We start from the raw sequence: 106,704 nt of genomic DNA, 5'->3' as shown, positions 1-106,704 counted from the left end.
GCGCGGATCGCCCATCGCGTCGGCGACGCTGTCGTGCCCGAGCGCGAGGCCGATATAGGCAAGGCTGCTGTGCGCACCGTTGAGGATGCGCAGCTTCGCCTTTTCATAGGCCGCGACGTCACCCGTCATCTGCGCGCCAGCGCCGGCGAGATCGGGGCCGCCAGGCAGGTCGAAATGCTCGATCACCCATTGGGTGAAGCCTTCGCGCTGCACCGCCGCCGCGTCTTCGACGCCAAGCAGGCCGCGCGCGCGCGCCAGATGCGCAGCGTCGGTCGCGGGGGTGATCGAATCGACCATCGTGCTGGGAAACGCGACCTCGCCCGCGATCCAGTCGGCGAGCGCCGCGTCGAACTGGCGCGCGAAGAGTGCGGCGGCGGCGCCCAGCTTGGCGCCGTTGCCGTTCATATTGTCGCAGCACAGCACCGCAAAGGGCGCCGTCCCCGCCGCGCGCCGCGCCGCGAGCCCCGCAACGATCCAGCCGACGATGCTGATCGGCGCGGTGCGATCGGCGAGGTCGTGGACGATGTCGGGGTGCGACAGGTCGAGCGTGCCGTCGGCGGCGAGGCAATAGCCCTTCTCGGTCACCGTGCTGGTCAGCATCCGCACCTCGGGATCGGCGAGCAGGCGGTGGACCCGCGCATCCTCGCCCGGCCGCACGAAGGCGCTGTGCGCGGCGATCGCGCGGATGCCCGTCTCGCGGTCGAGCGTCGTCAGGCTGTAGAGCCCGTCCTGCTGCGCCAGCGCATCGACGGTCCCCGCCGAGCGCAGCGACACTGCGGCGATCCCCCAACGCGGATCGCTGCCCAGCAGCGTATCGACATAGCTCGCCTGATGCGCGCGGTGGAACGCGCCCGGGCCGAAATGGACGATGCCGGTGCGGATCGCGGCTGGATCATGCCCTGGCCGCACGACCGAAAGGGGAAGCGCCGCAAGCGCGGCGCGCGACAGGCGGGTCACAGCGTCACCCCGCGCTTCCAGATCGCGATCTCGCGTTCGCCGTTGCGCTCGGCGGCGGTCTCGCGCCCCGATGCGACCTCGGCGACCAGCCCGAGCAGCGCCGCGGCGCCCGCGTCCATCCCGCCGCCCAGCACCTGCCCGCCGTCGAAGTCGATCCAGCCGGGCTTGCGCGCCGCGAGTTCGTGGTTCGACGCGACCTTGATCGTCGGCACCGGAAAGCCGAGCGGAGTCCCGCGCCCGGTCGTGAACAGAATCACCGTCGCCCCCGCCGCCGACAGCGCGGTCGAGGAAACGGCGTCGTTCCCCGGCGCCTCGAGCAGGGTCAGCCCCGGCTTCGATACACGCGCGCCATAATCGAGCACGTCGGTGACCACCGCGCGCCCTGCCTTCTGCACCGCGCCGAGCGACTTTTCCTCAAGCGTCGTCAGCCCGCCCGCGATATTGCCCGGCGACGGATTTTCGGAGACCGGCTCGCCATGCGCGGTGAAATAGGTCTTGAAGCCGTCGACCAGCCGCCCGATCGCATCGAAGGTATCGCGATCGGCGGCGCGCGCCATCAGCAGATGCTCGGCACCGAAAATCTCCGGGATCTCGGTCAGGATCGCCTGGCCGCCGGCCCCGGTCACCGCGTCGCTGATCCGCCCGACGAGCGGGTTGGCGGTCAGGCCGCTGAGGCCGTCCGACCCGCCGCACTTGACCCCTATGACGAGCTTGCCGAGCGGCAGCGGCTCGCGCGTCGCGGTCGCCGCGACGTCGACGAGCTCGTCGACCAGCGTCAGGCCTTCCTCGATCTCGTCGCCCGCGCTCTGCGCGCGCAGGCTGCGCACGCGGTCCCGCGCCTCGGGCGGGATCGCCTCGATCAGCCGGTCGATCTGGTTCGATTCGCAGCCGAGCCCGACGAGCAGCACCCCGCCGGCATTGGGATGTGCGGCAAGCGCCGCGAGGATCGCGCGCGTGCCGTCGAGATCGTCGCCGAGCTGCGAGCAACCGAAAGGATGGGTGAAGGCGTGCACCCCGTCGACCCGGCCGCGATGCCGCCGGTCTGCCGCTTGGGCGATCTTCGACGCGGTGCGCGCGACGCAGCCGACAGTCGGCAGCACCCAGATCTCGTTGCGTGTCGCCGCCCGCCCGTCGGCGCGCAGATAGCCCATGAAAGTGGGCGGATCGGCAAGCGGCGTGGCGGGGTCGGCGGCGGGGCGATAGGCATGGGCGCCGTCGGCGGTCAGCGCCGTCGCCATATTATGGCTGTGAACATGCGCCCCGCGCGCGATCGCCGTCTTTGCCGTGCCGATCGGAAAGCCGAACTTGATCACCGGCGCACCGGCGGCGATGTCGACGACCGCGATCTTGTGCCCGCGCGCGACCGGTTCGGTCAGCGTGACTCCGCCCGCGACGTCGAGCCGCTCGCCGGCGCCCAGGTCACGTAGCGCGGTTGCGACCGAATCGCGGGGATCTATGAAAATAGCGGCGTTCGCAGTCATGGGCGGCTGAGCATCCTTGCCTTTTCCGGCTGACTTGTCTTCAATAGAAAACGGTGTCATATATATCAAAACGTCAATGTTATATATCACCATATGATCCGCGCCTGCAAGCACGCTTCGGAGCGGATCGAAATATGCGAGGACGAGCGGCCCCTGTCGCCGCTGCCTTCGCCATGCGCTATAGTGGGAAAAGGACGACGATGGCAAAGCCGCTGAACATCAGCCCCGACCGCCTGTTTCCGGCCGAAGGCAAGACGCGCGACATCGCGCGCGCGCTCTATGCCGAGGTGAAGGCGCTGCCGATCGTCAGCCCGCATGGCCATACCGACCCCGCCTGGTTCGCGACCGACGCCAACTGGTCGAACGCGACCGAACTGCTGCTCGCGCCCGACCATTATCTCTATCGCATGCTCTATAGCCAGGGCATCGCGCTCGACGCACTGGGCGTGCCCGACCGCAATGGTCCGCCCGCGACCGACCCGCGCGGGGCGTGGCGACTGTTCGCCGCCAATTTCCACCTGTTCCGCGGCACACCGTCGCGGATGTGGCTCGATCATGTCTTCGCCGATGTCTTCGGTTTCGACGTCGCGCTCGATGCCGCGACCGCCGATCATTATTACGACCGGATCAACGAAAGCCTCGCGAGCCCCGCCTTTCGCCCGCGCGCGCTGTTCGACCGCTTCAACATCGAACTGCTCGCGACGACCGAAGGCGCGCACGAGGACCTCGATAATCATGCCGCGATCCGCGCTTCGGGCTGGGCAGGCCGCGTCGTCACCACCTATCGCCCCGACGCGGTCGTCGATCCCGAGCATCACGACTTTGCCGCCGCAATGCGCCGCTTCGGCGAGTTGACCGGCGAGGATGTCGAAAGCTGGTCGGGCTATCTCGCCGCGCACCGCAAGCGCCGCGCCGATTTCCGCGCCGCCGGCGCGACCGCGACCGACCATGGCCACCCGAGCGCCGCGACCGCAAACCTGTCGCCCGCGGAGGCCGAGGCGCTGTTCGGCAAGATCGTCGGCAGCCGCTGGACCCCGGCCGATGCCGAGCTGTTCCGCGCCCAGATGCTGACCGAACTCGCCGCGATGAGCGTCGAGGACGGCATGGTGATGCAGATTCACCCCGGCGCGTGCCGCAACCACAATCACAAGCTGTTCGAAAGCCACGGCCGCGACAAAGGCTGCGACATTCCGATGCGCACCGACTATGTCCATGCGCTCAAACCCCTGCTCGACCGCTTCGGGACCGAGACGCGGCTGTCGATCATCCTCTTCACGCTCGACGAATCGACCTATGCGCGCGAGCTCGCGCCGCTCGCCGGCCACTATCCCTGCCTCAAGCTCGGCCCCGCCTGGTGGTTCCACGACAGCCCCGAAGGCATGCGCCGCTTCCGCGAGATGACGACCGAAACCGCCGGCTTCTACAACACGGTCGGCTTCAACGACGACACGCGCGCCTTCCTCTCGATCCCCGCCCGTCACGACGTCGCGCGGCGGGTCGACTGCGCCTTCCTCGCGCGCCTCGTCGCCGAGCATCGCCTCGCCGACTGGGAAGCCGCCGACGTGGCGCACCAGCTTGCCCACGGTCTCGTCCGCAAGGCCTATAAGCTCGACGACCCGGCCTTCGCGCCGCGCGCGGTCGAGCCCGGAATCGCGGTTCCGGCATGACGGCGCCCTTGCCCCGGCCGGGCCTCATCGCGCGCGGATAGATAAGAGAGAATCTGCGGGGGCGCCTAGCTCGCGAAACGATAGCGGTGCAGCCCACGGCCCTCGCGCCGCAGCCACGCCCGCGCCGCGGCGACGTCGCCGTCGTGGAGCGCATCGACCAGCGTGTGGAAGGCCGGGCCGTGGTCCATATGGCGCAGATGCGCGACCTCGTGCGCGACGGTCGCGCGGCGGACATGATCCGGCGCCATGATCAGCCGCCAGCTGTAGCGCAGGTCGCCGCCGTGGGTGCAGCTGCCCCAGCGGCTGCGCGGATCGCCGATGCCAACGCGCCCGACGCGCAGCCCGGCCGCCGCCGCGATCTCACGGCTTTCGCGCTCCATCAGCGCGAGCGCCTCGGCTTTCAGCCAGCGCTCGACGCGGCGGCCGACGGTCTCGACCGGGCCGCCGAGGGCCAACGCGTCGTCGGTCGCGCATAGCGCGCGCGGGCGCGCCGGGTCCCAGTCGATGCGCCGCTCGACCCCGAACAGCGGCACGCGCGCGCCGGGTCCGACGATCACCGGCGCCACCGCCTTGCCGACCTGCGCCGCGATCCAGTCCTGTTGTTCGCCTGCCCACTGGAGCGCCTTGGCGCTGCTCGCGCGGCGCGGCAGCGTCAGCCGCAGCTCGGCGCGCGCGGCGTCGAAGACGAGACGGTAGCGGCGCGCGCGCGCATGGGGAACGAGGCGCACCGGCCACGCTTCGTCGCCGATCCGGATGTGCGGGCCATCGGCCGTGAAGCGCGCGTCAGACGACACGTTCCACCAGATGATTTTCGAGCGGTCCCGCGACGTCCTCGCTCACCGTCCAGCCGACGATCGATTCGCCCGCGCGGTGCACCGCGCCCCGGTCGCCGCAGACCAGATAATGCCATTCGGGCAGCGGCCGCCCCTCGGCGCGCAGCCGATAGGCGCAGCTTTGCGGCAGCCATTCGATGTCCGCGACCTTGCCCTTGGTCAGCGTCAGGCAGTCGGGGACGTGGCGGCGGCGATGCCTGTAATCGCCGCAGCGCGCGGTCGAAAGATCGAGCAGGCGGCACGCGACGTTGGTCGGATAGATGCGGCCCGTATCCTCATCCTCCAGCTTGTGCAGGCAGCACTTGCCGCAGCCGTCGCACAGCGCCTCCCACTGGCCGGCGTCGAGGCTGGCGAGCGGCGCTTCCCAAAAGGGGCGCCCGGCGGCCCCTACTTCACCCATTTCGCCAGCTCGGCGGCGACCTTGTCGGGGGCGCCCTCGTCGGCGTCGGTCGTCGGATCGTCGACCGGGAGCATCGCCAGCGGCTTGCCGTCGGGGCCCATCAGAAAGGCGATCTGGGTGTGCGCCATCAGATAGCGGTCGGGCGCAGACCCCTCGACCTTGTTGTAGACGACGACATATTCCTTCGCGACCTGGGCGATCTGTTCGGGCGTGCCGGTCAGGCCGAGCAGGCGCGGATGATAGCGGCTGACGAAGGCCCCCAGCGCCTCCGGCGTGTCGCGCGCCGGGTCGATGGTGACGAACAGCGGCTGCACCTTCGCGCCGAGCTTCGGCGCCGCCTTTTCGAACTGGAGGAGCCCGCGCATCAGCTTTTGCAGGTCGACCGGACAGATGTCGGGGCAGAAGCTGTAGCCGAAATAGAGGAGGCGGTATTGGCCCGCAAAATCGCTGTCGCGGACGGTGCGGCCGTTCTGGTCGGTCAGGGTGAAGGGTCCGCCGATACGCGCGCCTTCGAGCGGCGGGCGCGCCTCGGGAGCGGGCGAGGCGCCGTTGCAACCCGCAAGCGCGGCGCCGAAAGCGAGGAGCAGGCTTGCGCGAAGCAGCTTTTGGCCCATAATTGCGATATTCATCATCGGTCCAGCCTTGCGGGGGTAGGCGCCGAAAATCAACCTTTGCGTCGTCCTGCGACGCCCATTGACCCGAGGTCGCCCATGTCTCGTCGCGCAAAGCTGCGTTTCGCTTCGCTCCTCCTGCTCGCCGGCGTCGCCGGCCCGCTCGCCGTGTCGCCGGCGGCGGCGCAGTTCAGCGATACCTACAGCTTTCTGCAGGCGGTCGACAGCCGTGACGGCGACAAGGTGACCAAGCTGTTGAGCGATAACGACGCGCGGATCGTCAACACGCGCAGCCCCGACAATGGCGAAACCGCGCTGGCGATCGTCGTCAAGCGCCGCGACCTCACCTGGCTGAAATTCCTGCTCGGCAAGGGCGCCGACCCCTCGATCGCCGATCGCCAGGGCATGACCCCACTGATGCACGCGGCGCTGATGGGCTTTCCCGACGGCGCGACCGAGCTGCTCGACCGCAAGGCGCCGATCGACCAGACCAACCGGCGCGGCGAGACCGCGCTGATCCTGGCGGTGCAGGCGCGTAATGCGTCGATGGTCCGCCTGCTCGTGCGGCGCGGCGCCAGCCCCGACAAGGCCGATCACATCGCGGGCATGTCGGCGCGCGACTATGCGAAACGCGACGACCGCAGCGGGCAGATGCTCGACCTGCTCGACGCCAAGGCCGACGCGGCGCCGCGCGATTCGGGGGCGGTGTTCGGACCCAATTGACCCTGTAATGTGATTCATAGATTGACAGTCACATTATGATGTGAAATTGTGGCTGCATGTCTACGCAGCTCATCGACCGCATCCGCGGCATCGTCGACGACGGGACCATGTCCCGTTCGGGTCTCGCACGCGCCGCGGGCCTCCACGCCAACAGCCTCCGCGACCTCGATTCGGAGGGCTGGAACCCCACCGCCGACACGCTGCGCAAACTCGAGAACTGGCTCGCGCACGGCAGCGACCTGTCCCCGATGGCGACGCCTGAGGAAATCATTGCCGAGGCGCGCAACGGCCGCATGTTCATCCTCGTCGACGACGAGGACCGCGAGAATGAGGGCGACCTGATCATCCCGGCGCAGATGGCGACCCCCGACGCGATCAACTTCATGGCGACCCACGGCCGCGGGCTCATCTGCCTGACGCTGACGCGCGAGCGCGTCGAGCAGCTCGGGCTCGAGCTGATGACGCGCAACAACCGCTCGCGCCACGGCACCGCCTTCACCACCTCGATCGAGGCGCGCGAGGGCATCGACACCGGCATCTCGGCCGCCGACCGCGCGCGCACCGTCTCGGTCGCGATCGACGCCGCGAAGGGCCGCGACGACATCGTCACGCCCGGCCACGTGTTTCCGCTGATCGCGCGCGACGGCGGCGTGCTCGTCCGCGCCGGCCATACCGAGGCCGCGGTCGACATCAGCCGCCTCGCGGGCCTCAATCCCTCGGGCGTGATCTGCGAGGTGATGAACGACGACGGCTCGATGGCGCGGCTCGACGACCTCATCCCCTTCGCGCGGCGCCATGGGCTCAAGATCGGCACGATCGCCGACCTGATCGCCTATCGCAGCCGCACCGACCGGCTCGTCGAATGCGTGTCCGACGAACCGTTCGAATCGGACTATGGCGGCGACTGGCGTTTGAAATCCTATCGCAACAAGACCGACGGCAGCGTCAATCTGGTGCTGCAGAAGGGGCAGGTCGACCCCGACGGCGTGACGCTGGTTCGCATGCACAAGGTGTCGCTGTTCGACGACATCATGGGCCGGCCGGGACCGAGAAAGCGCCGCCTGCAGCGCTCGATGGAGGCGATCGGCACCGCCGGATCGGGCGTGATCGTGCTGCTGATGCGCCCGCTTCCGGGTTCGGCCGAGACCGAGGAGGCGCCGCCCGCCGAGGGCATGGACCTTCGCACCTATGGCATCGGCGCGCAGATCCTCGCCGACCTCGGCGTGCACGCGATGGAGCTCCTCACGCCGTCGCACAACAATCTCGTCGGCCTCGAAGGCTATGGCCTGTCGGTCGTCGGCGAACGCTCGATCCCGGGGGAGGCCGCATAATGGCGCATGTCCTGATCGTCGAGGCGCGCTTCTACAGCCATCTCAACGACATGCTGATCGACGGCGTGCGCAGCGCGCTCGAAGCCGAAGGGCATAGCCACGAGACGGTGACGGTTCCCGGCGCGCTCGAGGTTCCCGCCGCCATCGCGCTCGGTGCCGACAGCGGACGCTACGACGCCTATGTCGCGCTCGGCGTGGTGATCCGCGGCGAGACCTATCATTTCGAGGTCGTCTCGAACGAGAGCGCGCGCGGGATCATGGCGCTGACCCTCGACGGGCTGGCGATCGGCAACGGCATCCTCACGGTCGAGAATGAGGAGCAAGCGCTTGCGCGCGCAGACAAGACGCGCAAGGACAAGGGCGGCGAGGCGGCGAAGGCCGCGCTCGCGATGCTGGCCCTGAAGGAACAATTCGGCATTGGCTGATCGACCGCCCCCCGGCCGCTATTCCGTCGTCGAACGCGGCGGGCGGCTGGTGGTCATCGATCGAGAGACCGGCCGAACCCCGCCAAGCGCTGCCGAGCGCATGGCCGAGCATGACCGGCGCGTGGGAAACCAGCCCGCCTCTCCTGCGACGCGGCGCTCGCCCGAGGAAGCGGCCGCGGACCTGGCCCCCGAGGTCGTCGAGCTGGTGATCGAAGCGCCGGTGCGACCCGCGAACCCCGCCATGGCAGCTGCCGTCACGGCGATGAACCGCAAGCAGCCGTGGAAAGATCAACCACGGAAACCTGCCGCCGCGCCGGCGCATATCGCCCGGCGGCCGCAGCCTCAGCCGCCGGCGGGGAGCCGCAAGACCTTCACCACCGGCAAATGGTGGGACGCCAAGGGGCCGCGGACGATCACGCTCGGTCCCAGCGGCCAGGCCGAACTGACCGGCGGCTTTCTGGCGCTTTTCTTCGGGCTGGTGATCGCGGCGATCATCAGCGCCTTCGTCGCGCTGCCGTTGCTGTTCGTCGGCGGCTTCCTGCTCGTTCGCTTCGGCGGGCAGATAGTGGGTCCGGCCGGAGCCCGGATCATCGACAAGGCAATCGCGGCGCGCGATTAGAGCCTGATGACATGGCTTTGACCCATCGTGACGGAGCCGATTTTGGCTCAGTGCGAGGCGCGAGGAGGGAGCGATGCCGAGGCATCGTGACCGACGAGCAACGCGGCAATGAGCCAAAAGCGGCCCGCCCCGCAGGGGTCGCCCTGTGAAGGACGCCGGACATCGTCGCGGGTCTTGCACGGGCCACCAGCCCGCGCTGCGCCCCGCTCCTCGCCGGCGTCCTTCACAGGGCGATCACGATGGGGCAAAGCCATGTCATCAGGCTCTAACCCTGTGTCGTCGCCCCCGCACGCGCAGGGGCGACGCGGATCATCAGGCGGCGACCAGCGCCGGATAGTCGGTGTAACCTTCGGGGCCCGGCGTATACCAGGTTTGCGGATTGTCCGCCGACCATTCGGCCCCTGCGCGGATACGCTCGACGAGGTCGGGATTGCCGATATAGGGACGGCCGAAGCTGATCGCGTCGGCGACGCCGCTCGCGAGGTCGGCCTCCGCCTGCGCCACGCCATAGTCGCTGTTGAGGATCAGAGACCCTTTGAACGCGGCTCGAATCGCAGGCGACTGCTTCGGCACGTCGGTGCGGCCGAACGTGCCCTCGGGACCGGGCTCGCGCAGTTCGAGGAAGGCGATGCCGAGCGCGCCCAGCGCCGCGGCGGCGGAAGGAAACAGCGCTTCGGGCGCGCTGTCGTCGACGCCCTGGGTGTCGCCGTTGGGCGACAGACGAACCCCGACGCGCTCCTTGCCCCAGACGCCGATCAGCGCCTCGGTCACTTCACGCAGCAGCCGGATGCGATTTTCGACCGGGCCGCCATAATCGTCATCGCGCAGATTGCTACCGTCGCGCAGGAACTGGTCGATCAGATAGCCGTTGGCGCCGTGGAGCTGCACCCCGTCGAAACCCGCTCGCCTCGCATTTTCGGCAGCTTTCACATAATCGGCGATCACACGCGGGATCTCGCCGCGTTCCAGCGGCCGCGCCACTTCATATTCGAGCCGGCCGACGGGGGTGTGCGCCTTCCCGGGCGCGCGGGTCGCCGAGGCGGAAACCGGCGGCCTGCCGTCGTTGAACACCGAATGGACGACGCGGCCCATGTGCCAGAGCTGCGCGACGATGCGCCCGCCCGCCTCGTGCACGGCGTCGGTCACCGGCTTCCAGCCTTCGACCTGCGCGTCGGTCCACAGGCCGGGTGCCGAGGGCCAGCCGAGCCCTTCCTGCGAGATGCCCGTCGCTTCGGAAATGATCAGCCCCGCCGAGGCGCGCTGGCGGTAATAGTCGCGCGCCAGCTCGTTGGGCACGAAGCCCGGCCCGGCGCGCCCGCGCGTGAGCGGCGCCATGATGATGCGGTTCGGCGCTTCGATGGCGCCCAGCGTGATCGGATCGAGAAGCGATATGGTCATGAAGTCCTCCGCATAACATTTCCCGCGACGCCTTGGCGGACCGCCGCTATGGGCCACCCGAGCTATGGACGCGCGGCGCCCAAGACAACAGTGGGTAGCAAAAGAAAATCTATATGACAGCGAAGAACGACGGCACGGGCGGCATGGAAACGGCGACGAATCGCGGCCGCTGGGCCTTCGCCGCGCTGCTCGGCGGCAATATCGTGCTGTCGGTGGGCGCGCTTCTCGTGCGGCTCGCCGACACCGGCCCGATCGCCTCGGGCTTCTGGCGGATGGCGATCGCCCTCCCCTTCCTGGCGCTGCTCGCGTGGCGCGAGACCGGCGGGCGGATGCCGCCGCGCGCCGCGATCGGCATCGCGATGGCGGCCGGCATCTTCTTCGCGCTCGACCTCGCCGCGTGGCACCTCGGCATCTTGCGGACCAAGGTCGCCAACGCGACCCTGTTCGGCAATTGCGCCAGCCTGCTGCTCGTCATGTGGGGCATCTTCCTCGCCCGCACCCTGCCGCGCGGGTGGCAGGCCTTCGCGATACTGCTCGCCTTCGCGGGCTCGGCGCTGCTCATGGGGCAGAGCTACGAACTCGCCCCCGCCTATCTCGCCGGCGATCTCTTGAGCCTGCTCGCGGGGGTTTTCTATACCTTCTACGTCATCCTGATGCAGCGGGTGCGCGGCGAGCTGGCGGCGTGGACGACGCTCGGGCTCGCCTCGGCGGCGACGCTGCCGATCCTGCTCGGCTCGGCGCTCGCGCTCGGCGAGGCCGTCGTGCCGCAGAACTGGACCCCGCTGATCGCCCTCGCGCTGTCGAGCCAGGTCGTCGGCCAGGGGCTGCTGATCTGGGCGCTGCCGCGCTTCTCGCCGCTCGTCATCGGGCTCACCCTGCTCGTCCAGCCCGCGATCGCGGCGCTCGCGGGCTGGCTGATGTTCGGCGAGCGGCTCGGCGCGATCGACGTGATCGGCGGGCTGATGGTCGGCGCGGCGCTGGTGCTGATCCGGTTGCCGAACCGCCGCGCGGCGCCTATCTGATTCGCATGGCCTCGATCCTGCCCGCCGACCCGACGCTCGACGAGATTCGCGCCGCGCTCGCGCCGCTGATCGCCGAAAATGCCGCCTTCGACGGCTTCGGCGACGCCGCGCTCGCCGATGCGGCGCGGCGCGTCGGGGTCGATCCCGACGTCGCGCGCCTCGCCTTTCCCAGCGGCGGGCGCGACATGGTCGACGCCTGGTTCGCCGACATCGATGCCGACATGGCGGCGAAATGGCCCGCCGAGCGCCTGTCGACGCTCAAGATTCGCGAGCGGATCACGACGCTCGTCGAGACGCGGCTCGACCGGCTCGCGAACCGCCGCGAATCGCTCCGCCGCGCGCTGGCGCTGCTAGCGCTGCCGACCCATGCGCCGCATGCCGCCAGGCTTGGCTGGCGCGCCGCCGACGCCATGTGGCGGCTCGCGGGCGATACCGCGACCGACTATAATCATTACAGCAAGCGCGCGATCCTCGGCGCCGTCTACGCCTCGACGATGGCGGTGTTCCTCGATGACGAGAGCGAGAATTTCGCCGACACCCGCGCCTTCCTCGCGCGCCGGATCGACGCGGTGATGCGCTTCGAGGGCTGGAAGCATCGCCGCGCGGCGCGGAGCATCGAACGCCCGAGCCTCGCGCGCTTCGTCGGCCGGCTCCGCTATCCGGGGCGATAAAGGGCTGGCGCTCGTCAGCTGTTATTGATAATCGCTCGCAAATGACCGCGAAGCTCGATTCCGCCCCGCTCGGCACCGCCGTGCGCATCGCCCGTATCGATTGGGATATCCTCTCGCACGACGAGGGGCGACGGCTGCGCGAATTCGGGCTGATGGAGGGGGTCGAGGTCAAGCCGCTCCATCGCGGCAGCCTCTTCTCGCGTGAGCCGCTCGCGCTCGGCATCGGGCGCATGCAGGTGATCATCCGCGGCCGTCAGGCCGCCGCGATCGAGGTGGAGCCCGCGGCAGCAGCATGACCGGCGCCATCCCCACCATCGCACTCGCCGGCAACCCCAACGCCGGCAAATCGAGCCTGTTCAACGCGCTGACCGGCGCGCGGCAGAAGATCGCCAACTATCCGGGGGTCACCGTCGAGCGCAAGGCGGGGCATGCGAGCTTCGCCGATGGCCGGCCGCTGGCGCTGATCGACCTTCCCGGCAGCTACAGCCTGACCCCCGCGAGCCCCGACGAGGCGGTGACGCGCGACGTGGTGCTCGGACGGCAGGCTGGCGAGCGGCGCCCCGACGCGCTCGTCGTCGTCGTCGATGCCGCCAATCTCGACAATCATCTCTGTTTCGCGCTCGAACTGATCGCGCTCGGCCTGCCGACCGTGGTCGCGCTCAACATGCTCGATCTGGCGGAACGCGACGGGCTGGCGCTCGATCCCGAGCGGCTGGCGATGGAGCTGGGCGTGCCCGTGGTCCCGACCGTCGCGGTGCGCAAGCGTGGGCTCGCCGATCTGCTCGCCGCGGTCGACGGCGCGATCCTGTCGCACCAGACGCAGGCCGACGCGATTCCGGCGTCGCCGCCGACCGACGTCGCGCTGCATCAGCGCGCCCGCGCGATCGCGCGCGCGGGGACGATTTCCGAAACGCCGGTGCGCCGCTGGACCCAGCGCGTCGATGCGGTGGTGCTCCACCCCGTCGCCGGCTTCCTGATCCTGCTCGCGCTGATGTTCGTGATGTTCCAGGCGGTCTATGCCTGGTCGGAGGCGCCGATCGGCTGGATCGAGGGCGGCATCGCCGCGCTGCAGGAGGCGGCGGCGAGCGCGCTGCCCGACGGCTTCCTGCGCGGCCTGATCGTCGAGGGGCTGCTCGCGGGCGTCGGCGCGGTCGTCGTCTTCCTGCCGCAGATATTGATCCTCTTCCTCTTCATCCTGCTGCTCGAGGCGTCGGGCTACATGACCCGCGCCGCCTTTCTGATGGACGGGCTGATGGCGAAGGTCGGGCTGTCGGGGCGCGGCTTCATTCCGCTCTTGTCGAGCTTCGCCTGCGCGGTGCCGGGCATCATGGCGACGCGTGCGATCCCCGATGCCAAGGACCGGTTGACGACCATCCTGATCGCGCCGCTGATGACCTGTTCGGCGCGATTGCCCGTCTATACGCTGATCATCGGCGCCTTCATTCCCGCGCGCGCGGTCGGCGGATCGCCGGTCGGCCTGCAGGGGCTCGTCCTCTTCGGTCTCTATGTCGCGGGCATCGTCGGCGCGCTGGTCGTCGCCTTCGTGCTGCGCCGCTCGGTGACCAAGGGCAATGCCGCGGGCTTCATGATGGAGATGCCGCGCTATCAATGGCCGCGGCTGCGCGACATCGCGATCAGCCTGTGGCAGCGCGCGTGGATCTTCCTGCGCCGCGCCGGCACGATCATCGCGATGACGACGGTGGTGCTCTGGCTGCTGCTGAGCTTTCCGAAGGCGCCCGCGGACAGCGAGCTGCGCCAGGTCGACTACAGCGTCGCCGGCCGCATCGCCAGCGGACTGGAGACCGTCGTGCGGCCGATCGGCTTCAACCACGACATCGCGCTCGCGCTGATCCCGGCGATGGCGGCGCGCGAGGTCGCAGTGTCGGCGCTCGCCACCGCGAATGCGATCGACGCCGGCGACGACGAGGATGCGGTCGCCCAGTCGCTGAGCGAGCGCCTCCAGGGCCGCTGGAGCATCGCCACCGCGCTCGCCTTCCTCGCCTGGTTCGTCTTCGCGCCGCAGTGCATCTCGACGATCGCGATCACCCGGCGCGAGACCAATGGATGGAAATGGCCAATGTTCATGGTTGGCTATTTGTTCCTGCTCGCCTATGCCGCTGCTGGTATCACTTACTGGACGGCCGTCGCCTTCGGACTCGGCTGATCCTCCAACACTCGAGCGGAGCGGAGCGGCGATGGCTGGCAGCGTCAACAAGGTTATTCTCATCGGCAATCTGGGCGCCGATCCCGAAATTAAGTCGTTCCAGAACGGCGGCAAGATCGCCAACATCCGCATCGCGACCTCCGAAAACTGGAAGGACCGGATGACCGGCGAGCGCAAGGAGCGCACCGAATGGCATAATGTCGTGATCAACGGCGAAGGGCTGGTCGGGGTCGTCGAACGCTATCTGAAAAAAGGCAGCAAGGTCTACATCGAAGGCTCGCTTCGCACCCGCAAGTGGCAGGACCGCGACGGCAACGACCGCTACACGACCGAGGTTGTGATCGCGGGCATGGGCGGCAATCTGACCATGCTCGACGGCGCGCCGGGCGGCGGCGGATCGCGCGGCAGCGGCGACAGCTGGAACCAAGGCGGCGGTTCGGGCGGCGGCTGGGATCAGGGCGGCGGTTCGGGCGGAAGCCCGGGCGGCGGCTGGAACCAGGGCGGCGGCGGCTCGGGCGGTGGCAGCCGTCCGCCCTTCGACGACGATCTGGACGACGACGTTCCGTTCTGAGGTTCTGATTCATGGCAAGTGACCTGCTGACCGCCGCCGACGTCGCGCGCGGCGTCTGCCGGCTGTTCGCGCAGGCGGGGCTCGTCGCGATCCCCGAGGTGCCGCTGCCCAATGGGCGGCGCACCGACCTCACCGCGATCGACGCCAGGGGCAACATCACCATCGTCGAGATCAAGGTCAGCCGCGCCGACCTGCACGGCGACGGCAAATGGCCCGACTATTGCGACTGGTGCGACCGCTTCTATTGGGCGCTTGCCGCGGGGCTCGACCCCGCGATCCTCGAAACCTCCGATTATCGTCCCGAAACCTCTGGCCTGATCGTCGCCGACCGCTATGGCGCCGCAGTGGTGCGCGAGGCGGCGAGCTGCAACCTCGCCCCCGCGCGCCGTAAGGCCGAGCTTCTGCGCATCGGCCGCCTCGCGATGCGGCGATCGATGCTGGCGGCGGACCCCGAACTGGCCGCGGGATGGAGCGAGGGGTGAGTCGGGATTGGCTCACGCAAAGGCGCCAAGAAAAAGAATCTCACACAAAGACACGAAGAGGGTGGCGACCGCCAATGGCGAAGCCCGTGAGCGCGAAGGTCGCATGCCTTAAAGGGTCGGACCAGTCCGGCCAATTCGCTACCGAAACACGGAAACGCGAAGCTGTCTCAGCCGCCCTCTTCGCGCCTTTGCGCCTTTGCGTGAGATAATCCGCTTAACCCCGCGCCTGCTGCATCCGCGCCAGATAGCGCGCGAGGACGTCGATCTCCAGATTCACCGGCCGCCCGGCCGCCGCTTCGTCGAGCGTCGTCATCGCCTGCGTATGCGGAATGATGTTGAGCGTGAAATGCGCGGTCCTGTCCGCCCGATCGGTGACCTCGTTGACCGTCAGCGACACGCCGTCGAGCGTGATCGAGCCCTTGGGCGCGATATGCGGCGCCAGCGCGGCGGGCGCCGCGACGGTGACCTTGACGCTGTCGCCCACCGGTTCGACCGCCACGATATGACCCACCGCGTCGACATGGCCGGTGACGATATGCCCGCCGAGCTCGTCGCCGACGCGCAGCGCGCGTTCGAGATTGAGGCGGCGTCCGGCATCCCACATGCCCGGCGCGGTCCGCGCCAGCGTCTCAGCGCTCGCATCGACCGCGAACCAGCCCGCGGGGCCGTTGCTGCCGTCGTCCACACCCTTGTCGACGACGGTGAGGCAGGCACCCGAACAGGCGACCGAGGCGCCGAGATCGATGCCGGCGACGTCATAGGCAGTGTCGATGACGAGCCGGACGTCCCCCCGATCCTCGCGCGTGCGGATGGTGCCGATATCGGTAATGATGCCGGTAAACATGGATGCTTATTCCCTTCGGGTCCGCTCGTAGACGTCGAGCCGGTCGCTGCCAAGCAGGCGGCTGTCGGCGAGCCGCCAGCGGCCGTGAGCGTCGGAAAGATCCGCAAGGCCGATATCGCCGATCGCGGCGCGGCCGCCGCCGCCGATCAGGATCGGCGCGCGATAGAGGAGCAGCCGGTCGACGCGGTCGGCGGCGAGAAAGGCCGCCGCCGCCCCCGCGCCGCCCTCGACGAGCAGCGAATCCACGCCCTCGACCGATTCGGGCGCCGCCGCCGCGGTCCAGCCTTCGGGCGCGTCGCCGCGCGTCAGGACGAAGCGCCGCGGACCGCGGTCTTCGAGGCCCGGCAGCCGCGCGTCGAGGCGGGGCGCATCGACCTCCAGCGTGCCGCGTCCGACAAGGATCGCTTCGTGCCGCGCGCGTTCGAGATGCCCGTGCGCGCGGGCGCAGGCGCCGGTGATCCAGCGGCTAGACCCGTCGGCAAGCGCGATGCAGCCGTCGAGCGAGGTCGCGAGCTTGAGGGTGACGAAGGGTCGCCCCTGCGTCCGCCGCGTCCACCAGGGTGCCATCGCATCGCGCGCCGCGTCAGCAAGCAATCCGGTCTCGACCGCGATGCCCGCTTCGCGTAGCCGCGCGACGCCGCGCCCGTCGGTGCGCGGATCGGGGTCCTGCAGCGCGGCGACGACTCGCGCGACACCGGCCCCGATCAGCGAATCGGTACAGCACGGCCCGCGCGGACTGTCATGCGCGCAGGGTTCGAGCGTGACATAGGCGGTCGCGCCGCGCGCGGCGTCCCCCGCGGCCGCGAGCGCCATCGCCTCGGCATGCGGCCGCCCGCCCGGCTGGGTCCAGCCGCGCCCGACGATGCGGCCGCCGCGAACCAGGAGGCAGCCGACATTCGGATTGGGCGCCGTCCGCCCGCGCCCGCGCCCGGCGAGCGCGACGGCGGAAGCCATCCAGTCGGCGTCGGCGGGCAGGCGTGGCATCGGGGCTTATTTTTGCGGCGCCGGGGCGGACTGCGGACCGCGAGCCGCGCGCTCGGCGAGCGTCGACCGCCTGGGCGGCGCGGGCGTCTTGTCCCTGGCGAGCGCATCGGCCTCCTTGCCGAGCGTCTCGCGTGTCACCTTGTCGGCCTCGGTCGAATCATAATCGACCCCCATCATGTCGGCGAGCTTCTGAAATTCGGCGCGGCGCTTGGCATTCTCGCGCGTCGTTTCCTTCGCGCGCGCGATCCAGTCGGCCCGGACATCGGCCTCGCTGCGATTCGCCGACCAGTTCTCGAAATAGATGATCTGCGGCTGGGGCTTTTCATAGGGGATCAGATATTTTCCGAAGCCCCAGAACAGCAGGATCGCAAAGGCGATCGCGACCCCCCAGCTCGTCCAGCGATGCGGGCGCGGTTCGCGGATATAGCCCCAGAAGTCGGAGACGCCTCCGGTGACATCCCAATTGTTGAACATTCCCATGCCGCCAATTTAGGCGATGTCGCGCCGTTTTGCGAGGGGCCTCAAGATTGCGCCCCGTGGGATTCCGCTGCGCCCGTGATTGCAAAAAATGCAATCACGGATAATCTTTTCGCAGTTGCGAAATTCATTGTGCAGTGCAATATCACACTTGCCTTTTAGGCATCCTCTCCCAAAACTTCTACGGGCCGCCTTCGGGCGGCCCTTTTTTTCGACCTTTTTGGTAGAGAGGGCCGATTCGGTTGGCCGAATCAGTCCTGCGCTGGGGTTCGCGTTTCGAATCGCCGCACTTCGGCGATGAAGCTGCCCGGCAGCACGGTCGGCTGTCCGCTATCACTGTCGATATGCGCATAGCTGATTTCGATATCGGTAAGCCGCTCCGAATCCCGGAAAATCCCGCAATGAAGCGTGAAGCTCGTCCGTTCGAAGCGGCTGATTCGCGCCGCGATCGTGATCAGCTCGTCGAGCCGCGCGGGCGCGTGATAATCGATCTCGCAATGCGTTTCGCGAATGTCTGTACCATATTGGTGAAAATAGGGGCCCGGCTGCCCTTCGCCGAGCGCACGGAAATATTCGGTGACCCCGATGTCGGCGTAGACCAGATAATGGCCGTTGAAGACGATATTCTGGCCGTCGATCTCGTTGTAGCGTACGCGTACGCGCTCCTGCACGCGGAAATCGGCCAGCGGCACCTCGCTGCGATGGCTCATCGGCTCCGGCCCGTCAGGCGGCGAGCGCGGCGGGGACGCGGTCGAGCGGCGCGCACGCCGCTTCGAGCCATTCGCGATCCGTCCCGCTCATCCCCGGCGCCAGCTTTTCGAACACCGCGGCGTGATAGGCGTCGAGCCAGTCGGCCTCGGCGGGCGAAAGCAGCGCGGGATCGACCAGATCGCGCGCGATCGGCGCGAAGGTGATCGTCTCGAACCCCAGCATCTCCTCCTCGGCATCGGCGATGGCTTGCGGGACGACGACGACGAGATTCTCGATCCGGATGCCGAAGGCGCCCGCCTTGTAATAGCCGGGCTCGTTCGACAGGATCATGCCCGCGTGCAACGGCTCCTCGGTCCCCGCCTGCCCGCCCGAGGGCTTGGCGATGCGCTGCGGCCCTTCGTGGACCGCCAGATAGGCGCCGACGCCGTGCCCGGTGCCATGCGCATAATCGACCCCGTCGGCCCACAGATATTGCCGCGCGAGAATGTCGAGCTGGCTGCCGCGCGTGCCCTTGGGGAAGCGCGCGGTGGCGAGCGCGATATGGCCCTTCAGCACCTGCGTGAAGCGGCGGCGCATCTCGGCGCTCGGCGTGCCGATCGCGATGGTGCGCGTGATGTCGGTCGTGCCGTCGGCATATTGCCCGCCCGAATCGACCAGATAAAGCGTGCCGGTCTCGATGGCGCGGTTGGTGGTCTCGTCGACCTTGTAGTGTGGCAGCGCCCCATTGGGGCCGGCGGCCGAGATGGTGTCGAACGACAGGTCGACGAGCGCGCCGCTCTGATCGCGAAAGCTACGGAGCTTCGCCGCGGCGCCGAGTTCGTCGAGGCCGCCCTGCGGCGCGACCTCCGCCATCCATTTCAGGAAGCGCGCGACCGCGACCCCGTCGCGGACATGCGCGGCGCGGGTGCCGTCGAGCTCGGTGGCGTTCTTGATCGCCTTGGGCAGCACCGCCGGGTCGCGGTGGCGCTCGATCTTCGCGCCCGCGGCTTCGAGCGCGGTGAAGATCGCCGCGACCGCGCGGTCGGGATCGACCGCGACCTTCTTGCCCGCAAGGCCGGCGAGCGCCGCCTCGAACGCGTCGCGATCGTGGATCCGGACGCTGTTGCCGAGGTGCGCGCGCACCGCGTCGGTGACCTTCTCGGGCGCGATGAACAGGTCGGCGGTCGCATCGGCATTCAGCAGCGCGAAGGCGAGCCCGACCGGCGTGTGCGTGACGTCCGACCCGCGGATGTTGAAGGTCCAGGCGATCGAATCGAGCGCGGTCATCACCGTCGTGTCGAGCCCCCTCGCCTTCAGCCAGTCGGCGACGACGGCGCGCTTGTCGGCCGCCGCCTGTCCCGCGAGCGCCGTGCCGTACACGGTGACCGGCGCGTCGCTCGGCGCCGGCTGGTCGTCCCACACCGCGTCGATCGGATTGCTGGCTACCGCGACCAGTTCGGCGCCCTTGGCGGCGAGCGCCTTTTCGAGCCCGCGCGCCCAGTCGATGCCGTGCAGCCAGGGATCGTATCCGATCCTCTGCCCGGCGCTGACGTTGGCGCCGAGCCATTCGGCGACGCTCGACTGCGGTACCCCGACATAATCGTAGAGGCCGCCGTCGACCTGGGCGCGCACCTGCACCGTATAGCGACCGTCGACGAACACCGCCGCCTTTTCGGGCAACACCGCCGCGGTCCCCGCCGAGCCGCCGAAGCCGGTGAGCCACGCCATGCGCTGCGCATAGTCGCCGACATATTCGCTCATATGCTCGTCGCTGATCGGCACGACGAACCCGTCGAGGCCGCGCGCCTTCAATTCGGCACGCAGGCGGGCGAGGCGATCGGCGGGGCTGGTGCTGGACCGGGGGGTAGACATGCGGCGTTCCTTGTTCCTACATCGCGGGCGATCCTGCCCACCGGGGGCGGCGCCGCGGGAGTTTTCCATGCGCCTCATTTGGATGTTTCTGGCGGCAATTGCCACCCCGCTTGTCGCATCGCCCCCGCTTTTGGCCCAAGAAAAGCAAGAGAAAGACGCCGATTTGACCGAACAAGCCCCCGCCCTGCCCCCTGCCCCCGTCGCCGACCAGCGCCCGTATCAGGTGACGCTGCACGGCCGGACGCTGTCCGATCCGTGGCACTGGCTGCGCGATCCCGGCTATCCGGAGGTCGATGACGCCGACATCCTCGACTATGTCAGGCAAGAAAACGCCTATTTCGACGCGGCGATGAAGCCGCATGCGAAGCTGGTCGAAACGCTGTTCCAGGAAATGAAGGGCCGCATCAAGGAAGCCGACGCGAGCGTGCCGCAGAAGGACGGCGACTGGCTCTATTGGGTCGAATTTGAGGAAGGAGCCGAATATAAGAAATGGTACCGCAAGCCCGCGTCGGGCGCGGGCGAGCCGGCGCTGATCCTCGACGAGGTCGCCATGGCCGAGGGCAAGGAGTATTTCCGCCTGTCCGACGTCTCGATCAGCCCCGACGGGCGGCTGATGGCCTATGCGGTCGACGACAATGGCTCCGAACGCTTCGAGGTGCGCTTCAAGGATCTGACGACCGGCGCGGCGCTTCCCGACGTCATCCCCGGCACGCTGTCGTCGCTCGTCTGGACCGCGGGCAACGACGCGATCCTCTACGGCCTCGCCAACGAGAACTGGCGCACCGACAATGTCCGGCTGCACCGGCTCGGACGCCCCGTGGCACAGGATAAATTGCTCTACAAGGAGCCCGACATCGGATTCGGCGTCGGGATCGGCAAGACCGCGGCGGACAATTACATCGTGATCGCGACCGGCGATAATGAGACGAGCGAGGTCTATCTGCTCCCCGCGGGCGATCCCGAGGCGAAGATGCAGCTCGTGTCGGCGCGCCAGAAGGGCCGCGAGTATAGCGTCGACGAGCGCGAGGGCACCCTCTACATCCTGACCAACGACGACCATCCGAATTTCCGCGTCGCGACCGCGAGCCTCGCCGCGCCGGGCGATTGGACGACGCTGATCCCCGGGTCGGATCACAGCTACATCACCGATCTTGCGATCTTCCGCGACTATTTCGTGCTCGAAACGCGCGAGGACGGGCTCGATCAGGTCGATGTCCGCAAATATGACGCGCCGCTGACCCCCGGCCGGATCCGGTTCCCCGAAGCCACCTATGTGGCGGGGCTCGGCGACAATCCCGAATATCATCAGGACAAGCTCCGGCTCGACTATGAATCGATGATCACCCCCGACACCGTCTACGACTATGACGTCGCGGCGGGGACGCTCGAGACGCTCAAGGTCCAGGAAATCCCGTCGGGTTATGACGCGTCGCAATATATAACCGAATGGGTCAATCTGCCGAGCCGCGACGGCAAGACGATGATTCCCGCCTCGCTCGTCTACCGCAAGGGGACGAAGCGCGACGGCAGCGCGCCAATGCATCTCTATGCCTATGGGTCCTACGGCTACCGGGTCGCGCCGGGCTTTTCGACGACGCGGCTCAGCCTCGTCGATCGCGGGATGATCTATGGAATCGCGCATGTCCGCGGCGGCGACGACATGGGGCGCGCCTGGTATCTCGCGGGCAAGACGAGCGAGCGCAAGAACACGTTCGACGACTTCGTCGACGTCGCGAAGGGGCTGATCGCCAAGGGCTATACCAGCGCGGGCAAAATCTCGATCGAGGGCCGCTCGGCGGGCGGGCAGGTGATGGGGGTGGTGTATAACGAAGCGCCCGAGCTCTGGGGCGCGGTGCTCGCGGGGGTGCCCTTCGTCGACGTGATCAACACCATGGTCGACGAGACGCTGCCGCTGACACCGGGCGAATGGCCCGAATGGGGCAACCCGATCACCGACAAGGCGGCGTTCGACTATATGCTGAGCTACAGCCCCTACGACAATGTGACCGCGAAGGCCTATCCGCCGATGCTCGTCTCGGCCGGCCTCAACGACCCGCGCGTCACCTATTGGGAGCCCGCCAAATGGGTCGCGAAGCTCCGCGCGACCCGCACCAATGACGCGACGCTGCTGCTGCGCACCAATATGGGCGCGGGTCACGCGGGCAAGTCGGGCCGCTGGGGCGCGCTCCACGAGGATGCCGAGGAATATGCCTTCGTGCTGACGCAGCTCGGGGTGGAAGACTAGGCTTCCCGCAAGCGGAGACACTGCTCCTTCAAAGGGGTTGTGTGCGGCACTTTTATTATATAAGCCCTTATATATGATTCGCCCCACCGGTCTCGGAACCCGCCTGCGCCTGCTGATCGCCGCGCTCGACGATGCGGTCGAGCGCGCTTATCGGGATGCGGGACTGGAATTTCGCCCACGCTTCTTCCCCTATTTCCAGCTCCTGATGCGCCGCGAATCGGCTTCGGTCGGCGAATGCGCCACCGAGCTGGGCTTCACCCAGCCCGCCGCGACCCAGACGCTGCAATTGATGGCGCGCTCGGGATGGATCGAGATCGTGCCGGGCGAGGACCGGCGCGAACACCGATACGCGCTGACGGCGGCGGCGCGCGACAGGATGCCCGCATTGCAGTCCATCTGGGACGCCATCGCCCGCGCCGCCGACGCGCTCGACTCCACCTTGCCGGCGCCGATCGCGACCACCATCGACGCCGCGCTCGCCAGTCTCGATCGCGAATCCTTTCATGCCCTGATCGCCAAGGAGCTGAACCCGTGAAACGCCTGCTCGCGACGCTCTTCCTCTTGATCCTGTCGATTCCCGCCGGCGCGCAGCCGATCACCGACGCCGACCGGACCGCGACGCTCGACGCCGTCGCCACCCTGCTCGAAACGCGCTACGTCGATCCCGGCAAGGGCGTCGAACTGGGCGACGCCCTGCGCAAGGCGGAGCCCATGTGGCGGGCGATAACCGACGGCCCCGCCCTCGCCGATGCTCTCACGGCCTGGCTGCGGCGGGAATCGGGCGATGGCCATCTCGCGCTCGATTACAGCGCGCGACCCATCCCCGCCGAAGGCGGCGACGAGGCTTTCACGGCCGAGGAGGTCGAGCGCTTCTACGGCGCGCATCTGAACCATGGCGTCGAAAAGATCGAAAGGCTCGATGGCAACATCATGCTGATCGACCTCCGCGTCTTTCCCCCGCCCGCGCTTGCGGGGGACGTGATCAGCGCGATGATGACCGTCGCGGCGCAGGGCGATGCGCTGATCATCGATTTGCGGAACAACGGCGGCGGGATGGAAACGCTCGACCTGATTCTCGGTCACCTGTTGCCCCCGGGCTCGCCGCTCAGCGGGGTCTATGATCGCCCGACCGATACGCTGGCGCCGCGCGCCTCGCCCATGTGGGTTCCGGGGCGGCGCTTCGGCGACACCAAGCCGCTCTATGTGCTGATCGGCCCGCGCACCTTCTCGGCGGCCGAAGCGCTCGCCTATGACCTGCAGGCGCTGAAGCGCGCAACGATCGTCGGCGCGGTGAGCGGCGGCGGCGCCAACCCGTTCGAATATCGCCGCGTCCATCCGCATTTCGCCCTGAGCTTGCCCGAAAAGCGTTCGGTCAATCCGATCACCGGTACCAATTGGCAAGGGGTGGGAGTGACTCCCGACGTCGCGGTGCCTCCCGAGCAGGCGCTCGACAAGGCGATCGCGCTCGCCCGCGCCGCGATCGCGGCTCAGCCCGGCAAATAGTCCCGCGCAACCAGCTCGGCTTCCAGCCCCGCCGCATCCTCGAACCGATGCGCCGCGATCCCGGCCGCTTCGGCGCCCGCGACATTGGCGGCATTGTCGTCAACGAACAGCGCGCCAGCGGGATCGATGCCGAAGCGTTCGATCGCGAGGGCGTAGATAGCCGGGTCGGGCTTCATCAGCTTCTCGGTGCCCGAGACGATGATATTGCGAAAGCGGTCGAAGATCGGCTGGGTCGGGCGGAAGCCTTCCCAGAATTCATGGCCGAAGTTGGTGATCGCGAACAGCGGCACCCCTGCAGCGTCGAGGCGTTCGACCAGTTCGAGGCTACCCGGCACCGGGCCGGGAATGGTCTCGTTGAAGCGCGCGGCATAGGCATCGATCAGCGGCGCGTGATCGGGAAATTCGGCCTTGAGCTCGGGGAGCATGTCGGCGAGCGGGCGGCCGGCGTCGTGCTGGAAATGCCATTCAGGGGTGACGACGTGACTTAGGAACCAGTCGAGTTCGCCCTCGTCAGCGATCAGCTTGGCGAACAGATAGCGCAAATCCCAGTCGAAGAGGACGCGGCCGACGTCGAAGATCACGGCTTGCCGAATCATGCGCCCTCCGGATACGCGAAAGCGCCGCCGGAAGCATCCGACGGCGTCACGCTGACCTGCACTGCACGCACGGGGCACGAACGCCCCGGCAGGGCCATCAGCCCTGGCGCGCCTTGAAGCGGCGGTTGGTCTTGTTGATCACATAGGTCCGGCCCCGGCGGCGGATCACGCGGTTGTCCCGGTGGCGGTCCTTCAGCGACTTCAGGCTGTTGCGAATCTTCATTGTTCTTGTCCGTAAATTTTCAGCGTTGCACGCGAAGCGGCGCACCTATGGGGAAGCGGGCGAAAAGTCAACTGTCCTTCCCTTCGTCATCCCGGGCTCGACCCGGGACCCGCCTTATTTCTTCAAGACAGGCAGGCCCCGGATCAAGTCCGGGGTGACGAGACGGAAAGAATCGTACCGCATTCCCTGGCTACGCAGCGAGGCGCCGCCCTTCGAGCGCGCGTTCCCAAGCGAGCGCGTGCGCGACGATCGTGTCGAGGTCGGCGTAGCGCGGCGTCCAGCCGAATGCGGCGCGAATCGCGCCATTGTCGGCGACCAGCGCATCGGGGTCGCCCGCGCGCCGCGCGCCCATATGCCGATCGATCCTGCGATTCGTCGCGCGGTCGACCGCGTCGAGCACCTCGAGCACCGAAAAGCCGCGGCCATAGCCGCAGTTGAGGCGGTGGCTGGTGTCGGGATCGGCGATCAGCGCCTCGAGCGCGAGCAGGTGCGCGGCGGCGAGGTCGCTGACGTGGATATAGTCGCGCACCCCGGTGCCGTCCGCGGTCGCGAAGTCGGTGCCGAAGACGTCGACATGGCCGCGCTTGCCGAGCGCCGCCTCGACCGCGACCTTGATCAGATGCGTCGCGCCCGCGGTCGACTGGCCGCTGCGCGCCTGCGGATCGGCCCCCGCGACGTTGAAATAACGCAGCGCGCAATAGTTGAAATCATGCGCCGCCGCGACGTCGGCGAGCATCGCCTCGGTCATCAGCTTCGACATGCCATAGGGATTGATCGGCCGCTGCGGCGCATCCTCGCGCACCGGAACCACATCGGGAATCCCATAGGTCGCCGCGGTCGAGGAGAAGATGAAGTGGCGCACCCCGCTGTGCACCGCGGTGTCGATCAGCGTCCGGCTGCGCGCGCTATTGTTGTCGTAATATTTGAGCGGATTGGCGACCGATTCGGGCACCACCACCGACCCCGCGAAATGCAGGATCGCGCCGATGTCGTGCTTCGCGACGATGCGGCTGACGAGCGCCGGGTCGGCGATGTCGCCTTCGTAAAAAGCGGCCGCTGCGGGCACCGCCCAGCGGAAGCCGGTGACGAGATTGTCGAGCACCACGACGCGCCACCCAGCATCGAGCAGCGCGAGCACGGCATGGCTGCCGATATAGCCGGCGCCCCCGGTGACGAGCACGGTGAAGGGACGGTCGGACTGCGGGCTGGTCGGGCGGGAGGCAGAGGTCACGGGCTTTCGGCTCCTTTGGCCGAAAAGCTAGCGCGAGAGTGGTTAGGGATTGGTTAGCGGGGGAGGGGCTTTACCCCGCCAGCGCCTTTTGCCGGCGGCGCTGCACCGACGAGCCATAGCCCATCGCCTCGCGATATTTGACCACGGTGCGCCGCGCGATGTCGTGGCCCTCGGCGGCGAGCTTCTGCGCGATCGTCTCGTCGGAAAGGATCGCCTTGGCGTCCTCGGCGTCGATCAGCGCCCGAATGCGGCTCTTCACCGCCTCGGCCGACACCGCGCCGTCGCCGTCGGTCGCGGAAATCCCGCTCGAGAAGAAATATTTGAGCTCGAACAATCCGCGCGCACAGCTGAGATATTTATTGCTGGTGACGCGGCTGACGGTCGATTCGTGCATCCCGATCGCCTCGGCGACCTGGCGCAGCGTCAGCGGTCGCATATGCGCGACGCCGTGGAGAAAGAAGCCCTCCTGCTGCTTGACGATCTCGCTCGCGACCTTGACGATCGTGCGCTGGCGCTGGTCGAGCGCGCGGACGAGCCAGTTGGCGCCCGCGAGCTGCTCGGACAGCCACGCCTTGCTCTTCGCCGCCGCGCCCTTGGCGAGTTCGGCATAATAGCGGCGGTTGACGAGCAGGCGGGGCAGGGTGCCGCTGTTGACCTCGACCGCCCAGCCCTTCGCGGTCTGGCGGATGTAGAGGTCGGGAACGACCGCCTGCGCCCGGTCGCCGCCGAATTTGAGGCCGGGCTTCGGATCATAGCCGCGCAGCTCGCGGATCATGTCGGCGAGATCCTCATCGTCGACCCCGCAGATGCGCTTCAATTGCGGAAAGGCGCCCTTGGCGACCAGATCGAGATGCGCGATCATCGTCGCCATCGCGGGGTCGTAACGGTCGGCCTCGCGCGCCTGGATCGCGATGCATTCGGCAAGATCGCGCGCGCCGACGCCCGACGGATCGAAGCTCTGGACGCCCGCCAGCACCGCCTCGACCAGCGCGAGCGGGACGCCGAGCCGCTGCGCCAGATCGGCAAGGTCGGCGCGCAGATAGCCCGCCTCGTCGATCAGCGCGACGATCTGTTCGGCGAGCATCGCTTCGATCCCCGAGAAACGCTCGCCCACCTGCGCGAGCAGGTGATCGTAGAGCGTGCCCTCGGCCTCGGCGAAGCTGTCGAAATCGATGTCCTCGCCCGTCCCCGACAGTCCGACGCTGTCGCTCGCGCTGTCGTGGTGGAAGCGCTCCTCGGCGAAGTCGACGTCGAGATCGTCGGCGACTCCCGCATCGGACGCGAGCGCCTGGTCGGTGTCGGGCGCCTCGGCCGCGGGCGCGGGCGGCTCCTCGCCTGGGTCGTCGGCGCCGCCGCCCTCATCGGCCGAGGCGGTGTCGAGCAGCGGATTGCCTTCGAGCGCTTCGGCCAGATAGGCTTCGAGTTCGAGGTTCGACAGCGCGAGCAGCTTGATCGCCTGCTGCAACTGCGGCGTCATCACCAGCGATTGCGACTGGCGTAAATCGAGGCGGGGACCGAGTGCCATCGCGCCTCAAACGGTCAAAGCGAAAAGCCCTCGCCGAGGTAGAGCCGGCGCACCTCGGGGTCGGCGACGAGCTCGGCGGGCGACCCGGCGAGCAGCACCTTGCCGTCGTAGATGATGCAGGCGCGGTCGACGAGGTCCAATGTCTCGCGGACATTATGGTCGGTGATCAGCACCCCGATGCCGCGCGTCTTGAGGTCCGCAACGAGGTCGCGGATGTCGCTGATCGAGATCGGGTCGATCCCCGCGAAGGGTTCGTCGAGCAGCATGATCGACGGGTTGGCGGCGAGCGCGCGGGCGATTTCGGCGCGGCGGCGTTCGCCCCCCGACAGCGCCATCGCGGCGGCGCTGCGCAGCCGGGTGAGGCCGAATTCCTCGAGCAGCTCGTCGAGGCGGCGCTCGCGCGCCACCTTGTCGGGCTCGGCGAGTTCGAGCACCGCGGAGATATTCTGCTCGACCGTCATGCCGCGAAAGATCGAGGTTTCCTGCGGCAGATAGCCGAGGCCGAGGATCGCGCGGCGGTACATGGGAAGCGCGGTGATGTCGGCGCCGTCAAGCATGATGCGCCCGGCGTCGGGCTTCACCAGCCCCATGATCGAATAGAAGCAGGTCGTCTTGCCCGCGCCATTCGGGCCGAGCAGCCCGACCACCTCGCCCTTGCCGACCGACAGCGACACGTCGGAGAGGACGGTGCGCTTGTCGTAGCTTTTGGCGATCGACACCACCGCGAGCCCGTTGCCCGCCGCCGCGTCCTGCTGGACATGCGCGGTGTGCTCGGCAACGCCGTGATCGCCTTCGGAAAGCGTCGCCACAGTGGATTCGTCGGTCATGCTCAGCTTGGATCCGTTCTAGCCCCGTTGGGGCGTTACCCCAGGCGCGGCGCGAAGGTCAATCTGGCAAGATTTTTGCAGGAGCTCCCCTCCCTGAAAGGGAGGGGCTGGGGGTGGGTCGCCGCAGGCGTTCTTTCTTGGCCGCACACCCGCCCCCGACCCCTCCCTTTCAGGGAGGGGAGAATCAATGCCCCGCCGACGCCCCGCGGGCGACGCCCGACTGCGCCAGCTGGTCGTCGATCGCGGCGACGAGGCGGGCGAGGGCGGCCTCGTCCTTCGCCTCGGCACGGGCGACGAGCACATCCTGGGTGTTCGAGGCGCGGAGCAGCCACCAGCCGTCCTCGGTGCGGACGCGCGCGCCGTCGGTGCGGTCGAGCGTCGCGCCCGACGCGGCGAGGCGATCCAGAACCTCGTCCACAATGGCGAATTTACGGGCCTCGTCGACCTGGAAGCGGAGCTCGGGCGTGTTGGCCATCGGCGCCATGTCGCCGCGCAAGGCCGTGACGCTCTTGCCGAGCTTGGTCGCCGCCTCGATCAACCGCACCGCGGCATAAGGCGCGTCGTCATAGCCATAATAGCGGTCGGCAAAGAAGATATGCCCGCTCATCTCGCCCGCGAGCGGACTGCCCGTTTCCTTCATCTTCGCCTTGATCAGGCTGTGCCCGGTCTTCCACATCAGCGGCGTGCCGCCCAATTCGGCGATGCGGTCGAACAGCGCCTGGCTCGCCTTCACATCGGCGATCACCGTCGCGCCGGGCATCTCCTTCAGCACCGCCGCGGCGTAGATCTGCAGAAGCTGGTCGCCCCAGATCACCCGGCCCTCGCCGTCGATCGCGCCGATGCGGTCGCCGTCTCCATCGAAAGCGACGCCGAAATCGAGGCTCTTCTCGGCGACGAGCTTTCGAAGGTCGGCCAGATTCGCCTCGACCGTCGGGTCGGGGTGGTGGTTCGGAAAATGACCGTCGATATCGGTAAAGAGAAGATGATGCTCGCCCGGCAGGCGCGCGGTGAGTTTCTCGATGACCGCGCCCGCCGCGCCGTTGCCCGCGTCCCAGCCGATGCGGAAGGCGCCGCCGGCGAAGCCCTCGACCAGCCGGTCGACATAGGCGTCGACGAGATCGATGCTCTCCGCCGTGCCGTCGCCGCTTTCCCAGTCGCCCGCGGCGGCGAGTTCGCCGATCCGCTGAATGTCGGCGCCGAAGAAGGGGCGCCCCTGAAACACCATCTTGAAGCCGTTATAGTCGGGGGGATTATGGCTGCCGGTTATCTGTATGCCGCCGTCCACCTTTTCGGTTGAGGCCGCATAATAGAGCATCGGTGTCGGCCCGAGTCCGACGTTCAGAGCATCGACCCCCGCCGCGTTGATCCCCTCGATCACGGCTTCGGCGAGCATCGGCGACGACAGGCGTCCGTCATAGCCGACCGCGACCCGCTTGCCCCCCGCGCGCTTGATCAGCGTCGCGAAGCTCCGTCCGATCGCGGTGGCGTCGGCGGCCGACAGCGTGTCGCCGACGACGCCGCGGATGTCATATTCGCGCAGCATCGTGGGGTGGAAGATATGGGTCATGACTATCCTCTTGGGAGAGAGTTGTTCAGGCGGCGGCGAACAGGTCCCCGTCCGGGTGCAACCGCTCGCGCGCCGGAAGGTTCAATCCGCCCATCGCCTCGCGCAGCTCCTGCCGCGCGACGACATGGCCGATGCCCATGCCGCCGAGATGCGCCTTGTCGAGCAAGGTCAGCCCGGCGGGGAAGAGCTCGCGATAGATGACGCGCTCGCCGAGCCCCGGGATGACGCGGAAACCGACGCGGCGCGACAGCTGGTTCAGCGCCTCGCCGACGCGGCGCATATTGTGCGCGTCGACATGCTGGAGGCGATTGCGGAGCACGATCCAGTCGATCGTCCGCCCATCGGTCTTTGCGCGCGCCTTGCGGGTGTCCCAGATCAGCTCGGAATAGAAGCTGGGGCGGGTGACCTGAAAGGTCTCGGGATCGACCTGACCGATCAGGTCGAAGTCGATGAAGCTGTCGTTGATCGGCGTGACCAGCGTATCGGCGCTGGTCGCGAGGTGGCGCGCAAAGATATCGTCGCGCCCCGGCGTGTCGGCGACGAAATAATCGGCGCCCTCGGCGAGCCGCGCGACCTGATCGTCGAGTTCCTCGATCGTCGACCCTTCGAACACTTCAAAGCGCGGGGTGGGCAGGGCGATGTCGCGGCGCTTCGCGGTATTCTCGCGATTTTCCAGATAGCGGTGAAAGGTGCGCTGGCGCGGGTCGAGATCGATCCCCGCGACGCGCCAGCCGAGGCTGGTCAGCGCGACCGCGAAATGCACGGCGCAGGTCGATTTGCCCGTCCCGCCCTTTTCATTGGCAAAGATGATGCGGTGCGGTGCGGGCGTCGTCATGACCGTTGCGATTTTCCTGCTGGCGCGGCATGGCAACCGCATCGGTGGCGTATAGGCGCCGCCAATATCGGAGGGCGGGCAAGGGTGCAAATCATCCGTGATATCGCCACGCTTCACCGTGCCGTTTCGGCACTGAAGCAGGGCGGAAAAAGCGTCGCGCTGGTGCCGACGATGGGGGCGCTGCACGAGGGGCATCTGTCGCTGGTGCGGATGGCGCGGCGCGTCGCCGACCATGTCGTCGTGTCGATCTTCGTCAATCCGACGCAATTCGGCCCGAACGAGGATTTCGCCGCCTATCCGCGCGACGAGGCGCACGACGCCGCGCTGCTGGTCGAGGAAAAGGCGGCGCTGCTCTGGGCGCCCGACGTCGCGGTCATGTATCCCGAAGGCCATAGCACGCATGTCGAGGTCGCCGAACTCGGCGCCGATTATTGCGGCGCCGCGCGGCCCGGCCATTTCGACGGCGTCGCGACCGTGGTTGCCAAGCTGTTCAACCAGGTTCGTCCCGACATGGCGATCTTCGGCGAAAAGGACTGGCAGCAGCTCGCGATCATCCGCCGCATGGCGCGCGACCTCGACTTCGGGCTCGACATATTGGGCGCGCCGATCGCGCGCGACGCCGACGGCCTCGCGCTGTCGTCGCGCAACGCCTATCTGACGAAAGACCAGCGTATCGCGGCCGCGGCCTTCCCCAAGGCGCTGAAGGCGGCGGCGGCGGCGATCGCGAGCGGCGCCGATGTCGCGGAGGCGCTCGCCGGGGCCGAAGCGGCGATCGCTGCCGGAGGCTTCGACAGCGTCGATTATGTCGCGCTCGCCGACGCGAACAGTCTCGAACGATTGACGGTACTCAGGCAGCCCGCGCGCTTGCTCGCCGCGGCGCGAATGGGAAAGACGCGGCTGATCGACAATCTGGCGGTGGGGTAAAGCCGCCCCTGGATTGCTTCGCTGCGCTCGCAATGACGAGGCCAGAAATGCCGGATTCCCGGCGCTTCCTCGCCTTATCCCCAAAAATTCACCTCATCGTTAACGCTTTGTTGACCATGAACCGCAAGGTTGGGGGGCGAAGCTTCCTGTGGGGGGAAGCAAAGGGGGTTATCATGGCGAACAGTCTGAAGTCTGCCCAATATCTGATCGAAAGCCGGCTGCTCGACGCGGCGCGCGGCGACGCCAATGCCTATTTCGATCTCGGCATCGCCTTTTCGACCGGCACCGGCGGCGTCGATGTCGATCTGATCCAGGCGCATAAATGGTTCAATCTCGCCGCGCTCGGCGGCAGCGTCGAGGGGCAGCAATGCCGCGCCGACCTGTCGGATGAAATGAGCCGCGACGAGATCGCCGAGGCGCAGCGCCAGGCGCGCGCTTGGCTCGACGAGACCGCCCGACGGCCGGCGGCTCGGCGCTTCGCCGCCTGAGATTTCGCCGCTGCGTGGCTTTTTGAAGCTCACGCAAAGGCGCAAAGGCGCGAAGAAAAAGATCTCACACAAAGACACAAAGAGGGCGCGATGCCACTCGATCGTCGCGCCGATTTCGATGCCGCTGGAAAAAGGCCGTGCGAAGTCCGGTCAGACAATCTTCAACGATGGACGCGAGACGGGACGGCAGAAACCGCCTTCTTTGTGTCTTTGTGTGAGATTATCCGAAAGCCAACCGCGCAATTCTCTTCGCGCCTTTGCGCCTTTGCGTGAGCTTCATTCGGCCCGCCGGAAGGGCATATGCCCTTCCAGCCATTCGAGTTCCTGCTCCTCGGCCGCGCGCTCGCGCTCCAGAAAGTCGGACACCGCGCGGCGGAACCCCGGATCGGCGATGAAATGCGCCGACCAGGTCGCGACCGGGCCATAGCCGCGCGCGAGTTTGTGTCCGCCCTGCGCGCCCGCCTCGACGCGCGATAGGCCGCGCGCGATCGCGATGTCGATCGCGCGATAATAGCAAAGCTCGAAATGCAGATAGGGGATGTCGGAAAGGCAGCCCCAATAGCGCCCGTAGAGCGTGTCGGCGCCGAGGAAGTGCATCGCCCCCGCAACCGGCCGCTCGTCCGCATAGGCAAGGACCAGGATGATGCGATCCGCCATCCGCGCCCCCATCAGGTCGAACGCCGCGCGCGTCAGATAGGGATGCCCCCATTTGCGCGCGCCCGTGTCCTGATAAAAGGCCCACATCGCGTCCCAGTGCACGGGCTCGATCGCGGCGCCGCTTACCTCCACGATCCGCAAGCCTTCGACCGCCCGCGCGCGTTCCTTGCGAAGCTGCTTGCGCTTGGCCGAGGTCAATGTGGCGAGGAAATCGTCGAAGCGCGCATAGCCGGCATTGGCGAAATGGAACTGGATGTCGCGGCGCACCAGCCAGCCTGCGTCCTCGAACAGCGGCATCTGTTCGGGCGCGACGAAGGTCGCGTGCGCCGAGGACAGCTCGTTCTGCCGCACCACGGCTTCGGCGGCGCGGATCAGCAGCCGCGCGTCCTCCTCATTCTGCGCGAGCAGCCGCGGGCCCGGCACCGGCGTGAACGGCGCCGCGATCTGCAGCTTGGGATAATAGGCGCCGCCCGCGCGTTCCCACGCGTCGGCCCAGGCGTGGTCGAAGACATATTCGCCCTGGCTGTGCGATTTGAGATAGACGGGCGCGGCGGCGACCAGCGCGCCGGCCGCATCCTCGACCAGCAGCGGCGCCGCCTGCCAGCCGGTGCCCGGCCCGACGCTGCCCGATTCCTCGAGGAGCGAGAGGAAATCATGGCCGACGAAGGGGTTGACGCCGCCCGCCAGCGCGTCCCACGCCGCCGCCTCGACCGCGGCGACGCCGGTGCCGAGCGAAATGGTGCGGGCGGGCGGGTCGGCTTCGGCCATCGGATCCTGGGGTCCTAGGCCGGCTTCACCGCGACGATCGCGTCGGCCTCGACCGCGGCGCCGAGCGGCAGCACCGCGACGCCGACCGCCGCGCGTGCATGGCGGCCCGCTTCGCCGAACAAGGTTTCGAACAGCTCCGACGCGCCATTGGCGACCTTCGCCTGGTCGGTGAAATTCGGGGCGCTGTTTACGAACACGCCCAGCTTCACGATGCGCTCGACCCGCGACCAGTCGCCGCCCAGCGCCTGCCCGACCTGCGCGACCAGCATCAGTGCGCAGCGGCGCGCGGCGTCGTAGCCGCTCGCGACGTCGGTATCGTCGCCGAGCCGGCCGGTCACGACCTGTCCGTCGCGAAACGGCAATTGCCCGCTGATGTGGAGCAGCCCGCCATGCTCGACGACGGGCACATAGGCGGCGACCGGCGCGGCGGGCCTGGGAAGTTCAAGGCCGAGGTCGGCAAGCTTTGCGGAAATGTCCATGGAATGTCCTTTATACCAGTTCGGGGCCGGGGGCCGGGATATTTTCGGCGAGCCGCGCGAGGATCCAGTCCTGCGCTGCCGCCCAATCGTCGATCCGCGCATGCGCGTGGGGGGAGGGGGCGATCTTGTCGGCGATCGCGGGTTCGCCGACCATGTGCAGGCGCCACACCTCGGGCGCCTCGGCCGCGACCGAAGCATGATGGCCGGCGAGATCGTCGATGAAGACGGCGACGCTGGGTTTCCGCTCGTCGAGCAGCCGCCGCACCGGCTCGCCCTTGCCGCCGCGGCTCCCGATCACCGGCGCGGCGAGCCCGAGCGCGGCGAGCTGTGCGCCGCGCGCCGCCTGATGGTCGGGACCGACGTTGGTGAGCACGACGATATCGGCCGCGCCGCCGATCGCCGCCATCGCCGCCATCGCGCCGGGAATCGGCGTTTGCCGCGCCATTTCGGTGCGGAAGAAGCCGTCGAGCAGGGGCCAGACCTCGGCCGCTTCGAGGGGCGTGCCGCACTCCTTGCGCTTCAACGCGCCGGCGAAGCTCGCATCCTCCATGCGGAACAGCACGCCATGCGCCTCGTCGACCCATTTCGCGAAGGGCACGACCATGTGCATCAGCACCTCGTCGCAATCGGTGATGACGAGCGGGCGGGTCATGCGTCTTGTCCTTCCAGTCCTTCGAGGCGGCGCGCCGCGGCCGCAAGCGCCTCGGGCTCCCTATCGAGCGCCGCCGCGCAGGCGACAAGATCGGGCTCGTGCGCGGCGAGAAAGCCGAGGATGGCGCCGAGCGTCGCGCGATCACCGAGCGAGGACCGCAGCGTCGCCGGGTCGAGCCCCGTCATCCCAAGCAACCGCTCGGCACGCGGCTCGTCGGCCAATATCCAGCCGAGCGCATGGAGCGCCAGCGCTTCGTCGCCGTCGTTCACGTCCGAAAATCCCCTTGGCCGCGAGGCAATTGTGTCATGCGGCCGATTCGCCTAAACGGGCCGCGGACGCAAGCGGGGAAAGCCAGAATCATGGGCAAGACCATATTGGTGGTCGAGGACAACGAACTCAACCTCCGCCTGTTCTGCGACCTTCTGAATGCCCATGGCTACAGCGCGCACCCGGTGCGCGATGGCCGCGACGCGCTGGCGAAGGCACGCGAGGTGTCACCCGACCTCATCATCATGGACATCCAGCTGCCGCACGTCAGCGGGCTCGAGCTGATCGGCCAGATGAAGGCCGATCCGGCGTTGAAACCCGTGCCGATCATGGCGGTCACCGCCTATGCGGGGAAGGGCGACGAGGAACAGATCCGCGCCGCGGGCGCCGAGGCCTATGTCTCGAAGCCGATTTCGGTGATCAAGTTCATCGAGAGCGTGGGGGTGTTTGCCTGAAGGAGCGGCTGGGAAGGGCGATGTCGACCGCACCCGGTCGCTTCTCCTCTTTCGTCATCCCGGACTTGATCCGGGATCCATGACGACGGTGCAGCTGGATCCCGGATCAAGTCCGGGATGACGAATATCTAAAACCGACCGGAAGTTGTCGATCCTCCCCGGCACGGGGAGGGGGACCACCGAAGGTGGTGGAGGGGCACGGGCGGAGTCGCGCTACGGATAGAGGGCAGGAAACATCTCGCGTGCCCCTCCACCATGCTTCGCATGGTCCCCCTCCCCCGTTGGGGGAGGATCGTCCCCTCCCCACCCCAAAGCGGACGCAGCGCCGGTAAGAGCACCTACCTCTTCGCACCCGCCCGGACATGCTGTAAACTGCCGGCCTTTCCGAAGGAGAGCAGGCATGGCGGGCGGTCTCGCGATCGTGCTGAGCGGCGGCGGCGCCAAGGGCGCGTTCCAGGTCGGGGTCGTCCACGAACTCGTCGTCAACCGCGGCGTCCGCATCGACATCGTCGCCGGGGTCTCGACCGGCGCGATCCAGGCATTGGGGGTCGCGCAGGACGATGTGCCCGGGCTGCTCGACGCGTGGCTCGGCATCAAGGGCAATGGTTCGATCTACAGGGAGCGGCCGCTCGGGGTCGTCGGCGGTATCCTCGGCGAGGATGCGATCTACGACGCCGCACCCTTGAAGCGCCTGCTCAAGGGCTTCGCCGACGAGGAGAAGCTCGCGGCGAGCGGGCGCAAGCTGCTGCTCGGCGTCGTCAACCTCGGCACCGGCACCTATCGCAGCATCGACGAGAGCGTGCCCGGCATCCACAATTGGGTCTATGCGAGCTGCGCGATGCCGCTGTTCTTCGATCCCCTGAAGACCCGCGCGCGCGACGGGACCGAGGAGCAATGGGTCGACGGCGGGGTGCGCGACGTCACGCCGCTGAGCGCCGCGCTGGAGATGAACCCGCGCGGCGTGATCGCGGTGCGCGCCTCGCCCGCGCCGCAGCCGGGACGGGTCCGCACCTACGGCAATCTGATCAAGATCGGACTGCGCGCGGTGGACATCCTGCAATCCGAGGTTTCGGCCAACGACCTCGCCGGCGCCGCGCTGATCAACGATCTGATCGCGGCGCGCGAGGCGCAGCTCCGCGCGCTCCAGACCGAAGGCATCGGCGGCGCGCAGGCCGCGCGCATCCTGCGGCCGCTCGACGTCCAGATCGCGCGCTATCGCTTCGCGCCGATCCGGATCATCGAGCCCGAGGAGGAATATTCGGAAACGCTGGAATTCGACCCCGCGAAGATCCGCGCCGCGATCGACGCGGGACGCCGCGCGGTCGAGCATGAATGGGACGCGCTCGAACCGCTGCTCAGTTGAATGTCGCGATCAGACCGCACACGCGCCGCGGCGCGACTCGATGCGACGCGGCGAAGCAGCGGGCGGATTCCACGGCGCGGCATAGTGGATGGCGACCGCCGCGGCCGAGCTTTCGGTAACGGTGGTCCAGGCGCGGCTGAACCAGTTTGCGGGGCGATGGGTCATTGTCTGTCTCCTGCCGTCCGGGCCGCAGGATGGGAGAGGGACGGCCCGGACACCGTGCTTCTACGCCGAGGGTGACGGCGATTGGCGCCTAAATTCATCGTGTGAACGACCAATTTTCGCATTATAAAGCATTTCATGCGAAAAATAATCGATCTCGACCGTTTCGATCGCCGCCTGCTCGAGCTGGTGCGCGAGGATAATCTTCAGCCCGCGCGGGTGCTGGCGGAGAAGGTCGGGCTCTCGGTATCGGCGGTGCTGCGACGGCTGCGACGGCTGCGCGAGGAGAAGGTCATCGTCGCCGACATCGCGGTGGTGAACCCGGTGCTCACCGGCTCGGCGCTGACCATGCACGTCCTCGTCCAGATGCAGCAGGCGGGCCCGCAGGCGATGGACGGCTTCGCGCGCGCGATCGTGCATCATCCCGAGGTGACCGGCGCGTGGGACGTCACCGGCGAGGATGATTTCCTGCTGCGGGTCCAGGTCGCCACGATGGAGGAATATGACGCCTTCACCCGCCGCGCGCTGGGCGAGGACAAGGGTATCCATTCGTTCACGACGCTGATCGCGATCCGCAACATCATCGAGAACGACGTCGCGCGCCGCCCGCTGCGCGACCGTTAGAGCGGCGAGCCTTTAATCTGACCTACCGTCCGTTCGTGTCGAGCGAAGTCGAGACACCCATCGTCGTGGCGCAAGGCCGATGGGTGTCTCGACTTCGCTCGACACGAACGGAATTGCGGTGATGCTGATTTAACGCACGGCGCTCTAGGGGCGCGGGAGCAACGATCCCCTCCATGCCGTCTCCCCGGACTTGATCCGGGGTCCCGCTTGATACCGGGACCAGACGATCCTTCAAAAAGCGGGATCCCGGATCAAGTCCGGGATGACGGAGGGAAACAGGCAGCGCGCGTTCCCCAACCCAAGGCGGAGCTGCCCTCTACCCGTCGCGCCCATAGACGTCGTCACGGAACGCCACCCCGCCCTTCACCGCGACGGCGGTGAAATAGGTGAGGTAGACCGGCACTTCGGCGGGCAGGGGGACCGCCTGTTCGGGCGCGCCGCTCTTCGCACGCAGCGGGCGCTGGAACAGCCAGCGGCCGAGTTCGGACGCTTTCTCGAGGCGGATGCAGCCGTTGCTGAAATGGCGGTCGTCCTTCTTGAGCAGCGCGCGGTCGGGGGTGTCGTGGAGGTAGATGCCTTCCTTGTTGGGGAAGAGGAATTTGACCTTGCCCATCGAATTATGGCTGCCCGGCAGCTCGCGCAGGCGCAGCAATTGCTTCCCCGCCGCCACCGCCTGCCAGTCGATTTCCGCGGGATCGAGCTTGCGCGGGTTCGGCCCCCAGTCGGACAGCGCCTCCATATGGAGCGACTTGAGGCTGCGCCCGGCGAGTATCTTGGGCGCGATGCTGCGTTCGGCGAGATAGTCGGGGACGTTCCAATAGGGGTTGAGGATCGCCCACTGGATATTGCCCGCGAGCATCGGCGTCTGGGTCTCGCGCGCGCCGACGACGACGCGCATCGAGCCTTCGCGCCGGCCGCCGCCATAATAATAGAGCTGCCCCGACGAAGCATCGACGACGATATGGTGCGTCCAGGGGCCCGGGAGGATGCGCGCGCGGTCGAGGTTGAGCGCGAGCCGGTCGAGCGCCGCCTTCGACGCACCCGATTCGCGCGCCTGGCCGACTAGGCGGCGGAGGCGGAGATAATGGTCGCTCATCCACGCCATGCCCTTCATATAGGCGCCGAAATCCTTGGGAAAGGCGGCGGCGCGAAGCACCGCTTCGGCGTCGGGGCGCTTGGGCTTCAGCGCCTTGTCGGCCCAGATCATGCCGACGTCGCGCGCGCGGCGCTGGTCGCGGACATAGGCGGCGAAGGCCTTCGACAGGTCGAGTTCGGCGCGCGCCAGCGCCGCCGCGTCGCCGCCCCTCGCCGCCGCGAGCCGCGCGCGCAGCCGGTCGGGTTCGTAGGACGCGGGCCTGAGCCCGTCGAGCCGCGCCGAATCGAGCCAGCCGAGCAGGCTCTGCGCCGGCGCGCCGATCTGGCCCGCGCGCACCCACAGCGGACGATAGCCGCGCGCGGCATAGAAGCGCTTGAGGTCGCCGTCCGCTTCGTCGCGCAAGAGCAGCGCGACCGCGTCGTCGATGGGGACGGTGGTGCGCGATGCAGGGGATCGGTCGGCGGCGAGGGCCGGAGCGGGGAGGGCAAGGCCCGGCGCTGCGGCGGCGAGGATCAGGAAAAGGGGGATGCAGCGGCGCCGCATCCCCGTGACGTGGGGGCTCAGCCCCTCTCTCCGACCTGGGTCGGCGGCGGGGGCGGAGGCGGCGCCATCGGCGCGTTCGGATGATAGATGCCGTCTGCGGTGTAATAGCCGTCGATGATGCCGTCACCGTCACGATCGGCGGCAACGCTGCCGGGAACCGCGCCGGGCGGCGGCGGCGGAGCAGCGGCGACTTCTTCCTGGTTCGAGCAGGCTGCGAGCAGCAGCGCGGTCGCGCCTGCAAGCATGAGAGGTTGGAAACGCATCGATCACTCCCTTGGCTTATGACCCGTGCAAAAGACGGGCCAGAGCGAAACCCGCGGAAGCGGCCGCCCGTTTCCACCGGCGTAGTGGATAGCGGCGGGAAGTGGCTTTTCGGGGATGACCGGAGGAACGAAGGGACGGAGCAGGAAATTTCCTACGCCGCCACCGCCTCCTCGCTGCGGCTCGCCGCGGCTTCGAGCATGCGCTTTTCGAGCCCCTTCACGCGCGCGGCGCTGTCGATCTTGTCGCCGATCAGGTCGGTGACGTAGAAGGTATCGACGGCGCGCTCGCCATAGGTGGCGACATGCGCCGAATGCACCGTCACCTTCGACTGGAACAGCGCATAGGCGAGCTGGTTGAGCAGCGCCGGGCGGTCCTGCGCATTGACCTCGATCACCGTGAAGCGGTTCGACGCCTTGTTGTCGACGAAGACATTGGGCGCGATGCGGAAGGCCTCGGCGCGGGTGCGGGGGAGGGCGCGCGCCTCGAGCTTCGGCAGCAGTTTCTGCCGGTTGGCGAGCGCATCCTCGATCGCGCGGGTCAGGCGGACGATCTGCCCGGCCTCGGCAAAGGGGCGGCCGAGCGGGTCCTGGACGAGGAAATTGTCGAGCGCGAGCCCGTCGCGCGTCGTGTGGATGCGCGCGTCGATGATGTTGCCACCGGCAAGGTGGATACCGCCCGCGATGCGATAGAAGAGCCCCGGATGGTCGGCGGCGAGCACCATCACCAGCGTCGCGCCGCGATCGTCGTCGGGGACGGCGGCGATATGCAGCGGCGCGTCGCCCGCCTTCTGGATGTGGATCAGATTGGCGGCGATCACCTCGACCGGCTCGGCGATCCAGTAGCTTTCGGGCAGCCGCTTCGCGAGCTTCGCGAAGTCCTTGTCGCCGAGCCGGAGCAGCGCCTGCGCTTCCTCCTTCTTGCTCGCGATCCGCACCTCGCGCCCGCGCTGCTTGTGGCCGAGGCGCAGCACCTCCTCGGCGGCGTCGAACAGCTCGGTGAGCAATTGGCGCTTCCAGCTGTTCCACACGCCCGGGCCGACCGCGCGGATGTCGACCACGGTGAGGACGAGCAGCAGGCGCAGGCGCTCGGGGCTCTGCACGACCTGCGCGAAGTCGAGGATCGTCTTGAAATCGGCGAGGTCGCGTTTGAACGCGGTCGCCGACATCAAAAGATGATGGCGCACCAGCCACGAAACCGTCTCGGTCTCCGCCTCGGACAGGCCGAGGCGCGGGCAGACCCGCAGCGCGAGTTCGGCGCCGAGCACGCTATGGTCGCCGCCGCGCCCCTTGGCGATGTCGTGGAGCAGGACCGCGGCGTAGATGACGCGCCGCGACTGCAACTGCCCCATGATCGCGGTCGACAGCGGGTGGTCGTCCTTCAGTCGGTCCTGCTCGATGTCGGCGAGCAGCCCGATCGCGCGGATCGTATGCTCGTCGACCGTATAATGATGGTACATGTCGAACTGCATCTGCGCGACGACGCGGCCGAAATCGGGCACGAAGCGGCCGAACACCCCCGCCTCGTTCATCCAGCGCAGCACCGTTTCGGGGTCGCGCGGGGAGGTCAGCACGTCGAGGAACAGTTCGTTCGCGCGGGCGACGCGGCGCACTCCGCGCGCGTCGATCAGCTTCGCGTCGTGCCGCGCCTGGCGCATCGCCTGCGGATGGATTTCGAGGCCGTAGCGGTCGGCGAGCGCGAAGATTTCGAGCAGGCGCACAGGGTCCTTCTGGAAGAAATCGTCGGAAGGCAGGGCGAGGCGGCCGCGGTCGAGCACGAAGCCGCCGAGCTTGCCCGGGCGCCGGCGGATCGTCGGCAGGAAGCGCCGTCCGCGTGCCGCGAGCTGGTCGTCGAGATGCGCGAGAAAGGTCCCGGTCACGTCGCCGACGCTTTTCGCGTGGAGGAAATAGAGCTGCATGAAGCGCTCGACCGCGCTCTTCCCCGGGCGCTCGGCGAACTGCATGCGGTGCGCGATCTCGCGCTGGAAGTCGAAGGTCAGCCGGTCCTCGGCGCGCCCGGCGAGGATATGGAGATGGCAGCGCACGGCGAGGAGGAAATTCTCCGCGCGAGAGAATTGCCGCAGCTCGCGCGCGGTGAGCAGCCCCGCGTCGACGAGTTCGGGGACGGTGCGGACGCGGTGGATGAACTTGCCGATCCAGAACAGCGTGTGGAGGTCGCGAAGCCCGCCCTTGCCCTCCTTCACATTGGGTTCGACGACATAGCGCGAATCGCCCATCCTTTTGTGCCGCTCGTCGCGCTCGGCAAGCTTTTCAGCCACGAACGCACGCGCATTGCCGGCGACGACCTCGGCATCGAAGCGCGCCGCGGCCTGATTGTAAAGCTCGCGGTCGCCCCAGATGAAACGCGCCTCGACCAGCGCGGTGCGGATTGTCAGGTCGTCCTTCGCGGCGCGGATCATCTCGTCGACCGAGCGCGACGAATGGCCGACCTTCAGCCCCAGGTCCCACAGCGTATAGAGCTGCGCCTCGATCACCTGCTCGGTCCAGCTCGTCTGCTTGAACGGGGTCAGAAAGCCGATATCGACGTCGCTGTGCGGCGCCATCTCGCCGCGGCCGTAGCCCCCGACCGCGATCACCGTGATCCGCTCGCCCGCCGAGCGGTTGCCGGCGGGATAGAGATGGTGGGTGGTGAAATCATGGCTGAGGCGGACGATCTGGTCGATCAGAAAGGCGGTGGCATTGGCCGCGATCCGTCCCGCCGAGGGATGGTCGAGCAGGCGGTGCTCGATCTCGGCGCGCCCCGCCTCGAGCGCCTCCCTGAGCAGCGCGACCATCGCGCGGCGCCGCTGGCCGGTGTCGCTCGTCTCCGCCGCGATCTCGTCGAGCCGCCCCGACAAGGCGCGGCGGTCGATGATCGCGCGGCGATGGTCGAGATGGTCGAAGAGGTCGCTCATGGTTCGCCCGCCACGATCTGCTTGAGCCGGTAGAGCGCGTCGAGCGCCTCGCGCGGGGCGAGCGCGTCGGGCTCGATGGTCGCGAGCGCCTCGCGCAGCGCGTCCTTCGCCGCCTCGGGCGCGGCGGCGAGCGTCGCCGCGAAGAGCGGCAGGTCGTCGAGCCCCGCGGCGAGCCCGCCGGTCGCCTCGCGCCCCGCCTCGAGCTTCGCGAGCACCGCCTCGGCGCGCTTGACGACACCGGCGGGCACGCCGGCAAGCCGCGCGACCGCGAGGCCATAGCTGCGGTCGGCGGGTCCCTCGGCGACCTCGTGGAGCAACACGAGGTCGCCCTGCCATTCGCGCGCGCGGACATGGTGCAGCGAGAGCGCGCTCAGCGTTTCGGCGAGCCGGGTCAACTCGTGATAATGGGTCGCGAACAGGCAGCGGCACTGGTTCACTTCATGGACCGCCTCGACCACCGACCAGGCGAGCGCGAGCCCGTCGTAGGTCGAAGTGCCGCGCCCGACCTCGTCGAGGATCACGAAGCTTTGCGGCGTCGCCTGCGCGAGGATCGCCGCGGTTTCGATCATTTCGACCATGAAGGTCGAGCGGCCGCGCGCGAGATTGTCGCTCGCGCCGACGCGGCTGAACAGGCGGTCGACGAGCCCGAGCTTCGCCGCGGCGGCGGGGACGAACGCGCCCGCCTGCGCGAGCACGACGATCAGCGCGTTTTGGCGCAGGAAGGTCGACTTGCCGCCCATGTTCGGGCCCGTGACGAGCCACAGCCGGTCGTCCTCCGACAGCGCGACGTCGTTGGGCACGAAGCGTTCGCCGCTCTTCGCCAGCGCCGCCTCGACCACCGGATGCCGGCCGCCGGTCACGTCGAGGCACGGCTCGTCGGCAAGGTCGGGGCGGCACCAATCGTGGCTCATCGCATGGTCGGCGAGCGCGGCGGCGACATCGATCCGCGCGAGGACATCGCACGATGCGGCAATCGCCTCGCGCCGCGCGACGGCCTGGTCGGTCAGCGTTTCGAGATGCGCCGCTTCGGCCGCGAGCGCGTGGACCCCCGCCTGCGTCACCCGGCTCGCGGCTTCGTGGAGGTCGGACGAATTGAAGCGCACGACGCCAGCGAGCGTCTGGCGGTGAGTGAAGCCCGATTCGGGCGCCATCAGCGCGTCGGCATGGCGCGCGGGCACTTCGACATGATAGCCGAGTACGCCATTGTGACGGATCTTGAGCGAAGCGATGCCGGTGCGGTCGCGATATTGCGCCTCGAGCGCCGCGATCGCCTTGCGCCCGTCGCGCGCGGTTTCGCGCAGCGCGTCGAGCGCGGCATCGTAGCTTTCGGCGATATAGCCGCCCTGCGCCGCGTCGACCGGCGGGGTTTCGATCAGCGCGCGCGTGAGTTCGTCAACGAGCGCGCCATGACCGTCGAGCCCCGGCAGCAGCCGCGCGAGCAGCGGCGGCAGGTCGGCGCGGCACGCGAGCCGCTCGCGCAGCAGCCGTGCGCCGCCGAGCGCGTCGCGGAGCTGCGCGAGGTCGCGCGGACCCCCGCGTCCGGCGACGAGGCGCCCGAGCGCGCGGCCCGCATCGGGCAGCGCGCGCAATTCGCTCCGGAGCTCGCCGCGCCACAGCGCATCGCGCGCGAGCGCGTCGACGAGATCGAGCCGGTCGAGGATCGCCGCCTTGTCGGTGAGCGGGCTAGCGAGATCGTCGGCGAGGAGCCGCGCGCCCGCCGCGGTGACCGTGCGGTCGATCGTGGCGAGGAGACTGCCATCGCGCGTCCCAGCCATGGTGCGGACGAGTTCGAGGCTTTCGCGCGTCGCGGCGTCGATCGCCATCCGCCCCGACGCCGACACGCGCAGCGGCGGCTGCAGGAAAACCGCGCCGCCGGTGCCGACATGGTCGAGATAGGCGGCGACCGCCCCCATCGCCGCGACCTCGCCGCGCGTGAAGGCGCCAAAGCCGTCGAGCGTCCGCACGCCGAACAGCGTTTCGAGCCTTTTCTGCCCGGCGCCGCTCGAAAAATCGCCCTGCGGGCGCCGCACCACCTGCCGCGCGGTCCAGGCGGGAAGATCGTCCGCCGCCTCGCTGACCAGCAGTTCGGAGGGCGCGAGCCGCGCCAGCTCGGCATCGACCTGCTCGGGGCGCACCGCGACGACCTCGAAGCGGCCGGTCGAAATGTCGGCGGCGGCGATCGCGACCTCATTCTCGCTGCCCACCGTCGCGAGCGCCGCGAGCCGGTTGGCGCTCCGCCCTTCGAGCAGCGCCTCCTCGGTCAGCGTCCCCGCGGTGACGAAGCGCACGATATCGCGCGCGACGAGCGCCTTCGACCCGCCGCGCGCCTTCGCCTCGGCCGGGGTCTCGACCTGCTCGGCGATCGCGACGCGGTGCCCTGCCTTGATCAGCCGCGCGAGATAGGATTCGGCCGCATGGACGGGCACCCCGCACATCGGCACCGGCTCGCCGCCATGCTCGCCGCGCGACGTCAGCGCGATGTCGAGCGTCGCCGCCGCCGCCTTGGCATCGTCGAAGAACAGCTCGAAAAAATCGCCCATGCGATAGAAAAGCAGGCAATCGCCCGCGCGCTCCTTGAGCGACCAATATTGCGCCATCATCGGCGTCGCGGACGCGGGCGCGGCGTTGCTGTTCGCGGGTCTGGGGGCGGTGGCGGGCATCCGCCCCTGCTTAGTGATTGGGGGCGGCATGGCAAGGTGGGGCGAGCGAATGTCGGGTTTGAGGCGGGAAGCGGACGTCCTCTTTTCGTCATCCCGGACTTGATCCGAAATCCATTCCTCCGACGCTGGCGTGAATGGACCCCGGATCAAGTCCGGGGTGACGATGAAGGAGAGGGCATGTTTCGGTCGGATACTTCACGGGCGCCCGTCCCCAATATTGCCGGTTACATTTTCGCAAGGCGGCGCTAGGGGAAATATTCGGGCGCGCATCTTGTTTGGATTTTGAGAGGATAGCGAATGGACAGCGGCAGCAAGGTGCAGTTTTCGGACCGCGAGGCCCTGCTTTATCACAGTTACGGACGCCCCGGAAAAATCGAGATCGTCGCGTCGAAGCCGATGGCGACCCAGCGCGACCTTTCCCTCGCCTATTCGCCCGGCGTCGCGGTGCCGGTGCTCGCGATCGCCGAAGACCCCGCGAAAGCCTATGACTATACCGCCAAGGGCAATCTGGTCGCGGTGATCTCGAACGGCACCGCTATCCTGGGGCTCGGCAACCTCGGCGCGCTCGCCTCGAAGCCGGTGATGGAAGGCAAGGCCGTCCTCTTCAAACGCTTCGCCGACGTCGATTCGATCGACCTCGAGGTGAAGACTGAGGATCCGCAGGCGTTCATCGACGCGGTCGAACTGCTCGAGCCGAGCTTCGGCGGCATCAACCTCGAGGATATAGCCGCCCCCAACTGCTTCATCATCGAGGCGGCGCTGAAGGAAAAGATGAACATCCCGGTGTTCCATGACGACCAGCATGGCACCGCGATCATCACCGCCGCGGGGCTGATCAACGCCTGTCACCTGACCGGGCGCGACCTCAAGGACATCAAGGTCGTCGTCAACGGCGCCGGGGCCGCGGCAATCGCCTGCACCGCGCTCATCAAGGCGATGGGCGTGCGGCACGAGAATGTCATCATGTGCGACCGCAAGGGCACCATCTACCAGGGCCGCACCGAAGGCATGGACCAGTGGAAGTCGGCGCACGCGGTGCCCACCGAGGCGCGCGACCTGACCGAGGCACTCGTCGGCGCCGACGTCTTCCTCGGCCTGTCGGCCGCGGGTGCGCTGAAGCCCGAGATGGTCAAGGACATGGCGGCGGCGCCGATCATCTTCGCGATGGCGAACCCCGACCCCGAAATCTCGCCCCCCGACGCGCGCGCCGCGCGGCCCGACGCGATCATCGCGACCGGGCGTTCGGACTATCCGAACCAGGTCAACAATGTGCTGTGCTTCCCCTTCATCTTCCGGGGCGCGCTCGACGTGCGCGCGACCGCGATCAACGAGGAGATGAAGATCGCGGCCGCCTATGCGATCGCCGACCTCGCGCGCCAGCAGGTGCCCGAAGAGGTCGCCGCCGCTTACGGAGGACGCGCGTCGAGCTTCGGTCCCGAGTATATCATCCCGTCGCCCTTCGACCCGCGGCTGATGGAAATCGTACCCGCCGCGGTCGCCAGGGCGGCGATGGACACCGGCGTCGCGCAGCATCCGATCGCCGACATGGACGAGTATCGCACCCGCCTGCGCGGCCGACTCAACCCGACGACCTCGGTGCTGACGCTCGCCTATGAGGCGGCGCGCAAGAATCCGAAGCGCGTCGTCTTCGCCGAGGGCGAGGAGGAAGTGGTGCTGCGCGCCGCGATCCAGTTCCGCGACGGCGGCTACGGCATTCCCGTGCTCGTGGGGCGCGAGGGGCTGCACGACAAGCTGCGCGCGATGGGGGTCCCCGATGCCGAGAGCTTCGAGGTGCACAACAGCGTCAATTCGCCGCACGTGCCCCAGATGGTCGACATGCTCTACGAACGGCTGCAGCGCCGCGGCTATCTGCGCCGCGACGTCGAGCGCATGGTCAACCGCGACCGCAACATCTTCGGCTCGCTGCTGCTGAAGCTAGGGCTCGGCGACGCGATGATCACGGGGGTCACGCGCACCTATGCGCAGACGATGCGCGAGGTCCGCCGCGTGATCGACCATGCCGAGGGCAAGACGCCGTTCGGCATGCATATCTGGGTCGGGCAGCAGCAAACGATCTTCATCGCCGATTCGACCGTGAACGAGCGCCCGTCGGCCGAGATGCTCGCCGACATCGCCGAACGCACCGCGCAGGTCGCGCGCCGCATGGGGCACGAGCCGCGCGTCGCCTTCCTGTCCTATTCGACCTTCGGCAACCCGCCGGGATCGTGGCTCGGCAATATCCGCGACGCCGTTCACATCCTCGACGAGCGTCAACCCGAGTTCGAATATGAAGGCGAAATGGCGCCCGACGTCGCGCTCAACGAAAAGCTGATGAAAAGCTACCCCTTCTGCCGCCTGTCGGGGCCGGCCAATGTGCTGGTGATGCCGGGGCTGCAATCGGCGAACCTGTCGGCGAAGCTGCTGCGCGAACTGGGCAGCGGCGCAGTGATCGGCCCGGTGCTCGTCGGCATGGAAAAGCCGGTGCAGGTCGCGACGATGGCCTCGCCCGCGTCGGACCTGGTGACCCTCGCCGTGCTCGCGGCGGGCGGAATCGCGGGGTAAGGGAAGGCGTCGCCCCTGCGAAGGCAGGGGCCGCTTTCGGCCTTGCATAGGCCGCCCCTTATCTCGTCATCCCGGCGAAGGCCGGAATCTCACCGTCTCGGCCTAGCGCACCGGCGAGATCCCGGCCTTCGCCGGGATGACGACTCCGTGCGGCTCCGCCCCGGTTTTCACAAGGACGGGCCGTTACGGCCCGGTATTGCTGCCGTTGTCGCCGCCGCCCATGCCGCCGGCGCCGACCGCGCCGATGTTGCCGAAGATATCGTCGAAGAAGCTGCGATGGCGGCCGAGCGTCGGCGTCTTGTCGCCTTCGGGGCTGATCTTGCTCACCAGTTCGAGCCCGGTCTTGTCGACCGCGACGACATTGCCCGCGGGGTCGAAGCGGACGCGCAGCACCTGCTGCGACACCGGGCGCGGGTTGGCGAAGGCGAGCTGGCGCGTCTCGCGCGACACATAATAATATTCATTGTCGCTGAACTGGCCGACGAAGGTCGGGCGCCCGAGCGTCTTTTCGACCGATTCGCGGTTGTCGACGCCCGGCGAGATCGCAGCGGTCAACACCGGGTCGACGACATAGCCCTGCCGGCCGCGAAGCTGGGTGCAGCCGCTGGCGGCCAGCGCCACGATCAGCCCGGCGGTCAGCAGGCGCAGGCGCGGGGCGGCGAAAACAGGCGTGGCGTTGGGCATTCGATCTTCTCCGTCGCGCAGGCCCTGCCTGGCCTCACCCTGGCCGCCCGCCCCGGCGGCCGGCAGCAGTCGCTGCGCATGTCTGGCGCCTCTTAACCGCAAGCGGGCGGGGCGCACAAGCCGCTTGTGGGCGGACAAAGCTTGCTGGAAGCTGACCGGAGCGGTGCGCCGCGCCCCCTTTTCGCCGCGCCCGATTGCGCCTAAGCGACTTTCATGATTTCGCTCCGCAAGCTGTTCCGTCCCGGCCCCGACCCGCGCGAGGCGCGCCGCCCGCTGTGGAACGCGGTGGTCGCCACCGCGCGCGCGCCGCACTGGTATGAGGCGGGCGGGGTTCCCGACACGCTCGACGGGCGGTTCGACATGATCGGCCTCGTGCTCGCGCTCGTCCTCCACCGCATCGACGATGACCCCGATGAGGCGCTCGCCGGGGTCCAGCTTACCGAGCTCTTCGTGTCCGACATGGACGGCCAGATGCGCCAGATCGGTTTCGGCGACATGGTGGTCGGAAAACAGGTCGGACGGATGGTCGGCGCGCTCGGCGGCCGGCTCGGCGCCTATCGCGCCGCCGACGGGTCGGACGAGCTGCGCGCGGCGCTGGTGCGCAACCTGTGGCGCGGCAAGGCACCGGCGGACGCTGCGCTCGACCATGTCGCGGCCGAGGTCGCGGCGCTGCGCGCGACGCTCGCGGCGATGCCGGTCGAGGTGCTGATCGCCGCCGACCAGCTGCCCGGGCGCGGCGTATGAGCTCTTCCGAATTCCCCTATATCGTGACGCTCGCCGACGCGGCGCAGGGGCGGCGGATCGCGATCGACGCCGATGCCGAGGCGCGCGCACGGATCGCGGCGCGGCTGGACCTTGTCGCGCTCGACCGCTTCGCGCTGACCGCCGATATCCGCGCGGTCGCGGGCGGTATCGCGGCGACGGGAACCATCGCCGCCGACGCGGTGCAACGCTGCGCCGCGACCGACCTGCCGGTTCCGGCGACGATCGCCGAAAATTTCGACCTGCGCTTCCTGCGCGACGCCGCGCCCGACGCGAGCGCCGACGAGGAGGTCGAGATCGACAGCGCGGATTGCGACATCTTGCCGCTCGACGGCGACCGCATCGACCTGGGCGAAGCGGCGGTGCAGACGCTGTCGCTCGCGCTCGATCCCTTTCCGCGCCACCCCGACGCCGACCGCATCCTCGCCGAGAAAGGCGTACTCAGCGAGGAGCAGGCGGGCCCCTTCGCGGCGCTCGCGAAGCTGCGCGGGAAAGACGCCTAGCGGGGTTTTTCCACGGGCTCTCCGCCCGCCGCGGCATCGCCCTTGAGCAGATCGGCCATCGCATCGTCGAGCCCGGGCTCGTCCTTCGCGGGCTCCTTGGCTTCGTCGGGCGCATCGGCCGGCGTCTCATCGGCCGCCGGCTCGCTGTCCGCCTTGTCGTCCCGCGCCACCGGCAGGTTGCCGCCGAGCGCCGCGGCGAGGCCGCGGAGCTGTTCGCCGATCACCTTGTCGACGCCGGGCGCGATGTCGGCGACCTTGAAGCGCATATAGCCGCCGACGACATAGTCGAAGCGGATCGCGGCGCCGGCGCCGGTCTTCTTGATCTGGATGGTCAGCGTTCCGGTGACCGCCTCACCCTGCAGCGGGCCGAAAGCGCCCGACAGGCGCATCATCTCGCCCGGCTTGGCGAAGACAATCCGCGCATGCTGGACGCTGCCCATCGCGCCGCCGTCGCCGGGCAGTTTTTCGCAGAAGCAGCCGCCGGCCTGCGAATCGAGCCAGAAATTGGCGGCGTCGCCCGACCAGCTATGCTCCTTCGACCACCATTTTTCGGGCGTGCGGAGCATTTTCCACACATCCTCGGGTGTCGCGGCGACCTGCGCGGTGTGCGCGACGGTGAAGCCGATCTCGTTCTGGTCGATGACCTTTGCCTGCGCCGGCGGTGCCAGCAGCATTGCCGCAAGCGATGCCCCGGCGAAACAGCCCCTGCGTTTCATATTCGTCCCCCAAGCTGCAAGCCCCCGAATCCCGAGCAGCCTTGCACCGGCGCGGAGGCTTTTCAAGCCGCGCGGTATCGTGCGCGAGAATTCACCGCTCGGCGTCGGGGTCCGGCGACTCGCGGCCGGGGTCGTCCGGGCACCAGTGCGTCATGACCCGCATGGTCAGCGCATGACAGTCGGCCCCGGCAAAGGGAAAGCTGCCGCTGAGCGCCGAGCGAAGCTCGGGGGCGAGGAGCTGCTGCAGCCGCCGCCGCGCGCGCAGGCAGCGCGTCTTCACCGTCACCGGAGAAATGCCGAGCAGAGCCGCCGTTTCGTCCACCGACAGCCCTTCGACCTCGCGGAGCACGAACGCCGTGCGGAATTCGAGCGGAAGCTGCTCGATGGCCGCCTCCAGCATCGTGCGAATCTGGCCCCGGGCCAGTTCGGCATCGGGTTTGCCGCCCAGCATCGATCCGCGCATCAGGCGGTCGCGATAGTCATCGAGGTCAACGACCGAAGTGGAATCGAGTCGCTTGCGCCGGCGCTGCCTGGCCCGCACCCGGCCCAGCGCCTCGTTGATCGCGATCCGCGTCAGCCAGGTCGACAGCGACGATCGCCCGGCAAAGCTGCCGATCGATTCGAAGCCCCGCATATAGGTGCTCTGGACGACATCCTCGGCCTCGTCGCGTTGCCTGAGAACGCTCCAGGCAACGCGGAACAGACGCTGGTTGTTGCGCTCGGTCACGACCCGCACCGCGTCGCGATCGCGCGCGGCGATCCGCGCCGCGAGCTCGAGATCGGAAAGCCCGCACGAGTCGGGGCGTACCTGCACCGTCATCCTTCTCCTCCAACGCTTCGCCGCGGCAGCGAGCCGAGCAGTTCGCGGCGCAGCTCCGCATCCTCGCCGAATTCGCCCAGCCAGCATTTGGTGACCAGCGAGACCCCGTGCTGCCGCACGCCGCGCGTCGACATGCAGGCATGCCCGGCCTCTATGATCACAGCGACGCCGCGCGGCTGCAAGGCTTCGTCGAGCGCGTGCGCGATTTGCCGCGTCAGCCGTTCCTGCAGCTGCAACCGGCGCGCATAGGCATCGACGAGCCGCGACAGCTTCGAAATGCCGACCACCCGGTCGCGGGGACGATAGGCGACGTGCGCGACGCCGACGATCGGCGCCAGATGATGCTCGCAGGTGGACACGAGCGGGATCGAGCGCAGCAGGATGGTTTCGTCATAGCCCGCCGCCTCGCCGAAGGTGCGGCTCAGCAGGTGCCGGGGATCGATCCGGTAGCCGGCGAACCATTCGCGATAGGCGCGCGCCACCCGCGCCGGCGTTTCCGCCAGCCCTTCGCGCGCGGGGTCGTCGCCCGCCGCCGCGATCAGGGTCCGCACCGCCGCCTCGATCTCGGCCTGTCCGGGCCGCGACCGCGCGTCTTCGGGCATGGCATCCGTCTCGACCGGGGCCGATTCGGGGGTCAGCTCGTACATCTCCATTCGCGCCTCCAGTCTTGGAACGCCCATTGGATGCCGCGCGGCGCCGCAGGTTCCCGGGAACCTTATTCGGGCGGCGCCATCCAATGGCCGCATTCGGACAAGGAGATACGAAAATGCTGAAGACCTTCCTCTGGATCGGCGCCGCGGCGTCGCTGACCATCAGCGGCGTGGCGCTGTCGCACGACGCGGCGAAGCCGAGCGACGCGCAGATCGCCCACATCGCCTATACGGCGGGACAGATCGACATCGACGCGGGAAAGCAGGCGCTCGCCAAATCGAAGAACCCGGCAGTGCGGGCATTCGCCGAAGAGATGGTCCGCGATCATGGCGCGGTGAACGAAAAGGCGCTGGCGCTGGTCGGGCGACTCGGCGTGACGCCCGAAGCCAATGCGACCAGCACCGCCCTGACCGCGCAGGCTACGCAGAAACATGACGAGCTCGCCAAGCTGGACGGCGCGGCGTTCGACCGCGCCTATGTCGCGAACGAGGTCGCCTATCACGCCACGGTCAACGGCGCGCTGCGCGACGTGCTGATCCCGTCGGCGACGAACGGCGAGTTGAAATCGCTGCTCGAAACCGGGCTGACGCTGTTCGGCGAACACCAGATGCACGCCGAACATCTGGCGGCGAGCCTGCGATGAGGCGCGCGATCGTCTGCGCGATCGCGCTGGGCGCGGCGCCGCTGCTTTCCGGCGCGGCGCCGGCGCCCAAGGTGCACAGCATCATCATCGACAAGATGCGGTTCGGCGCCGTCCCGCCGGGGGTACGCGTCGGCGACACGATCCTGTGGATCAACAAGGATCTGTTCCGCCATAGCGCCACCGCACGCAACGGCAGCTTCAACGTCGACCTGCCCGCGGGAAAAAGCGGCAGGACCGTGCTCAGGCGCGCCGGCAACATCGCCTTCTATTGCATCTATCACCCGGGAATGACCGGGACGCTGACCGTGGGGCGCTAAAAGGACGCCGTCGGCGCCGGTCAGCCGGCGGTCGCGAGCACCGTTTCGATCGCGTCGTTGACCTCGTCGATCGGCGCCATGCCGTCGACGCGGGCGACGATGCCGCGCGCGTCGTAGATCGGCAGGATCGGCGCGGTCTTGGCGCGATATTCGGCCATGCGCGTGCGAACCGTTTCCGCATTGTCGTCGGGGCGGCGCTTGAAGTCGTGGCTGCCGCAGACGTCGCACGTATCGGCGACCTTCGGCAGCTTGTAGCGGTCGTGATAGCCTTCGCCGCACTTGGCGCAGGAAAAGCGGCCGGTGATGCGGTCGACGAGCGCATCCTCGTCGACGACGAGTTCGATCACATGGTCGAGCTTGCGGCCGCGCGCCGACAATATGGCGTCGAGCGCCTCGGCCTGCGCGGCGGTGCGCGGATAGCCGTCGAAGATCACCGACACCTCGCCGCCCAGCTCGTCGAGCCGTTCGCCGATGAGCCCCGAGACGATCTCGTCCGAGACGAGTTCGCCCGCGTCCATCACCGCCTTCGCCTGGAGGCCGATCGGGGTCCCCCCCTTGACCGCGGCGCGCAGCATGTCGCCGGTCGAGAGCTGGACCATGCCATGCTCATCCTCGAGGCGCGACGCCTGCGTTCCCTTGCCCGCCCCCGGCGGGCCCAGCAAAATGATGTTCAGCGTCATGGAAGCCCCTGTATCCCGTCCCGACGTGCAATCCGTCGGGGTGGCCCTAACCGACCGGTCAGCGCCGCGCAACGCCGCCCTTCAATTTGGCTTTCTTGATCAGGTCGCCATATTGATGCGCGAGCATGTGGCTCTGGATCTGCGTGATCGTGTCGATCGTCACGTTGACGATGATGAGCAGGCTGGTGCCGCCGAGCTGGAAAGGCAGGCCCGATTTCGCGATGAAATATTCGGGCACCAGGCAGATCAGCGCCAGATAGGCGGCACCGATCACGGTGATGCGCGTCAGCACGAAGTCGAGATAGGCGGCGGTGTTCTTGCCCGGACGGATGCCGGGGATGAAGCCGTTCTGGCGCTTCAGATTGTCGGCGGTCTCTTCGGGGTTGAAGACGACGGCGACGTAGAAGAAGCAGAAGAAGATGATCCCCGCGGCATAGAGCGCCATGTAGAGCGGCTGGCCGTGCGCGAGATACTGGTTGAGCGTGATCAGGAAATCGCCCCACGCCGAATCGCCCTGGACGTTCTGGCCCATCATCTGGGTGACGGTCAGCGGCATCAGCAGCAGCGACGACGCAAAGATCGGCGGGATGACGCCCGAGGTGTTGACCTTCAGCGGCAGGTGACTGCGGTCGGCCTGCATGCCGCCGCGCTGCGTCGCGCGCTTCGGATATTGGACGAGAACGCGGCGCTGCGCGAGCTCCATGAAGCTGATAAAAGCGATGATCGCGACCGCGCCGCCGACGACGGCGATGATCGTGCCGCCGCCCATCGACCCTTCGCGGACCTGGGTGAACATCTGGGCGAAGCTGCGCGGCAGCTGCGCGAGGATGCCCGCCATGATGATCAGCGAGACGCCGTTGCCGATGCCGCGGCTGGTGATCTGCTCGCCGAGCCACATCAGGAACAGCGTGCCGCCGACGATGCTGATGACGGCGCCGATGCGGAACAGCATGCCGGGGTCGACGACTGCGGCGACGCCCTGGCTCGCGCCGAGCGTTTCGAGCCCGGCGGCGATGAAATAGCCCTGGATCGCGGTCAGCGCGACGGTGCCGTAGCGCGTATACTGGTTGAGCTTCTTGCGTCCGCTCTCGCCCTCTTTCTTGAGCGCGGCGAGGCTCGGCGACAGCGCGGACGCGAGCTGCACGACGATCGACGCCGTGATATAGGGCATGACGCCGAGCGCGATGATGCTCATGCGCTCGAGGCTGCCGCCCGAGAAGGTGTTGAAGATGTCGAGGACGCCGCCGGACGCCGCCTGGTTGTAGAGCTGCGACAGCGCGACGGGGTCGACGCCGGGCAGCGGCACATAGGAGAGGAAGCGGAAGACGATCAGCGCGCCGATCGTGAACCAGATGCGGTTCTTGAGTTCGGTCGCCTGGCCGAACTTCGAAAAGTTCAGGCTGGATGCAAACTGGTCGGCGCGAGAGGCCATGGTGATCTTTCCTCGAGTGCGGACCGCGCCCCCCGCGACCCGGCGCCTATGTGCGTTCGGAGGTCACGAAGCGCAAGGGGAAAGGCCCATTTAGCGGTGAGCCGACGCTCCCATACCGCATTAATATTCGTTCGCATCGGGGGCGCCCGCCAAGGCAGGCGAAGGACTCGACACGAACGGAATTGAGTGTCGTCATGCGGTGAAGGGCGGTCCTTTCGAACCGCCCCTCACAAAATCTTACTCGCTCTTCGTGTCTTCCGCGGCGGCGGCGGGAAGCTCGACCTTGCCGCCGGCCTTCTCGACCGCCTCGATCGCGCCCTTCGACGCGCCGGCGACGGCGAAAGTCAGCTTCGCGGTCAGCTCGCCCTTGGCGAGGAGGCGGACGCCGTCCTTGCCGCCGCGCGCGACACCCGCCGCCTTCAGCGCGGCATGGTCGACCGTCTTCTTGGCGTCGAGCTTCTTCGCGTCGACCAGCTTCTGCACCTGGCCGAGGTTCACGATCGCGAAATCCTTGGCGAAGATGTTGTTGAAGCCGCGCTTCGGGATGCGCATGTGGAGCGGCATCTGACCGCCCTCGAAGCCGTTGATCGAGACGCCCGAGCGGCTCTTCTGGCCCTTCTGGCCGCGGCCGGCGGTCTTGCCCTTGCCCGAGCCGATGCCGCGTCCGACGCGCATGCGGCCCTTGCGGGCGCCGTTGTTGTCACGAAGATCGTTGAGCTTGATAGTCATATTTGCACTCGCTTTCGCTGTGTTCGCGCTGGGACCGACCTTGAAGGGTCAGTCCGGTTCGATTTCACTCGATGGCTGAAAGCCGGGATAGGGCCCGGCCTTCTCCATCACGATGGCCTGGGCGACATAGCCGCGGCCATCGACACTGGTGATCGACGGGCTGCCGTGAAGCTGCCACCCCCGGTTGAGCAGCCCCTCGACCCGCGCGCAGAAGGCGCTGTCGTCGGGGCCGGTCAACAGGCGATAGAGCTTCATCGGCGCTTAGCCCTCGATCACTTCCACCATGTGCGGAAGCTTGCGGATCATGCCGCGCACTTCCGGGGTGTCGACCAGTTCGACCTCGCGGTGCATCTTGCCCAAGCCGAGGCCGGTCAGGATCGCACGCTGGCTTTTGGGACGACGGATCGGCGAACCGATCTGGCGGATCTTGATCTTCTTGTCAGCCATGGTCTTACTCCGTCACCGCCGCGGCTTCGGCCTCGGCAGCGCGGTCGGACGCACCGCCGCGCTTGATCAGGTCCGAAACCTTCTTGCCGCGACGCTGCGCGACCGATTTCGGGCTGGTCTGTTCGCCGAGCGCCTCGAAGGTCGCGCGGATCATGTTGTAGGGGTTCGAGGTGCCGACCGACTTGGTCACCACATCGGCAACGCCCAGCGATTCGAACACGGCGCGCATCGGACCGCCGGCGATGATGCCGGTCCCCGCGGGCGCCGAGCGCACGGTGACGTTGCCGGCGCCGAAGTGGCCGCGGCCGTCATGGTGCAGCGTGCGGCCGTCGCGCAGCGGAACGCGGATCATCGCCTTTTTCGCGGCGGCGGTCGCCTTCGAAATGGCCTCGGGCACTTCGCGCGCCTTGCCATGGCCGAAACCGGCACGGCCCTTGCCGTCACCGACGACGACGAGCGCGGCGAAACCGAAGCGCTTGCCGCCCTTCACGGTCTTCGAGACGCGGTTGATGTGGACGAGTTTCTCGATGAGCTCCTCGCCGCCGTCCTCGTCGCGCGGGCGACGATCGTCGCGGCGGCCACGGCCACCGTCACGACCACCGCGACCGCCGTCGCGGCCGCCACGGCCGCGGCGCGCGGGAGCGCCGGTGTTTTCGGTCGCCTCGGGGGCGCCTTCGGCGTTCTGAACTTCGTCTGCCATCATTAGAACTCCAATCCGCCTTCGCGCGCCGCGTCGGCCAGCGCCTTGATGCGCCCGTGGAACAGGAAACCGCCGCGGTCGAACACGACCTGCGTCACGCCCGCCTTCTTGGCGGCATCGGCGAGGCGCTTGCCGACATCTGCGGCCGCAGCCGTGGTGGCGCCGGTCTTGCCGCGCACGTCCTTGTCGAGCGTCGAGGCGGCCGCCAGCGTCTTGCCGGCGGCGTCATCGATGAGCTGCGCGTAGATGTGGCGACCCGAACGATGCACCGACAGGCGCGGACGCCCGGCGGCGCGCTGGCGGAGGGCGGTACGAACGCGCTGACGGCGCTTCTGGAAAGAGGTGAGATGTGCCATGGCTTACTTCTTCTTGCCTTCTTTGCGGAAGATGTACTCGCCGCGATATTTGATGCCCTTGCCCTTATAGGGTTCGGGCTTGCGCCAACGGCGGATTTCCGCCGCGACCTGGCCGACCTTCTGCTTGTCGATGCCGCTGATCTCGATCGTCGTGTTGTCCGGCGTCTTGATCTCGATGCCTTCGGGCACCGCGAAATCGACATCGTGGCTGTAGCCGAGCTGCAGCTTCAGCGTCTTGCCCTGCGAGTTGGCGCGATAGCCGACGCCGGTGATCTCGAGCACCTTGGTGAAGCCCTCGGTCACGCCCGTGATCAGGTTCTGGACCAGCGTGCGCTGCATGCCCCAGAAGGCGCGCGCTTCGCGGCTGTCGTTCGCGGGCTGGACCGAGATGCTGCCTTCGGCGACATCATATTTGATGTTGTCGGAAAGCGGCATCGAAAGCGTGCCCTTGGGCCCCTTGACCGACAGCTGGCCGCCGTCGATCGCAGCGGTAACACCGCCGGGAATCGCCACTGCCTTTTTACCAATGCGCGACATCAGAACACCTCCGCCAGCACTTCGCCGCCGACATTATGCTCGCGAGCCTCGGCGTCCGACAGGACGCCGCGCGGGGTCGACACGATGGTGATGCCCAGGCCGTTGCGCACGATCGGCAGCTCTTTCGAGCCCGAATAGACGCGGCGGCCCGGCTTCGAGACGCGGGCCACGTGGCGGATCGCCGGCTGGCCCTCGAAATATTTGAGCTCGATGCGGATGCCCTTGTGCTGGCCCTTCGCACCCAGCGCTTCTTCGCTGTAGCCGCGGATATAGCCTTCGCGCTGGAGAACATCGAGAACGCGGACGCGCAGCGTCGAAGCCGGCGTCAGGACGCTGTCCTTCTTCGCCTGCTGGCCGTTGCGGATGCGGGTGAGCATATCACCCAGGGGATCGGTCATTGCCATCTTGTCAGTCCCTTACCAGCTCGACTTCACAACACCGGGGATCAGGCCCTTGTTGGCCAGATCGCGGAGCTGGATACGGCACAGCCGGAATTTGCGATAATAGGCGCGCGGGCGGCCGGTCAGCTCGCACCGGTTGCGGATGCGGGTCGGGTTGCCGTTGCGCGGGATTTCCGCCATCTTGAGGCGCGCGATCAGACGCTCGCCATCGTCGAGCGACGTGTCCGCCGCGATCGCCTTCAGCTTCGCATAACGGCCGGCATATTTCTTCACCAGCTTCTTGCGACGCTCGTTCTTGTTCACCGAACTCAGTTTCGCCATGACTTAAGTTCTCTTTCCTTCTTGAAAGAGCCTGCCTGGTCCCGAAGGATCAGGCGGCTTCCTTTTCCTGCGCTTCGATCGGGAAGGGGAAGCCGAACAGCTTGAGCAGTTCGCGGGCCTCTTCGTCCGTGCGAGCGGTGGTGGTGACGATCACGTCCATGCCGCGCACCGTGTCGATGCGGTCATAGTTGATCTCGGGGAAGATGATCTGCTCTTTCAGGCCCATGGCATAGTTGCCACGGCCGTCGAAGCTGGTCGCCGACACGCCGCGAAAGTCGCGGATGCGCGGCATCGCGATGGTGATCAGGCGGTCGAGGAATTCGTACATGCGTTCGCGGCGCAGGGTGACCTTGCAGCCGATCGGCATGCCTTCGCGCAGCTTGAACTGGGCGATCGACTTCTTCGCCTTGGTCACGACGGGCTTCTGGCCCGCGATCAGCTCCATCTCCGAAGCCGCGATCTCGACCTTCTTCTTGTCCTGCACCGCGTCGCCCACGCCCATGTTGAGCGTGATCTTCTCGAGCTTCGGCACTTCCATCACATTCTTGTAACCGAACTTCTCGGTCATCGCCTTGACGATCTTGTCGTCATAGAGCTTGCGCATGCGCGGGGTGTAGTTGTCAGCCATTGATCGTCTCCCCGGACTTCACGGCCACGCGGACCTTCTTGCCGTCCTTGGTTTCAAAGCGGACGCGCGTCGGCTTGCCGGTCTTGGGATCGGCCAGCGCGACCTTGCTCGCGAACAGCGGCGCTTCCTTGCGCTCGAGCCCGCCCTGCGGGTTCTGCTGGGTCGGCTTGCGGTGGCGCGTGATGACGTTGACGCCCGCGACGACGACCTTGCCGTCCTTCGGCAGGCTCTGCGTCACTTCGCCGGTCTTGCCCTTGTCCTTGCCGGACAGGACGACGACCGTGTCGCCCTTCTTGATCTTGTTCGCCATGGTCAGAGCACCTCCGGCGCCAGGCTGATGATCTTCATATAGCCCTTGCCGCGCAGTTCGCGGACGACGGGGCCGAAGATACGGGTGCCGATCGGCTCCTCGTTCTTGTTGACGAGCACGGCGGCGTTGCTGTCGAAACGGATCACCGAGCCGTCGGCGCGGCGCACATCCTTCGCGGTGCGGACGATGACGGCGCGATGCACGTCGCCCTTCTTCACCTTGCCGCGCGGCTGCGCTTCCTTGATCGACACGACGATGACGTCGCCGACGCCGGCGGTGCGACGCTTCGACCCGCCCAGCACCTTGATGCACTGGACGCGCTTCGCGCCGCTGTTGTCGGCGACTTCCAATTGTGACTGCATCTGGATCATCGATGCATTTCCTTCTTGTTTGGCCTACCGGGATGCCCCGGCGGTTCCGTGAACTTCTGTCAGGCGTCCGCAGCCGTGGGGGCCGCAGCGGGAGCAGTCGGAGCGGCGGCGCCCTTCGGCTTGCTGTGGGTGTCGACCTTGTCGAGCACCTTCCAGGTCTTCAGCTTCGAAATCGGCCGCGTCTCTTCGATGCGGACGGTCTCGCCGGCCTTGACGCTGTTGTCCTCGTCATGGGCGTGATACTTCTTCGAACGGCGGATGATCTTGCCGTAGAGCGGGTGCTTCACCTTCCGCTCCACCTTCACCACGACGGTCTTGTCGCCCTTGTCGGACACCACCGTGCCGGTCAGAATGCGCTTCGGCATCGATAGTCTCCTTACTTCGCGGCCGAGCGCGAACGCTCGGTCTGCTGCGTCTTGATGCGGGCGATCGAGCGCCGCACTTCCTTGACGCGCGAGGCTTTTTCAAGCTGGCCGGTCGCCGCCTGGAAACGGAGGTTGAACGCCTCGCGCTTCAGCTCGCCAAGCTCAACGGCGAGCTGGTCGTCGGTCTTGGCCTTGTAATCTTCGGTCTTGGCCATGTCCTTAACCCTCCAGGTGCGAGGTGTCGCCGAGGCGGGCGACGACCTTCGTCTTGATCGGCAGCTTCATCGCCGCTCGCTCGAACGCCAGCGCGGCCACGGGGCCCGGAACGCCGTCGAGTTCGAACAGGATGCGGCCCGGCTTCACGCGCGCGGCCCAGAATTCCGGCGAGCCCTTGCCCTTGCCCATGCGGACTTCGGCGGGCTTCGACGACACCGGGATGTCGGGGAACACGCGGATCCACAGGCGGCCCTGGCGCTTGATCGCGCGGCTGATCGCGCGGCGGGCCGCCTCGATCTGGCGCGCGGTGATGCGCTCTGGTTCCATCGCCTTCAGCCCGTACGAGCCGAAGTTCAGCGCGGTGCCGCCCTTGGCGTTGCCGTGGATGCGGCCCTTGAAGGCCTTGCGGAACTTGGTTTTTTTCGGTTGCAGCATGTCAGCAGTCCTTAGCGGCGATCATCGCGCGCCGGGCGCACGCCCGACGTCTGCGCGTCGAGCATCAACCGGTCGGTCGCCATCGGGTCGTGACCCAGGATTTCGCCCTTGAAGATCCAGACCTTGATCCCGCACACGCCATAGGCGGTGTGGGCTTCGGCCTCGGCATAGTCGACATTGGCGCGAAGCGTGTGCAGCGGCACCCGGCCTTCGCGGTACCATTCGGTACGCGCGATTTCCGCGCCGCCCAGACGGCCGGCGCAGTTGATGCGGATGCCCTCGGCGCCGAGACGCATCGCCGACTGCACCGCGCGCTTCATGGCGCGGCGGAAGGCGACACGGCGTTCGAGCTGGTCGGCGATGCCCTGGCCGACGAGCTTGGCGTCGACTTCGGGCTTGCGGATCTCGACGATGTTCAGCGACACGTCGCTGCCCGTCATCTCGCCGAGCGTCTTGCGCAGCTTTTCGATGTCCGCGCCCTTCTTGCCGATGATGACGCCCGGGCGGGCGGCATAGATCGACACGCGGCACAGCTTCGCCGGACGCTCGATCACGACCTTCGAGATCGCGGCCTGCGGCAGGGTCTTGAACACATATTTGCGGATCTTCAGATCCTCGACCAACATGCGTCCATAGTCCTGGCCCTCGGCGAACCAGCGGCTGTCCCAGGTGCGGTTGACCTGCAGGCGCAGGCCGATCGGATTGCTCTTCTGGCCCATCTTACGCCTCTTCTTCCTGTTCGCGGACGACGATGCGGATGCGGCTGAACGGCTTGACGATCCGGGTCGACTTGCCGCGGCCACGCGCGTGCCAGCGCTTCATCGAGATCGACTTGCCCACGCTCGCTTCCTTGACGACCAGCGCGTCAACGTCGAGGTTGTGGTTGTTCTCGGCGTTCGCGATCGCGCTCGCCAGAACCTTGCGCACGTCGACGGCCATCGCCTTCTTCGAGAAGGCGAGGACGTTCATCGCGTCTTCGACCTTGCGGCCGCGGATCAGCGCGGCGACGAGGTTCAGCTTCTGCGCCGAGCCGCGAATCTGCGTGCCGACCGAGAGCGCCTCATTGTCCGCAACGCGGCGGGGGGACTTTTCCTTGCCCATTAGCGTTTGCCCTTCTTGTCAGCCGCGTGGCCGGGGAAGAAGCGCGTCGGCGCGAATTCACCCAGCTTCATGCCGACCATGTCTTCATTGACCGACACCGGCACGAACTTGCGGCCGTTGTAGACGTTGAAGGTCAGCCCGACGAACTGCGGCAGGATGGTGGACCGGCGCGACCAGGTCTTGATCGGGGCAGAGCTGCCGCCGTCCTGGGCCGTTTCGGCTTTCTTGAGGAGATGAAGGTCCACGAACGGACCCTTCCAGACCGAGCGAGCCATGGCTTACCTCTTCTTCTTCGCGTGACGCGACCGGATGATCATCTTGTCGGTCGACTTGTTGTGACGGGTCCGGGCGCCCTTGGTCGGCTTGCCCCACGGGGTGACCGGGTGACGGCCGCCCGAGGTGCGGCCTTCGCCGCCGCCGTGCGGGTGGTCGACCGGGTTCTTGGCGACGCCGCGGGTCAGCGGACGCTTGCCGAGCCAGCGGCCCCGGCCAGCCTTGCCCAGGTTGGTGTTCTGGTTGTCGGGGTTCGACACCGCGCCGACCGTGCCCATGCACTCGCCGCGGATGTAACGCTGTTCGCCCGAACCGAGACGCACGATGACGAGGCCGCGGTCACGACCGACGACCTGCGCGTAGGTGCCGGCCGAACGGGCGATCTGGCCGCCCTTGCCCGGCTTCATCTCGATATTGTGGACGATCGTGCCGACCGGCATCTGCGACAATTCCATCGCATTGCCCGGCTTCACGTCGGTCTTCTTGCCCGCGACGATCGTGTCGCCGACGCCCAGGCGCTGCGGCGCCAGGATGTAGGCGAGTTCGCCGTCTTCATATTTCACGAGCGCGATGAACGCCGTGCGGTTCGGGTCATATTCCAGACGCTCGACGGTGGCCGGCATGTCCCACTTGCGACGCTTGAAGTCGATGAAGCGGTACTTCTGCTTGTGGCCGCCGGCGATGCCGCGCGAGGTCACATGGCCCTTGTTGTTGCGGCCACCGGTCTTGCGCTTGCCTTCGGTCAGCGCCTTGACGGGCTTGCCCTTCCACAGCGACGACTTGTCGACGAGGATCAGGCCGCGCTGCGCGGGGCTGGTCGGGTTATAATGTTTGAGTGCCATTTTCTTTCGCCTTCCCGAGCCGCTCAGACGCCCGTGGTGACGTCGATCGACTGGCCTTCGGCCAGGCGAACGATCGCCTTCTTCACGTCGCTGCGGGTGTAGGGCTTGCCCTTCCAGCGCTTGGTCTTGCCCTTGGTGACCAGCGTGTTCACGCCGATCACCTTGACATCGAACAGCGCCTCGACGGCGGCCTTGATGGCGGGCTTGGTCGCATCGTTCGCGACCTTGAACACCACCGCGTTATTTTCGCTGAGCAGCGTCGACTTTTCGGTGATCACCGGAGCGAGGATCACGTCATAGTGACGCGCGTCGACGGTCTTTGCCTTAGCCATTGCAGCGTGCCTCCAGCTTTTCGACCGCCGCGCGGGTCAGGACCAGCGTGTCGGCACGGATGATGTCGTAGACGTTGGCACCGATCGCGGGCAGCGCGTCGACGCCGACGAGGTTGGCCGACGCCAGCGCGAAGCTGGTGTGGACCGCATCGCCGTCGATGAAGAGCGCGCGACCGCCAAGTTCGAGCTTGCCGAGCTTGCCGGCGAGCGCCTTGGTCTTCGCGTCCTTGAGCTCGAGCGTGTCGAGAACGACAAGCTTGCCGCCCTTCGCCTTGTCGCTCAGCGCCATCTTGAGGCCGAGGGTGCGGATCTTCTTGTTCAGCGAGTGGCCGAAGGTGCGGGCCCGCGGGCCGTGCGCCTTGCCGCCGCCGATGAAGATCGGCGCCTTGCGGTCGCCGTGACGCGCGGTACCGCCGCCCTTCTGGCGACCGAACTTCTTGCCGGTGCGGGCGACGTCGCTACGCTCGCGCGCGGCGCGGGCAGGGCCGCGGCGCTTTTCGAGCTGCCAGGCGACGACGCGGTGCAGGATGTCGGCACGCGGGTCGACGCCGAAGACGTCGTCGTTGAGGTCGATGTCGGCGCCAGCCTTGCCATCGAGGGTCTGAACCTTGACCTTCATGATCAGGACTCCTGTGCGCCGTCGGTGGCCGCGGTGTCGACGACGGTTTCTTCGACCGGCGTTTCGACCGGCGCGTCGACCGGGGCTTCGTTGGTGTTGGCCGCGCTCTTGATGCCCGCCGGATAGGGAGCCTCGGGGTGACGCGGCAGCTTCACCGCATCGCGGACGAGCAGCCAGCCGCCCTTCGAACCCGGGACCGAGCCCTTGACGAAGAGAAGGCCGCGCTCGACGTCGGTGCGGACGATTTCGAGATTCTGCTGGGTGCGATTGCGCGCGCCCATGTGGCCGGCCATCTTCTTGTTCTTGAAGACGCGGCCCGGATCCTGGCGGTTACCGGTCGAACCGTGCGCACGGTGGCTGATCGAGACGCCGTGGGTCGCGCGCATACCGCCGAAACCCCAACGCTTCATCGCACCGGCAAAGCCCTTGCCCTGGGTGACGCCCTGGATGTCGACGATCTGGCCGGCGACGAAATGGTCGGCCGACAGTTCGGCGCCGACGTCGAGCGTCGCGTCGTCGGCGACGCGGAATTCGACGAGCTTCGCCTTGGGTTCGACTTCGGCCTTGCCATAGGCGCCGCGCTGCGGCTTCGCCACATTCTTCGCCTTGGCCGAGCCGGCCCCGAGCTGGACGGCCACATAGCCGTCGCGTTCCTTATCGCGCACGGAGACGACCTGGCAGCCTTCGAGGCTCAGGACGGTGACGGGCACGTGGCGGCCGTCGTCCTGAAACAGGCGGGTCATCCCCATTTTCTTCGCGATCACGCCAGTGCGCATGATCTTCACTCCTCAACAGAGGCCGGGCGGACCATTCCGCACGGCTTGCGGGACCCATCGGGGCATGCCCCAACGGAACCCTCCCAGCCCGAAATTTCGATGCGTCGCCCCGTCCGGGCTGAGGTGCCGCCTTCCCTTGGGTTGGCGGCGAGACGGGGGACGCAGCCCGGACCATGATGCTTCCGAGGAAGCGGTCCGGCGGTATCCTCCGAAACCTGATTGTATTCCTGCCAAAGCAGGAACCCAGGGCGGTTTCAGCGCGGCCTGCCGGCCGCTTCTACCCTGGGCTCCGGATCAAGTCCGGAGCACGTTGGCCTTTTACGCCAACTTGATCTCGACGTTCACGCCCGCGGCGAGATCGAGCTTCATCAGCGCATCGACCGTCTGCGGGGTGGGCTGCACGATGTCGAGCAGCCGCTTGTGGGTACGCACCTCGAACTGCTCGCGCGACTTCTTGTCGACATGCGGACCGCGGTTCACGGTGAATTTCTCGATGCGCGTCGGCAGCGGGATCGGACCGCGAATGAGAGCGCCCGTACGACGCGCCGTGTCGGCGATGTCGGTGGTGGCCTGATCGAGCACGCGGTGATCAAAGGCCTTCAGGCGAATGCGAATATTCTGCGTTTCCATGACTGTTCCAGTCGAATCCCGTCTGACGATGCGAAAGAGCCGAAATGGCCTGTTCCGACCCCCGCAGGGAGGCCGGAGAGGCCATCGAAATTCCTAAAAGCTACGAGCCGCGCGAATCAACCGAATCGCGCGGCTCGCGGCCCTATATTACTTTGTGATGGTCGCGACAACCCCCGCGCCGACCGTACGGCCACCTTCGCGGATCGCGAAGCGCAGGCCCTGGTCCATGGCGATCGGGGCGATCAGCTTGACCGACAGCTGGACGTTGTCGCCCGGCATGACCATCTCGGTGCCCTCGGGGAGGATGACCTCGCCGGTGACGTCCGTGGTGCGGAAGTAGAACTGCGGACGATAGTTCGCAAAGAACGGCGTGTGACGGCCGCCCTCGTCCTTCGACAGGACGTAGACTTCCGAGGTGAACTCGGTGTGCGGGGTGATCGAGCCGGGCTTGGCCAGAACCTGGCCGCGCTCGACTTCCTCACGGCCGACGCCGCGGATCAGCGCACCGATGTTGTCGCCGGCCTGGCCCTGGTCGAGCAGCTTGCGGAACATTTCGACGCCGGTGACGACGGTCTTCTTGGTGTCCTTGATGCCGACGATCTCGACTTCCTCGCCAACTTTGACGATGCCGGTCTCGACGCGGCCGGTGACGACGGTGCCGCGACCCGAGATCGAGAACACGTCCTCGATCGGCATCAGGAAGGGCTTGTCGAGCGGACGCTCGGGCTGCGGGATCCATTCGTCGACGGCAGCCATCAGCTTCAGGATCGCTTCCTTGCCGATGTTGTCGTCGCGGCCTTCGAGAGCGGCGAGCGCCGAACCCGCGATGATCGGAATATTGTCGCCGTCGAAGTCGCGCTTCGAAAGCTCTTCGCGGATTTCGAGTTCGACGAGCTCGAGCAGCTCGGGATCGTCGAGCTGGTCGACCTTGTTCAGGAACACGACCATGGTCGGAACGCCGACCTGCTTCGCGAGCAGGATGTGCTCCTTGGTCTGCGGCATCGGGCCGTCGGCGGCCGACACGACGAGGATCGCGCCGTCCATCTGGGCGGCGCCGGTGATCATGTTCTTCACATAGTCGGCGTGGCCCGGGCAGTCGACGTGCGCATAGTGGCGCGCATCGGTTTCATATTCGATGTGCGCGGTCGAGATGGTGATGCCGCGCTCGCGTTCCTCGGGCGCCTTGTCGATGTTGGCGAAGTCGACGGCGGTGCCGCCCTGAAGGTCCGAAAGGACCTTCGAGATCGCTGCGGTCAGCGAGGTCTTGCCATGGTCGACGTGACCGATGGTGCCGATGTTGCAGTGCGGCTTCGTCCGCTCAAATTTAGCCTTAGCCATGTTCTTGAACCTTCTTGTTCGATGTTTGGGTTGATCAGTCGTGGACGAGCCCTGCTGAATCAGGCGCCGCCCTTAGTAGGTCTTGCCGCGCGGCGCAAGTCCGCGCGGCTTCGACCTATCAGGCCATCTTGGCCTTCACTTCTTCGGCCACGTTGTTCGGCACTTCTTCATAGTGCGAGAACTGCATGGTGTACTGCGCGCGGCCCTGGGTGAAGGAACGCAGCTGGTTGACGTAGCCGAACATATTGGCAAGCGGGACCATCGCTTCAACCACCTGGGCGTTGCCGCGGCTGTCGGTGCCCTGGATCTGGCCGCGGCGGCTGTTGAGGTCGCCGATGACGTCGCCCATGAATTCCTCGGGCGTGACCACCTCGACCTTCATCACCGGCTCGAGCAGCTTGATGCCGGCCTTCGCCGCCACCTCGCGCATCGCCGCACGGCCCGCGATCTCGAACGCCAGTGCCGACGAGTCGACGTCGTGGTAGGCGCCGTCGGTCAGTTTGATCTCGAAGTCGATGATCGGGAAGCCGATCATGTGACCGTTCTCGGCCGATTCGCGCATGCCCTTTTCGACCGACGGGATATATTCGCGCGGGATGTTGCCGCCCTTGATCTCGTCGATGAAGGTGATGCCCGAACCGCGCTCGCCGGGGGCGACGCTGACCTTGACGCGGCCGAACTGGCCCGAGCCGCCCGACTGCTTCTTGTGGGTGTAGTCGACGTCGACCGGCTTCGCGAGCGATTCGCGATACGCCACCTGCGGCGCACCGACGTTCGCTTCGACCTTGAATTCGCGCTTCATGCGATCGACGAGGATGTCGAGGTGAAGCTCGCCCATGCCCTTGATGATCGTCTGGCCCGATTCATGGTCGGTCGAGACGCGGAACGAGGGATCCTCGGCGGCGAGGCGATTGAGCGCGATGCCCATCTTTTCCTGGTCGGCCTTGGTCTTGGGTTCGACCGACAGCTCGATCACCGGCTCGGGGAATTCCATGCGCTCGAGGATGATCGGCGCGCTGGTGGCGCAGAGCGTGTCCCCGGTTGTGGTTTCCTTGAGGCCGGCGAGCGCGACGATGTCGCCCGCATAGGCTTCCTCGATGTCCTCGCGGCTGTTGGCATGCATGAGGAGCATGCGGCCGATCTTTTCCTTCTTGTCCTTCACCGAGTTCAGATAGCTGCCCTTGGTGAGGGTGCCCGAATAGATGCGGGCGAAGGTGAGCGAGCCGACGAACGGGTCGTTCATGATCTTGAACGCCAGAAGCGAAAGTGGCGCCGAGTCCGACGTGGCGCGCGTGTCGGGCTGGTCGTTCGCCGGGTTGATGCCCTGGACGTCGGGAATGTCGAGCGGGCTCGGCAGATAGTCGACGACCGCGTCGAGCAGCGCCTGCACGCCCTTGTTCTTGAACGACGAGCCGCACAGCACGGGCACGAACGCCTGCGCCAGCGTGCCCTTGCGGATCAGCGCCTTCAGCGTCGCGACGTCGGGGACGGTGCCCTCGAGATAGGCTTCCATCGCGTCGTCGTCCTGCTCGACGGCGAGCTCGACCAGCTTTTCGCGATATTCGGCGGCCTTGTCCTTGAGGTCGGCCGGAATCTCTTCATAGAAGAATTCGGCGCCGAGGCTTTCGTCCTTCCAGATGATCGCGCGCTCATTGACGAGGTCGACGAGACCGACAAAATCGCTCTCGGCGCCGATCGGCAGATAGAGGACGGCCGGAACCGCGCCCAGGCGATCGATGATCGTCTGCACGCAATAATAGAAATTGGCGCCGGTGCGGTCGAGCTTGTTGATGTAGCACATGCGCGGCACGCCGTATTTCTCGGCCTGGCGCCACACGGTTTCCGACTGCGGCTCGACGCCCGCGACGCCGTCGAACGCGGCGACCGCGCCGTCGAGGACGCGAAGCGAGCGCTCGACCTCGATGGTGAAGTCGACGTGGCCGGGGGTGTCGATGATGTTCAGGCGATGCTCGGGGCCCTTGCCCTCATCGGCCTTCCACAGACAGGTCGTTGCCGCGGAGGTGATGGTGATACCGCGTTCCTGTTCCTGTTCCATCCAGTCCATCGTCGCGGCGCCGTCGTGGACTTCGCCGATCTTGTAGGACTTGCCGGTGTAATAGAGAATGCGCTCGGTCGTCGTGGTCTTGCCGGCGTCGATGTGCGCCATGATACCGAAATTGCGATAGCGTTCGAGCGGATGGCTGCGTGCCATGATCTTTTCCTTGGGTTTTGGGGGAGGCCTTTGGAGCCGCCCCCGATATAGGAAGTTTTGTTGCGATTGCGAGACGCCCCCAGAACAGGGGGAGCGTCCAGCAAATTACCAGCGGTAGTGGCTGAAGGCGCGGTTCGCTTCCGCCATGCGGTGCGTGTCTTCGCGCTTCTTGACCGCGTTGCCGCGGTTGTTCGACGCGTCGAGCAGCTCGCCCGACAGGCGCGCGGCCATCGTGGTTTCGCTGCGGTTGCGCGCCGCGGTGATCAGCCAACGGATCGCGAGCGCCTGCGCACGGTCCGGACGGACCTCGACGGGGACCTGATAGGTCGCACCGCCGACGCGGCGGCTGCGGACTTCGATGTTCGGGCGGATGTTCGCCAGCGCTTCGTGGAACACGCCGAGCGGTTCCTTCTTGGCGCGGGCTTCGACCGACTCGAGCGCACCGTAAACGATGCTTTCGGCGACGGACTTCTTCCCGTCGAGCATGACGCTGTTCATGAATTTCGACAGCACGACATCCCCGAAACGGGGATCGGGCAGGATTTCGCGGCGTTCGGGACGACGACGACGAGCCATAGGGTATTCCTTTACAACAGCATCCCGGCGCGGAGCGCTCGCGGGATGATCAAATAGCCGAAAAAGCGGTCCTTACTTCGGACGCTTCGCGCCGTATTTCGAACGGCTCTGCTTGCGGTCCTTCACACCCTGCGTATCGAGCACACCGCGCAGGACGTGGTAACGCACGCCGGGAAGGTCGCGCACACGACCGCCGCGGATCAGCACGACGCTGTGTTCCTGGAGGTTGTGGCCTTCGCCGGGAATGTAGGTGATGACCTCGCGCTGGTTGGTCAGGCGGACCTTCGCAACCTTGCGGAGCGCCGAGTTCGGCTTTTTCGGGGTCGTCGTATAGACACGGGTGCAAACGCCGCGCTTCTGCGGGTTCGCGTCCATCGCCGGGACCTTGGACTTCACCTTCTGCGGAGTCCGGCCCTTGCGGACGAGCTGGTTGATCGTGGGCATGAATGCTTCACCTTTATGTGTCCGCCCATCAGAGCGAACGGTTACTGTACCGCGGTGGATGAAGCTCCGGCCCTCGACCCGCCGAAACTGGCGGAAAAAGGCCGACCTGATAACAGCAAAAGACCCCGGCGGATCGATAGGATCTTCCGGAGGCTTCATCCGCGCCAGCAATGTTCAAGCGCTGTTGTGACTCGAAACCGATGGAAGTCCGCCGCTTTCGAACCGGGCGCCCCTAGCGGTGATTCCCCCGCCGGTCAAGGCCGAAGCGGCTTGCGGCGCGCGAATCGGACGGATAGCGACGGGCCATGTCCGCGGTCCGCCACGCCAGCTTCGCCCCGCACGCCGCGCCCGACGCGCGGCTGCTGATTCTCGGCAGCCTGCCCGGCGCCCGATCGCTCGCCGCGCGGCAATATTATGCGCATCCGACGAACCAGTTCTGGCGGCTGCTCGGCGCGGTGACCGGCCGGTCGCTCGCGTCGCTCCCCTATGACGCCCGCCTCGCGGACCTCGCCGCGGCGCGCATCGGCCTGTGGGACGTGATCCGCTCGGCTGCGCGGCGCACGAGCAGCGATGGCGACATCCGCGAGGCCGAGGCGCACGACCTTTCCGAACTCGTCGCGGCGCTGCCCGATCTTCGCATGATCGCGTTCAACGGCGGCAAGGCCGCCTTGATCGGACGGCGCCAGTTGCCGGCGCCCGGCGGCATCGCCCTCGTCGATCTGCCGTCGAGCAGCGCCGCGCACACCATCGGCTTCGAGGCGAAGCTCGTGCAATGGATGCGGCTGCGCGAGGCGCTTGATGCTGCCGGCCCGAACCTCTAAGCGCCGCGCCATGCCTCCCCGCATCGACCATATCGACAGCTGGATCTTCGATCTCGACAATACGCTCTATCCGCCGTCGGCGAGGCTGTTCGACCTGATCGACGATCGCATGGGCGCGTTCATCATGCGGCTGCTCGGCTGCGATGCCGAAGAGGCGCGGCGGGTGCAGAAGGGCTATTTCCACGACCATGGCACGACGATGGCGGGGCTGATGCGCCACCACGGCGTCGATCCCGAGGATTTCCTGGCCGACGTCCACGCGATCGCGCTCGACCGCATCGCGCCCGACGCGCGGCTGCGCGCGGGACTCGAGCGGCTGCCGGGACGACGGCTGATCTTCACCAACGCCGATGCCGACTATGCCGCGCGGGTGCTCGATGCGCGCGGGATCGCCGACCTGTTCGCCGGCATCTGCGACATCCGCACCACCGCCTATACCCCCAAGCCCGAGGCCGCGGCCTATGCGGCGATGGTCGGGCACCTCGGCGTCGATCCGGCGAAGAGTCTGTTCGTCGAGGATATGGCGCGCAACCTGACCCCGGCGAAAGCGCTGGGGATGACCACCGTGTGGCTGGACAATGGCAGCGAAAGCGGCCATCGCGACCACCGGCCGGAGCATGTCGACTTTCACGTCGCCGACATCGCCGACTGGCTCGACAGCTTGCCTTTGCCCTGGGGATTTTCATGACGAGTGACCTGCAGACGACGATCGAAGCCGCGTGGGATGCGCGCGACACGCTGGGCGTGACGACGCAGGGGCCGGTGCGCGACGCGGTCGCGGCGGCGCTCGCCGGGCTCGACGACGGCAGCCTCCGCGTCGCGGAGCGCGACGCAGGCGGCGCGTGGCAGGTCAACCAGTGGCTGAAGAAAGCCGTGCTGCTCTCGTTCCGCCTCAACGACATGGCGATCGTCGAGGGCGGGCCCGGCGGCGCGACCTGGTGGGACAAGGTGCCCTCCAAATTCGCCGGCTGGGGCGAGAACCGTTTTCGCGACGCGGGTTTCCGGGCGGTACCGGGCGCGATCGTCCGCCACGGCGCGCATATCGGCAAGGGCGCGGTGCTGATGCCGAGCTTCGTCAACATCGGCGCGCGCGTCGGCGAGGGCACGATGGTCGACACATGGGCGACGGTCGGAAGTTGCGCCCAGATCGGCGCGAACGTCCATCTCTCGGGCGGCGCGGGGATCGGCGGCGTGCTCGAACCGCTGCAAGCCGGGCCGGTGGTGATCGAGGACGGCGCCTTCATCGGCGCGCGCGCCGAGGTCGCCGAGGGCGTGATCGTGCGCGAGGGCGCGGTGCTGTCGATGGGCGTCTATCTCGGCGCCTCGACCAAGATCGTCGACCGCGCGACGGGCGAGGTCTTCATCGGCGAAGTGCCGGCCTATGCCGTCGTCGTCCCCGGATCGCTGCCCGGCAGGCCGCTGCCCGACGGAACGCCGGGGCCCTCGCTCTATTGCGCGGTGATCGTCAAGCGCGTCGACGCGCAGACGCGCGCCAAGACCGGGATCAACGAGCTGCTGCGCGACTAGAGTGCGTTCGGTTTTGATGGAATCAAAACCGGCGCTCTAGATTCTTGTTTTACCGTGTTTTCCGAGTCGTCAGGTGATTCCACCTGACTTGAAAACACTCTAAGACGCGAACCAGAATAGCGTCATTGCGAGCGGAGCGAAGCAATCTCCAGCTCTCGGTTGACGATCCGATAGCTGGAGATTGCTTCGTCGCTACGCTCCTCGCAATGACGGAGTGAATCACCGCTCGCTGAGATAATAGCGCTCGCGCGCGGTCAGATCGTCATTGAGGTCATAGACGATCGGCTGGCCGGTCGGGATTTCCAGCCCGGTGATGTCGGCATCCGAAATGCCCGACAGATGCTTGACCAGCGCGCGCAGGCTGTTGCCGTGCGCCGAGATGAGCACCGTCTTGCCGGCCTGGAGTTCGGGCGCGATCGCGCGGTCATAATAGGGCAGGACGCGGGCGATCGTGTCCTTCAGGCTTTCGGTGTCGGGAATGGCGATGCCGGCGTAGCGCGGGTCGTTCGCCAGATCATAGGGCGATCCCGCTTCGAGCGGCGGCGGCGGGGTGTCGAAGCTGCGGCGCCAGATCTTGACCTGTTCGTCGCCATGCTTCGCCGCCGTCTCGGCCTTGTCGAGACCCGTCAGGCCGCCATAATGCCGCTCGTTCAGGTGCCAGTCCTTGGTCACCGGCAGCCACAGCCGTCCCATCGCCTCGAGCGCGAGGTTCAGCGTCTTGATCGCGCGCGTCTGGACCGACGTGAAGCAGGTCGCCGGGGCGATGCCCTTTGCCTTCATCAGCTCGCCCGCCGCCCAGGCCTCCGCCGCGCCCTTTTCGGTGACGTCGACATCCCACCAGCCGGTGAAGCGGTTCTCCAGATTCCACTGCGATTGGCCGTGACGGATGAGGATGAGCTGCGGCATCGGGAGATCCTTCCTGCGTGGGGGCGTTGATTCGCCGCCCCCTTAGCGCGGCTTTGGGGGAAGGGCCACCGCCCCCTTGAAATGCCCGGGGCCGCACCCAGATTCCCAGCATCCGGCCGCCGCAACGGGGCCGGACGGAGGCGGCGGCGCTACGCCGACGCCCCATGACTTCGCTTTACGAAGGAAGGAATGACCCATGCGCAACAGTTTCGACTGGACCCCCTATCGCCGCTCGACCGTCGGCTTCGACCGATTGTTCGACTTTCTCGAAAACACCGGATCGGCGGACAATTATCCCCCCTTCGACATCGAGAAGATCGCCGACGACCATTTCCGCATCACCGTCGCGGTGGCGGGATTCAAATCGGGTGAGATCGACATCACCGCACAGCAGAACATGCTGACCGTCAGCGGCCGCAAGGCGCCCGCGAGGGAAGGCGAGGGCCGCCAGCTTCTCTATAGCGGCATCGCGACGCGCGCCTTCGAGCGCCGGTTCCAGCTCGCCGATTTCGTGCGGGTGGACAAGGCCGACCTTGCCGACGGGCTGCTGATCATCGACCTGGTCCGCGAAGTGCCCGAGGCGATGAAGCCGCACAAGATTGCCATCGGCGGCACGCCGGTGATCGAGGACAGCAAGAAGGCCGCCTGACTCCCCTCTCTTCGGGTGGCCTGCTGACGAACGGGGCCCGGTTGTCCCTTCCGGGCTCCGTTCACGTATCTAGAGCCGGCGCGTCATGAAGCGGCTGAAGGCATCGGGCGTGTAATCGGCAAAAGGGGCGCAGTCTTCGAAGCCGTGGCGGTGGTAGAGCGCATGCGCCGGCTCGAACGCCGGGCCCGACCCCGTTTCCAGACTCAGCCGTTCGATTCCCCGATCCTTCGCTTCCGCCATGATATGATCGAGCATGCGCGCCGCGACGCCGCGGCGCAGGAAGGCATCGGCGGTGCGCATCGACTTGATCTCCCCGTGGCGACCGCCCAGCATCCTGAGCGCGCCGCAGCCCGCGAGGTCCCCCTCCGCGTGGATCGACCAGAAGGTGACGCCGGGACCCTTCAGCCCCTCGAAATCGAGAAAGTGGCAGCTCCCAGCCGGCGAGTTCGCCAGCATCCCCGCGAAATGCCGTTCGAGCAGCGCGCGGATCGCAGCGCCCGACAGATCGTCCTCGACGATCCGCCAGGCGGAACTCACAGCATCTGGTCCAGCGTCTGGAGGCAAGCGTGCGCGAGCAGCGTCGAACGCTCGGGCGACCAGCCGGCGACCGGATCTGGCAGGTCGCGATTGTCCTTGAACGGCATTTCGAGCGTCATCGACACCGCGCCGAAGCGTTCGGCGAGCTGGGTCGTCGACATCGTCATGTTCGCCTGGCCCGGCGCCGATTGTTCATAGCCGAGCGCGACCTGGAAATCGGGCGTGTTCGCGGCGAGCGCGGCCTGGAAGGCGAGGAACTTCGCCGTCTGCGCCTCCTTCAGCGACGGGATGCCTTCGAAGCCCGCGAGGAAGACCGCGGGAATCGCTTCGTCGCCGTGGACGTCCATCGCCCAGTCGACCCCGCTCTCGTCCATCGCATTCCGGACGCACAGCACTTCGGGGCTGCGCTCGGCCGAGGGCGCATGCCATTCGCGGTTGAGATTCACGCCGGCATAGTTGGTGCGCAGATGGCCGCGGCGCGAGCCGTCGGGATTCATGTTCGGGACGATGTGCAGCCGGCACTTCCGGAGGAGCGAGCGTGCGTGCGGGTCGGCGGGGTCGGTGAGCTTTTCGAGCGCGCCCTCCATCCACCATTCGGCCATGCTCTCACCCGGATGCTGGCGCGCATAGAGCCAGACCTGCACGGGACCCGTGCCCATTTCGAGGCAGTCGATCGACTGGCCTTCGAGGCTGGTGCCGAGGCAGCGATAGGTAACGCCTTCGCATTCGGCGACCGAGGAGATGAGGTCGTGGTGCCGCTCCATCGAATAGGGCGCGAAATAGGCGATCCAAAGGAGCGGGCTTTCGGCGGTGTGCCGGATCGTCAGCGTGCCGTCGGCATAATCCGTGTCGAGGCGGAACCAGTTTTCGCGATCGCTGCTCGCGCAGGCGGCGTAGCCCGGCCAGCCGTCGGGATAGGCCGAGTCCGCAAGGCCGGTGATCGCGAGCTCGAGCGGGTCGCCGACCGCGCAATTCACGCGGAAATGGAACCATTGATAGAAGTCGGATTCGCGATCCTTGCGGATCGACAGGCGGGCGGAGGTGCCGGCGAGCGACTCCACGACGATATTGCCGCTGTCGAAAGCGGCGTTGATGCTGATGGTCATGGGACGCTGATAGTGCGTCCGGATTCGCCGGGGAAGTCCTTGAATAAGGCTGCGGCCAATTTCGCCGCGGCGAGCGACGGCTGCGCGGCGGGCGCCTTGACCGGGACCGCCGAGATCGCGCGGCCTTCCCACAGCGCACGGCCGGTCGCGGCATCGTCGAGCCGCACCGTCAGCTGCAGATCCTGCATCTGGCGCGGCCCGCCGCCGAGATTGATGCCAAGCCCGAGACCGACCCCCGAGCCGTAGCTGCCCGTCGAACCGCCGACCCCGACCGACACCGGCGATCGCTTGCCCGGACCGACGCGGTCGCTGCGGTCGAAACCGATGCGAACCTTGACCGGCGCGGTGCTGGCGCCCGCGCCTTCGGCGGCAACGAGACCCTGCAATTGCAACTGGCGCTCGACCGCGGTGCGATAGCTGTCCCATTCGAGCGACGGCTGGCCGCCCCCGGCCATCGCGGCTGCATCGGCGAGCGGCGCGCTGTCGACCACGTAACGCGTTCCCGGCGCCCAGCCCGCGGGCGCGGCGGTGTGAAAGCGCGTGACCTCGACCGGCGGAACGGGAGTGGCGCAGGCTCCGAGAGCGAGCGCGGCGGTGCCGAGCAGAACGGCGGGAAGGTGACGCATCATGCCCGCATGATGCGCTTCCCAAGCTGGCTTGGCAATGAACGGCGTGCGAGTGCCGCCGCTTTCACACCTCAGCGATAGAAGATATGGTTGTCGATCTGCGCGACGCGCGTCTTGCGCCAGCCGGGCGAGACATAGCGCGCGTGGAAGAAGAGCGCGCCCGGCGCCTTGGTCTTCCAGCTGTCGTCGCGCGCGATCTGCGCGATCGCCAGCGCGTTGCGCCACTGGGCGCTCGCTTCGCGGATCTTCGGCATCTTGCCGTGGCGCACGAAGCTGAACTGGCTGCGCTGGTGGACGACGCCGCAATAGCTCGCCGGGAAGCGGCCCGATTCGGCGCGGTTGATGATCACATGCGCGACCGCGAGCTGGCCGGCGAGCGATTCGCCGCGCGATTCGAAATAGACCGCGCCGGCAAGGCAGCGCAGTTCGGAATCGATCGTCGCGGGGGGCGGCGTCGCGTCAACGAGCGCCGCGAGCGTTTCGGCGGTCACCGGCTGGTCGGGGGTATCCGCTTCGGGCGCGGGCTGTTCGGCGCCAGCGGCGTCCTTGTCGACCGGCGCTTCGCCCTGGGTCGACGGATCGGCCGGTTCGGCCGCGGGGGGCGTCGCGACGCCCGGAAGCACGATGGTGGGGGTATTGGCGTCGGCGCCAAGGTCGGTTGCAAAACCGGGTTCGGCCAGCAGCAGCATGGGGACCAGGGTCATGCCCACGGCAGCCAGGCTGGCGGCGTTCAATATGCGACTCATACTGTCCGTCAAAAGGGCGGCTGATGAACCGGAACCTCAGGAACAGGCGGGGGCTATGCTGTATGCCGCCTGCGGTCATCATCCGACTGCGTGTCCGAACCGTTGGACCGGATGGTCCGGGCAAGCCCGAAAAATCCGCGGAACGACCTACGCGTGAAAACGTGCGGGCCAATTATGGTGCGGCGCAACAATGTCAAGCAAGCAGACCCCATTCGGCGACGAGTCGTGGCGCATCCGCGATATCCAGTTCGACGACCCAGAGGTCGGGATCGGCCTTGCGGCGCCGATCGACATAGGTGGCGCGCGCCTCCGAATCCGCGGGATCGCCGGGTCCCACCGCTTCCCAGACATAGCCACCGGCTGCGGCGAAACGTCGTTCGATGAGCGGCCCAGGGGTGCTGCGGTCGCGGCACTGGACGAGAATCACCCCCGCCCGGTCGTCGCCCGCCGCGAGCACGGCGGCGAATCCCCCCGCCGATTCGGTCCGGCGCAGGAGCAGGTCGACAAGGAAACGGCTGGTCAGCCGCGTCATGGGGAAGACGCCGGTGCGGCGTCAGGCCGCGTCACGCGTTTCGGTGTCGGCGAGCAGCGCATAGAGCGCCTCGTCGCTTTTCGCGCCGCGCAGCCGCTCGGCGATGCTGTCGTTGCGGAGCATCCGCGACACGCCCGCGAGCGCCTTCAGATGGTCGGCCCCGGCATCGAGCGGCGACAGGAGGACGAAGAGCAGGTCGACGGGGAGGCCGTCGACCGCCTGGAAGTCGATCGGCCGCGCGAGCTGCAGGAACAGGCCGCGCACCCCGGCAAGATCGGCCATCTTCGCGTGCGGGAGGGCGATACCGCGCCCGAATCCCGTCGAGCCGAGCCGTTCGCGCTCGAGCAGCGCCTCGGCGACTTCGCCGGCGTCGAGACCGAGCGAGCGGCTCGCGAGATCGCCGACGAACGGAAACAGCGCCTTCTTCGAATCGAGCTGAACATGCGCACGCACGGTCGCGGGATAGAGGAGGGAGGATAGGTTCATGGGTCTGGTCAAATCTGTCAAAGCGTCGGGACGGGCCGCCCGATTCATCGGTTGGCGATCGGTCGCGGATCGGTCGTGGCAGGCCCCGCCATCCCGGCATCGGGCATCAATGGGCGCGGCCCTTAGGCCGGATGGCGGAGAAAATCCAGTCCCTATTGCGGTTCGACCCAGCCGATCGTGCCGTCGCGGCGGCGATAGACCATATTATGCGCGCCGGTCCGCCCATTGACGAACAGCAGCGCATTGGTGTCGCGCAGATCGAGCATCATCACCGCGTCGGACACGCTGGTCGTCGGAATGTCGACGCGGGTCTCGGCGACGATCGCCGGCGCGTCGCCCGCCTCGTCGTCCTCGTTGCCGATGTCGAAGACGGTGTAGCTCGCATTGTCCTGGATCTCGTCGAGGGTCGCCGAGGGCTGGCTGGGGCTGCTCTTGTCCTTCAATCGTCGCATATAGCGCCGGAGCTGTTTTTCGATGCGTTCGGCGGCGCCCTCGAAGGCGACATGCGCATCCTGCGCCTGCCCGTGGCCCTTGAGTACGAGTCCCTGCATCACATGCGCGACGATGTCGCACTGGAAACTGTCGTGCGGCCCTTTCCCGAAGGTCGCGTGCGCCCCGATTGCGCGCGAGAAATATTTGCCGGCAATCGCGTTCATCCGGTCCGACACATGCGCCTGCAGCGCTTCGCCGGTTTCGATCTGGTGGCCAGAGACGCGGATTTCCATTGCTCTTCTCCTTCGAGGGTCTCAGCGGCCGCCAACGGGGGCGGCCGTTACGGACTATCGTGCCACAAAGGCTGATGCAGTGCGGCGACGAATTCTGCATGACGCGCGAGCTCGGCGGGGCTCGCAGCGTGAGGACGCGGTTCGCGGAACGGGCGCGACGGAGCGGCGGCAGCGTCAGGCAAAGCTGCGGGCGCGGCTGCTGCGACCGTCGACGCAGCGGCGAGACCGAGACCGATCTGCCGTCCGCCTGTCATTTCGATATAGAGATGCGCAAGCAGTTCGGCGTCGAGCAGCGCGCCATGTTTGATACGGTGGCTGCGATCGATGCCGTAGCGGGTGCAGAGGGCATCGAGGCTGTGCTTCGCCCCCGGATGGAGCTTGCGCGCCATCTGCACCGTGCAGCACATGCGCGCCATGTCGAGCGCGGGACGCCCCGCGCGCGCGAGCTCGGCGTTGATGAAACCGAAGTCGAAGGCGGCATTGTGCGCGACCATCGGCGCGTCGCCCAGAAACGCTAGTAGCTCGTCGACGCACGCCGCAAACAGCGGCTTGTCCGACAGGAACTGGATCGACAGGCCGTGGACCGCCTCGGCCTCGGCCGGCATGTCGCGTTCGGGATGGAAATAGGCGTGGAAGGTTCGGCCCGATTCGCGGCGGTCGATCAGTTCGACACATCCGATTTCGACCAACCGGTGCCCGGATCTGGGATCGAGTCCCGTCGTTTCGGTATCGAAAATTATCTCACGCATCGAAGCCTCAATCTGGACCTTATCGGGCGTGGAAACAAGAGGCGATGGCGCGAATCTGGCGATGCGTCTCGCTTTTCGGGCGGCCGGTTTCGATGACGAAATCGGCGCGCGCGCGCTTGACCCGGTCGGGCACCTGAAGCGCGCGGATCGCCTTATACTTGGCATGGGTCATGCCGGGCCGGCGCAGCACGCGACGGCGCTGCACCCACAGCGGCGCCGAGACGACCGCGATCGCCCCGACCCGGCGCGCACCACCCTTTTCGAACAGCAGCGGAATGTCGAGGACGACGACCTCGCGCGCGCGGTGGCGCAAGAGGAAGCGCTTCTGCGCCCGCGCGACCGCCGGGTGGACGATCGCTTCGAGCGCGGCGAGCTCGTGACGGTTGCCGAGCACGCGCGCGCCGAGCTTTTGCCGGTCGACGCCGCCCGGCCCGGTGGTGCCGGGAAAGCGCGCCTCGATCGCCGCGACCAGCGCACCGCCGGGCCCCTGCAGCCGGTGCACCTCGGCGTCGGCGTCGAACACCGGCACGCCCTCGCGTTCGAACATCGCCGCGGCGGTCGACTTGCCCATGCCGATCGAGCCGGTGAGTCCGAGGATGAAGGGGCGACGGAGCCGCGAGGCGGGGCGCTTATAGTGGGTCACGCGGTCAGCAGCGCGCGAAGCGCGTCGTCGCGTCCTTCGGGCGGCGGCTTGCCGAAGAACAGCTCGAAGGCAAGCGCAGCCTGGCCGATCAACATGTCGAGCCCGTCGACATGATCGAGCCCGCGCGCCTCGGCCGCCCGGAGCAACCCGGTACGGAGCGGCGAATAGACGAGGTCGTAGACGATCGCATCGTCGGGAAGCGGCGAGAGGTCGAGGTCGAGCGACGGCTGGCCGGTCATGCCGAGGCTGCTCGCGTTGACGAGCAGCGCCGCAGGCGGCAGCGGCGCATCGAGCGCCGCGACCTCGCCCTTGAGGCCGAAGGTCGCGAGCAGGCCCATGGCCTTGAGCGGGCTGCGGCCGAGCATGGTGACCGGCCCGACGCCGGCGCGCGCGAGCGCGAAGAGAACGGCGCGCGCCGCGCCGCCCGCGCCGACGACGATCACCGGTGCGCCGGCAAGATCGACCTCGGCGAGCGGGGAATAGAAGCCCGCAGCGTCGGTGTTGGTGCCGATCAGCGTCCCGTCGGGCTGGCGCACGACCGTGTTCATCGCGCCGATCGTGCCGCGGATATCGCCGGGATCGTCGACCAGATCCATCACCGCCGCCTTGTGCGGCATGGTGACGTTGCAGCCGCGCCAGTCGGAATCGGCGCGGCGTTCGGCGATATAGGCGGCGAGGCCTTCGGGCTTCACATGCGCGCGGTCGTAGCGGCCGGCAAGGCCGAGCGCGTCGAGCCAGAAGCCGTGGATCAGCGGCGATTTCGACTGGGCGATCGGATCGCCGATCACTTCAGCGTAGGGAAGGGCGCTCATGACGCCGCGAGTCCGGTCGCGCGCAGCCAGACGAGCAGCGGAAGCATCGGCATGCCGATGATGGTCCAGGGGTCGCCTTCGACCCGGTCGAACAGTTGCACGCCCGCCCCCTCGATCTCGTAACAGCCGACGGTCCAGCGGATGCTGTCCCATTCGCGCGCCACATAGTCGGCGATGAAGGCGTCGGACAAGGGGCGCATCCACAGTTTCGCCTCGCCCATCGCGCGCCACACCGGCGCCCCGTCGCGGGCGGCGACCGCGGCGCTGAACAGGCGGTGGCGCGTGCCCGCCATCCGCCGCAGATGATCGGCGGCTTCCTCGGGGCTATCAGGCTTGCTCAGCATCGAGCCATCGTCGAGCGCGAGCGTCGAATCGGCGCCGATCACGGTGACGCCGGGAAGCCGCGACGAAATCTTGACCGCCTTCGCCTCGGCGAGCGCGTCGGCGATGTTGCGCGGCGTCTGGCCGGTGGCGAGCAGCGAGGCGGTAAGCGCCTCCTCGTCGACATGCGCCGCCGTTGTTTCGAAATCGAGCCCGGCGGCGCGGAGCATCGCGGCGCGGCCGCTGCTCTGCGAGGCGAGAACGAGCGCGGTCATCCTGCGCCCCGATCCTCGACCAGCTTGATCACCGCCGCCGCAGTTTCCTCGATCGAGCGGCGCGTCACGTCGATCACCGGCCAGCCATTGTCGGCGAACATCCGCCGCGCATAGGCAAGCTCGCCCTTGACGCGCTCCTCGTCGACATAGGCGGTTTCGGGTGCCTGATTGAGCGACAGCAGCCGGTTGCGCCGCACCTGCACCAGCCGGTCGATTCCGGTGGTAAGCCCGACGACGAGCGGGCGGCGGAGTCCGAACAGCACGTCGGGCGGCGGCGATTCGGGAACGATCGGGATATTCGCGGTCTTGAAGCCGCGGTTGGCGAGATAGATGCTCGTCGGAGTCTTCGAGGTGCGCGACACGCCGGCGAGCACGATGTCGGCCTGCTCCCAATTTTCCCACCCGATGCCGTCATCGTGCGCGACGGTGAACTGGATCGCCTCGACCCGTGCGAAATAAGCGGCGTCGAGCGCGTGCTGGCGCCCCGGCCGCGCCTTGGCTTCCTGCCCCAGCATCCGCGACAGCGCGTCGGTGACCGCGTCGAGCGCCGGCACCGTTGGCAGGTTGAGCGTTGCGGCACGCCGTTCGAGGCTCGCACGCAGCTCGCCGCTGACCAGGGTGAAGAGGATCATGCCCGGGCTTGCCTGCACCTCGGCCATGATACGGTCGAGATGCGATTCGGAGCGCACCATCGGCCAGAAATGGCGCACCACCTCGACATCATCGAACTGCGCGATCGCCGCCTTGGCGATATTTTCGAGCGTCTCGCCGGTGGAATCGGATATGAGGTGCAGGTGGAGACGGCTCATCGCACCAGCTTTCCGATGCGGGGCCGAAAAAGGCAAGCGGCGAGACAAACGCGCTTTCACTTCTTCGTCATCCCGGCGAAGGCCGGGATCTCACCGGTGCACCCTGAAAGCAAGGTTGAGATCCCGGCCTTCGCCGGGATGACCGAGGGTGGTAAGCTCTGTGGATAAGTTTTGACATAACCGCCGGGACAAGACGGGCAGCGGGAAACCATCCCCGGCGCTGCCGATTCCGCTCCACCGCTTTTCCACAGGAGGCGAATCTTATCCACAGGCTGTGAATTTCGCGGACAGCTGCAAGCGACTCTGCGGGGGACCATGCGGGATAAGGAGTCAAGCTGTTGGCAAAGGCGGCGTCCGTGCCTAAAGCCGCGCTGTTCGCCCGCCAACAAACCACCACAATCATTTTTATATATGGTTATGAAGAGAGAAAGAGGGGCCGCGTGAAGGCGTCACCGAAGAGTCTGTTGGCAACGCTGCGCGGGGTGCGGCAGGAACGGCCCGCGCTATGGCTGATGCGCCAAGCGGGGCGCTATCTGCCCGAATATCGCGCGCTCCGCGAGACCAAGGGCGGCTTTCTCGAACTCTGCTACGATCCCGAGGCGGCCGCCGAGGTGACGCTGCAGCCGATCCGCCGCTTCGGTTTTGACGGCGCCATCCTTTTTTCGGACATTCTCGTCATCCCGCACGCGCTCGGCCAGAATCTCTGGTTCGAGGCGGGCGAGGGGCCGCGGCTCGCGCCGCCGCTCGTCGACGGCGCCCTCGCCTCGCTCGAGGCGGCGCCGCAGCGGCTCGAGCCAGTCTATGCGACGGTGGCGCGCGTCGCGGCGGCGCTCCCTCCCGAAGCGACCTTCCTCGGCTTCGCAGGAAGCCCGTGGACGGTCGCCACCTATATGGTCGCGGGCGCCGGGTCGAAGGACCAGGCCGCCGCGCGGCGGCTGGCCTATGGCGACGCGCCTGCCTTCGAGGCGATCGTCGACGCGATCGTCGACGTTACGGTAACTTACCTGTCGGGGCAGATCGAAAACGGCGTCGAGGCGGTCCAGCTCTTCGACAGCTGGGCGGGCAGCCTCAGCCCCGCGCAGTTCGAGCGCTGGGTGATCGCGCCCAACGCCGAGATCGTCCGCCGACTGAAAGCGCTTCACCCCGATACGCCGGTCATCGGCTTTCCGAAGGGCGCCGGCGGCAAGTTGCCCGCCTATGCGAACGAGACCGGGGTCGACGGCCTCGGGCTTGACGAGACGGTCGAGCCTGCCTGGGCCGACGCGGTGCTGCCGCAGCATCTTCCGGTTCAGGGCAATCTCGACCCGCTCGCGCTCGTCGCCGGCGGCGATGCGCTCGACGCGGCGATCGACCGCATCCTTGCGGCTTTCCCCGGTCGCCCCCATATCTTCAATCTCGGCCATGGCATCGTGCCCGACACACCGATCGCCCATGTCGAGCATCTGATCAGGCGCGTGCGAGGCGGGTGAGGCGATGACGGACTGGATCGGGTTTCTGGGGGTGACGATGCTTTGGGTAAAGGCGGCGCACGTGATTTTCGTCATCTTCCTGATGGCGGGGTTGTTCATGATGCCGCGCTTCTTCGTCTATCATCACCAATGCCCGGTCGGCTCCGACGAGGATAAGAAGTGGATCGAACGCGAGGACCGGCTGCGCCGGATCATCCTCAACCCCTCGATCGTCCTCGTCTGGGTTCTGGGCCTGATGCTCGCCTTCAACGGCGGCTATTGGCACGAAGGCTGGTTTCACGGAAAATTGCTGCTCGTGCTGCTGCTGTCGGGCTATCACGGCTGGCTGATCGGCTATTTCAAGAAGCTGAGGCGCGGGGAGCGGCCGCTCAGCGAAAAGCGGCTGCGGATGCTCAACGAAGTGCCGGGCATCGCCGCGGCGATCATCGTCATATTGGTGATCGTTCGCCCCTGACGCTCCTCCCGGCGCAGCCCGATTGACTTGAACCGGCGTCGGTTATAGGGGCCGATCAACCCCGCGCTCGCGCGGGCGGCGCGGTATCCGCGCCGTAGCTATCGAAACGGCCGTCCCCCGGTCGGATAGGCACCCTTCGGTGCACCGAAATTGCGATTATTTTCTCCCGAATTTTTCACCCTGGAATCCATCCATGCATCTTAAAGAACTCAAGACCAAATCGCCCGCCCAGCTCGTCGAAATGGCCGAGGAACTGGGGGTCGAGGGCGCGTCGACGCTGCGCAAGCAGGATTTGATGTTCTCGATCCTCAAGGAACTCGCCGAAGAGGGCGAGGAAATCATCGGGTCGGGGACGATAGAGGTCCTACCCGACAGCTTCGGTTTCCTGCGCTCGTCCGACGCCAATTATCTCGCGGGTCCCGACGACATCTATGTCTCGCCGAACCAGGTCCGCAAATATGGCCTGCGCACCGGCGATACGGTGGAGGGCGAGATCCGCGCGCCGCGCGATGGCGAGCGTTATTTCGCGCTGACCAAGCTGATCAGCGTCAATTTCGACGATCCCGACGTGGTGCGCCACCGCGTCAATTTCGACAACCTCACCCCGCTCTATCCGAACCAGAAGCTGTCGCTCGACACCGTCGACCCGACGGTCAAGGACAAGTCGGCGCGGGTCATCGACCTCGTCAGCCCGCAGGGCAAGGGCCAGCGCGCGCTGATCGTCGCGCCGCCGCGCACCGGCAAGACGGTGCTGCTGCAGAATATCGCGAAGGCGATCACCGACAATCACCCCGAGGTCTATCTGATCGTCCTCCTCGTCGACGAACGTCCCGAGGAAGTCACCGACATGCAGCGCAGCGTGAAGGGCGAGGTCGTCTCCTCGACCTTCGACGAGCCCGCGACACGCCACGTCCAGGTCGCCGAAATGGTGATCGAGAAGGCGAAGCGCCTCGTCGAGCACAAGAAGGATGTCGTCATCCTGCTCGACTCGATCACCCGCCTCGGCCGCGCCTACAACACTGTCGTTCCCTCGTCGGGCAAGGTGCTCACGGGCGGCGTCGACGCCAACGCGCTCCAGCGCCCGAAGCGCTTCTTCGGCGCCGCGCGCAACATCGAGGAGGGCGGCTCGCTGTCGATCATCGCGACCGCGCTGATCGACACCGGCAGCCGCATGGACGAGGTGATCTTCGAGGAGTTCAAGGGCACCGGCAACTCCGAAATCGTCCTCGACCGCAAGGTCGCCGACAAGCGCATCTTCCCGTCGCTCGACGTCGGCAAGTCGGGCACCCGCAAGGAGGAACTGCTCGTCGAGAAGGACAAGCTTTCGAAGATGTGGGTGCTCCGCCGCATCCTCATGCAGATGGGCACGGTCGACGCGATGGAATTCCTGCTCGACAAGATCAAGGATTCGAAGACCAACGAGGATTTCTTCGACAGCATGAACCAGTAAGCCGGTTCGAGGTCGGTTCGGATGGATTTTTCCGCGATCTTCACGGTATCGGGGCTGGCGCTGCTCGGACAGATCATCATCGGCGACCTCACCATGGCCGGCGACAATGTGCTGATCATGGGCACGATCGCGGGCCGGCTTCCCGAGCGCGAACGCAAGCGCGTGCTGATGCTCGGCGTCGGTATGGCGCTGGTGTTCCTCGTCACCTTCGCGACGATCGCGACGCAGCTCCTCAAGATCACCGGACTGGTGTTCGCAGGCGGGCTGCTGCTGCTGTGGGTCGCCTACAACATGTATCGCGAGATTCGCCCGGCCGCCGCGCCCGGACCGGTCGACGATCCCGCCACCCCCGAAATCGAGGGTGAACCCGCGCGGCAGACCTTCTTCAAGGCGGCCGTCTCGATCATGATCGCCGACCTGTCGATGAGCATCGACAATGTCCTGCTCGTCGCCTCGATCGCGCGCGAGAATCCGGCCTTGCTCTTCGTCGGGATGAGCTTCACGGTGCTGGTGATGGGGCTTGCCGCCAATTATGTCGCCAAGTTGCTGCAGCGTTTTCACTGGATCGCCTGGGTCGGCCTTGCGGTGATCCTCTACGTGGCGCTGAAGATGATTTACGATGGCTGGGTCGATCCCGAGATCGGCCTCGGCCATTTGTTCGGATGGGTGCTTTGAGATGATCATGGATTTGGTTGCATTCGCCGCCGGCGCGGCGCCGTCGGACGGCATCTGGGGCGCGATCGTCCACGATTTCTCGAACATCACCGAACCTGCGGCCTTCGCGGCCTTCGTCCAGGTGCTGCTGATCGATCTTGTGCTCGCCGGCGACAATGCGATCGTCGTCGGCGCACTGGCGGCGGGTCTGCCCGCCGACCAGCGCCGCAAGGTGATCCTGATCGGGGTCGGCGCGGCGCTCGTCCTGCGCATCGGCTTCGCGCTCGTCGTCCAGCAGCTGCTCGGCATCGTCGGCCTCGTGCTCGCGGGCGGCATCCTGCTGCTGTGGGTGGCGTGGCGCATGTGGCGCGACATCCGCGGCGATCACGGCGAATCGGCGGGTTCGCCCGAGATTGAGGGCGACGAGGACTCGGGCCTGCGCCCCGCCAAAAGCTTTGCCGCCGCGGCCTGGGGCGTCGCGGTCGCCGACGTATCGATGAGCCTCGACAATGTGCTCGCCGTCGCCGGCGCAGCGCGCGAGCATCCCGGCATCCTGATCGTCGGGCTGATCTTCGCGGTCGCGATGATGGGCGTCGCGGCGAATATCATCGCCAAATATATCGAGCGCTACCGCTGGATCGCCTGGGTCGGGCTCGCCGTCATCCTTTATGTCGCCTTGAAGATGATATGGGACGGCTGGCACGACGTGCACCCCCATTTCGTGCAGATCATCGGCGGCTGACCGGCGCTGTGGGCTGGACAGGGCGAACCGATCGTCGCATCGTCGACCAATGTCGGATGATGCGATGGTCCCGATCGCCCATATATTGGGTCGCGGCGAGGCGCTGACCGTTGCGGCGATGCTCGACGCCGCGGGCGTTATCGTTCACGTCGGGGGCGAATATTATACCAGCGTTTCTGCCGACATCCTTGCGATCGGGGGATTTCGGCTGACGGTGCCGCACTGGCAGCACGGCGAAGCGTCGATCCTGCTGGCCGAAATGCTGGCGCTGCCCGAACCTGAGCCGAACCGGTATATGCGCAAGGCGATCGGGCGCCTTGCCGTTGCCACCATGGGATCGGTCGGCGTCACCGTCCTTCCCTTTGTCGCGCTCTTTGGTCTCAAGGTCCTGATGGTCACTCTCCTCTCGCCGCTGGCGTTGCTGCAACTGCCCGTCAATCCTCAAGGTCGCGGCGACTATTATTTGAGCGCGACGCCGAGTTGAACCGGCGCCGTGCGATACCGATCTTATGCCCATGTCCCAGCTTCACATGACCCGCGTCGCCGTCGGCTGCCCCGATTATCCGGCGCTCGCGTCGCGGATCGCGGCGCGCGCCGAGGAGGGCGAGATCCGCTTCGCGACGCGGTTCAAGCCGAAGCGCGCCGACGAGTTGATCGGCGGCAGGCTCCATTTCATCGTGCGGCACACGATCATCGGCCGCGTCGAGATACTGCGCTTCGAGGACCGCGACGATGGGCGGATCGACATCGTCTGCCGGGGCATGCTCGAGCGGGTGCATCCGCAGCCCAAGCGCGCGCATCAGGGTTGGCGCTATCTGACCGATGACGACGCGCCGCGGGGTATCGATGACGACAGCGGCCTCGGCGACCTGCCGCCCGAACTTTATCGCGAACTGGCCGAACTCAGCCTCATCTAGCCCGGCGTCCCCTCGATCGCGGCACGGAAGCTGTCGGCGCGCGCCATCGCCCAATAGCGCGCGCTGGCGACCGATGCGGGATCGTCGAGCAATATGCCGCGCGGATAGAAATTATAGATGCGGTCGATCGAATCGGAGCGCGCCGAATTCAGCCGCTCATGGAGGTGATGCGGCCGGATTTGCCAGGGATTGTCGAGTCCCATCGCACAGCTGATGTCCCACAGCGCCGAGACGGTCGAAGCCTGAAAGCGGCGGACGCGTTCGGCCTTGTCGGGGATCACGAGCCCGCGCTGGCGGCCGGGATCCTGCGTCGCGATCCCGGTCGGGCATTGGTCGGTATGGCATTTGAGCGACTGGACGCAGCCCAGCGAGAACATGAAGGCGCGCGCGGCGTTCGACCAGTCGGCGCCGAGCGCGCAATTGACCGCCAGTCCCGCGCCCGAATGGACCTTGCCCGACGCGGCAAGACGAATCTCCTCCTTGAGCCCGCAGCCGACGAGCGCGTTGCGCACGAAGATCACCCCTTCGCGCAGCGGCATGCCGACGCGGTTCGAAAATTCGACCGGCGCCGCGCCGGTGCCGCCCTCGGCACCGTCGACGACGATATAGTCGAGCCGGATGCCGGTCTCGAGCATCGCCTTCATGACGGCATAGATTTCGTGCGGCTGGCCGACGCAGAGCTTGATGCCAACCGGTTTGCCCCCCGACATCTCGCGCAGTTTCGCCGCCCATTCGACCATCTCGATCGGGGTCGCAAAGGCCGAATGCGCCGCGGGGGAGATGCAATCCTCGCCCTCCGGAACCCCGCGCGTCGCGGCGATCTCGGCGCTGACCTTGGGGCCGGGCAGCACTCCGCCATGCCCCGGCTTCGCGCCCTGGCTGAGCTTGATCTCGACCATCTTGACCTGGTCGTCCTGCGCGCGGTCGCGGAAGCGTTCCGGATCGAAACGGCCGCCTGCGTCGCGGCAACCGAAATAGCCGCTGCCCAGCTCCCACACAATGTCGCCGCCGTGGATGCGATGATAGGGGCTGAAACCGCCTTCGCCGGTGTCGTGATAGAAATCGCCCTGCTTCGCGCCGAGATTGAGCGCTTCGATCGCCCGCGCGCCGAGCGAGCCGAAGCTCATCGCCGAGATGTTGAGCAGCGCCGCTTCATAGGGACGCGCGCATTGCGCCGTGCCGACCTTGACCCGTTGCGTCCGGTCGTGTGCGGGGGCGGGCGCGATGCTGTGGCTCATCCATTCATATTCGTCCGAATAGACGTCGAGCTCGGTTCCGAAGGGGTGTGCGTCGAGATCGCCCTTGGCGCGGGCATAGACGATATCGCGTTCGGCGCGGGTGAAGGGGCGGCCGTCGAACGGGCTTTCGACGATATAGGAATAGAGAAAGGGCCGCAGATCCTCGAACAGCCAGCGGATGCGCGCGATCAGCGGGTAGTTGCGGCGCAGCGTATGGCGCCGCTGGAGCGCGTCGTAGAGCGCGATCAGCAGCAGCGGCATCCACAGCAGCAGCGTCCAGCGCGCCGGCGTCCACCACGCTGCGAGCGCGACGAGCAGCAGCAGGACCGGAAAGACGAGCCAGCGGCGCATCGTCGGACTCTAGGCCTGCGCCGCGAGCATCGCCGCCATTTTCTCCCAGACCTTGTTGATCGCCTTGAGCGGTCGTACCATCACCTTGAAATCCTGAATCTTTTCTTCTTGGTTCCAGCGGATGATATCGACGCCGTTGATCTGGATGCCGTCGAGCTGGGTCTGGAATTCGAGGCACACCTGATCGCCGTCGACGATCTCGCGCAGATAGCGGAAATCGTCGCCGCCGAGGACGTGGCTCGCCGCATGGAGATAGGCGAACACCTTGTCGCGGCCCTCCTGCGGCGTGTGGACGACGGGCGAGTGGAAGACCGCGTCTTCGGCGAGCAGGTCGCGCAGGGCCTGCGGGTCGCCGCCGCCCGCCATATAGGCGTGCCAGGCGGCGAGTCCCGGATGTGCGCTCATGCGAGCGTCTCGGCGAAGAAGGCGCGGGTGCGCCCGTCGGCGAGCGTCGCGCCCTCGTCGTTGCGGCGATTGCCGTCGGTCGCGGCGAAGCCGTGGTCGAGGCCGGGATAATCGTGGAGCGTCACCTTCGGGTTCGGATCGAGCGCTTCGTGGATCTTCTGCTGCGCCGCATGGTCGACGAAATGATCCTCGGTCGGGATATGGAGCATCAGCGGGTTCGAGATCGCGTGGCTTTCGTTCAGCATCGTGTCGATCATCACGCCATAATAGCCGACCGACGCGTCGACGTCGGTGCGCGTCGCCGCCATATAGGCGAGGCGGCCGCCGAGGCAGAAGCCGACGCAGCCGATCCGGTTCGCGCCCTGGCCGCGCAGCCAGCGGATCGACGCTTCGATGTCCTTGACGCCGAGGTCGGCGTCATACTGCCCGAAATAGCCGAGCGCCTCCTGGAATTCGGCCTCGACATCGGGGCTGAGCTCGACCCCGGGAGCGAAGCGCCAGAAGATGTCGGGCGCGATCGCCAGATAGCCTTCGGCCGCCCAGTCGTCGCATTTCTTGCGGATTCCCGCGTTCACCCCGAAGATTTCGGGAATCACGATGATCGCGCGCGACGAATCGGCGTCGGGACGCGCGACATAGGCGGGGATGTCGCCTTCGCTATCGAGGGCGGGAATGGACGTGTTGGTCGGGGACATGAGGCTCTCCTGGCTCTTGCTTATTGACGGTGAAAGCGCGAAGCTAGCGGCGCCGGGGGCGAGGCTCAAGCGCCAACACCCGCGCGCGGGCAGGAGATGGGGCATGAAATTCAATATCGAGGTGGATTGCACCCCCGAAGAGGCGCGGCGGCTGTTCGGGCTGCCCGATCTCGAGCCCTTGCATGATATTTATCTGAGCCGGGTCAAGGAGTTGATGGCGAAGGGCATCACCCCCGACATGGTCCAGGCGATGGTCAAGAGCTGGGTGCCGATGGGCGAGGGCGGGCTCGGGCTCGTCCAGTCGCTGCTCGGCCAATTCGGCGGGGGATTGATGGGCGGTGCCGGCAAGGCGGCCGCCGCGGGTGACGATGACAAGCCCGCGCGGGGGCGCAAGAGCTGACGCACGACAATAGCAGCGACACGATCTTCGCGCTGTCGAGCGGGATGCCGCCGGCGGCGATCGGTGTCGTGCGCGTGAGCGGGCCAGGGTCTGGCGAGGCACTGCGCTCGCTCGCGGGGCACCTGCCCACGCCGCGCCGCGCGTCGCTCGCCGAACTGAAGGATGCGGACGGCGCGCCGCTCGACCGCGCGCTGCTGCTCTGGTTTCCCGGGCCCGCGACCGCGACGGGCGAGGATCTCGCCGAGCTGCACCTCCACGGCGGCCGCGCGGTGGTCGGAGCGGTCGAGGCGGCGCTGGCTGCGATCCCGGGGCTGCGCCGCGCCGAAGCGGGCGAGTTCACGCGGCGCGCCTTTCTGAATGGCCGGATCGATCTCGTCGAGGCCGAGGGGCTCGCCGACCTGCTCGCGGCGGAGACCGAGAGCCAGCGGGTGCAGGCGCTGGGGCTGGCGAGCGGGCATGTGTCGCGCGCGGTGGCGGCGTGGCAGGACCGGTTGCTCGCGCTGATGGCGGGGGCCGAGGCCGAGCTCAATTTCGCCGACGAAGAGGATGTCGAAGCTTATGAAGGTGCCGCGGAGCGTGTGGTCGCGGGGATGGGGGGGCTGGCGGAGGAGCTCGGCGAGTGGCTGGCGCGGCCGGCGGCGGAGGTGATTGCCGAGGGGTTGTCGGTGGTGATCGCGGGACCGCCGAATGTCGGAAAATCGACTTTAATCAATGCTTTGGTTCAAAGGGAGCTGGCGATCGTGTCGCCGGTGGCGGGGACGACGCGCGACGTGATCGAGACGCCGCTGGCGCTCGACGGCATCGCGATGCGCTTTTCGGATACCGCGGGGCTGCGCGGCGAAGGTGCCGATGCGATCGAGGCGATCGGGATCGCGCGCGCAGAGGCGGCGGTCGAGGCGGCGGATATATTGCTGTGGCTCGGGTCGCCCGACGCGGCGCCCGCGCACCCGCGCACGATCCTGATCGCGGCGCAGGTCGACCGCTGGCGCGGCGACGCGGCGCGCGAGGCCGAGGCGGCGCGCTGCGATCTGGTCCTGTCGGCGGCGACGGGGGAAGGGATGGACAAGCTCCACCATTATATCGTCGAGATGGCGCGCACCCTGCTGCCGCGCGAGGGCGAGGCGGCGTTGCGGGCGCGCCAGCGCGCGGCGCTCGCCGAGGCGCGGGGCTGGCTGACGGTCGAGGCGGGGTCGCGCGAAGCGAGCGACCTGATCCTGCTCGCCGAACGGCTGCGGCTCGCCGCGGCGGCGCTCGACCGCATCACCGGGCGCGCCGGGGTCGAGGATATGCTCGATGCGCTGTTCGGGCGCTTCTGCATCGGGAAATGAATAAGCGCGAAATGATGTTTCACGTGAAACATCGCATCGGTCGCAGCGCGGTGGATTCGGGGCTCTCTTTGAGCTAAAGGCGCCGCGATCATGCACAGCAGCGCAACTTTCGATGTCATCGTCGTCGGCGGCGGGCACGCCGGGACCGAGGCCGCGGCCGCCGCGGCGCGGCTCGGCGCGCGGGTCGCGCTCGTCAGCTTCGATCCCGCGCTGATCGGGACGATGTCGTGCAACCCGGCGATCGGGGGTCTCGGCAAGGGGCATCTGATGCGCGAGGTCGACGCGCTCGACGGCTGGATGGCGCGCGCCGCCGACGCCGCCGCGATCCATTACCGGATGCTCAATGCGTCGAAGGGCGCGGCGGTGCAGGGGCCGCGCGTCCAGGCCGACCGCAAGCTCTATCGCGCGGCGATCCAGGCGCAGCTCGCCGCCGAACCCGGCATAGCGGTCATCGCGGGCGAGGCGGCGGCGCTCAAACTGTCGGCCGACGGATCGCGGGCCGAAGGGCTCGAACTTGGCGACGGAACCGTGCTGGCAGCGGGCGCGGTGGTGCTCGCCACCGGAACCTTCCTCGGCGGACGGCTGTTCCGCGGCGAGGAGCGGATGGAGGGCGGGCGCATCGGCGAGGCCGGTGCGCACCGGCTTGCCGCGCAGCTTCGCGCCGCAAACCTGCCGATGGCGCGGCTCAAGACCGGCACGCCACCGCGGCTCGACGGACGCACGATCGACTGGGCGCGGCTCGCCGAACAGCCATCGGACAGTGTCGAGGGCGCGAGCTGGACTTGCTCGACGTGGAGCACCGCGCGCACGGTGCCGCAGATCTTCTGCGCGATTACGCGCACCAACGCAGCGTCGCACCGGATCATTGCCGACAATCTCCACCACTCGCCGCTGTTCACCGGCGCGATCGGCGCGGCGGGGCCGCGTTATTGCCCGTCGATCGAGGACAAGATTCATCGCTTCGCCGACCGCGACGGGCACCAGATATTCCTCGAGCCCGAGGGGCTCGACACCCACCTCATCTATCCGAACGGCGTATCAACCTCGCTCCCCGCCGATGTCCAGCTCGCGATGCTGCGCACGATCGAGGGGCTGGAAACGGTCGAGATGGTCGTGCCGGGCTATGCGGTCGAATATGACCATATCGACCCGCGCGCGCTCGACCGGACCCTGCAGCTGCGCGGGATCGCCGGCCTGTGGTGCGCGGGGCAGATCAACGGCACCACGGGCTATGAGGAGGCCGCGGCGCAGGGGCTGGTCGCGGGGGCCAATGCGGCGCTCGCGGTGCAGGGCCGCGATCCGCTGATCCTCGACCGATCCGAATCCTATATCGGGGTGATGGTCGACGACTTGGTGCTGCAGGGCGTCAGCGAGCCCTATCGCATGCTCACCGCGCGCGCCGAATATCGGCTGCGGTTGCGTGCCGACAATGCCGCGACGCGATTGACGCCGCTGGGGATCGAACTCGGGCTGGTGCGCCCGGCGACCGCGGCGTTGTTCGCGGCGCGCATAGCCGAGCGCGAGCGCGCCGAAGCGCTGCTCGACGCGCCGGTCGCCACCGCCGATTATGCCGCGTTGGGGCTCGCCTTGCCGGGCGATGGCGCGGCGCGGAAGCGAATCGACCTGCTGCGGTTTCCGGGCGTGACGATGACGACGCTGACGGCGCTCGCGCCCGACCTTGCCGCGGTCGACCCCGATATCCTGTCCGAGATCGCCGAGGATGCGCATTATGCCCCTTACGTGGCGCGGCAGGATGCCGAACTGCGTGCGCTCGCCGCGAATGAAGCGATCCTGCTCGATCCCGCGCTCGACTATGGCGCGATCGGCGGCCTGTCGCGCGAGATGGTCGAGCGGCTGTCGAAAGCGCGCCCCGAAACGCTGGGACAGGCGGCGCGCATCGACGGCGTGACCCCCGCGGCGCTGACCGCGATCATGGTGCACAGCCGGCGGCGGGCGGCTTAACCGCCGTTGGGACGGGGCGCGGATGCTTCCCGAACTTCGTCACTCCGGACTTGATCCGGAATCCATTCACACCAGCGCTGGAGAAATGGATTCCGGATCAGGTCCGGGATGACAAAAAAGGTGCCCTTTTCGATCGAAAGCTTGCCGCTCATCGCGCTCTTGCAGAATGACAGCTTGAACCTGCGCGGCGCCCGTTCCAGTGATCCGAAGTCGGAATGCGACGAGCTTCGGTAGTGGAATGATGGCGACGATATTGGAGAATGAGGACGCGGCGCGAGGCTGGATCGAAGCGACCTTCGCTCCGACGCCGACCCAATGGGAGCGGCTCGAGTGCTTTGCCGCGATGCTCGTCGATGAGAATGCGCGGCAGAATCTGATCGCGGCGTCGACGATCCCGCATCTGTGGGTGCGGCATATCGCCGACAGCGCGCAGCTTCTGGCGTTCGACCGCGATGGCGAAGGGCTGTGGATCGACCTTGGCAGCGGGCCGGGGCTGCCGGGGCTGGTCGTCGCGATCCTGAGCGAGCGGCCGACGCTGCTCGTCGAATCGCGGCGGCGGCGGTGCGACTTTCTGCTCGCGGTCGCGGCCGGGCTTGATCTGGCGCATGTCGAGGTCGCCGAGGCACCGCTCGACCGCGTCGAAACGCGCGCCGCAGCGACGATCAGCGCGCGCGCCTTTGCGCCGCTCGATCGGCTGATCGACTTATCCGCGCGTTTTTCCACCGAATCGACGCACTGGCTGCTGCCGAAAGGGCGAAACGCGGTTAAGGAACTGGCATCTCTGCCCCCGGCATGGCAGAAGATGTTTCACGTGGAACAGAGCCACACCGACGCCGACAGCCAGATTTTGGTCGGGCGCGGCAGGATCGTGGCGAAACAGCGAGGAAAGCGATGATCCGCATTGCCGTGGCGAACCAGAAGGGCGGGGTCGGCAAGACGACGACCGCGATCAACCTGGCCACGGCGCTCGCGGCGACGGGCTGGCGGACGCTGATCATCGACCTTGACCCGCAGGGCAACGCCTCGACCGGGCTCGGGATCAGTCAAGCACAGCGCGAGCTTTCGAGCTATGATCTGCTGCGCGGCGACGCGGGCGTCGCCGACTGTAGTGTCGCGACCGCGATCCCGCGGCTCGACATCGTTCCCGCAACGGTCGACCTGTCGGGCGCCGAGATCGAGCTGATCGAGTTTCAGGACCGGCTCCACCGGCTGCAGCAGGCCCTGGCGAGCGCCGAAGCGGGGCAGTGGGACATCTGCCTGATCGACTGTCCGCCGTCGCTTGGCATGCTGACGCTCAACGCCCTGATCGCCGCCGAATCGCTGCTCGTGCCGCTGCAATGCGAATTTTTCGCGCTCGAGGGACTGAGCCAGCTGCTCACCACGGTCGAGCGCGTGCGCGGGCGCTTCAACCCGCAGCTCTTCATCCTCGGCGTCGCGCTCACCATGTTCGACCGGCGCAACCGGCTGACCGACCAGGTGTCGGACGATGTCCGCGAGGTGCTCGGCCCGGTGGTGTTCGAGACGGTGATCCCGCGCAACGTGCGGCTGTCGGAAGCGCCGAGCCACGGGCTGCCGGCGCTGATCTACGACCATCGCTGTGCGGGGTCGGCCGCTTATATCGCGCTTGCGCGCGAGCTGCTCGGTCGCCTGCCCAATGTTCGCAAGGCCGCTTAAATGACTGATAGTAAAGACGAAACTTCGGGTTCCCCGGCGCGCAAGCGTCCCTCGGGGCTCGGGCGCGGGCTGAACGCGCTGTTCGGCGACGTCGCGGTCGAATCGCCGGTGCTGGCGAGCCCCGGCAGCGCGGCGAAGGCGGTGCCCGCCGCATCGGGCGACGCGGTGCAGCATATTGCGGTCGGGACGATCCGCCCGCTGCCCGGCCAGCCGCGCCGCCATTTCGACGAGGCGGCGATCGCCGAACTCGCCGAATCGATCGCTGCGCGCGGGCTGCTCCAGCCGATCATCGTCCGCCGTGCACCGGGCGGGGAGGGGTATCAGCTCGTTGCGGGTGAGCGGCGCTGGCGTGCGGCGCAGCGCGCCGGGCTGCACCGGATTCCGGCGCTGGTGCGCGAGCTCGACGACGCAGCGACCTATGAGATCGCGTTGGTCGAGAATATCCAGCGCGAGGATCTGAGCGCGATCGAAGAGGCGAGCGCCTATCGCAAGCTGATCGAGGATTTCGGCCACAATCAGGAGGCGCTGGCGAAGCTGGTCGGCAAGTCGCGCAGCCATGTCGCGAACCTGATGCGCCTGCTCGACCTGCCGCGCGGCGTCCAGGCGCTGGTCGGCGACGGCAGCCTCGCGATGGGGCATGCGCGCGCGCTGATCGGCGCGTCCGACGCCGAGGAGATCGCGCGCAAGGTCGTGCGCGAGGGGCTTTCGGTGCGCGCGGTCGAGGCGCTGGTGCGCGCCGAAAAGGGCGGCGGGCGCAAGGGCCGGCTCGAATATAAGAGCATCGACGGTGGGCGCGACCCCGACATCGTCGCGGTCGAACGGCATCTGTCCGAGCTGCTGGGGATCGGCGTCGCGATCCAATATGGCGGCGGCGGCAAGGGCGCGCTGACGCTCAAATTCGCGTCGCTCGACCAGCTCGACATGATCTGCCAGCGGCTGTCGGGCGAATCGATCTGAGGCACGGCTGCGCCGGGACGAGCGCTGATCTTGTCCCGGCGCGGGCCGCCGAGAGGGAGGAAATGCACGCTTCCCGCCCCCATATATCACCATAAATATTTGATATGAAAAGAGTTATGTGGATGGCGGCCGTGAATCCCTAACGCGTCGTTTACCATGCTCGCTGGCAAAGGCTGAACGGCTGTCGCGCTAAACGGTCCAGCGAATGGGGTGGGATTTCCATTCGACTTCGACTGCTTAAAGGGACCAATCATATGCGCACCATGACGATGAAGCGCGCCCTCGCGGGCGCCGCACTTGCTGCTCTCGCGATGAACGCGTCGGCGGCGCAGGCCGCGTCGGCGACCGGCACGGCCAAGGCCAAGATCCTGCGCCAGATCACGCTCACCAACACCAGCGACCTCAACTTCGCGACGATCATCAGCGGCGCGACCGCCTCGACCGTCGCGGTGTCGACCGCCGGGGGCGCGAGCTGCGGCGCGGGGCTGACCTGCACGGGCACGACGACCGCCGCCAATTTCGACATCCAGGGCACGAACAATGCCGTGGTACTCGTCGGCGGCGATTCGAGCGTGACGCTCAACGGCTCGCTCGGCGGCACGATGACCGCCGCGCTCAGCTATTCGGCGAGCTCGGTCACGCTGACCAACGGTCCGGGCACCGTCGGCGGCAGCTTTCAGGTCGGCGGCACGCTGAGCGTCGGCGCCAACCAGGCGTCGGGCGATTATTCGGGGACGTTCAACGTCACCGCCAATTATCAATAAGCACTGCGAGCCGGCTGGCGAGGCCAGTGCCTCGCCAGCCGCGGAAAAAAGGGGCCGCCGGGCGTCGTCCGGCGGCCCCTTTCGTTCCGCGCGGGCGGGTTCCTCGCATCATGCTTAGCGAAATATCAACCATGTTGGCGCTAACTGGCCGCGACCAGCCAAAAGGGGCGGCGTGCCACCCCGACCAGCGATTGTGGGGATCGTGCCGATGTTTCGTTTTTTTGGGGCCTTGCGCCTGTTCGTCGCGGCCGCGCTCGCCGCCGCCGCACTGCCCGCGCACGCCGCGGGCGATCTGCTCGTCGCGCCGACGCGGCTGATTCTCGACGGATCGCGCGGCACCGAGGTGGTGCTCAACAATATCGGCGCCGAGCCCGCGACCTATCGTATCAGCCTCGAGATCAAGCGGATGACCGCCGAGGGCGGGCTCGACGAGATCGACGAGGCCGAAGCGACGCCGGCCGAGAAGGCGGCGCTCGCCATGATCGCCTTCAGCCCGCGGCGCGTGACGCTGCCGCCCAACCAGCCGCAGGTGATCCGCGTCGGGGTGCGGGTGCCCGAGGGGACGCCGGCCGGCGAATATCGCGCGCACATGCTGTTCCGCGCGGTGCCCGACGCGGCGCCCGCGACGGCGCCGAAAGCGGCGGGAGAGGGGGTGTCGATCGCGCTCACCCCCATCTATGGCATCACCATCCCGGTGATCGTGCGCGTCGGCGACCTCGGCGCCGAGGCGCGGATCGGCGACGCGCGGATCGCCGAGACGCGCGACGGGCTGGCGTTCGCGTTCGAGCTGACGCGCAGCGGCAATCGTTCGGTCTATGGCGATATCGCGGTGACGCGGCCAGGGGTGGCCGAGCCGCTGCTCGTCGCGCGCGGCATTGCCGTTTATCCCGAGGTGACGCGGCGCAGCGTGGCGCTGCGCGTGCCGCCCGAGGCCGCCGCGGCGCTCAAGGGGCCGGTACATATCCGCTATAGCGAGGACCGCGAGATCGGCGGCGCGACGATCGACGAGGTCGATCGGGTGGTGAAGTAAGAATCGGGCGGACAAGTCAGGCGCGGCCGGGATGCGGTGGGGGCGCTTCATCGTCGCCGCGCTGGCGCTGGCGGGACTCGCGCCCGCCAGCGCCGAAGCCGTTGATACCAGGCCCGTTTCTTCTTCCTCCGCGGCGTGGGCGCCGAACGAGGACGATGCCTGGCTGTTCGAGCTGCGCTCGGGTCCGTATCGGCTCGGCGACGGGGTGCGCGGCTATCGCACGCCCGAGGGGGTGTGCGTCGACCTGGGCGACATGGTGCTCGCGCTCGACCTTGCGGTGCGCGTCGACCGGAAGTTGCGCCGCGCAACGGGCTGGGTCTTCGACGAGCGGCGCACGCTGACGATCGACCGCGACGCGGGCGAGGTGCGCGCGGGGAACCAGAGCTATCGGATCGCCGCGACGACGATCCGCGACACTCCCGCGGGCTGGTGCGTCGATCTCGCCAGCCTGAACGCGTGGCTCGGCGTACCGATCGCCGCCGACCTGCCCAATGCCGCGCTGCGCATCGACGCGAGGGAGAAGCTGCCCTTTCAGCTCGCGGCCGAGCGCCGCGCGCGCGCCGCGGGAATCCGCCCCGCCGCGCGCTTCGACCTTGCGAGCCTGCCGCAGGCGGCGCGGCCCTATCAGGCGTGGGCGACGCCGTCGGTCGACGTCGTCGCGTCGGCGGGCGCGGTGAAGGATCGGCGCGGCGGCTCCTATGTCCAGGCGCGCTACGAGATTTTCGCGGCGGGCGAGGCGCTCGGGCAGAGCTTCGACGCGCGGCTCGCGTCGGACGAGAAGGGAGTGCCCGACAGCTTGCGGATGCGGCTCTATCGCACCGATCCCGCCGGAACGCTGCTCGGCCCGCTGCGCGCGACGCACTATGCCATGGGCGACGTCGCGCTGTTGTCGACGGGGCTTGTCGCGCAAAGTGCGCCGGGACGCGGCGCGGTGATCACCAACCGGCCGGTCGAGCGCCCCGACGCGTTCGACAAGACGAGCTTTCGCGGCGACCTTCCCGCAGGCTGGGACGCCGAACTGTACCGCAACGGGCAATTGCTCGCCTTCGCGAGCCCCAATGGCGACGGCCGCTACGAATTTCTCGACGTGCCGCTGCAATATGGCGCGAACCGTTTCGAGATCGTGCTTTACGGACCGCAGGGCCAGATCCGGCGCGAGATCAAGGAACTGCAGGTCGGGATCGATTCGATCCCGCCGCGCCAGACCTGGTATTGGGCCGGGTTCGCGCAGGAGAATGCCGACCTGATCGAATTAGGGTCGCGCGATCAGCCGTGGCGGCGCGGCTGGCGCGGGACGATCGGGATCGAACGCGGGCTCGACACGCGAACCTCGGTGGCGGCCTATGCCCACAGCCTGATGATCGAGAATGTCCGCCGCAACTATGGCGAGACCGCGCTGCGCCGCTCGATCGGGCCGTCATTGCTCGAGGTCGCGGCATCCTATGCCGACGACGGCGGCGCCGCGGCGCGGCTGAGCTGGCTCGCGGCCTTCGGCGAGACCTATGTGCGCGCCGACGCGATGCGCGGCTGGGGAGGTTTTACATCGGACCGCTTCGTCGGCGGCGTGACCGGCCTCTATTCGCTCTCGCTCGACCAGTCGGTCAAGCTCGGGCGCAGCATATTGCCGCTGCATCTCGACCTGTCGCGTACCGAGCGCGCGTCGGGAATCGCGAGCCTCGATGTCAGCGTACGTGCCTCGGCGAGTCTTCGCGCGATGACCTTCACCGGTCAGCTCGACTGGAGCCGCTCGCATGTGCCCTTCGGCCCCGACCCGCCCGACAGCCTGACCGCCAGCCTGCTCGCCAACGCGCGGATCGGGCGCGTCCGGCTGCGCGGCGAGGCACGCGTCGCGCTGGCGGGCGCGAGTGCCGATTCGCGGCTGACCGCGATCGCCGAATGGTCTGGAAAGGGGGAGGCCGAATGGCGCGCCGAACTCGGCTATGACGAGGGGCTCGGCCGCGCGCGCGCCGGGCTCGGTTATACGCGCCGTTTCAATAGGTTGCAGCTCTCGGGCTTCGGCGAGGTGGCGAGTGACGGGTCGGTCGCAGCGTCGCTGTCGCTCGCCTTCAGCTTCGGCCCCGATCCGGCGCGCGGCGGCTGGCGGATGTCGAGCGAAAAGCTCGGCGGGCGCGGGCAGGTGCTCGCCGATGTGTTCATGGACGACAATGGCGACGGTGTGCGCCAGCCGGGCGAGGCGGCGGTCGCCGGCGTACCCCTGACCGCGGGCAACGCTTATGTCGATGCCGCGACCGGGTCCGATGGGCGCGCGGTGATCGACGGGCTCGAACCCTTCCGCCCGCTGCTGATCGGCATCGACGCGGGCAGCCTGCCCGACCCCTATGTCCAGCCGGCACTCCTGGGCGTCGTCGTCACGCCGCGCCCCGGCGTTGCGACGCGCGTCGCGTTGCCGATGAGCGCGGCGGGCGAGATCGAGGGGGTCGCGCGGCGCGCGGGGGGCAATGCGATCGAGGGGCTCAGCCTCGAACTCGTCGACGCCGAAGGCCGTGTACGCGCGACCGCGCTCAGCGAGTTCGACGGCTATTTCCTGTTCGAAAGCGTCCCCTACGGCCGCTACACGGTGCGGATGGCGAAGGCGTCGGCGGCCGCGCTGCGGCTCGACCCCGCCTTCGCGCTGAGCGCGGTGCCGGGCAAGGCGAGCCCGCGGGTGCGGCTCGGAACGTTGGCGCTGAAGCCGCTCGCAGGAGCGTTCGCGGATGGTGCGGCGATCCCCGGAAACGGCACCGGCGCGCGCGCTCCGCCGGGCGGCGGTTGAGTGGTCAGGGCGCGAAGCGCACATGGCCCTCGGCGTCGATCGGCCACGCCGGATTCCACGCGATTTCCCACGCATGCCCGTCGGGATCGGCGACATAGCCGCGAAAGCCGCCGTGCGGCGGCGCGTCGGCAGCACGGAGCAGCGTGCCGCCCGCGCCGACGAGCGCGTCGATCAGCGGCGCGACTTCGGCCTTCGTCGCGACATTGTGGGCGAGCGCGAAGGGCGCGTTGCCGCCGCCGGACGCGCGCTGCATATCCTCGGCGAGCGCGGGTTTCAGCCAGGTTCCGAAGACGAAGCCGTTCATCTGGTAGAAGAGGATTTCGTCATTCTCGAACACCGGCCGCCAGCCGAAGCCCTGGGTATAGAAGCGCCGCGATGCGGCGAGATCGGCGACGCCGAGGGTGATGACCGAAATCTGCTGTTGCATGGGTCCAGACTCCTTCGTTCGTTCCGGCGGGATTGCCGGAGCGGCAAAGGCCTCGGGACGCATCGCCGCGCGGGCGAAGGCCAGGACTCGCGGCTGCGAGGGCCGGGCCAACCGCACCGGCCTGCTCCTTTTCAGGCGGGGCGAGTATGCGGCGGCGGGGAGGGGGAGGCAAGGGCGGCTTCAGGAGGGTGGCCTTCCCGGTGCGGGGGAGGGTGGCCGAGGCCGCAACCCGTTGCTTTCAGGGTCCAGCTTCGCGCCCGGGAGCCTGATCCTAGTCGCGCGCGAGGATCGTCACCGCCGACATCCCGTCCTCGACGCCGTAGAAGCCGCCGCTGTTCTCGGCGATGGCGATACGGGCGCCCGCGACCTGGCGCGCGCCCGCCTGCCCGCGCAGATGGGTGACCAGTTCGAAAATCTGTCCGAGGCCGGTGGCGCCGAGCGGATGCCCTTTCGACACCAGTCCACCCGAGACATTCACCGGGATGCGTCCGCCGAGCGCGGTCTCGCCGCGCTCGGCCGCTGCGCCGGCCTCGCCAGGGGAGCAGAGGCCGAGCGCCTCGGTCTGGATCATCTCGCCGATCGAGCTGGCATCATGCACTTCCGCAATGTCGATATCGGCGGGGCCGACGCCGGCCTTTTCATAGGCGCGCGCGCCGACGATGCGGGTGACGTGGTTGGCATAATCGTCGGGCGCCCGGTCGCTGCCCGTCTGCGATTCGGCCGCGAGCACGCGCACCGCGCGCGCACCCGGAAAGCGCTTCGTCCAATCGGCGCCGCACACGATCGCCGCCGCCGCGCCGTCGCTGATCGGCGCGCACATCGGGTTGGTCAGCGGCCAGGCCACCGCGGGCGCCGCCAGCACCTCGTCGATCGACATCGGCTTGCGATACTGGCTGAGCGGATTGTGCACCGAATGGCCGTGGTCCTTGGCCGCGACCGCGGCGATCTGGCGCTGCGTCGAGCCATAGGTCGCCATATGCAGCCGCGCTTGCGCGGCATAGGCCTGCATCAACACATTGGGGCTGTCGCTCTCGCCGCCCGGCGGCACCGGCGCAAGCAGATCCGCGGTCTTGGCCAGATAAGCCTCGGCCTCGACCAGGTCGCGCGGCTGCCGGAATACCGCGAACTTCCTGCCGCGGTCGTCCGAATAGAGTTTCTCGACCCCGACGACGAGCACCGCGTCGGCGAGCCCCGCACGGACATAATCGACCGCGACGTGCAGCCCCATCGTCGAACTGGCGCACGCCGCCTCGACGTGCATCGCGCGCACCCCCGAAATGCCGAGCGGACGCAGTGCATATTCGCCCGGGATCGACATTTCGCCCGCGAAGAAGCCCTGGATGACATTGGCATAGACCGCCATGTCGATCGCGCCCGGCGGCACCCCGCTGTCGGCCAGCGCCTCGCGCACCGCCCACTGCGTCAACCGCTCGTGGCTCTTGTCGAGGTGGCGCCCGAACGGCGTCATGCCGACCCCGAGGATGAAGGTGTCGCGCATCAGATCGCCCGTCCCGCCGCGGTCCAGCGCTCGCGCCGCAGTTCGGCGCGCAGCACCTTGCCGGCGTTGCTGCGCGGCAGCGCTTCGACGATCTCGATCGTCTTGGGCGTCTTCACCGGCCCCAGCCCGTCGCGTATCGCGCGCAGCAGCGCCTCGGGGTCGATCGACGCGCCCGCCTTCGGTTCGACGACCGCGGTGACGGCTTCGCCCCATTTGCTGTCGGGCACGCCGATCACCGCGCAATCCTGCACGCCGGGATGCGCCATGATCGCCTGCTCGACCTCGGCCGGATAGACGTTGAAGCCGCCGGTGATGATCATGTCCTTCTTGCGGTCGACGACATAGAACCAGCCGTCTTCATCGCGCATCCCGATGTCGCCGGTATGGTGCCATCCGAAAGCGGAGACTTCGGCCGTGGCTTCCGGATTCTTGTAATAGCCCGCCATCACCAGCGGCCCGCGCACGACGATCTCGCCGCGCTGACCGGGGCCGAGAATATGCCCCTCTTCGTCCATGATCTCGACGATCGAGAGCAGGTTGGCGCGCCCGCAGCTCCCCGGATGGGCGAGCTCGCCGTCGGCGTCCAGATGCTCGTGCGGCGGCATGGCAGTGACGCACATCGGCGCCTCGGTCTGGCCGAAGCTCGCGTTCATCACCGGACCGAAGCGCGCGATCGCTTCCTTGAGCCGGTCGAGCGACATCGGCGCGCCGGCGTAGGAAATATATTCGAGGCTGGAGAGGTCCGCCGCGCCGATGCCTGGATCGGCGAGCAGCATGTAGATCGCGGTGGGCGGCAGGAACATGTAGGTGACGCGGTGCTTCTCGATCGCCTGCAGCACCGCGCCGGGCTCGAACTTGGGGAGGACGACCACCGTGCCCCCCAGCGCCATGCTTGCGAGCGCGAGCGGCCCGGCGGCGTGCGTCATCGGCGCGGCGACGAGGTTCACCGGCGGCGCCTTCATCGGCATCGAGGCGACGAGGCTCGACACCAGCGCCTGCCAGTTGCGGCCCGTCAGCATCACGCCCTTCGAGCGCCCCGTCGTGCCGCCGGTGTTGGCGAGGAAGGCGAGCTCGTCCTCGTGCCCGGCTCGCCGCTGCGGCGCCGGTTCGTCCGACCCGTCGAGCATCTCCTCGAGGAACATGTCGGCTTCCGGAAACGGGCGATCGAGCGCGATATAGCGGCGGATGTTCGGGCAGTCCCGCCGGAAGGTCGCGATGCGGTCAGCGACTTCCGAATGGACGAACAGCGTATCGATGTCGAGCAGGTCGAGCAGATAGGCATTCTCGCCCACCGCGGCGCGGTTGTTCGCCATCACCCACACGCCGTCGGCGCGCAACAGGCCGAGGATCGCCTCGAACGCCACCATCGCATTGCCGCTGAGCACCGCGCCGTGCGCGCCGGCCGCGAAGCCATCGGCGATCAGCGCTCGCGCGATCGCGTGGCTGCGCGCCGCAACCTCGGCATAGGTCTTCGCCGTTTCATCCGCGACCATGCAAGGGCGGTCGCGCGCGATCCGCGCACCGCGGTCGAAGAAGTCGATCATCCGCATCGAAGGTCAGCGCCGCATGACGAGATCGAGCTCGGACGATCTTATCTGGACATAGGGCGTCGTCGCGACCTGCATCAGGCGCCGTACCTGATCGAGCTCGGGCGAGGACAAGGTCGGGAAATCGCGCTTGAGCGGCCCCGCGGCGCGCATCCTCTCGATATCGGCCGCCGGCACGAGCGCGCGCAGGATCAGCTCGTCCTCGTCGTCGGTGCCGTGCTGGCGCTTCAGATCCTCGAGGGTCGGCTCGGGGGGCGGATGGCCGAAAATCTCCTTCGCGCGCGGCGCGCTCGCGATGCGGTCCATCACCTCCGGGTCGATCGGCGCCGGCGGCTCGCCATAATAGCCCGCCGCATATTGGATCACCTCGTCGGGGATGGCGCCATAGCGCTTGCCGGTCACGATGTTGAGCACCGCGAGAGTCCCGACAAGCTGCGCGAACGGCGTCGCCATGCCCGGATAGCCGAGTTCGCGCCGTACCACCGCCACCTCCTCGAGCACTGCCGGCAGCATGTCGAGCATGTTCTGCTGGATCAGCTGGTTGCGCAGCGTCCCCATCATCCCGCCCGGAATCTGCGAGGTCAGCGACGTGACGTCATATTCGTAATGCTGATCGTGGAGATAGCCCGCGGCCTTCGCCACCCTGCGGAAATGCTCCGACACCGGCTGCAGCTTCGACGTGTCGATGTCGTGCGTATGGCCGAGCGCTTCCATGTTGCGGGTCATGATGTCGATCGACGGGATCGACGGGCCGTTCGCCATAGAGCGGGCGGCGGTGTGGAGCACGGTGACGCCGAACTCGACCGCGTCGCAATAGGCCTTGGCCGACTGGCCGAGCATGTTGTTCGAGTGCATCTCGATCGGCTTGCCGCGCGCCTTGGCGACGATCGCGGGCACCAGCGTCTTGATCCGGTCGCGGTCGAGCACGCCGCCGGTGTCGTATAGCAGCAGGCTGTCCACCTCGGGGATTGCCGACAATTTATCGGCCTTGTCGGCCCAGAAGGCGTCGTCGTGGACGGGCGACAGGGTGAAGAGCATCGTCGCCGCGACCTTGCAGTCGTATTTTTTCGACAGCTTCGCCAGCCGCGCCATCTTGTCGATGTTGAAAAGGACGTCGTAGATCCACCAGCTCCGCACACCGTGGACGCACAATCGCTCCATCCACAGGTCCATCAGCGCCTGCGGCGTGAAGCCGAAGGTCACCGACCCGTTCGAGCGGATGCCGCCGCGCACCGGGGTGCGCTTGATCCGGCTCATCATCAGGTCGAAGCCCGCCCAGGGGTCCTCCTGGCAATGACGGACCAGAACCTCGAACAGCGACGAGCCCGCGAGGCTGATCGTCGAATAGCCCGTCTGGTCGATGGTCGGCAGCACCGGACAGGCCTGCCCCGCCTGCATCCGCATGCCCCACAGGCTCTGCTGGCCGTCGCGGCAGGTCTCGTCGAGGAATTTGATATGCGCCATGGCCTACTCCGCTGCGATCGCCGGTTCGGCGAGCATCACTTGTTCGAGCCAGCGCGTGTGGAAACGGTTGGCGATGAAATCGGGATGGCGGACGATCCGGCGGTGCAGGTCGATCGTGGTCGGCACGCCCTCGACCGTGAAATCGTCGAGCGCATCGGTCAGCCGCGCCACCGCCTGCGCGCGGTCGGCGCCATGGACGATCAGCTTGCCCACCATCGAATCGTAAAATGGTGGGATCGCCGCGCCGCTTCCCATGTGGCTGTCGAGCCGGATGCCTTCGCCTTCGGGGGGCTGCCAGCGGGTGATGGTGCCGGGGACGGGCACGAAGCCCCGCGTGCTGTCCTCGGCGTTGATGCGGCATTCGATGGCATGGCCGGAGAGGATGACGTCGTCCTGCGCCATCGACAGGCCGAGCCCGC

The 106,704-nt window shown here is 67.5% G+C and carries 124 protein-coding genes (2 of these 124 cut by a window edge); 44 read left to right on the top strand and 80 right to left on the bottom strand.

Annotation, left to right across the window (positions count from 1 at the left end; translation table 11 throughout):
* Window positions 1-957, bottom strand: partial view of a mannitol dehydrogenase family protein gene (locus ACOTSS_RS18290; protein WP_448689383.1) — the 5' portion only. It extends 483 nt beyond the left edge of the window; the window shows 957 of its 1,440 coding nt (coding positions 1-957); the start codon lies at window positions 955-957; its stop codon lies beyond the left edge, outside the window.
* Window positions 954-2,438, bottom strand: a complete 1,485-nt coding sequence (locus tag ACOTSS_RS18285; protein ID WP_448689382.1) for a UxaA family hydrolase — start codon at window positions 2,436-2,438, stop codon at window positions 954-956. The genes ACOTSS_RS18290 and ACOTSS_RS18285 overlap by 4 nt, the downstream gene beginning before the upstream one ends.
* 200 nt (window positions 2,439-2,638) lie before the next feature.
* On the opposite strand from ACOTSS_RS18285, the gene uxaC reads away from it, so the two are divergent.
* The gene (gene uxaC / locus ACOTSS_RS18280) at window positions 2,639-4,105 is read left to right on the top strand and encodes a glucuronate isomerase (protein WP_448689381.1); all 1,467 of its coding nucleotides are present in this window, start codon (window positions 2,639-2,641) and stop codon (window positions 4,103-4,105) included.
* Window positions 4,106-4,170: 65 nt separating this feature from the next.
* Here the strand turns inward: uxaC and ACOTSS_RS18275 are convergent, their stop codons facing one another.
* From ACOTSS_RS18275 to ACOTSS_RS18265, 3 genes are read right to left on the bottom strand one after another with little or no spacing between them, the layout of a single operon-like run.
* Entirely contained in the window at window positions 4,171-4,899 is a 729-nt protein-coding gene (locus ACOTSS_RS18275; protein ID WP_448689380.1) for a M48 family metallopeptidase, read from the bottom strand.
* The gene (locus tag ACOTSS_RS18270) at window positions 4,889-5,338 is read right to left on the bottom strand and encodes a YcgN family cysteine cluster protein (RefSeq protein WP_448689379.1); all 450 of its coding nucleotides are present in this window, start codon (window positions 5,336-5,338) and stop codon (window positions 4,889-4,891) included. Before ACOTSS_RS18270 ends, ACOTSS_RS18275 begins: the two co-directional genes overlap by 11 nt.
* Window positions 5,326-5,952, bottom strand: coding sequence for an SCO family protein (locus ACOTSS_RS18265; RefSeq protein WP_448689378.1), 627 nt, complete (start codon window positions 5,950-5,952; stop codon window positions 5,326-5,328). Before ACOTSS_RS18265 ends, ACOTSS_RS18270 begins: the two co-directional genes overlap by 13 nt.
* Before the next feature lie 96 nt (window positions 5,953-6,048).
* Between ACOTSS_RS18265 and ACOTSS_RS18260 the strand changes: the two genes are divergently transcribed.
* Genes ACOTSS_RS18260 through ACOTSS_RS18245 form a run of 4 tightly spaced genes read left to right on the top strand, consistent with a single transcriptional unit; the run spans window position 6,049 to window position 9,047 of the window.
* Window positions 6,049-6,672: an ankyrin repeat domain-containing protein gene (locus tag ACOTSS_RS18260; protein WP_448689377.1), complete on the top strand. Its 624-nt coding sequence runs from the start codon at window positions 6,049-6,051 to the stop codon at window positions 6,670-6,672.
* Between the two features lie 56 nt (window positions 6,673-6,728).
* The gene (gene ribB / locus ACOTSS_RS18255; RefSeq protein WP_448689376.1) at window positions 6,729-8,003 is read left to right on the top strand and encodes a 3,4-dihydroxy-2-butanone-4-phosphate synthase; all 1,275 of its coding nucleotides are present in this window, start codon (window positions 6,729-6,731) and stop codon (window positions 8,001-8,003) included.
* Window positions 8,003-8,428 carry a 6,7-dimethyl-8-ribityllumazine synthase gene (gene ribH / locus ACOTSS_RS18250; protein WP_448689375.1) on the top strand — a complete coding sequence of 142 codons (426 nt, stop codon included), beginning with the start codon at window positions 8,003-8,005 and terminating at the stop codon, window positions 8,426-8,428. The genes ribB and ribH overlap by 1 nt, the downstream gene beginning before the upstream one ends.
* Window positions 8,421-9,047 (top strand): hypothetical protein, encoded by a 627-nt coding sequence (locus tag ACOTSS_RS18245; protein WP_448689374.1) that lies wholly within the window; start codon window positions 8,421-8,423, stop codon window positions 9,045-9,047. The genes ribH and ACOTSS_RS18245 overlap by 8 nt, the downstream gene beginning before the upstream one ends.
* Before the next feature lie 312 nt (window positions 9,048-9,359).
* Here ACOTSS_RS18245 and ACOTSS_RS18240 read toward each other — a convergent pair whose 3' ends face one another.
* Window positions 9,360-10,445, bottom strand: coding sequence for an alkene reductase (locus ACOTSS_RS18240; RefSeq protein ID WP_448689373.1), 1,086 nt, complete (start codon window positions 10,443-10,445; stop codon window positions 9,360-9,362).
* A gap of 113 nt (window positions 10,446-10,558) precedes the next feature.
* On the opposite strand from ACOTSS_RS18240, the gene ACOTSS_RS18235 reads away from it, so the two are divergent.
* The 6 genes from ACOTSS_RS18235 to ACOTSS_RS18210 are packed head-to-tail and all read left to right on the top strand — an operon-like array spanning window position 10,559 to window position 15,355.
* Window positions 10,559-11,467, top strand: coding sequence for a DMT family transporter (locus ACOTSS_RS18235; RefSeq protein ID WP_448689372.1), 909 nt, complete (start codon window positions 10,559-10,561; stop codon window positions 11,465-11,467).
* A 5-nt stretch (window positions 11,468-11,472) separates the two neighbouring features.
* Window positions 11,473-12,138: a COQ9 family protein gene (locus tag ACOTSS_RS18230; RefSeq protein ID WP_448689371.1), complete on the top strand. Its 666-nt coding sequence runs from the start codon at window positions 11,473-11,475 to the stop codon at window positions 12,136-12,138.
* Window positions 12,139-12,179: 41 nt separating this feature from the next.
* Entirely contained in the window at window positions 12,180-12,434 is a 255-nt protein-coding gene (locus ACOTSS_RS18225) for a FeoA family protein (RefSeq protein ID WP_095387869.1), read from the top strand.
* Window positions 12,431-14,302 carry a ferrous iron transporter B gene (gene feoB, locus ACOTSS_RS18220; RefSeq protein WP_448689370.1) on the top strand — a complete coding sequence of 624 codons (1,872 nt, stop codon included), beginning with the start codon at window positions 12,431-12,433 and terminating at the stop codon, window positions 14,300-14,302. Before ACOTSS_RS18225 ends, feoB begins: the two co-directional genes overlap by 4 nt.
* Window positions 14,303-14,333: 31 nt before the next feature.
* Complete coding sequence (gene ssb / locus ACOTSS_RS18215) at window positions 14,334-14,873, top strand: single-stranded DNA-binding protein (protein ID WP_448689369.1); 540 nt, start codon at window positions 14,334-14,336, stop codon at window positions 14,871-14,873.
* Window positions 14,874-14,884: 11 nt separating this feature from the next.
* Window positions 14,885-15,355 (top strand): MmcB family DNA repair protein, encoded by a 471-nt coding sequence (locus tag ACOTSS_RS18210; protein WP_448689368.1) that lies wholly within the window; start codon window positions 14,885-14,887, stop codon window positions 15,353-15,355.
* 214 nt (window positions 15,356-15,569) lie between these two features.
* On the opposite strand, the gene ACOTSS_RS18205 is transcribed toward ACOTSS_RS18210, so the two are convergent.
* The 5 genes from ACOTSS_RS18205 to ACOTSS_RS18185 form a co-directional block, all read right to left on the bottom strand.
* Complete coding sequence (locus tag ACOTSS_RS18205) at window positions 15,570-16,199, bottom strand: riboflavin synthase (RefSeq protein WP_448689367.1); 630 nt, start codon at window positions 16,197-16,199, stop codon at window positions 15,570-15,572.
* 6 nt (window positions 16,200-16,205) lie between these two features.
* Window positions 16,206-17,153: a bifunctional diaminohydroxyphosphoribosylaminopyrimidine deaminase/5-amino-6-(5-phosphoribosylamino)uracil reductase RibD gene (gene ribD / locus ACOTSS_RS18200; protein WP_448691373.1), complete on the bottom strand. Its 948-nt coding sequence runs from the start codon at window positions 17,151-17,153 to the stop codon at window positions 16,206-16,208.
* A 36-nt stretch (window positions 17,154-17,189) separates the two neighbouring features.
* A complete protein-coding gene (locus ACOTSS_RS18195; protein ID WP_448689366.1) occupies window positions 17,190-17,663 on the bottom strand; it encodes a hypothetical protein in 474 nt (157 codons plus the stop codon).
* Between the two features lie 248 nt (window positions 17,664-17,911).
* Complete coding sequence (locus tag ACOTSS_RS18190) at window positions 17,912-18,370, bottom strand: acyl-CoA thioesterase (RefSeq protein ID WP_448689365.1); 459 nt, start codon at window positions 18,368-18,370, stop codon at window positions 17,912-17,914.
* Between the two features lie 13 nt (window positions 18,371-18,383).
* Entirely contained in the window at window positions 18,384-20,222 is a 1,839-nt protein-coding gene (locus tag ACOTSS_RS18185) for an aminopeptidase P family protein (RefSeq protein ID WP_448689364.1), read from the bottom strand.
* 82 nt (window positions 20,223-20,304) lie between these two features.
* Here ACOTSS_RS18185 and ACOTSS_RS18180 point away from each other — a divergent pair, with 82 nt between their 5' ends.
* The 3 genes from ACOTSS_RS18180 (at window position 20,305) to ACOTSS_RS18170 (ending at window position 23,970) form a co-directional block, all read left to right on the top strand.
* Entirely contained in the window at window positions 20,305-22,467 is a 2,163-nt protein-coding gene (locus ACOTSS_RS18180; protein ID WP_448691372.1) for a S9 family peptidase, read from the top strand.
* 73 nt (window positions 22,468-22,540) lie between these two features.
* Window positions 22,541-23,002 carry a MarR family winged helix-turn-helix transcriptional regulator gene (locus ACOTSS_RS18175; RefSeq protein ID WP_448689363.1) on the top strand — a complete coding sequence of 154 codons (462 nt, stop codon included), beginning with the start codon at window positions 22,541-22,543 and terminating at the stop codon, window positions 23,000-23,002.
* Entirely contained in the window at window positions 22,999-23,970 is a 972-nt protein-coding gene (locus ACOTSS_RS18170; RefSeq protein WP_448689362.1) for a S41 family peptidase, read from the top strand. The genes ACOTSS_RS18175 and ACOTSS_RS18170 overlap by 4 nt, the downstream gene beginning before the upstream one ends.
* Here the strand turns inward: ACOTSS_RS18170 and ACOTSS_RS18165 are convergent.
* The 7 genes from ACOTSS_RS18165 to ACOTSS_RS18135 form a co-directional block, all read right to left on the bottom strand.
* Window positions 23,955-24,566: an HAD family hydrolase gene (locus tag ACOTSS_RS18165; RefSeq protein WP_448689361.1), complete on the bottom strand. Its 612-nt coding sequence runs from the start codon at window positions 24,564-24,566 to the stop codon at window positions 23,955-23,957. The two genes, ACOTSS_RS18170 and ACOTSS_RS18165, sit on opposite strands and share 16 nt — an antisense overlap.
* Window positions 24,567-24,663: 97 nt before the next feature.
* Window positions 24,664-24,789, bottom strand: a complete 126-nt coding sequence (gene ykgO, locus ACOTSS_RS18160; RefSeq protein ID WP_003046794.1) for a type B 50S ribosomal protein L36 — start codon at window positions 24,787-24,789, stop codon at window positions 24,664-24,666.
* A 190-nt stretch (window positions 24,790-24,979) separates the two neighbouring features.
* Window positions 24,980-26,020, bottom strand: coding sequence for a UDP-glucose 4-epimerase GalE (gene galE, locus ACOTSS_RS18155; protein ID WP_448689360.1), 1,041 nt, complete (start codon window positions 26,018-26,020; stop codon window positions 24,980-24,982).
* Window positions 26,021-26,090: 70 nt separating this feature from the next.
* Window positions 26,091-27,545 (bottom strand): RNA polymerase factor sigma-54, encoded by a 1,455-nt coding sequence (rpoN, locus tag ACOTSS_RS18150; RefSeq protein ID WP_448689359.1) that lies wholly within the window; start codon window positions 27,543-27,545, stop codon window positions 26,091-26,093.
* 14 nt (window positions 27,546-27,559) lie between these two features.
* Window positions 27,560-28,372, bottom strand: coding sequence for an LPS export ABC transporter ATP-binding protein (gene lptB / locus ACOTSS_RS18145; RefSeq protein ID WP_095387857.1), 813 nt, complete (start codon window positions 28,370-28,372; stop codon window positions 27,560-27,562).
* Between the two features lie 184 nt (window positions 28,373-28,556).
* Window positions 28,557-29,939, bottom strand: a complete 1,383-nt coding sequence (gene pgmG, locus ACOTSS_RS18140; protein WP_448689358.1) for a phosphoglucomutase/phosphomannomutase PgmG — start codon at window positions 29,937-29,939, stop codon at window positions 28,557-28,559.
* Window positions 29,940-29,964: 25 nt separating this feature from the next.
* Window positions 29,965-30,774 (bottom strand): division plane positioning ATPase MipZ, encoded by an 810-nt coding sequence (locus ACOTSS_RS18135; protein WP_448689357.1) that lies wholly within the window; start codon window positions 30,772-30,774, stop codon window positions 29,965-29,967.
* A gap of 84 nt (window positions 30,775-30,858) precedes the next feature.
* Between ACOTSS_RS18135 and panC the strand changes: the two genes are divergently transcribed.
* Complete coding sequence (gene panC / locus ACOTSS_RS18130) at window positions 30,859-31,698, top strand: pantoate--beta-alanine ligase (protein WP_448689356.1); 840 nt, start codon at window positions 30,859-30,861, stop codon at window positions 31,696-31,698.
* A gap of 173 nt (window positions 31,699-31,871) precedes the next feature.
* Window positions 31,872-32,186 carry a sel1 repeat family protein gene (locus ACOTSS_RS18125; protein ID WP_095387853.1) on the top strand — a complete coding sequence of 105 codons (315 nt, stop codon included), beginning with the start codon at window positions 31,872-31,874 and terminating at the stop codon, window positions 32,184-32,186.
* Between the two features lie 276 nt (window positions 32,187-32,462).
* On the opposite strand, the gene ACOTSS_RS18120 is transcribed toward ACOTSS_RS18125, so the two are convergent.
* Genes ACOTSS_RS18120 through ACOTSS_RS18105 form a run of 4 tightly spaced genes read right to left on the bottom strand, consistent with a single transcriptional unit; the run spans window position 32,463 to window position 35,011 of the window.
* On the bottom strand, window positions 32,463-33,611 hold the full coding sequence (locus tag ACOTSS_RS18120) for a GNAT family N-acetyltransferase (protein ID WP_448689355.1): 1,149 nt from the start codon (window positions 33,609-33,611) through the stop codon (window positions 32,463-32,465).
* A 14-nt stretch (window positions 33,612-33,625) separates the two neighbouring features.
* Window positions 33,626-34,090: a RidA family protein gene (locus ACOTSS_RS18115; protein ID WP_448689354.1), complete on the bottom strand. Its 465-nt coding sequence runs from the start codon at window positions 34,088-34,090 to the stop codon at window positions 33,626-33,628.
* 10 nt (window positions 34,091-34,100) lie between these two features.
* Window positions 34,101-34,742 carry an HAD family hydrolase gene (locus ACOTSS_RS18110; RefSeq protein WP_448689353.1) on the bottom strand — a complete coding sequence of 214 codons (642 nt, stop codon included), beginning with the start codon at window positions 34,740-34,742 and terminating at the stop codon, window positions 34,101-34,103.
* Window positions 34,739-35,011 (bottom strand): DUF3572 family protein, encoded by a 273-nt coding sequence (locus ACOTSS_RS18105; RefSeq protein WP_448689352.1) that lies wholly within the window; start codon window positions 35,009-35,011, stop codon window positions 34,739-34,741. The genes ACOTSS_RS18110 and ACOTSS_RS18105 overlap by 4 nt, the downstream gene beginning before the upstream one ends.
* A gap of 90 nt (window positions 35,012-35,101) precedes the next feature.
* Here ACOTSS_RS18105 and ACOTSS_RS18100 point away from each other — a divergent pair, with 90 nt between their 5' ends.
* Window positions 35,102-35,464, top strand: a complete 363-nt coding sequence (locus ACOTSS_RS18100) for a response regulator (protein WP_095387848.1) — start codon at window positions 35,102-35,104, stop codon at window positions 35,462-35,464.
* 400 nt (window positions 35,465-35,864) lie between these two features.
* Window positions 35,865-36,827, top strand: coding sequence for a patatin-like phospholipase family protein (locus tag ACOTSS_RS18095; protein ID WP_448689351.1), 963 nt, complete (start codon window positions 35,865-35,867; stop codon window positions 36,825-36,827).
* 9 nt (window positions 36,828-36,836) lie between these two features.
* On the opposite strand, the gene ACOTSS_RS18090 is transcribed toward ACOTSS_RS18095, so the two are convergent.
* A complete protein-coding gene (locus ACOTSS_RS18090; RefSeq protein ID WP_448689350.1) occupies window positions 36,837-36,992 on the bottom strand; it encodes a hypothetical protein in 156 nt (51 codons plus the stop codon).
* Window positions 36,993-37,127: 135 nt separating this feature from the next.
* On the opposite strand from ACOTSS_RS18090, the gene ACOTSS_RS18085 reads away from it, so the two are divergent.
* The gene (locus tag ACOTSS_RS18085; RefSeq protein ID WP_448689349.1) at window positions 37,128-37,613 is read left to right on the top strand and encodes an Lrp/AsnC family transcriptional regulator; all 486 of its coding nucleotides are present in this window, start codon (window positions 37,128-37,130) and stop codon (window positions 37,611-37,613) included.
* 316 nt (window positions 37,614-37,929) lie between these two features.
* Here ACOTSS_RS18085 and ACOTSS_RS18080 read toward each other — a convergent pair whose 3' ends face one another.
* The 4 genes from ACOTSS_RS18080 to mutS form a co-directional block, all read right to left on the bottom strand.
* Entirely contained in the window at window positions 37,930-39,252 is a 1,323-nt protein-coding gene (locus ACOTSS_RS18080) for a L,D-transpeptidase family protein (RefSeq protein ID WP_448689348.1), read from the bottom strand.
* Between the two features lie 17 nt (window positions 39,253-39,269).
* Entirely contained in the window at window positions 39,270-39,515 is a 246-nt protein-coding gene (locus tag ACOTSS_RS18075; protein WP_448689347.1) for a hypothetical protein, read from the bottom strand.
* A 152-nt stretch (window positions 39,516-39,667) separates the two neighbouring features.
* Window positions 39,668-42,427 (bottom strand): [protein-PII] uridylyltransferase, encoded by a 2,760-nt coding sequence (locus tag ACOTSS_RS18070; RefSeq protein ID WP_448689346.1) that lies wholly within the window; start codon window positions 42,425-42,427, stop codon window positions 39,668-39,670.
* Window positions 42,424-45,087, bottom strand: a complete 2,664-nt coding sequence (gene mutS / locus ACOTSS_RS18065; RefSeq protein WP_448689345.1) for a DNA mismatch repair protein MutS — start codon at window positions 45,085-45,087, stop codon at window positions 42,424-42,426. The genes ACOTSS_RS18070 and mutS overlap by 4 nt, the downstream gene beginning before the upstream one ends.
* Before the next feature lie 297 nt (window positions 45,088-45,384).
* On the opposite strand from mutS, the gene ACOTSS_RS18060 reads away from it, so the two are divergent.
* Complete coding sequence (locus ACOTSS_RS18060) at window positions 45,385-47,649, top strand: NADP-dependent malic enzyme (RefSeq protein ID WP_448689344.1); 2,265 nt, start codon at window positions 45,385-45,387, stop codon at window positions 47,647-47,649.
* 183 nt (window positions 47,650-47,832) lie between these two features.
* Here ACOTSS_RS18060 and ACOTSS_RS18055 read toward each other — a convergent pair whose 3' ends face one another.
* Window positions 47,833-48,333 (bottom strand): outer membrane protein assembly factor BamE, encoded by a 501-nt coding sequence (locus tag ACOTSS_RS18055; protein ID WP_095387841.1) that lies wholly within the window; start codon window positions 48,331-48,333, stop codon window positions 47,833-47,835.
* A 213-nt stretch (window positions 48,334-48,546) separates the two neighbouring features.
* On the opposite strand from ACOTSS_RS18055, the gene ACOTSS_RS18050 reads away from it, so the two are divergent.
* Complete coding sequence (locus ACOTSS_RS18050; protein WP_448689343.1) at window positions 48,547-49,077, top strand: ubiquinol-cytochrome C chaperone family protein; 531 nt, start codon at window positions 48,547-48,549, stop codon at window positions 49,075-49,077.
* Entirely contained in the window at window positions 49,074-49,598 is a 525-nt protein-coding gene (locus tag ACOTSS_RS18045; protein ID WP_448689342.1) for a YceD family protein, read from the top strand. Before ACOTSS_RS18050 ends, ACOTSS_RS18045 begins: the two co-directional genes overlap by 4 nt.
* Here the strand turns inward: ACOTSS_RS18045 and ACOTSS_RS18040 are convergent.
* The 3 genes from ACOTSS_RS18040 to folE form a co-directional block, all read right to left on the bottom strand.
* The gene (locus tag ACOTSS_RS18040) at window positions 49,595-50,272 is read right to left on the bottom strand and encodes an SRPBCC family protein (protein WP_448689341.1); all 678 of its coding nucleotides are present in this window, start codon (window positions 50,270-50,272) and stop codon (window positions 49,595-49,597) included. The genes ACOTSS_RS18045 and ACOTSS_RS18040 overlap by 4 nt on opposite strands.
* Window positions 50,273-50,405: 133 nt before the next feature.
* Window positions 50,406-51,128: an RNA polymerase sigma factor gene (locus ACOTSS_RS18035; RefSeq protein ID WP_448689340.1), complete on the bottom strand. Its 723-nt coding sequence runs from the start codon at window positions 51,126-51,128 to the stop codon at window positions 50,406-50,408.
* Window positions 51,129-51,130: 2 nt separating this feature from the next.
* A complete protein-coding gene (gene folE / locus ACOTSS_RS18030) occupies window positions 51,131-51,781 on the bottom strand; it encodes a GTP cyclohydrolase I FolE (RefSeq protein WP_448689339.1) in 651 nt (216 codons plus the stop codon).
* Window positions 51,782-51,900: 119 nt separating this feature from the next.
* Between folE and ACOTSS_RS18025 the strand changes: the two genes are divergently transcribed.
* Together ACOTSS_RS18025 and ACOTSS_RS18020 are read left to right on the top strand one after the other, a co-directional pair.
* Window positions 51,901-52,428 carry a DUF4142 domain-containing protein gene (locus ACOTSS_RS18025; protein WP_448689338.1) on the top strand — a complete coding sequence of 176 codons (528 nt, stop codon included), beginning with the start codon at window positions 51,901-51,903 and terminating at the stop codon, window positions 52,426-52,428.
* Complete coding sequence (locus tag ACOTSS_RS18020; RefSeq protein ID WP_448689337.1) at window positions 52,425-52,745, top strand: hypothetical protein; 321 nt, start codon at window positions 52,425-52,427, stop codon at window positions 52,743-52,745. The genes ACOTSS_RS18025 and ACOTSS_RS18020 overlap by 4 nt, the downstream gene beginning before the upstream one ends.
* Before the next feature lie 20 nt (window positions 52,746-52,765).
* Here the strand turns inward: ACOTSS_RS18020 and ACOTSS_RS18015 are convergent, their stop codons facing one another.
* The 28 genes from ACOTSS_RS18015 to rpsL form a co-directional block, all read right to left on the bottom strand.
* On the bottom strand, window positions 52,766-53,425 hold the full coding sequence (locus ACOTSS_RS18015; protein ID WP_448689336.1) for an adenylate kinase: 660 nt from the start codon (window positions 53,423-53,425) through the stop codon (window positions 52,766-52,768).
* 58 nt (window positions 53,426-53,483) lie between these two features.
* Window positions 53,484-54,857, bottom strand: a complete 1,374-nt coding sequence (gene secY, locus ACOTSS_RS18010) for a preprotein translocase subunit SecY (protein ID WP_448689335.1) — start codon at window positions 54,855-54,857, stop codon at window positions 53,484-53,486.
* A 237-nt stretch (window positions 54,858-55,094) separates the two neighbouring features.
* A complete protein-coding gene (rplO, locus tag ACOTSS_RS18005; RefSeq protein ID WP_448689334.1) occupies window positions 55,095-55,586 on the bottom strand; it encodes a 50S ribosomal protein L15 in 492 nt (163 codons plus the stop codon).
* 48 nt (window positions 55,587-55,634) lie between these two features.
* Entirely contained in the window at window positions 55,635-55,841 is a 207-nt protein-coding gene (locus ACOTSS_RS18000; RefSeq protein WP_037556386.1) for a DUF1737 domain-containing protein, read from the bottom strand.
* A 6-nt stretch (window positions 55,842-55,847) separates the two neighbouring features.
* Window positions 55,848-56,033, bottom strand: a complete 186-nt coding sequence (rpmD, locus tag ACOTSS_RS17995; RefSeq protein ID WP_095387831.1) for a 50S ribosomal protein L30 — start codon at window positions 56,031-56,033, stop codon at window positions 55,848-55,850.
* 4 nt (window positions 56,034-56,037) lie between these two features.
* Window positions 56,038-56,733 carry a 30S ribosomal protein S5 gene (gene rpsE, locus ACOTSS_RS17990; protein WP_448689333.1) on the bottom strand — a complete coding sequence of 232 codons (696 nt, stop codon included), beginning with the start codon at window positions 56,731-56,733 and terminating at the stop codon, window positions 56,038-56,040.
* Between the two features lie 2 nt (window positions 56,734-56,735).
* On the bottom strand, window positions 56,736-57,089 hold the full coding sequence (rplR, locus tag ACOTSS_RS17985; protein ID WP_054589699.1) for a 50S ribosomal protein L18: 354 nt from the start codon (window positions 57,087-57,089) through the stop codon (window positions 56,736-56,738).
* A gap of 3 nt (window positions 57,090-57,092) precedes the next feature.
* Window positions 57,093-57,626, bottom strand: coding sequence for a 50S ribosomal protein L6 (gene rplF, locus ACOTSS_RS17980; protein WP_095387829.1), 534 nt, complete (start codon window positions 57,624-57,626; stop codon window positions 57,093-57,095).
* Window positions 57,626-58,030 carry a 30S ribosomal protein S8 gene (gene rpsH / locus ACOTSS_RS17975; protein ID WP_054589697.1) on the bottom strand — a complete coding sequence of 135 codons (405 nt, stop codon included), beginning with the start codon at window positions 58,028-58,030 and terminating at the stop codon, window positions 57,626-57,628. Before rpsH ends, rplF begins: the two co-directional genes overlap by 1 nt.
* A gap of 12 nt (window positions 58,031-58,042) precedes the next feature.
* Window positions 58,043-58,348, bottom strand: a complete 306-nt coding sequence (gene rpsN, locus ACOTSS_RS17970) for a 30S ribosomal protein S14 (RefSeq protein WP_003042242.1) — start codon at window positions 58,346-58,348, stop codon at window positions 58,043-58,045.
* 49 nt (window positions 58,349-58,397) lie between these two features.
* Window positions 58,398-58,976: a 50S ribosomal protein L5 gene (gene rplE / locus ACOTSS_RS17965; RefSeq protein WP_448689332.1), complete on the bottom strand. Its 579-nt coding sequence runs from the start codon at window positions 58,974-58,976 to the stop codon at window positions 58,398-58,400.
* A complete protein-coding gene (rplX, locus tag ACOTSS_RS17960) occupies window positions 58,969-59,286 on the bottom strand; it encodes a 50S ribosomal protein L24 (RefSeq protein ID WP_257546113.1) in 318 nt (105 codons plus the stop codon). Before rplX ends, rplE begins: the two co-directional genes overlap by 8 nt.
* Window positions 59,287-59,288: 2 nt before the next feature.
* Window positions 59,289-59,657, bottom strand: a complete 369-nt coding sequence (gene rplN / locus ACOTSS_RS17955; protein ID WP_053555865.1) for a 50S ribosomal protein L14 — start codon at window positions 59,655-59,657, stop codon at window positions 59,289-59,291.
* 59 nt (window positions 59,658-59,716) lie between these two features.
* Complete coding sequence (rpsQ, locus tag ACOTSS_RS17950; protein ID WP_448689331.1) at window positions 59,717-60,022, bottom strand: 30S ribosomal protein S17; 306 nt, start codon at window positions 60,020-60,022, stop codon at window positions 59,717-59,719.
* A gap of 11 nt (window positions 60,023-60,033) precedes the next feature.
* The gene (gene rpmC / locus ACOTSS_RS17945) at window positions 60,034-60,237 is read right to left on the bottom strand and encodes a 50S ribosomal protein L29 (protein WP_448689330.1); all 204 of its coding nucleotides are present in this window, start codon (window positions 60,235-60,237) and stop codon (window positions 60,034-60,036) included.
* 4 nt (window positions 60,238-60,241) lie between these two features.
* Window positions 60,242-60,673, bottom strand: a complete 432-nt coding sequence (rplP, locus tag ACOTSS_RS17940; RefSeq protein WP_448689329.1) for a 50S ribosomal protein L16 — start codon at window positions 60,671-60,673, stop codon at window positions 60,242-60,244.
* A gap of 11 nt (window positions 60,674-60,684) precedes the next feature.
* A complete protein-coding gene (gene rpsC, locus ACOTSS_RS17935) occupies window positions 60,685-61,392 on the bottom strand; it encodes a 30S ribosomal protein S3 (protein WP_053555861.1) in 708 nt (235 codons plus the stop codon).
* 1 nt (window position 61,393) lies between these two features.
* Window positions 61,394-61,774 carry a 50S ribosomal protein L22 gene (gene rplV / locus ACOTSS_RS17930; RefSeq protein ID WP_053555860.1) on the bottom strand — a complete coding sequence of 127 codons (381 nt, stop codon included), beginning with the start codon at window positions 61,772-61,774 and terminating at the stop codon, window positions 61,394-61,396.
* Complete coding sequence (gene rpsS, locus ACOTSS_RS17925) at window positions 61,774-62,049, bottom strand: 30S ribosomal protein S19 (protein WP_037556370.1); 276 nt, start codon at window positions 62,047-62,049, stop codon at window positions 61,774-61,776. Before rpsS ends, rplV begins: the two co-directional genes overlap by 1 nt.
* Window positions 62,050-62,052: 3 nt before the next feature.
* Window positions 62,053-62,889 (bottom strand): 50S ribosomal protein L2, encoded by an 837-nt coding sequence (gene rplB, locus ACOTSS_RS17920; RefSeq protein WP_257546138.1) that lies wholly within the window; start codon window positions 62,887-62,889, stop codon window positions 62,053-62,055.
* Between the two features lie 23 nt (window positions 62,890-62,912).
* Window positions 62,913-63,221: a 50S ribosomal protein L23 gene (locus ACOTSS_RS17915; RefSeq protein ID WP_058806667.1), complete on the bottom strand. Its 309-nt coding sequence runs from the start codon at window positions 63,219-63,221 to the stop codon at window positions 62,913-62,915.
* Window positions 63,214-63,840, bottom strand: a complete 627-nt coding sequence (gene rplD / locus ACOTSS_RS17910; protein ID WP_448689328.1) for a 50S ribosomal protein L4 — start codon at window positions 63,838-63,840, stop codon at window positions 63,214-63,216. Before rplD ends, ACOTSS_RS17915 begins: the two co-directional genes overlap by 8 nt.
* 2 nt (window positions 63,841-63,842) lie before the next feature.
* On the bottom strand, window positions 63,843-64,616 hold the full coding sequence (gene rplC, locus ACOTSS_RS17905; protein ID WP_448689327.1) for a 50S ribosomal protein L3: 774 nt from the start codon (window positions 64,614-64,616) through the stop codon (window positions 63,843-63,845).
* Between the two features lie 318 nt (window positions 64,617-64,934).
* Window positions 64,935-65,246 (bottom strand): 30S ribosomal protein S10, encoded by a 312-nt coding sequence (gene rpsJ, locus ACOTSS_RS17900; protein WP_003042199.1) that lies wholly within the window; start codon window positions 65,244-65,246, stop codon window positions 64,935-64,937.
* Window positions 65,247-65,393: 147 nt separating this feature from the next.
* Entirely contained in the window at window positions 65,394-66,584 is a 1,191-nt protein-coding gene (gene tuf / locus ACOTSS_RS17895; protein ID WP_448689326.1) for an elongation factor Tu, read from the bottom strand.
* A 118-nt stretch (window positions 66,585-66,702) separates the two neighbouring features.
* A complete protein-coding gene (gene fusA, locus ACOTSS_RS17890; protein ID WP_448689325.1) occupies window positions 66,703-68,796 on the bottom strand; it encodes an elongation factor G in 2,094 nt (697 codons plus the stop codon).
* A 105-nt stretch (window positions 68,797-68,901) separates the two neighbouring features.
* A complete protein-coding gene (gene rpsG, locus ACOTSS_RS17885) occupies window positions 68,902-69,372 on the bottom strand; it encodes a 30S ribosomal protein S7 (protein WP_033074359.1) in 471 nt (156 codons plus the stop codon).
* 72 nt (window positions 69,373-69,444) lie between these two features.
* A complete protein-coding gene (gene rpsL / locus ACOTSS_RS17880; RefSeq protein ID WP_037515637.1) occupies window positions 69,445-69,816 on the bottom strand; it encodes a 30S ribosomal protein S12 in 372 nt (123 codons plus the stop codon).
* Between the two features lie 305 nt (window positions 69,817-70,121).
* Here rpsL and ACOTSS_RS17875 point away from each other — a divergent pair, with 305 nt between their 5' ends.
* The 3 genes from ACOTSS_RS17875 to dapD are packed head-to-tail and all read left to right on the top strand — an operon-like array spanning window position 70,122 to window position 72,164.
* Window positions 70,122-70,637 (top strand): DNA-deoxyinosine glycosylase, encoded by a 516-nt coding sequence (locus ACOTSS_RS17875; protein WP_448689324.1) that lies wholly within the window; start codon window positions 70,122-70,124, stop codon window positions 70,635-70,637.
* Window positions 70,638-70,647: 10 nt separating this feature from the next.
* Entirely contained in the window at window positions 70,648-71,325 is a 678-nt protein-coding gene (locus tag ACOTSS_RS17870) for a pyrimidine 5'-nucleotidase (protein WP_448689323.1), read from the top strand.
* Window positions 71,322-72,164, top strand: coding sequence for a 2,3,4,5-tetrahydropyridine-2,6-dicarboxylate N-succinyltransferase (gene dapD, locus ACOTSS_RS17865; protein WP_448689322.1), 843 nt, complete (start codon window positions 71,322-71,324; stop codon window positions 72,162-72,164). Before ACOTSS_RS17870 ends, dapD begins: the two co-directional genes overlap by 4 nt.
* Window positions 72,165-72,383: 219 nt before the next feature.
* Here dapD and gpmA read toward each other — a convergent pair whose 3' ends face one another.
* Complete coding sequence (gene gpmA / locus ACOTSS_RS17860; protein ID WP_448689321.1) at window positions 72,384-73,070, bottom strand: 2,3-diphosphoglycerate-dependent phosphoglycerate mutase; 687 nt, start codon at window positions 73,068-73,070, stop codon at window positions 72,384-72,386.
* A gap of 196 nt (window positions 73,071-73,266) precedes the next feature.
* Here gpmA and ACOTSS_RS17855 point away from each other — a divergent pair, with 196 nt between their 5' ends.
* On the top strand, window positions 73,267-73,719 hold the full coding sequence (locus tag ACOTSS_RS17855) for an Hsp20 family protein (RefSeq protein WP_448689320.1): 453 nt from the start codon (window positions 73,267-73,269) through the stop codon (window positions 73,717-73,719).
* 69 nt (window positions 73,720-73,788) lie between these two features.
* Here ACOTSS_RS17855 and ACOTSS_RS17850 read toward each other — a convergent pair whose 3' ends face one another.
* From ACOTSS_RS17850 to ACOTSS_RS17795, 12 genes are all read right to left on the bottom strand, one after another.
* Window positions 73,789-74,256: a GNAT family N-acetyltransferase gene (locus ACOTSS_RS17850; protein WP_448689319.1), complete on the bottom strand. Its 468-nt coding sequence runs from the start codon at window positions 74,254-74,256 to the stop codon at window positions 73,789-73,791.
* Window positions 74,253-75,362: a M14 family metallopeptidase gene (locus tag ACOTSS_RS17845; RefSeq protein WP_448689318.1), complete on the bottom strand. Its 1,110-nt coding sequence runs from the start codon at window positions 75,360-75,362 to the stop codon at window positions 74,253-74,255. Before ACOTSS_RS17845 ends, ACOTSS_RS17850 begins: the two co-directional genes overlap by 4 nt.
* Window positions 75,359-75,991, bottom strand: a complete 633-nt coding sequence (locus tag ACOTSS_RS17840; protein ID WP_448689317.1) for a DUF4136 domain-containing protein — start codon at window positions 75,989-75,991, stop codon at window positions 75,359-75,361. Before ACOTSS_RS17840 ends, ACOTSS_RS17845 begins: the two co-directional genes overlap by 4 nt.
* A 68-nt stretch (window positions 75,992-76,059) precedes the next feature.
* Window positions 76,060-76,734 (bottom strand): cell wall hydrolase, encoded by a 675-nt coding sequence (locus ACOTSS_RS17835; RefSeq protein ID WP_448689316.1) that lies wholly within the window; start codon window positions 76,732-76,734, stop codon window positions 76,060-76,062.
* 193 nt (window positions 76,735-76,927) lie between these two features.
* Window positions 76,928-77,266 carry a DUF1491 family protein gene (locus ACOTSS_RS17830; RefSeq protein WP_448689315.1) on the bottom strand — a complete coding sequence of 113 codons (339 nt, stop codon included), beginning with the start codon at window positions 77,264-77,266 and terminating at the stop codon, window positions 76,928-76,930.
* Between the two features lie 21 nt (window positions 77,267-77,287).
* Window positions 77,288-77,752, bottom strand: a complete 465-nt coding sequence (locus ACOTSS_RS17825; RefSeq protein ID WP_448689314.1) for a PTS sugar transporter subunit IIA — start codon at window positions 77,750-77,752, stop codon at window positions 77,288-77,290.
* 152 nt (window positions 77,753-77,904) lie between these two features.
* Window positions 77,905-78,477, bottom strand: a complete 573-nt coding sequence (gene hpf / locus ACOTSS_RS17820) for a ribosome hibernation-promoting factor, HPF/YfiA family (RefSeq protein ID WP_448689313.1) — start codon at window positions 78,475-78,477, stop codon at window positions 77,905-77,907.
* 47 nt (window positions 78,478-78,524) lie between these two features.
* A complete protein-coding gene (dnaQ, locus tag ACOTSS_RS17815; RefSeq protein WP_448689312.1) occupies window positions 78,525-79,226 on the bottom strand; it encodes a DNA polymerase III subunit epsilon in 702 nt (233 codons plus the stop codon).
* A 19-nt stretch (window positions 79,227-79,245) separates the two neighbouring features.
* Window positions 79,246-79,797, bottom strand: a complete 552-nt coding sequence (gene coaE, locus ACOTSS_RS17810; RefSeq protein WP_448691371.1) for a dephospho-CoA kinase — start codon at window positions 79,795-79,797, stop codon at window positions 79,246-79,248.
* A gap of 68 nt (window positions 79,798-79,865) precedes the next feature.
* Complete coding sequence (locus tag ACOTSS_RS17805) at window positions 79,866-80,681, bottom strand: shikimate dehydrogenase family protein (RefSeq protein ID WP_448689311.1); 816 nt, start codon at window positions 80,679-80,681, stop codon at window positions 79,866-79,868.
* A complete protein-coding gene (locus tag ACOTSS_RS17800) occupies window positions 80,678-81,277 on the bottom strand; it encodes a Maf family protein (protein WP_448689310.1) in 600 nt (199 codons plus the stop codon). Before ACOTSS_RS17800 ends, ACOTSS_RS17805 begins: the two co-directional genes overlap by 4 nt.
* Window positions 81,274-82,086 carry a pyruvate, water dikinase regulatory protein gene (locus tag ACOTSS_RS17795; protein WP_448689309.1) on the bottom strand — a complete coding sequence of 271 codons (813 nt, stop codon included), beginning with the start codon at window positions 82,084-82,086 and terminating at the stop codon, window positions 81,274-81,276. The genes ACOTSS_RS17800 and ACOTSS_RS17795 overlap by 4 nt, the downstream gene beginning before the upstream one ends.
* Before the next feature lie 440 nt (window positions 82,087-82,526).
* Here ACOTSS_RS17795 and hemE point away from each other — a divergent pair, with 440 nt between their 5' ends.
* From hemE to ACOTSS_RS17760, 7 genes are all read left to right on the top strand, one after another.
* Window positions 82,527-83,555: a uroporphyrinogen decarboxylase gene (gene hemE, locus ACOTSS_RS17790; RefSeq protein ID WP_448689308.1), complete on the top strand. Its 1,029-nt coding sequence runs from the start codon at window positions 82,527-82,529 to the stop codon at window positions 83,553-83,555.
* A 4-nt stretch (window positions 83,556-83,559) separates the two neighbouring features.
* A complete protein-coding gene (locus tag ACOTSS_RS17785; RefSeq protein ID WP_448689307.1) occupies window positions 83,560-84,009 on the top strand; it encodes a CopD family protein in 450 nt (149 codons plus the stop codon).
* Between the two features lie 193 nt (window positions 84,010-84,202).
* The gene (rho, locus tag ACOTSS_RS17780; protein WP_095387803.1) at window positions 84,203-85,459 is read left to right on the top strand and encodes a transcription termination factor Rho; all 1,257 of its coding nucleotides are present in this window, start codon (window positions 84,203-84,205) and stop codon (window positions 85,457-85,459) included.
* A gap of 21 nt (window positions 85,460-85,480) precedes the next feature.
* On the top strand, window positions 85,481-86,134 hold the full coding sequence (locus tag ACOTSS_RS17775; RefSeq protein WP_448689306.1) for a YjbE family putative metal transport protein: 654 nt from the start codon (window positions 85,481-85,483) through the stop codon (window positions 86,132-86,134).
* Window positions 86,135-86,141: 7 nt separating this feature from the next.
* Window positions 86,142-86,855 carry a YjbE family putative metal transport protein gene (locus ACOTSS_RS17770; RefSeq protein ID WP_176473592.1) on the top strand — a complete coding sequence of 238 codons (714 nt, stop codon included), beginning with the start codon at window positions 86,142-86,144 and terminating at the stop codon, window positions 86,853-86,855.
* Window positions 86,856-86,904: 49 nt separating this feature from the next.
* A complete protein-coding gene (locus tag ACOTSS_RS17765; RefSeq protein ID WP_448689305.1) occupies window positions 86,905-87,339 on the top strand; it encodes a hypothetical protein in 435 nt (144 codons plus the stop codon).
* Window positions 87,340-87,370: 31 nt separating this feature from the next.
* Window positions 87,371-87,772: a DUF1489 family protein gene (locus ACOTSS_RS17760; RefSeq protein ID WP_448689304.1), complete on the top strand. Its 402-nt coding sequence runs from the start codon at window positions 87,371-87,373 to the stop codon at window positions 87,770-87,772.
* On the opposite strand, the gene ACOTSS_RS17755 is transcribed toward ACOTSS_RS17760, so the two are convergent.
* The 3 genes from ACOTSS_RS17755 to ACOTSS_RS17745 are packed head-to-tail and all read right to left on the bottom strand — an operon-like array spanning window position 87,769 to window position 90,461.
* Entirely contained in the window at window positions 87,769-89,361 is a 1,593-nt protein-coding gene (locus ACOTSS_RS17755) for an FMN-binding glutamate synthase family protein (protein WP_448689303.1), read from the bottom strand. The genes ACOTSS_RS17760 and ACOTSS_RS17755 overlap by 4 nt on opposite strands.
* Window positions 89,362-89,370: 9 nt before the next feature.
* On the bottom strand, window positions 89,371-89,766 hold the full coding sequence (locus tag ACOTSS_RS17750; RefSeq protein ID WP_448689302.1) for a nuclear transport factor 2 family protein: 396 nt from the start codon (window positions 89,764-89,766) through the stop codon (window positions 89,371-89,373).
* Window positions 89,763-90,461 carry a dienelactone hydrolase family protein gene (locus ACOTSS_RS17745; protein WP_448689301.1) on the bottom strand — a complete coding sequence of 233 codons (699 nt, stop codon included), beginning with the start codon at window positions 90,459-90,461 and terminating at the stop codon, window positions 89,763-89,765. The genes ACOTSS_RS17750 and ACOTSS_RS17745 overlap by 4 nt, the downstream gene beginning before the upstream one ends.
* Before the next feature lie 103 nt (window positions 90,462-90,564).
* On the opposite strand from ACOTSS_RS17745, the gene ACOTSS_RS17740 reads away from it, so the two are divergent.
* The 9 genes from ACOTSS_RS17740 (at window position 90,565) to ACOTSS_RS17700 (ending at window position 101,349) form a co-directional block, all read left to right on the top strand.
* Window positions 90,565-90,861, top strand: a complete 297-nt coding sequence (locus tag ACOTSS_RS17740; protein ID WP_448689300.1) for a DUF6489 family protein — start codon at window positions 90,565-90,567, stop codon at window positions 90,859-90,861.
* A 44-nt stretch (window positions 90,862-90,905) separates the two neighbouring features.
* Window positions 90,906-92,189, top strand: a complete 1,284-nt coding sequence (gene mnmE, locus ACOTSS_RS17735) for a tRNA uridine-5-carboxymethylaminomethyl(34) synthesis GTPase MnmE (protein WP_448689299.1) — start codon at window positions 90,906-90,908, stop codon at window positions 92,187-92,189.
* 90 nt (window positions 92,190-92,279) lie between these two features.
* Window positions 92,280-94,151: a tRNA uridine-5-carboxymethylaminomethyl(34) synthesis enzyme MnmG gene (mnmG, locus tag ACOTSS_RS17730; RefSeq protein WP_448689298.1), complete on the top strand. Its 1,872-nt coding sequence runs from the start codon at window positions 92,280-92,282 to the stop codon at window positions 94,149-94,151.
* Between the two features lie 241 nt (window positions 94,152-94,392).
* Window positions 94,393-95,046, top strand: a complete 654-nt coding sequence (gene rsmG / locus ACOTSS_RS17725) for a 16S rRNA (guanine(527)-N(7))-methyltransferase RsmG (RefSeq protein ID WP_448689297.1) — start codon at window positions 94,393-94,395, stop codon at window positions 95,044-95,046.
* Window positions 95,043-95,825, top strand: coding sequence for a ParA family protein (locus ACOTSS_RS17720; protein WP_448689296.1), 783 nt, complete (start codon window positions 95,043-95,045; stop codon window positions 95,823-95,825). The genes rsmG and ACOTSS_RS17720 overlap by 4 nt, the downstream gene beginning before the upstream one ends.
* Window positions 95,826-96,782: a ParB/RepB/Spo0J family partition protein gene (locus tag ACOTSS_RS17715; RefSeq protein ID WP_448689295.1), complete on the top strand. Its 957-nt coding sequence runs from the start codon at window positions 95,826-95,828 to the stop codon at window positions 96,780-96,782. It abuts the gene before it with no gap.
* 254 nt (window positions 96,783-97,036) lie between these two features.
* Window positions 97,037-97,546 (top strand): DUF4402 domain-containing protein, encoded by a 510-nt coding sequence (locus tag ACOTSS_RS17710; protein ID WP_448689294.1) that lies wholly within the window; start codon window positions 97,037-97,039, stop codon window positions 97,544-97,546.
* A 208-nt stretch (window positions 97,547-97,754) separates the two neighbouring features.
* Window positions 97,755-98,576 carry a fimbrial biogenesis chaperone gene (locus tag ACOTSS_RS17705; RefSeq protein WP_448689293.1) on the top strand — a complete coding sequence of 274 codons (822 nt, stop codon included), beginning with the start codon at window positions 97,755-97,757 and terminating at the stop codon, window positions 98,574-98,576.
* Window positions 98,577-98,607: 31 nt separating this feature from the next.
* Window positions 98,608-101,349 (top strand): MSCRAMM family protein, encoded by a 2,742-nt coding sequence (locus tag ACOTSS_RS17700; protein WP_448689292.1) that lies wholly within the window; start codon window positions 98,608-98,610, stop codon window positions 101,347-101,349.
* A gap of 4 nt (window positions 101,350-101,353) precedes the next feature.
* Here ACOTSS_RS17700 and ACOTSS_RS17695 read toward each other — a convergent pair whose 3' ends face one another.
* The 5 genes from ACOTSS_RS17695 to ACOTSS_RS17675 all read right to left on the bottom strand — a co-directional run.
* Window positions 101,354-101,776 carry a VOC family protein gene (locus ACOTSS_RS17695; RefSeq protein ID WP_448689291.1) on the bottom strand — a complete coding sequence of 141 codons (423 nt, stop codon included), beginning with the start codon at window positions 101,774-101,776 and terminating at the stop codon, window positions 101,354-101,356.
* Between the two features lie 271 nt (window positions 101,777-102,047).
* Window positions 102,048-103,274, bottom strand: coding sequence for a thiolase family protein (locus ACOTSS_RS17690; RefSeq protein WP_448689290.1), 1,227 nt, complete (start codon window positions 103,272-103,274; stop codon window positions 102,048-102,050).
* The gene (locus ACOTSS_RS17685) at window positions 103,274-104,824 is read right to left on the bottom strand and encodes a class I adenylate-forming enzyme family protein (RefSeq protein WP_448689289.1); all 1,551 of its coding nucleotides are present in this window, start codon (window positions 104,822-104,824) and stop codon (window positions 103,274-103,276) included. Before ACOTSS_RS17685 ends, ACOTSS_RS17690 begins: the two co-directional genes overlap by 1 nt.
* A gap of 6 nt (window positions 104,825-104,830) precedes the next feature.
* Window positions 104,831-106,285 (bottom strand): pyruvate carboxylase, encoded by a 1,455-nt coding sequence (locus ACOTSS_RS17680; protein ID WP_448689288.1) that lies wholly within the window; start codon window positions 106,283-106,285, stop codon window positions 104,831-104,833.
* 3 nt (window positions 106,286-106,288) lie between these two features.
* A protein-coding gene (locus ACOTSS_RS17675) for an acetyl-CoA carboxylase biotin carboxylase subunit (protein WP_448689287.1) crosses the window boundary here: on the bottom strand, window positions 106,289-106,704 show its final stretch. Its footprint extends 952 nt past the window's final position; only the last 416 of its 1,368 coding nucleotides appear in the window; the start codon falls outside the window, past its right edge; its stop codon occupies window positions 106,289-106,291.

This window comes from Sphingopyxis sp. NJF-3, from assembly GCF_053514865.1.
This window is presented reverse-complemented; position numbering and strand designations above follow the sequence as displayed.

Bases quoted from the DNA above. Each gene is read 5' to 3' on its own strand.
- ACOTSS_RS18285 (WP_448689382.1), bottom strand. From the start codon at position 2,438: ATGACTGCGAACGCCGCTATTTTCATAGATCCCCGCGATTCGGTCGCA.
- uxaC (WP_448689381.1), top strand. From the start codon at position 2,639: ATGGCAAAGCCGCTGAACATCAGCCCCGACCGCCTGTTTCCGGCCGAA.
- ACOTSS_RS18270 (WP_448689379.1), bottom strand. From the start codon at position 5,338: ATGGGTGAAGTAGGGGCCGCCGGGCGCCCCTTTTGGGAAGCGCCGCTC.
- ACOTSS_RS18265 (WP_448689378.1), bottom strand. From the start codon at position 5,952: ATGGGCCAAAAGCTGCTTCGCGCAAGCCTGCTCCTCGCTTTCGGCGCC.
- ACOTSS_RS18260 (WP_448689377.1), top strand. From the start codon at position 6,049: ATGTCTCGTCGCGCAAAGCTGCGTTTCGCTTCGCTCCTCCTGCTCGCC.
- ribB (WP_448689376.1), top strand. From the start codon at position 6,729: ATGTCTACGCAGCTCATCGACCGCATCCGCGGCATCGTCGACGACGGG.
- ribH (WP_448689375.1), top strand. From the start codon at position 8,003: ATGGCGCATGTCCTGATCGTCGAGGCGCGCTTCTACAGCCATCTCAAC.
- ACOTSS_RS18240 (WP_448689373.1), bottom strand. From the start codon at position 10,445: ATGACCATATCGCTTCTCGATCCGATCACGCTGGGCGCCATCGAAGCG.
- ACOTSS_RS18235 (WP_448689372.1), top strand. From the start codon at position 10,559: ATGACAGCGAAGAACGACGGCACGGGCGGCATGGAAACGGCGACGAAT.
- ACOTSS_RS18230 (WP_448689371.1), top strand. From the start codon at position 11,473: ATGGCCTCGATCCTGCCCGCCGACCCGACGCTCGACGAGATTCGCGCC.
- ACOTSS_RS18225 (WP_095387869.1), top strand. From the start codon at position 12,180: ATGACCGCGAAGCTCGATTCCGCCCCGCTCGGCACCGCCGTGCGCATC.
- feoB (WP_448689370.1), top strand. From the start codon at position 12,431: ATGACCGGCGCCATCCCCACCATCGCACTCGCCGGCAACCCCAACGCC.
- ssb (WP_448689369.1), top strand. From the start codon at position 14,334: ATGGCTGGCAGCGTCAACAAGGTTATTCTCATCGGCAATCTGGGCGCC.
- ACOTSS_RS18210 (WP_448689368.1), top strand. From the start codon at position 14,885: ATGGCAAGTGACCTGCTGACCGCCGCCGACGTCGCGCGCGGCGTCTGC.
- ACOTSS_RS18205 (WP_448689367.1), bottom strand. From the start codon at position 16,199: ATGTTTACCGGCATCATTACCGATATCGGCACCATCCGCACGCGCGAG.
- ribD (WP_448691373.1), bottom strand. From the start codon at position 17,153: ATGGCTTCCGCCGTCGCGCTCGCCGGGCGCGGGCGCGGGCGGACGGCG.
- ACOTSS_RS18195 (WP_448689366.1), bottom strand. From the start codon at position 17,663: ATGGGAATGTTCAACAATTGGGATGTCACCGGAGGCGTCTCCGACTTC.
- ACOTSS_RS18190 (WP_448689365.1), bottom strand. From the start codon at position 18,370: ATGAGCCATCGCAGCGAGGTGCCGCTGGCCGATTTCCGCGTGCAGGAG.
- ACOTSS_RS18185 (WP_448689364.1), bottom strand. From the start codon at position 20,222: ATGTCTACCCCCCGGTCCAGCACCAGCCCCGCCGATCGCCTCGCCCGC.
- ACOTSS_RS18180 (WP_448691372.1), top strand. From the start codon at position 20,305: ATGTTTCTGGCGGCAATTGCCACCCCGCTTGTCGCATCGCCCCCGCTT.
- ACOTSS_RS18175 (WP_448689363.1), top strand. From the start codon at position 22,541: ATGATTCGCCCCACCGGTCTCGGAACCCGCCTGCGCCTGCTGATCGCC.
- ACOTSS_RS18165 (WP_448689361.1), bottom strand. From the start codon at position 24,566: ATGATTCGGCAAGCCGTGATCTTCGACGTCGGCCGCGTCCTCTTCGAC.
- ykgO (WP_003046794.1), bottom strand. From the start codon at position 24,789: ATGAAGATTCGCAACAGCCTGAAGTCGCTGAAGGACCGCCACCGGGAC.
- rpoN (WP_448689359.1), bottom strand. From the start codon at position 27,545: ATGGCACTCGGTCCCCGCCTCGATTTACGCCAGTCGCAATCGCTGGTG.
- lptB (WP_095387857.1), bottom strand. From the start codon at position 28,372: ATGACCGACGAATCCACTGTGGCGACGCTTTCCGAAGGCGATCACGGC.
- pgmG (WP_448689358.1), bottom strand. From the start codon at position 29,939: ATGACCCATATCTTCCACCCCACGATGCTGCGCGAATATGACATCCGC.
- ACOTSS_RS18135 (WP_448689357.1), bottom strand. From the start codon at position 30,774: ATGACGACGCCCGCACCGCACCGCATCATCTTTGCCAATGAAAAGGGC.
- ACOTSS_RS18125 (WP_095387853.1), top strand. From the start codon at position 31,872: ATGGCGAACAGTCTGAAGTCTGCCCAATATCTGATCGAAAGCCGGCTG.
- ACOTSS_RS18120 (WP_448689355.1), bottom strand. From the start codon at position 33,611: ATGGCCGAAGCCGACCCGCCCGCCCGCACCATTTCGCTCGGCACCGGC.
- ACOTSS_RS18115 (WP_448689354.1), bottom strand. From the start codon at position 34,090: ATGGACATTTCCGCAAAGCTTGCCGACCTCGGCCTTGAACTTCCCAGG.
- ACOTSS_RS18110 (WP_448689353.1), bottom strand. From the start codon at position 34,742: ATGACCCGCCCGCTCGTCATCACCGATTGCGACGAGGTGCTGATGCAC.
- ACOTSS_RS18100 (WP_095387848.1), top strand. From the start codon at position 35,102: ATGGGCAAGACCATATTGGTGGTCGAGGACAACGAACTCAACCTCCGC.
- ACOTSS_RS18095 (WP_448689351.1), top strand. From the start codon at position 35,865: ATGGCGGGCGGTCTCGCGATCGTGCTGAGCGGCGGCGGCGCCAAGGGC.
- ACOTSS_RS18090 (WP_448689350.1), bottom strand. From the start codon at position 36,992: ATGACCCATCGCCCCGCAAACTGGTTCAGCCGCGCCTGGACCACCGTT.
- ACOTSS_RS18085 (WP_448689349.1), top strand. From the start codon at position 37,128: ATGCGAAAAATAATCGATCTCGACCGTTTCGATCGCCGCCTGCTCGAG.
- ACOTSS_RS18080 (WP_448689348.1), bottom strand. From the start codon at position 39,252: ATGCGGCGCCGCTGCATCCCCCTTTTCCTGATCCTCGCCGCCGCAGCG.
- ACOTSS_RS18075 (WP_448689347.1), bottom strand. From the start codon at position 39,515: ATGCGTTTCCAACCTCTCATGCTTGCAGGCGCGACCGCGCTGCTGCTC.
- ACOTSS_RS18070 (WP_448689346.1), bottom strand. From the start codon at position 42,427: ATGAGCGACCTCTTCGACCATCTCGACCATCGCCGCGCGATCATCGAC.
- mutS (WP_448689345.1), bottom strand. From the start codon at position 45,087: ATGCCCGCCACCGCCCCCAGACCCGCGAACAGCAACGCCGCGCCCGCG.
- ACOTSS_RS18060 (WP_448689344.1), top strand. From the start codon at position 45,385: ATGGACAGCGGCAGCAAGGTGCAGTTTTCGGACCGCGAGGCCCTGCTT.
- ACOTSS_RS18055 (WP_095387841.1), bottom strand. From the start codon at position 48,333: ATGCCCAACGCCACGCCTGTTTTCGCCGCCCCGCGCCTGCGCCTGCTG.
- ACOTSS_RS18050 (WP_448689343.1), top strand. From the start codon at position 48,547: ATGATTTCGCTCCGCAAGCTGTTCCGTCCCGGCCCCGACCCGCGCGAG.
- ACOTSS_RS18045 (WP_448689342.1), top strand. From the start codon at position 49,074: ATGAGCTCTTCCGAATTCCCCTATATCGTGACGCTCGCCGACGCGGCG.
- ACOTSS_RS18040 (WP_448689341.1), bottom strand. From the start codon at position 50,272: ATGCTGCTGGCACCGCCGGCGCAGGCAAAGGTCATCGACCAGAACGAG.
- folE (WP_448689339.1), bottom strand. From the start codon at position 51,781: ATGTACGAGCTGACCCCCGAATCGGCCCCGGTCGAGACGGATGCCATG.
- ACOTSS_RS18025 (WP_448689338.1), top strand. From the start codon at position 51,901: ATGCTGAAGACCTTCCTCTGGATCGGCGCCGCGGCGTCGCTGACCATC.
- ACOTSS_RS18020 (WP_448689337.1), top strand. From the start codon at position 52,425: ATGAGGCGCGCGATCGTCTGCGCGATCGCGCTGGGCGCGGCGCCGCTG.
- ACOTSS_RS18015 (WP_448689336.1), bottom strand. From the start codon at position 53,425: ATGACGCTGAACATCATTTTGCTGGGCCCGCCGGGGGCGGGCAAGGGA.
- secY (WP_448689335.1), bottom strand. From the start codon at position 54,857: ATGGCCTCTCGCGCCGACCAGTTTGCATCCAGCCTGAACTTTTCGAAG.
- rplO (WP_448689334.1), bottom strand. From the start codon at position 55,586: ATGACTATCAAGCTCAACGATCTTCGTGACAACAACGGCGCCCGCAAG.
- ACOTSS_RS18000 (WP_037556386.1), bottom strand. From the start codon at position 55,841: ATGAAGCTCTATCGCCTGTTGACCGGCCCCGACGACAGCGCCTTCTGC.
- rpmD (WP_095387831.1), bottom strand. From the start codon at position 56,033: ATGGCTGACAAGAAGATCAAGATCCGCCAGATCGGTTCGCCGATCCGT.
- rpsE (WP_448689333.1), bottom strand. From the start codon at position 56,733: ATGGCAGACGAAGTTCAGAACGCCGAAGGCGCCCCCGAGGCGACCGAA.
- rplR (WP_054589699.1), bottom strand. From the start codon at position 57,089: ATGGCACATCTCACCTCTTTCCAGAAGCGCCGTCAGCGCGTTCGTACC.
- rplF (WP_095387829.1), bottom strand. From the start codon at position 57,626: ATGTCGCGCATTGGTAAAAAGGCAGTGGCGATTCCCGGCGGTGTTACC.
- rpsH (WP_054589697.1), bottom strand. From the start codon at position 58,030: ATGGCAATGACCGATCCCCTGGGTGATATGCTCACCCGCATCCGCAAC.
- rpsN (WP_003042242.1), bottom strand. From the start codon at position 58,348: ATGGCGAAACTGAGTTCGGTGAACAAGAACGAGCGTCGCAAGAAGCTG.
- rplE (WP_448689332.1), bottom strand. From the start codon at position 58,976: ATGGCTGACAACTACACCCCGCGCATGCGCAAGCTCTATGACGACAAG.
- rplX (WP_257546113.1), bottom strand. From the start codon at position 59,286: ATGGCGAACAAGATCAAGAAGGGCGACACGGTCGTCGTCCTGTCCGGC.
- rplN (WP_053555865.1), bottom strand. From the start codon at position 59,657: ATGATCCAGATGCAGTCACAATTGGAAGTCGCCGACAACAGCGGCGCG.
- rpsQ (WP_448689331.1), bottom strand. From the start codon at position 60,022: ATGCCGAAGCGCATTCTGACCGGCACGGTGGTGTCCGACAAGGGCGAC.
- rpmC (WP_448689330.1), bottom strand. From the start codon at position 60,237: ATGGCCAAGACCGAAGATTACAAGGCCAAGACCGACGACCAGCTCGCC.
- rplP (WP_448689329.1), bottom strand. From the start codon at position 60,673: ATGCTGCAACCGAAAAAAACCAAGTTCCGCAAGGCCTTCAAGGGCCGC.
- rpsC (WP_053555861.1), bottom strand. From the start codon at position 61,392: ATGGGCCAGAAGAGCAATCCGATCGGCCTGCGCCTGCAGGTCAACCGC.
- rplV (WP_053555860.1), bottom strand. From the start codon at position 61,774: ATGGGCAAGGAAAAGTCCCCCCGCCGCGTTGCGGACAATGAGGCGCTC.
- rpsS (WP_037556370.1), bottom strand. From the start codon at position 62,049: ATGGCTCGCTCGGTCTGGAAGGGTCCGTTCGTGGACCTTCATCTCCTC.
- rplB (WP_257546138.1), bottom strand. From the start codon at position 62,889: ATGGCACTCAAACATTATAACCCGACCAGCCCCGCGCAGCGCGGCCTG.
- ACOTSS_RS17915 (WP_058806667.1), bottom strand. From the start codon at position 63,221: ATGGCTAAGGCAAAGACCGTCGACGCGCGTCACTATGACGTGATCCTC.
- rplD (WP_448689328.1), bottom strand. From the start codon at position 63,840: ATGAAGGTCAAGGTTCAGACCCTCGATGGCAAGGCTGGCGCCGACATC.
- rplC (WP_448689327.1), bottom strand. From the start codon at position 64,616: ATGCGCACTGGCGTGATCGCGAAGAAAATGGGGATGACCCGCCTGTTT.
- rpsJ (WP_003042199.1), bottom strand. From the start codon at position 65,246: ATGGAAACGCAGAATATTCGCATTCGCCTGAAGGCCTTTGATCACCGC.
- tuf (WP_448689326.1), bottom strand. From the start codon at position 66,584: ATGGCTAAGGCTAAATTTGAGCGGACGAAGCCGCACTGCAACATCGGC.
- fusA (WP_448689325.1), bottom strand. From the start codon at position 68,796: ATGGCACGCAGCCATCCGCTCGAACGCTATCGCAATTTCGGTATCATG.
- rpsG (WP_033074359.1), bottom strand. From the start codon at position 69,372: ATGGCTCGTCGTCGTCGTCCCGAACGCCGCGAAATCCTGCCCGATCCC.
- rpsL (WP_037515637.1), bottom strand. From the start codon at position 69,816: ATGCCCACGATCAACCAGCTCGTCCGCAAGGGCCGGACTCCGCAGAAG.
- ACOTSS_RS17875 (WP_448689324.1), top strand. From the start codon at position 70,122: ATGTCCGCGGTCCGCCACGCCAGCTTCGCCCCGCACGCCGCGCCCGAC.
- ACOTSS_RS17870 (WP_448689323.1), top strand. From the start codon at position 70,648: ATGCCTCCCCGCATCGACCATATCGACAGCTGGATCTTCGATCTCGAC.
- dapD (WP_448689322.1), top strand. From the start codon at position 71,322: ATGACGAGTGACCTGCAGACGACGATCGAAGCCGCGTGGGATGCGCGC.
- gpmA (WP_448689321.1), bottom strand. From the start codon at position 73,070: ATGCCGCAGCTCATCCTCATCCGTCACGGCCAATCGCAGTGGAATCTG.
- ACOTSS_RS17855 (WP_448689320.1), top strand. From the start codon at position 73,267: ATGCGCAACAGTTTCGACTGGACCCCCTATCGCCGCTCGACCGTCGGC.
- ACOTSS_RS17845 (WP_448689318.1), bottom strand. From the start codon at position 75,362: ATGACCATCAGCATCAACGCCGCTTTCGACAGCGGCAATATCGTCGTG.
- ACOTSS_RS17840 (WP_448689317.1), bottom strand. From the start codon at position 75,991: ATGATGCGTCACCTTCCCGCCGTTCTGCTCGGCACCGCCGCGCTCGCT.
- ACOTSS_RS17835 (WP_448689316.1), bottom strand. From the start codon at position 76,734: ATGAGTCGCATATTGAACGCCGCCAGCCTGGCTGCCGTGGGCATGACC.
- ACOTSS_RS17830 (WP_448689315.1), bottom strand. From the start codon at position 77,266: ATGACGCGGCTGACCAGCCGTTTCCTTGTCGACCTGCTCCTGCGCCGG.
- ACOTSS_RS17825 (WP_448689314.1), bottom strand. From the start codon at position 77,752: ATGAACCTATCCTCCCTCCTCTATCCCGCGACCGTGCGTGCGCATGTT.
- hpf (WP_448689313.1), bottom strand. From the start codon at position 78,477: ATGGAAATCCGCGTCTCTGGCCACCAGATCGAAACCGGCGAAGCGCTG.
- dnaQ (WP_448689312.1), bottom strand. From the start codon at position 79,226: ATGCGTGAGATAATTTTCGATACCGAAACGACGGGACTCGATCCCAGA.
- coaE (WP_448691371.1), bottom strand. From the start codon at position 79,797: ATGGGCAAGTCGACCGCCGCGGCGATGTTCGAACGCGAGGGCGTGCCG.
- ACOTSS_RS17805 (WP_448689311.1), bottom strand. From the start codon at position 80,681: ATGAGCGCCCTTCCCTACGCTGAAGTGATCGGCGATCCGATCGCCCAG.
- ACOTSS_RS17800 (WP_448689310.1), bottom strand. From the start codon at position 81,277: ATGACCGCGCTCGTTCTCGCCTCGCAGAGCAGCGGCCGCGCCGCGATG.
- ACOTSS_RS17795 (WP_448689309.1), bottom strand. From the start codon at position 82,086: ATGAGCCGTCTCCACCTGCACCTCATATCCGATTCCACCGGCGAGACG.
- ACOTSS_RS17785 (WP_448689307.1), top strand. From the start codon at position 83,560: ATGACGGACTGGATCGGGTTTCTGGGGGTGACGATGCTTTGGGTAAAG.
- rho (WP_095387803.1), top strand. From the start codon at position 84,203: ATGCATCTTAAAGAACTCAAGACCAAATCGCCCGCCCAGCTCGTCGAA.
- ACOTSS_RS17775 (WP_448689306.1), top strand. From the start codon at position 85,481: ATGGATTTTTCCGCGATCTTCACGGTATCGGGGCTGGCGCTGCTCGGA.
- ACOTSS_RS17770 (WP_176473592.1), top strand. From the start codon at position 86,142: ATGGATTTGGTTGCATTCGCCGCCGGCGCGGCGCCGTCGGACGGCATC.
- ACOTSS_RS17765 (WP_448689305.1), top strand. From the start codon at position 86,905: ATGTCGGATGATGCGATGGTCCCGATCGCCCATATATTGGGTCGCGGC.
- ACOTSS_RS17760 (WP_448689304.1), top strand. From the start codon at position 87,371: ATGTCCCAGCTTCACATGACCCGCGTCGCCGTCGGCTGCCCCGATTAT.
- ACOTSS_RS17755 (WP_448689303.1), bottom strand. From the start codon at position 89,361: ATGCGCCGCTGGCTCGTCTTTCCGGTCCTGCTGCTGCTCGTCGCGCTC.
- ACOTSS_RS17750 (WP_448689302.1), bottom strand. From the start codon at position 89,766: ATGAGCGCACATCCGGGACTCGCCGCCTGGCACGCCTATATGGCGGGC.
- ACOTSS_RS17745 (WP_448689301.1), bottom strand. From the start codon at position 90,461: ATGTCCCCGACCAACACGTCCATTCCCGCCCTCGATAGCGAAGGCGAC.
- ACOTSS_RS17740 (WP_448689300.1), top strand. From the start codon at position 90,565: ATGAAATTCAATATCGAGGTGGATTGCACCCCCGAAGAGGCGCGGCGG.
- mnmE (WP_448689299.1), top strand. From the start codon at position 90,906: ATGCCGCCGGCGGCGATCGGTGTCGTGCGCGTGAGCGGGCCAGGGTCT.
- mnmG (WP_448689298.1), top strand. From the start codon at position 92,280: ATGCACAGCAGCGCAACTTTCGATGTCATCGTCGTCGGCGGCGGGCAC.
- rsmG (WP_448689297.1), top strand. From the start codon at position 94,393: ATGGCGACGATATTGGAGAATGAGGACGCGGCGCGAGGCTGGATCGAA.
- ACOTSS_RS17720 (WP_448689296.1), top strand. From the start codon at position 95,043: ATGATCCGCATTGCCGTGGCGAACCAGAAGGGCGGGGTCGGCAAGACG.
- ACOTSS_RS17715 (WP_448689295.1), top strand. From the start codon at position 95,826: ATGACTGATAGTAAAGACGAAACTTCGGGTTCCCCGGCGCGCAAGCGT.
- ACOTSS_RS17710 (WP_448689294.1), top strand. From the start codon at position 97,037: ATGCGCACCATGACGATGAAGCGCGCCCTCGCGGGCGCCGCACTTGCT.
- ACOTSS_RS17705 (WP_448689293.1), top strand. From the start codon at position 97,755: ATGTTTCGTTTTTTTGGGGCCTTGCGCCTGTTCGTCGCGGCCGCGCTC.
- ACOTSS_RS17700 (WP_448689292.1), top strand. From the start codon at position 98,608: ATGCGGTGGGGGCGCTTCATCGTCGCCGCGCTGGCGCTGGCGGGACTC.
- ACOTSS_RS17695 (WP_448689291.1), bottom strand. From the start codon at position 101,776: ATGCAACAGCAGATTTCGGTCATCACCCTCGGCGTCGCCGATCTCGCC.
- ACOTSS_RS17690 (WP_448689290.1), bottom strand. From the start codon at position 103,274: ATGCGCGACACCTTCATCCTCGGGGTCGGCATGACGCCGTTCGGGCGC.
- ACOTSS_RS17685 (WP_448689289.1), bottom strand. From the start codon at position 104,824: ATGCGGATGATCGACTTCTTCGACCGCGGTGCGCGGATCGCGCGCGAC.
- ACOTSS_RS17680 (WP_448689288.1), bottom strand. From the start codon at position 106,285: ATGGCGCATATCAAATTCCTCGACGAGACCTGCCGCGACGGCCAGCAG.